This is a genomic window from Shewanella sp. MF05956, from assembly GCF_059758055.1.
The window spans coordinates 1-115343 of the sequence record NZ_JCAYNV010000012.1 but is presented as its reverse complement, the minus strand read 5'-3'; the positions used below and the strand labels follow the sequence as shown (position 1 = coordinate 115343).

Sequence of the window (115343 nt, the reverse complement as noted above, 5' to 3'; positions counted from 1 at the left end):
AAACGCATTCTTACCGACTTGCTCTTCATCATTATTTCAGGATACAGCTTTACAATAAACTTCATGGGGTGTCCGCAGGCATAACTTATCCCTTAGCACAGACAAAGTGTGGCTCGCTAAAAGGAGTTGTAATACGTTGATTATAAATTAAAAAAGCAGCTTACAGATTTGATGCATCACGGTTTATGAATAAACCAAAGCCAAAACGTAAGCAATAATTCGCGGATTATACCAAAAGCTGACTATTAACCAAACATATTCACCGGTTAATCATGTATTTTGTGCAGACAACACAGTTAATACACATTCATATAACAAAAAAGCGCAACCTGTTTAGGCTGCGCTTTTTTTGTCAGAAAACCATCTTATTACTCTACGGTTATCTCATCTGATTCTTTTGCTTTGCCTTGTTCAATGGAAATCTCCACTCGACGATTACGAGTGCGATTTTCATTGGTATCATTAGGCACAAGCGGTCTATTTGACGCTTCACCCACAACCTTCATCCGCGTTTCATCAAATCCTGATACGCGTCTCAACTCATCCGCTACGGCAACAGCACGTTGGCTCGATAACTCCCAGTTAGAACTATAAAGCTCGTTACTAATATGAGCACCATCTGTATGGCCAGATACCGTCACAATACCAGGTACATCTTTAAGCAGCGCACCAATGGAGCGAACAATCGGTTTAAATTTAGGCTGTAAAAAACCAGAACCTGAAGCAAAAGAGCCTTTTTCACGAATTCGAATAATGATTTGTTGACCTAGCGATTCAATTTCAATGGCACCGTCAACGATCTCTTCGTTGAGTTTTTCTGCCATTTTTTTCACTTGTTCATTAATGTTTTCTTGTGCAGAAGCGGCATCTTTTTTGACCGCCTCGGCGACTTCCTGAGCCGTTGCAGCAGCATTACCACCACGCTGATCACCACTTTGTTTTTGTGTGCCGCCCGCACTGTCTTCTTCGCCGGCTTGATATTCAATTGTCGGCTGAGTCATTTCGTTAGTCTGCTGATTAATAATTTCAATCGGCGTGGGATCGGGTCTACCAGGGCGAAACTCAAGGGCAATGACAGATGTTCCTTTGGGAATATCTTTTACTTCAACCTTGTTTTGCACCCCAAATGCATACTTCATGGAGCCTGCTATTTGCTTAAATTTTAAAACATCCATTTCTGCAAATGACAATAACAACACGAAAAAGCACATCAACAACGACATTAAGTCAGCAAAGGTTGCTAACCACATCGGGGCGCCAGGAGGTGGACATTGACACTTGGCCTTAGCCATGACTATTCTCCGTCTGTCGTGTTAACTTTGCGTTGTTTCTCCGCGAGGTAGTTTTTGAGGAACCCTTCTATCACACGTGGATTTTGACCATCTTGAATAGCTAATACAGCATCCATAATGAGATTACGATTAAGCATTTCTTCGCCCATGCGCAGAGCAAGTTTATCCGCCATAGGTATTGCCACCATGTTAGCAATCATTGCCCCATAAAGTGTGGTCAATAAGGCAACGGCCATCGAAGGACCAATAGATTTAGGGTCTTCCATGTTAGATAACATCGCAACTAACCCTACGAGTGTACCAATCATACCCATCGCAGGGGCTACATCACCAAATGCCCTAAAAATACTTATCCCTGTTTTATGGCGTTCCTCAGTCAAGGCGATGTCTTTTTCAAGGGCATTACGGACAACATCACCGTCATGACCGTCGACAAGCATATCAACAGCTCTTTGCATAAAAGTATTGGTAATGACCGCTTCTTCTAACGCTAAAAATCCGCCTTTACGCGCGGCATCAGCCATAGTAACTGATTGTTCAATCAAATCTTCTGGTTTATCAATTTTGAAAATAAACGTTTTTAGTCCAATTTTTACAGCACCTAGGAATTGACCTAAGTTAAATTTCATCATCACCACAAAAATAGAGCCGGCTATAACAATTAATATTGAAGCAACGTCAATAAATAGGCCGATACCGCCACTGGTAACCATGGCACCGATAATAAACCCAAACGCGCCGATAATACCTATTAGGGTAGCTAAATCCACAACCTCTCCTCAATCGCAGTGATGACTCTGCTTTATTGTGCGCTTTATTAAGTGCAATTTATAATGACGTTTTAGCACAGCTAATATTGATAACAAGCAATCTTAATCTCAATCGTTATGCATTACTGTAAAAGTTGCAATACTCTCTTTAGATAACATGCCCGTTTTATATTACATAATGGTATCAATCTAACAGCAGTTTACGCTATCGATTTAAAATCTTAACTCTTTATCGGACAAAGTTGGCTCAAGTTTAGCCCGTTTTTAAGGTTTCTAAAAAAAATTCAATAACAAAGCGTGCTGTTGAGCAAATAACCAGCGACTGTATTTGACCGATACGCTGGGCTGATATACCTTGTCACTCGCGCCAAGAGAGGAATATTAACTGTGGCTAAAAAACCAGAAAATCTCAGTTTCGAGCAATCTTTAACAGAACTCGAAACCATTGTAGCTCACTTAGAACAAGGTGAAGTCTCACTAGATGACGCGCTCAAACAATTTGAACGTGGTATTACCTTAGTGCGTCAAAGCCAAACTAAGCTTGAACAAGCTCAACAAAAAGTGTCTATTTTATTAAATGAAAATGATGTTGAATTAGCACCATTTTCAGTCGAAAGTGAATAATCGTCAATCATTTAGGTTGAAATATAGGTCTTAATACGTGTTAGCTGAAGCGATAAAAACTTACCAAAAACGAGTTGATGCTGTTCTGAGTGAACATTTAAATCAACTTGATGATGCCGCGCCTCACCTTAAGGCGGCCATGTTGCATGGTGCGTTATTAGGCGGTAAGCGAATTCGACCGTTTTTGGTTTACAGTGTTGGCGACATGCTCGGGGTCAATATTGACGCCCTTGATAAAGCGGCTGCAGCCATTGAATGTATTCATGCTTACTCATTAATACACGATGATTTACCCGCAATGGACAATGACGCGCTCCGTCGTGGCCAGCCGACCGTTCATATTGCTTTTGATGAAGCTACCGCCATTTTAGCCGGTGATGCCTTGCAAACGCTGGCGTTTGAGATCATTACCGCGCCATGTGAAACGCTCACCCCAAGCCAACAATTAGCGATGGTGAGCGCATTAGCCAAAGCCTCGGGTTACCAAGGCATGTGTGGTGGTCAGGCGATTGATCTTAGCGCCACAAATCACAGTATAAATTTACAACGCTTAACTGAATTACATAATAAAAAAACCGGTGCGTTAATTAGTTGCGCCGTTGAACTTGCATTAATTACTGCCAATTTGCCAAAAGTGCAGTACCAACTAATGATGCAATACGCCCAATCATTAGGATTAGCGTTTCAAGTTCAGGACGATATTTTAGATATTACCGCAAGCACGGAAGAGCTTGGAAAACCTCAAGGCAGTGATGAGCAATCCAATAAAAGTACCTTCCCTAAACTACTGGGTCTTGATGGTGCAAAGGCCTGTGCGGAACAACTAATACAAGATGCACTATCAGCGCTGACTAAATTGCCATACAATAGCCAGTTAATTGCAGACTTCGCCCGTTATATTATTGAGCGAAGATTATAATAAGAGTCAGAAAATCTCGCTATGAGTTTCGATATTTCTAAATTCCCAGTACTAGCTCAGGCTAATACACCAGAAGAATTAAGGAAGTTACCGCAAGGTTTACTTCCACAAGTGTCTGATGAACTTAGACAATTCTTACTTCAGTCTGTTGGTATTTCCAGCGGACATTTTGCGTCTGGCTTAGGCACAGTTGAATTAACTGTGGCACTTCATTATGTCTATAACACCCCATTTGACCGTTTGATTTGGGATGTCGGCCATCAAGCCTACCCACATAAAATTTTAACGGATCGCCGTGAGCGCATGCACACCATTAGGCAAAAAAATGGTCTGCATCCTTTTCCGTGGCGTGAAGAAAGTCAATACGATACCTTTAGCGTTGGCCACTCTGGCACATCTGTTAGTGCCGCATTAGCCATGGCAGTCGCCGCAGACAAAGAAGCGGTTGGGCGTAAAGTCGTGGCCGTTATTGGTGACGGTGCGATGACCGGTGGTATGGTATTTGAAGCCATGAACCACGCAGGAGACTTGCATAAAGACATGCTGGTTGTATTGAACGACAATGAAATGTCGATTTCAGAAAATGTTGGCGCATTAAACAATCATTTAGCCCAATTGATGTCTGGACGTTTTTATACCACCATCCGCGAAAGCAGTAAAAAAGTGCTTAAAGGCATGCCTGTCATTAAAGAAATGGCTAAGCGCACCGAAGAGCACCTTAAAGGCATGGTCGTCCCGGCTACGTTATTTGAAGAGCTAGGTTTTAATTACATTGGCCCAATTGATGGCCATGATGTGGACTCGCTGGTAGAAACCTTGCGTAATATGCGCAACCTGAAAGGCCCTCAAATGCTGCATATCATGACCAAAAAAGGTCGTGGTTATGAACCTGCAGAGAAGGATCCTATCGGTTGGCATGCAGTGCCGAAATTTGACCCTAGCCTATTTAAAAAACCAGCGACAAAACCCGGATTACCGACTTTCTCGCAAGTGTTTGGTAAATGGTTGTGCGATGTTGCCGAACAAGATGATAAGTTGATGGCGATAACGCCTGCAATGCGTGAAGGCTCTGGTATGGTTGAGTTTTCACAGCGTTTCCCTACGCAGTATTTTGATGCGGCTATCGCAGAGCAACATGCGGTGACACTCGGTGCTGGATTTGCCTGTGAAGGCCTTAAGCCTGTTGTCGCAATTTACTCCACCTTTTTGCAGCGTGGCTATGACCAATTAATCCACGATGTGGCCTTACAACGTTTACCTGTGCTATTTGCAATAGACCGTGGTGGCATAGTGGGTGCAGATGGCCCGACTCACCAGGGTGCATTTGACTTAAGCTTTATGCGCTGTATTCCGAATATGATCATTATGGCGCCGTCAGATGAAAACGAATGTCGCCAAATGCTGTACACCGGCTATTGTTACCAAGACGGCCCTACCGCTGTGCGTTATCCTCGAGGTAGTGCGACTGGTGCTGAGCAGGTCGAAAAAATGACCACCTTACCTATTGGTAAAGGGCTGTTAAAGCGTCAAGGTAAAAAAATTGCCATTATTAACTTTGGTACCACGTTAGCCGCCGCACTAGAGGCAGCAGATCAACTTGATGCCAGTGTCGCTGATATGCGTTTTGTGAAGCCACTTGATGTTGATTTGCTAGCTGAACTGGCAAACAGCCATGATGTGATTATTACCGTTGAAGAAAATGCGGTCATGGGTGGTGCAGGTTCTGGCGTACTCGAAGCGCTACAAAAAATGCGCATTGTAAAACCGGTGTTATTAATAGGTTTGCCTGATGAATTTATTAAACACGGTGCACCAGACGAAATTACAGCAGAATTACAACTTGATGCAGCTGGGATTTTAGCGCAAATCCAGGCGTTTATTGCATAGCTAACGTGAATTTTAGTTCGCTAGATTAAATGGCAACCATAAAAAAAGGACTGAGAATTCAGTCCTTTTTTGTGCCTATTTGACAGTGAAACTAATTAACATCGATTTTTCAACATTACGTTTCTGTCTATCGGGGTAAGCCTCTACGTTTCTACGCCTATGCTTCAACGTCGACGCTATTACCGCCTTGAGAAACCATTACCATGGCTGGGCGTAATAAACGCTCATTGAGTAAATACCCTTTCTGCATCACCATCATTACCGTGTTCGCTGGGAACTCAGCACTTGGTTGCATGCCAATGGCTTGATGGTGTTCAGGGTTAAATGCATCGCCTTGAGGGTTAACTTGGGTTACACCAAACTTCTCAACTGAAGTCAGAAACCCTTTCATGGTTAATTCAACACCTTCATAAATGGCTTTGGTCGACTCATTCTCAGGGTCTGTTCCCTGCAGAGCGCGTTCCATATTATCAATGACAGGCAATAATTCATTAACGAATTTTTCTAAAGCAAATTTACGTGCTTGCTCAACATCTTTGGCTGCACGAGTGCGGATGTTTTGCGTTTCAGCCGCAGCGCGCATTTCAACATCTTTACGCTCGGTTAGTGCCGCTTGGGTTTCAGCTAATTGCTGTTCTAATTCTTCGATGCGAAAATTTGCGTGGGTCAATTCATCCATCAAACTTGCTTCATCAGCCACGACTTCAGGTGTTACCACTTCTTCCACTTGATCTTGCGGTGCGTTGTTCGATTCGTTGCTCATTTTCACTCCAGCTAAAAAATGCAAAATTGGATATGCTAATAATGTGACTATTTACTGATTAATTAACAGCAATTATCACACTTTTAATAAGTTTGAGTATATTATGGGGATCAATTCATATGTTTCAAGTCCTAAAGGCACAACAAACTCGAATATGACTAAATTGTTCAAAACAATCGGCCTCATCGGCAAACCGCATCACGAAGGGACCAATCAAACCTTACGGCGATTGCTTCATTGGCTCAGTGTTCAGGGCTTTAATGTGATTGTTGAAGAACGTGTCTCTGCAGAGTTAGGCCCTGATGTTTGCTCAATGGACTTACTCGAAATGGGTGAACATTGCGACTTAGCCATCGTCGTGGGTGGTGACGGTAATATGTTAGGTGCCGCTAGAGTATTAGCAAGATTTGATGTTGCCGTTATTGGTGTTAACCGCGGTAATCTAGGTTTTTTAACCGACTTGCCACCAGACAACTTTGAAGACGCGTTATCTAAAGTGTTAGACGGAGAGTTTGAAACAGAGCATCGCTTTTTACTTGAAGCAGAAGTACATCGCCACGGTAAGATCATCGCAAGTAATACAGCCGTAAACGAAGCCGTATTGCACCCAGGAAAAATTGCGCACATGATTCAATTTGAAGTCTATATTGATGAGCAATTTATGTACAGTCAACGCGCTGATGGCATGATCGTTTCAACGCCAACAGGCTCTACAGCCTATTCATTATCAGCTGGCGGTTCTATTTTAACCCCTAATTTACAAGCCATTATTTTGGTGCCGATGTTTCCTCATACCTTATCATGTCGGCCAATTGTGGTTGATGCCTGTAGCAATATTAAGCTCGTCGTATCACCCAATAATGATGAAAACCTCGAAGTCAGTTGTGACGGCCATGTGCATTTAGCCGTTTTACCAGGTGATGAAATCTTTATTCGCCGCTCCAATGAACGCCTCAGACTAATCCACCCGAAAGGTCATAATTACTTCCATGTACTGCGAAATAAATTAGGCTGGGGAAGTAAACTTTTTTAAATTTGAACTAGCTCACATCTTCTCAAACGTTCACGTGAAGCCCTTCACATTCACAACCGCTAATTAACGTTATCTTAAAGCCAATCGTTTTTAACGCTTGGCTTTATTTTTATGATTATTTTCGCTATCAAAAAACGTGATCTAAAACCGACATTCAAAATACTGCTATTGGATGTAGATCCCACTTCGATAAGCAAAGTCTGTTTCTCGTATGTTAAATGATCTCGATCAACACATTTAACACTTAAATAACGTCTATTACGCCCTAGTTAGCGAAAAGCTAACAAATAATAACAATTTAATACCCACTATAAGTGATACAGAGGTATACATGACATTTCTACAGTTACTAGCAAGCTTAACGCCTATTATCAGCGTAATGGTATTTTTAGTACTCATGCGCTTACCGGCATCCAAAGCAATGCCGATATCAATGATTGCGACAGGTCTGGCAGCAATCTTTATTTGGCAAATGGACACGATGCTTCTCGCCGCTTCCGTTGTCGAAGGACTCCTTTCTGCATTAACACCGCTTACCATTATTTTTGGCGCGGTGTTTTTGTTAAATACCTTAAAATATTCTGGCGCGATGGACACCATTCGTTCTGGATTCACCAACATTAGTGCTGATGCACGTGTGCAAGTTGTGATTATTTGTTGGTTATTTGGCTCGTTCATTGAAGGCTCTGCAGGTTTTGGTACCCCAGCGGCTATTGGTGCACCATTACTTGTATTACTCGGTGTGCCTCCTATTGCCGCAGCGGTGGTAGCCTTAATCGGTGACTCGACTGCAGTATCATTTGGTGCAATTGGTTTACCCGTTTTATTTGGTATGGAACAGGGTCTAACTGAAGGTGGCGTTAACATGGCAGCAGCACAATTTGCTGAACATGGCGGCACGTTTGTGGGTTACGCGCAGTTTATTGCTAAACACATGATCACTATCGATTTGATTACCGGTTCACTGATCCCATTAGTGATGGTGTGTGTATTAACGGGTTTCTTTGGTCGTAATAAATCAATTAAAGAAGGTTTGCAAATATGGAAATTCGCTATATTTGCCGGCTTTGCATTCACCATCCCTGCATGGTTAATTAACTACTTTGCAGGCCCTGAGTTCCCTTCTGTTATTGGTTCTCTTGTCGGTATGGCATTAGTCATCCCTGTGGCAAGAAAAGGCTGGTTATTACCTTCACAACCTTGGTGTGATTTTAGCGAAAATGATAACAAGTCAGAAGAAGAGTTAGCCATTGACGAAACACCGGTTAAGTTCTCGCAAATTGCAGCCTGGTCTCCATATATCATTATGGCTGCGCTGTTGGTGCTATCTCGCGTTGTGGGTCCATTTAAGAGTTGGCTAACGAGCTTTAACATCAGTTGGACAGGCTTGTTAGGCACCGAACTAAAAGCCGGGTTTGCCACCTTCTATGCGCCTGGTATTTTCTTTGTTGCTGTGTGTTTGTTTGGTTTTGTGTTATTCAAAATGAAACCAAAAGCGATGAAGCAATCATTGACAGTGTCATGTAAATCAATGTTACCTACCATCATTTCATTAGGCGCATCTGTGCCTATGGTAAAAATCTTCCTGAACTCTGGCGAAAACGGAGCAGGCCTAGCGTCAATGCCAGTTGCACTTGCCGATTTACTCGCAAATAGCATGGGTTCTGTCTGGGCTTGGGTATCACCCGTTGTGGGTATTTTCGGTGCATTCCTTTCAGGTTCTGCCACGTTCTCAAACATGATGTTCTCAGGATTACAATATTCTGTCGCCGATAACATAGGTATGAACCACGCGTTAGCATTGGCACTACAAGGTATTGGCGCAAACGCCGGTAACATGATGTGTGTGATGAACGTGGTTGCCGCCGCTACTGTGGTTGGCATGGCAGGACGTGAGTCTGAAATCATTCGTAAAACGATGCCTATCGCCCTTGGTTATGCGCTTGTTGCAGGCACCATTGCGGTTATTTGGGGCGGTTTTTAATTACTCAAACTCATATCGATAACGAAATACCCAAACAGATTGAGTGGTAGCCACTGATGTTACCACTCAACATTAAGGGTATAAAAAAGTAGGCATAACAGCCTACACAACATTACAGTGTTAAGAGAGCATGTTATGACTATAAACTATCAAGTGGTAATGGATATTTTAACGTCTCAATTAGGCAGCAAATGTGTTACCAATGATCCGGTTCGTCGCTTTGCTTGGTCTACCGACGCCAGTTATTTCCGTATCGTTCCTGAAATTGTCGTTCACGCAGATAGCATAGAACAAGTTAAAATCACTTTAAACGTAGCAAGATCGCACAATGTACCGGTAACATTTCGTGCCGCGGGTACCAGTTTATCAGGCCAGGCTATTGGCGAAGGTATTTTACTTATTCTCGGCCACGATGGTTTTAGAACCATTGAAATCAGCGAAGATAAGTCATCTATCTCATTAGGCGCTGCGGTTATTGGGTCTGATGCCAACGCGGCATTAAAACCATTTAACAAAAAAATTGGTCCAGATCCAGCGACCCTCGCCTCAGCCCAAGTGGGTGGTATGGTTGCAAACAATGCCTCTGGTATGTGTTGTGGGACGGCGCAAAACAGCTATCAAACTATCAAGTCGGCAAAGCTGATGTTTGCAGATGGCACCGAGCTAGATACTGGGTGTCCAGATTCTAAAGCCGCATTTAGTCAGTCACATTCAGTGCTTTTGGCTGCCTTAACTGATTTATCGCAATTAACCCAAAATAATCCAACATTATCAGCTCGTATCCGTAAGAAATTCTCGATTAAAAACACGACTGGCTACAGCATCAACTCATTAGTCGATTTTAGTGATCCTTTTGACATCATTAATCACCTCATTGTGGGCTCAGAAGGTACGTTGGCATTTGTTAATGAAATCACTTACCACACGGTAGAAGAAGCGCAATTTAAAGCGTCTGCCATGGCAGTGTTTTTCAATATGGAAGATGCAGCAAGTTCAGTTCCGTTGATTAAAGGTGACAGTGTTGCTGCGGCTGAATTATTGGATTGGGCTTCAATTAAATCCGTGACGGGTAAAACAGGTATGCCTGAATGGCTGAGCCAGTTACCTGAAGGCGCTGCTATTTTATTGATTGAGTCACGCGCAAATGATGCTCAAACACTCGATAACTATACCAATGATATTATCCAAAAAATTGCCCACATTAAAACCGAACGTCCGATTGAGTTCAGTAAAGATCCTGCAGTATTTGGCCAGTATTGGGCGATGCGCTCAGGCTTGTTCCCCATTATCGGTGGCGCACGCCCTAAAGGGACGTCTGTTATTATTGAAGACGTGGCATTTGAGCTTGAACATTTAGCGAGCGCAGCGGCAGATCTTACCGCGTTATTCCACAAACATGGCTACCCTGAAGGGGTGATTTACGGCCATGCGCTTGCGGGTAACTTCCACTTTATCATTACCCCTACATTTGCTTCGCAAGGCGATATCGATCGTTTCCATGACTTTATGCAAGATGTCGCAGATATGGTCATCAATAAATACGATGGTTCGATGAAAGCGGAACATGGTACTGGACGTGCTGTTGCCCCCTTTGTGGAAATGGAATGGGGTAGCGATGCTTACACCCTCATGAAGCAAATTAAGCAAATTTTTGACCCGAGCGGCTTGCTCAACCCAGGCGTTATTTTAAACAGCGACGCACAAGTCCATGTTAAAAATATTAAGCCATGCCCGGTAGTGGATGACTTTGTCGATAAATGTATTGAATGTGGTTTCTGCGAAAAAACCTGTCCAACATCGGCACTTAACTTCTCACCACGTCAGCGCATTGCAGTATTACGTGAGATTGAACGCCTAGAACAATCTGGCGATAAAAAAGCGGCAGCTGAAATGCGTGCCAGTTCAAAATACGATGTTATCGACACCTGTGCGGCTTGTCAGTTATGCACTATTGCCTGCCCAGTCGATAACAGCATGGGCCAGTTAGTGCGTAAATTACGTACTCCGTATATCACCACCACAGAGCAAAAAGTACTCGACTTCCAAGCGAAGCACTTTGGTGCAGTTAACCAGGTGATCAGTACTGGTTTTGATATTCTTGGCATTCTTCATAAAGTGACTGGTGACACCATCACCAACTCACTGATGAATGCGGGTAGAATGATCACCAAAGAAGTGCCTTACTGGAACCCTGACTTCCCTAAAGGCGGTAAAGTGGCTAAGCCATCTGCTCATAAGCCTGGTCAGCAAACGGTATTATACTTCCCTGCGTGTGGCGGTAGAACCTTTGGTCCTACACCAAAAGATCCTGACAATCGCACGCTACCAGAAGTCGTGATTACGTTACTTGAACGTGCCGGTTACAACGTAATTATCCCTGAAAATACTCGCCATTTATGCTGCGGCCAAATGTGGGAGTCAAAAGGTGATTTTAAAAATGCCGACGCAAAACGTGATGAACTTATTGATGCGCTAAGCAAGTTGTCTGACAACGGTAAAGTGCCGGTTGTGGTTGATGCATTGTCTTGTACTTATCGCACGTTAACTGGTAACCCTAAAGTCGCCATTACCGACCTAGTCGAGTTTATGCACGATAATTTACTGCCCAACATGACCATCACCAAAAAATCTAACGTGACCTTACATCAAGGCTGTAGTGCCCGTAAGTTGAAATTAGAACCTAAACAGCAAGCGATTGCTGATGCGTGTGCGAAGCATGTTGTATTACCAGCAGGTATTTCGTGTTGTGGTTATGCGGGTGAAAAAGGGTTGTACAAACCTGAAATCAACGCCAGTGCCTTACGTAATATCAAAAAACTCATTCCAGCGGAAACCAAAGAAGGGTATTACGCAAACAGAATGTGTGAAGTGGGATTAACCCAACATAGCGGTATTTCGTATCGTCACTTAGCATACTTGTTAGAGGAATGTACTCGCTAACCTGCTGAGTGTTGTTAACGCTGAGAAAGTAAAATGGGCATTGATAATTTATCAATGCCCATTTTTTATTGGATTATTGCTGATTGATTAGGTCATTAATACCATTGCGCATTAATAAGTTTCCACTCAGAATGCATCCAGCGGTTTTTTGATTAAGGCGTCGCTGTGTAGTAATGGTTGTTCCCTTTCAAATAGCGAGAACGCAGAGCAAAAGCCGCTGGGGCATTCCTTTCAGGCGAGTTTTAAAAGGGCTTACACTGCGTTGCATGACTTCGAAAGAGAATAACTATTCATTCAGTCATTCGCCTTGTTTAAGCCCTTTTAAATTCTCGCTGAGAGATCACTTACTAACGCGCAATGGTATAACATTCAAATAGCTGTTGTTGAAGTGTGTCACCATCGAGCGGTTTGTCACTAATGATTTCGATGCGAGAATCAAGTGCATCATCTAATTCGTCGAGAGTTAATTTATCATCGACCATGTTGACACCTAAAATACCGTCAAAGGTAATCACAATGGCTTTCAATCTAAGCACGGGTATCGATTTAACAGACTCCACCCACGTCATAAAACGGCTAAAATCAACACATCGCTGGCTGTCTAAAACCCAGCCGTAACTGAAACAGCCTTCACCTTGATTGGTTTTGTAAATATAGCCCTGCTCAGCAAGCTGTTGCTGTAATTTATCGCCCCCCTGAGTTGAGGTTGCCATAGGTAATAACCATTGGTCAGCAGTGCGAGAGAGCAAACTTGTAGGCTGGAGCGTTGATTTGATGTTAGCCGCCCGCCCACTTGGCTTATTTAATAAGGTGATAAGCTGTTGTACTTGTGCCTTTTGGCTAACGTCATCCTCACACTTAATAATCGGTGTATCTGCTCTGTCTAATCTGGCCATCAATTCGATTAAGTGTTGCAGTTCTTGCTCACCATATTGCTGAGCTTTGTTAGCAATCACAGTATCGGCAATCTGTAATTGTTGGATAAAAATATCATGGCTGTAATAGCGGCTGTCACTGACCTTACGTGCATCGACTAGACACACTGTAGTTTGCACCTTTATCACCTGTTGCAAATGCGGCGCTTGTAATAATTTGACAATTTCTGCTGGGTGCCCAAGTCCGGTAGGTTCAATCAATAACCTATCAGGTTTAGCCTGTTGAATAATCTGGTTTATCGCAACCTGGGTTGGCACTCCAGCGGCGCAGCAAAGACAGCCACCCGGGATTTCTTTAATCACAACGTTTGCCGTTTCAGAACCAGCATTGAGTAAACCGCCATCAATGCCAATCTCGCCAAACTCATTGACTAAAACTGCCCACACTTCATGTTCAGGTTTGTTGGCCAGCAACGCTTTAATGAGCGTGGTTTTACCCACACCCAAAAAACCGGTGATAATATTAGTTTTTATTGGCTTAGTGATCATTTTTTAGCTTTAGCTGCATACTTACCTTTTCGCATGGGTTTTGCAGCGCCTTGAAGCGGCTTTCCACGTTTATGCTTAAAGGCTTTCTTTGGTTTTTCAGGGCTGACATCTCGATATCTAGCGGGTAATGGAGCCCCTTCTTCATAGCCATTTGGGATCAGTGCCGGTAACGTTTGGCCAATTAGCTGTTCAATATCATTGAGTAATTCAAGTTCTTGTGGGCTCACTAAAGAAATAGCTTCACCCGCTAACCCAGCACGCCCTGTTCTGCCAACACGGTGAACATAATCTTCACACTCTTCTGGTAACTCAAAGTTAATCACCCGTGGTAAAGCTTGAATGTCGAGGCCTCGAGCCGCTAAATCCGTGGCAATTAACACTCGCAATTGTCCTGCTTTAAATTCTTCTAGGGCACGATTACGTGCGCCTTGGCTCTTATCACCATGGAATACCGCTGATTTAATCCCATCTAAAGACAATTCACGAAATAAATGTTCTGCGGTTTCTTTACGGCTGGTAAAGACCATCACTTGTTGCCAATTATGCTTACCAATAAGTTCGGACAGTAATTCAGCTTTACGACGAACATCCACTTTATACACTTGCTGAGCGACATTAGCTGCTGTCGTGTGGGTTTCAACGTGGACATATTCAGGTTGGTTAAGCATCTTAGCGGCAAGGCTTTTAACATCGTCTGAAAAGGTAGCAGAAAACATCATGGTTTGATGTTGCTTCGCAATTAACCGTTTGACCTTTTCAATGTCTTTTACAAAACCTAAGTCGAGCATGCGGTCCGCTTCATCTATCACCAGATGAGTCACAAATGATAAGTCCAATTCATGTTGACCAATGATGTCAAATAAACGCCCAGGAGTTGCTACTAACACATCAACGCCCTGCTCTAGGGTTTTACGTTGTGGATTAATGCTGGCACCGCCGTAAACGGCTAAGCTAGAAAGGTCGCTAAATTGACTGTATTTAATCAGGTTTTGTTCGATTTGAATCGCAAGCTCACGAGTCGGCGTCATGATAAGCACGCGCAAACGCTGGCCAGGGATAATATCCGCTATAGGCTGTTGTAATAATTGGTGCAAAAGTGGCAACGCAAATGCCGCCGTTTTACCGGTACCGGTTTCGGCACTGGCCAACACATCTTGCCCATTGAGCGCTAGTGGGATCACCGCTTGTTGGACAGGTGTTGCGGTGTGATAACCAGATTGATCAATCGCATCTAATAGTAATTGCGATAACCCTAGCGAAGTAAATGACATAACAGACTCAGTAAACAATAAAATAGGGCGCTATTGTATACTAATCTATAGCGCATTCACTATTTCAATTGTGCCGATAATGACGCTAATGAAGAACGCTAATAACAAACATTTATCGCTATCGAAAACGCTTTTGACTCGAAAAAATCATCCATCAAAACCAACAGGTTCTAGCCTATGACGAGTTTATTCAATCTCATTGGCTCAACATATTGCTGCATATATTTTTTTTCAAAATCTTCGCTACACAAGGCATGCGAAAACAAATAGCCTTGACCATAATCGCATCCCGCAAACTCAAGTAAGCTTCGCTGTTGTTCTGTCTCGATGCCTTCGGCAATCACTTTCATGCCTAATTTGTGGGCCATGACGATAATGGCTTCACACAAACTTAAATCATTGCTGTCTGGGGCTAAATTATTCACAAACGACTTATCAATTTTAAGGTAGTCGATATTGAATTTTCGTAAATAGGATAATGAGGAATACCCAGTGCCAAAATCATCTAACGACACTTCCAGCCCCGCCTCACGGTAAGCTAAAAGCTTGGCTTCGACATTTTGCTCTTTTTCTAGCAGCAAGCCTTCGGTAATTTCAATACAAATATTTTTTGCATCGACATTTTGCTCAGACATTTGCGATAACCAATCATTTACGTCTGTGGTTTCATCTCTAAATTGTATAGGGGATTTATTAATGCTTATCTGAATGTCCACATCAAACTGTTTTTTCCATTGGGCTGATTGGTCAACCGCCTGACTAAACACCCAGTTACCAATCTCGATAATCATCCCAGTCTCTTCTGCAATAGGAATAAACTCAGCTGGCGAAATGAACCCCATTGTAGGATGCTTCCATCGGATCAGTGCTTCTGCTTTAACGATATGCTCACTGGTTAACTCAACAATAGGCTGGTAATACAATTCAAACTGCTGCTGTAATACGGCATTTTTTAGCTCTTGCACTAATTGCATGCGTTTTTGAGCATCATTTTGCATCGCTGGAGTGAAATAATTAAATCGATTTCGGCCATGAGATTTTGCAGAATACATTGCTTGATCAGCATTTTTAAGCAAGGCTTCAGTGGTGTTGGCATCATCAGGGAATAAGGTGATACCAATACTGCCACTTATGTAGGCCGTCTGTAGTCCTAATGTATAGGGTTCAGCCAGACGTTTCAGTATTTGGCTCGCAACGCGCTCTACTCCGTGATTATCATCAAGGTTGGTTAATACGATGGTAAATTCATCCCCACCTAAACGCGCCACAACATCAGACTCTCGGACACAGCTTTTAAGGCGCTCGGCAGTTTCTAACAACAATACATCGCCCATATCGTGGCCTAATGTGTCGTTAATTTCTTTGAAGTAATCTAAGTCTAAAAACATCAAGGCAAAGTGATTATGCTGTCGGTCACTGTGCATGACTTCTTTAGTTAAAAACTCTAATAACATCCTGCGGTTAGGCAAGCCAGTCAGGGCATCATAATTCGCTTGACGCCAAATGAGCTCTTCGGTTTGTTTTTTCTCGGTAATATCTGAAAATAACGCTACAAAACGTGCTGATTTAGTTTTGGTTTGGCTAATTGAGTTTATCGTTAACAGAATAAGGTAGCTTTCACCATTTTTACGCCGCATCCACACCTCACCTTGCCAACGGCCAAGTTGTTTCAGTTGTTTATCGAGCTGATCGTAAAAGCTCTTTGGCTGTAGCTCAGATTGAAACACTCTTAAACTTTGTCCCTTGATGTCATCTTTATTAAACCCGGTAATCAAAGAAAAGGCAGGGTTTGAGTCGACAATGATGCCATCTGAAGTAAATACACTCATCGCTTCACTGGAATTTTGATACACCGACGCGGCAACACTTAACGATGCTTCGACTTGCTTAATATCGGTTATGTCACTCAATGTGCCACACACCCGCAGAGGTCCACCTCTATCATCGATATCAACGACCTTGCCAGTCTGTAAAATCCATCGAGTTTCCCCCAATAAATTAACCAGTTGGTACTCTATCCTTTGGCTGATACAGCGGCCTCTGCGTACATCAATGATAGATCGTAAAAAACGGAACTTATCTTGTGGATGAATCGCATCAACCCAAATTTTGGGAGTTTGATTTAACACTTCCACGGAACAACCCAAAATATCAGCACTATAACGATTAATCTTCATTGCTTGACGGTCAACATCCCAGTCCCAAACACCCAATTCGCTGCTGTCGAGCACTAAATCTAATTGTTCTTTACTGTGTAATAAGGCTTGTTCCGCTTTTTTTTGTTTAGTGATGTCAAGAAAACCCGCAATGACCAAAAAGCCATTATTGTCGACATTACGCCTGCACGTTATGGTGATGTGGGTATAAATAATGGAACCGTCTTTAGCCACAAAACGCTTGTCCATTTCATACTCATTAATATCGCCCTTAACCATTTTGTCGTATAACAGTAAGTCTTTATTTAAATCATCAGGATAAGTTAATTCCACCCAGGTACGCGCTTTTAACTCGCTTTCACTGTAACCAAACATTTGGCACAAATAAGGGTTAACTTTAAGCCAGTACTTAGCCTTTGACGTAATCGATATGCCAATATTGCCGATGTCGAATTGATTTTTAAACAAAAAGTCTTCTTCAAGTTTGACCTGCTGGTCACGTTCACGAAACACTATTTGGGCCAGTAAATGGCCAATCAACATGGTTAATAGCGGGAAAATAATTAATATTGGCAGTGAGATATGCAACAACGTGTCGATGGCTTGATTTAACGGTAACAATAATAACGATGACAACAAAACAACATTGACTACCATACCGAAGGTATAAAAGGCCCGTTTGCTAATTTGATCAAGGTGGTTTTTACGATAATGGCGCCAAATAACACCGATAAAACCACTGCAGAACAACATTAACATACCAATTAAAGCCCCTTCGCCGCCGAGGTTGTATCTATATAGAGCCATGCAAATAGATGCTATGACAGTAGGAATAAAGCCAAAAAATAATCCTGACAGGCACAGTAATACTGAACGAGTATCGAACACCAATCCATCTTGAAAAGTTAATGGGTTCATCATAATGATCACACCGATGATACCAATCAGCGCGCCCATGCTAAATTGCCATGCAAACAAGTGAGATTTACGTTGGTGGGAAGGAAAAAGCGAGTACAAGTATACCAACGCTAATAACAGCGCAGCATTTTCGAAAAAAGAAAAAAAGATATTCAGATTGACCATCTACACATTCCCTTAAGCATCCTTAACAAGCTCATTTGCATCCTAGCAGTCTTTAATTAGTGTAGCAGAATCAAACTAATGACATGATTCTTTTGTTCTTTATACCGTATGAATCGTTATAAATAAATCCAAATATACATTTATTATCTAAAACCTGACGGATAATTCAACGCATTGACGCGATTGACACCGCGGCCATCATATCTACCCAAAGTGATAGCCTGCAATTTCATCTCATAAAAGACAAACCGCCCCGAAGTCACAGTTTGCCATCAAAACACTGTCCATGTAGTAAAAGCACCGACATTTAATGCGTTACCGATCGTTATTTAGAGGTGAATCACACAATGGTCATCGTCATGTTGGTATTTTTACTACAGAGAAAATTTAAAATTAAAATACAGGGGTTCTACTTATGGCGACTAAATTCTATATTCCAAGCGTAAACATTCTTGGCCAAGGCAGTGTTGATGAAGCAGTGAATGACATTAAAGCACTCGGCTTTACTAAAGCATTAATTGTAACCGATAAACCACTCGTGAGTATTGGCCTAGTGGCGAAAGTTCAAGACAAACTTAATACTCAAGGTATTGAAGTCGTGATCTTCGACGGCGTACAACCTAACCCAACGACAGGTAATGTTGCTGCGGGTCTTGCATTACTGACCAGCAATCAATGTGACTTTATCATCTCATTAGGTGGCGGTTCACCGCATGATTGCGCCAAAGGCATCGCGCTTGTGGCGACCAATGGCGGCCATATTAAAGATTACGAAGGTGTTGATGTATCTAAAAAACCTCAAATGCCGCTTGTCGCTATTAACACCACAGCCGGTACTGCAAGTGAAATGACCCGTTTTTGTATTATTACCGACGAAGCAAGGCACATTAAAATGGCCATCGTTGATAAAAATACCACGCCGATTTTATCAGTAAACGATCCTGAGCTTATGCTTGAAAAGCCTGCCGCATTAACAGCAGCAACGGGAATGGATGCGCTGACTCACGCCATTGAAGCTTATGTGTCTATCGCCGCAAACCCAATAACAGATGCCTGTGCAATTAAAGCTATCGAACTCATTAAAGCAAACTTAGTCAATGCAGTTAAAAAAGGCGATGACATAAATGCCAGAGAGCAAATGGCCTATGCGCAATTCCTAGCGGGTATGGCATTCAATAATGCCAGCTTAGGTTATGTACATGCTATGGCGCATCAACTGGGTGGATTTTATGATTTACCACACGGAGTCTGTAACGCGCTCCTATTACCACATGTCCAAGCATACAATGCTAAAGTGGTCCCACAACGTTTAAGTGATGTTGCGAAAGCGATGGGAGTTGATGTCAGTTCGCTCACTGCAGAGCAAGGCGCCAGTGCAGCAATTGAAGCCATCAAAACATTATCTGTAGCCGTTAATATTCCAGCAAATTTAACCGAACTAGGGGTTAAAGCTGAAGACATTCCAACGCTTGCAGATAACGCCTTAAAAGATGCTTGTGGGTTTACTAACCCTAAACAAGCGACGCATGAGGAAATCTGTCAAATTTTTACTAACGCACTATAAAACATAAATTCACACTCAAAAATAGCGCTATCAGGCATCTGATAGCGCTATTTTTTTAATCGTAAAAAACACAACCATTTAAATTAAATATTCAACGATGACAATAGGTTATTCATAATTTAGTAAAAAGTGATGCATAGATCTAACTTCTCGAAATAACCGTTGACCAAAACAAAAAATAAGGACTATGATGAACTCACTTAGATAGCGAATAGGTAGGTAAATAATGACAGCAATCACTCATGTATATAATTACACCGTTCGATGCCCGCACTATAAAGAAAATGAACAACCTGCAACATGGCTCAACCATATCGAAGTTAATCAATCTTGTGAAATCGCGTTAGATCGCATTACCAAGTGGCATAACCTTTCAGGTACAAAATCTTTTGAACTCAATGATTTCGTGGTAAGAAAAGCAGATAACGAAGAAGCTTATTTTGCCATGCAAAGTAGTCGTTTAAAGCACGATGGCCATGCATTAGTCACCTTTAAAATATATTTAGATAACTGCTGCCAAGAAGCATCTCCAAATACGATCATGGAGCACTTAATCGAAGATTATCAGCACCGAATTGCTAAAGTTGAATAAGCACTGCAGTCTAATTCAATGACACTTTGTGCATTGATATAACGAACTCTTAGGAGCAAATAATCCCTTTATTTGCTCCTTTTATTTGGCTAACTTAAGCCGCATTTGCACGCATACCGTGTGGAATAGGCAATCCATTTTCATTGATGTTAACAAAAACCATTTTATCAATAAACGCGATGGGGGCATGATTCACTTTATTACGAATTTTACAACGCACTGTCACCGAGCTTTGTCCAAGGCTAACGAGTTCAAAACCAAATTCAATAATGTCGCCCACATAAGCTGGCGCCATAAAGTTAATTTCGGAAATGACTTTCGCAATATGAAATTGGCTGCGCATTTGGCAACTGGCAAAAATAGTCGCCTCTTCATTCACCCAACTTAATAGCTGTCCACAGCACAAACTTTGACTACTGTTAAGGTTAATTGGCATAACCATATGACGTGTAAAATATTTCATAATGACCTCGCGTGTTAATCCATTCATTTTATGCCTTCAGGCATATACCTCATAATGAGTAGCAACGTTTAGGCCAATTATTTAATTGTTATTATTCAAAGAGATATTTTTAGATGGTATGGTGCGATATTGAAAATGCTCGAATTAAAGGCAATTACGCACCAAAAAAATACAAAGACCGCATAACGGCCTTGGTATACCAGTGGCTTATGTTACTTAACAAGGAGAATGGCTTGCTTGAGCTCATGAACAAATGTGTTGATGTCGTGGTGGCTAATATCATTATGCGTCACTAAGCGTAATTGCTGACTACCGCTTATTAATATCCCTTTACGACTTAACGCATGCGCTAAGACACTGGGATTAATATGTTCAGCAAGCTTGGCAAACACCATATTGGTTTGAACGCTTTCAACATCCACATTCAGTTCGACTATGTCTGCCAATAATATTGCTAAGGTTTTGGCATTGTGATGATCTTCTGCCAAACGCTCTACTTGGTCAGTAATGGCTAACTTAGCCGCTGCGGCAATGATCCCAGCTTGCCTCATTCCACCACCGAGCATTTTGCGCCAGCGCGTCGCTTTTGCGATTAACCGCTCGTCACCTAACAAAATCGAGCCGATAGGCGCGCATAAGCCTTTAGACAAGCATATAGACACCGAGTCAAAGTACTGAGTAATATCAGCAATCGCAAGCCCTTGAGCCACAGCAGCATTAGCTACACGGGCACCATCAAGGTGTATTTTAAGGCCGCGATTAAATGCCAGCGTTTGCGCTTGTGCTAAGTAATCTTGGTTAAGTACCTTGCCACCGATAGTGTTTTCTAAACTCAATAATCGAGTACGAGCAAAATGGATATCATCGGGTTTAATTGCGGCCTCAATGTCACTCAATAAAATACTGCCATCGACTTGATTATTGAGTGGTTGAGGTTGAATACTGCCCAGCACTGCCGCGCCACCACCTTCAAATTTATAATTATGTGCTTGCTGGCCACACAAATATTCATCACCACGCTCACAATGAGCCATGAGTGCCAACAAATTAGCCTGGGTGCCTGAACTGACAAATAATGCACTGTCAAAACCAAACATTTCAGCGGCCATATCTTGCAAGCTATTGACCGTGGGGTCATCACCATAAACATCATCACCCACTTCAGCCTGCGCCATCGCAGCACGCATAGCTTGGGTGGGTTTAGTGACGGTATCACTTCGAAAATCAATCATGAGTTACTCTATTTTAGCAAAGGTATATGGTTGAACATTCAAATAGACTATTTGGCCGCGGCTATCTCGGTAAGTGCCGTTAATGCAGCATCATAATCTGGGTGTTCACTCACTTCACTCACCAACTCGTGATATTTTAAAATGCCTTGCGCATCAATAATAAAAATAGAACGTGCAAGCAAACCACGGTCTTTAATTAACAAACCATATTTTTCGCCAAAGTCACGCCATACCGAATCAGACAAGACTTTAATCTTGTCTACATTTTCTGTTTGGCAAAAACGCTTTTGAGCAAATGGTAAGTCTTCGCTTACCGTTAACATCACAACATCTGCGCTAAAATTGGCAAACTCTTTATTAAAACGCTTGGTTTGTAATGCACAAACTCCGGTATCTAGACTGGGTACGGCACTGATGAGTACCGTTTTACCTTTAAAGTCACTTAAGCTAACAGGATTAAACTTCTCATCGACCACTTTAAACAGTGGCGCTGGAGCTCCTATGTTAGGTATTTGACCTTCAAGTGCGACAGGATGCCCACCCATTGTAATCATGGTCTTTTCGCCCGCAACGGTAAAACTACTTACAATAGACGCTGATACTAAGGTCATTACTGCAAGGGTCGTGATTAATTTCATACACACTCCTGGTATAAAAAAACCAGCAAATGCTGGTTTTTATTTATAAACATACGTTGCCGTAATTTATTTTGCTGGAACTTCTTTCACATGTAAATCCATTTGTGGGAATGGAATTTCAATTTCAGCAGCATCTAATGCATTCTTGATTTGCTCAAGTAACTCAAAACGAGTTGGCCAATAGTCACCAGTACTAACCCAAGGACGAACCACGAAGTTAATTGATGAATCAGCAAGTTCAGCTAAACCAATTGTGTATCCAGGATCTTTTAATACTGATTGGTTGTTATCAAGCACATCAGCGATGACTTTCTTGGTTGTTGCGATATCAGCAGTGTAAGACACACCAATGGTTAAATCGATACGACGCTTTTCTAATGCAGAATAGTTCGTGATTGTACCGTTCATAATAGCTGAGTTAGGTGCAATAATGATTTTGTTGTCGCCAGTACGAAGACGAGTAGAGAAAATAGTAATCTCATCTACAACACCTGCAACACCTGCAGCTTCAATAAAATCACCTACACGACATGGACGGAACAATACCATCAACACGCCTGAAGCAAAGTTTGATAAAGAACCTTGAAGCGCTAAACCTACCGCTAAACCTGCAGCACCGATAACAGCAACAAGAGAGGCTGTTTGAACGCCAACTTGGCCCAGAGTGGCAATAATAGTGAATACAAACACTAGTGCCCAGGCTAGATTTCCAACAAATGATACAACTGTTGCATCTACTTTACGGCTATTGAGTACCTTCACGGTTACACGCTTTGCAACACCAGCTAAGTATTTACCGATAATAAAGATAACAATTGCTGCTAAAGCTTTAAGACCATAAGTCATAAAAAACTCTGGTGCTTGCTCTATCAGACCATCTAAACCTTCTAAACCTTCTAGGTTTCCCATTTTTTTCTCCCTTAAATTAGCAGAACTATTCTGCCGAAATGATGAACTCTACACGCCGGTTACGCTGTCGCCCTTCGATTGTGGCATTATCCGCCGCCGGCTTTTTGTTACTCATACCCACAACATCAATTGATGTAGGTTGAAATTGGTATTCATTGATCAATAAATCTTTAATCGCGGCTGCACGCTTAAGTGATAACGCCATATTAATGGCTTCGCTACCAATAATATCGGTGTGCCCTTCTAAACGAACACTCACTTGAGGATGTTGCTCAATATATTGTTGAACTCTAACCAGTGTTGGCCGTTGAGTTAGCAAGACATCTGCTTTATCAAAGTCAAAATATACTGGCTGAAGAATTGAACCAAAACAATCTGCAGCAACATTAACATCGGGTTGCTGCCTGCATTGCTCTGCAATTAATGCGGCGTTATTGGTAATAGTTGCACCAATTTCGCCTTCATCAAACTCATCGTCATCGTCGCCGTCTTCATCAACAATCAAGATTTCAGTATCGACACAGCCATTGGCCATGACCACGGTATTAACCGGTGTATCTTTACAGGCATCTTTCTTATCAGGGACACCATCAAAATCGGTATCGACCCAAGCAAATGCGCTGTGGATAAAAAAGCTGATAATGATCAATGTCAAAGTGCGAACGATAGTCATAAGAACCCCTTCGACATAGTATCGAGATGCGTTAAGAAATCACATTTTAACTGTTTCTCAACAAAATTAAAAGACAATACTTAATAATCAATGCCTTGCAAAACAGCTTTCACAAAACTGTCTTCAAAGTATGCTAGGTTTATCGGCCGCAAGTCAAAAAACATAACCGCTTCGCCGTTCACTTTACACACAGAATTTTACAACTCACTAACACACAAGCGTTTTATTTTTGCGCACTGACATAATTTCTAACAGGGTTACCTCCCTTGTTCCCCGCATTAACATTGACTTTATTGCCTCTAAAAGGGTATATAAGGTTAGCTTTTTGGTGTTTGGTCAGCTTTTAGCATCAAAATGACATAATTTCTTATAAAAATTAACCAATAAAGTCGCTCAGTAATGAAATCGCCTCAATTTCTTTCTGTTAACATTTCTTGATGTTAACAATAGTCAATTGGAGTTTTATTGCTAGACGATAAATGCAAACAAATAATTTCTGTGTCGACATTTTCGCACAGGCAATCACAAGCTTAAGGTGGAAGACTTAATGAGTGACGCAAAACCACAAGGAACGATGTTTGGACACCCAAAAGGGCTGTTCTTACTGTTTACAACGGAGTTATGGGAACGCTTTAGCTACTACGCTATGCGCGCAATCCTAGTACTTTATTTAGTGGATAAAGTACAAAGCGATCAAGCTGGAGGCGGCTTAGGCTGGACTGAAGCTGATGCATTATCATTGTATGGTACATTTACCGGTTTAGTCTATTTAACCCCATTAATTGGCGGATGGTTAGCGGATAACGTACTTGGTCAACGTAAATCCATCTATATCGGTGGCTTGTTAATGGCTATAGGTCAATTTACCTTAGCCGCACCACATAGCTGGATGCCAGGTTTAGAAACCACCTTCTTTTATATTGGTTTAGGTACGTTAATCTTAGGTAACGGCCTGTTCAAACCCAATATTTCAACTATGGTTGGCGATTTATACCCTGCAGGTGATCATCGTCGTGACGGTGCTTTTACCATTTTCTACATGGGTATCAACGTAGGTGCTGCACTTTCAGGCTTTATCGTAGCCTGGGCATACACTTCGTTCGGTCATCAAGTTGTTATTGATGGTCAAGATGTCTTTATCAATAACTGGCAAGCGGGTTTCTTCTGCGCTGGTGTTGGTATGATTATCTCGCTAATCATTCAATTTTTCTTCGCACAAAAACTACTTGGTGATATCGGTACTGTACCGGCCGCTAAACTAGAGCAAAGCAAGAATTCTGTTAATGGCGAAGTACGTAAAGAGCCATTGACTAAAATTGAACGTGACCGTATTAAAGTCATCATGGTGATGGGTCTATTTACGATTATTTTCTGGGCTGGCTTTGAACAAGCTGGTGGTTTAATGAATTTGTTCACTAACAACTTCACTGACCGTATGATTGGTTCATGGGAAGTACCTACAACATATTTCCAATCACTTAATGCTATTTTCATTGTCGTTTTTGCTCCAGTGATTGCCTCTATTTGGATCAAGCTTGGTAAAAATGAACCTAACTCACCAATCAAGTTTGCATTAGGTTTATTCTTGTTGGCGATTGGTTTCTTATTCATGATGGGCGCGGTTTTAGAGATGGGCGGCGACGCTTCTGTTAAATCAAGCATGTGGTGGTTAGTTGGAGCTTACTTCTTCCACACCATGGGTGAACTATGTTTATCACCAATTGGTTTATCGATGGTCACTAAGCTTGCTCCACTGCGTATTGCTTCGTTAATGATGGGAGCATGGTTCTTATTTATTGCTGCAGCAAACAAAATTGGTGGTTTAGTTGGGTCTTTAATTGGCCACGGCGGCGCAGTTGAAGAGCAGTTAGCTAACGCAATGGCTATCTTCGCCGGTATCGCAATCACTGCTGTTATTTCAGGTATTATCTTATACCTAATGTCAGACAAACTGGTTGACTGGATGCATGGCGCTGAAGGTAAGCATGATTCTGAAGAGCAAGTATTAGAAGAAGAAATTGCTGTTACTGCTGAGCATGAAGCGATTAAGCGTTAATCTAATAAATGATTAATTTGATGAATTAGTTTTGGTTCATCGCAAAAAAAATCCCCTTCAAGATTTCTTGAAGGGGATTTTTTTATTTAACTTCAACTCGATTCAATATGTGGACTATATAACGTGAAATAACAAGATTAGGTTTATGTCATATCAAACTTATCATTGTTTGCTAGCAAAGGACTGTTTGATAACCCTTTATAACCCGAGCGGAGGCTATTAAGTTATTCCCTACCTAGTGACAAGACAGTTGCATAAAACCACCAGCTTTCAGCTCAGACTGATAAGTTAAGCCGGTAAAACGGTTATCAAGTAACTGTTGTTGATGTTGCAGATGAGAAGTACCGATACACAGCCTCTCATGTATTAATAAAGTTCGCCTTTGTATGCCCACTGGATGCCAATTGACATCACCTAACTGAGGCGCACTGGGTAAGACTAATGGCATTAAGTGATTATCATGGCGTAAATAACATCGTAAGCCATTACCCGCTTGACCTACTGACACCAGGTACTGCTGTAAATCAACACACACATAAATAATATCTGCCAAAATATGTAAACCTGAGTTCACCATGCGTTTATTTAAATATGAGAGCATATTTGCAGGTTCAATTAAGGTTGTACTTAGGCCATTTCTAAACAATTTCAGTTTTTGGTTAACGAAACTGCGCAGTAATACACAGCCAAAGGCTGCGCTGTTATCTTCTGGATGAAAATGTGCCATGTACATGACTAAGTGATGCTCTCCGACCATGGTAGAGTCGATAAAGTAAGCACTGACATCATTATTTTTAAATAGACTGTAATCGATGAATGCATGAGGATAATCCACATGAGAAGCGGGAAATAACTGTTGCTGAACACTTTTAGCAGCTTGCGCATTTTGCTCGAGTAACTGTAAATTATCGGTTAACTCTTGGTAAGACAGCTCATTCATTTCATGTAAATGTGACTGTCCGGCGGCATTCATTGGCGTTGCAGCAGTGAGCATTGCCTGAATAATAGCGTGTTCAATGATAAATAAATCAGCAATCGGTTTAGTGAGGTAATCACTTGCCCCCACGCGTAAAGCTTCAACCACATCAGACATAATGTCATTACCTGATATGACAATGAATGGAACCGCAGGATTCATGATTTGCATTTGTTTAAGCATAGGCAGCCCGCCCAAACTAGGCAGGCCGAGATCGGCAATCACAATATCAAATATCGTTTGGGAAAAGGCCGTTACGCCCTCAAGGCCGTCACATGCTTGGTGCACCCGAGCCCCCTGCCCTTGCAGAAAATCAGCAACGACTTGACGAAATATCGGGTCATCCTCAACAAAAAGGATATCGACATCAGTTAACGCCATACTACAACCCCGCAGATGTTACTGCCGGGGTTGTTACACACCCCGACTATTCTAGTTCATCTAGAAATTCATCAAGTAACTCGTCGTCTTCTTGATTTGACGGCATATCGCCATCATAAACTTTGTAATCCATATGCTGTAAATAAGCATCTTTAGCAAAAGCATAAGGATCAAGAGCATTATCGAGTAACCTTTCTTGATCAATCGCTTCTGCTCGAGAATGAAGTCCTTTAAGACCCCATTTGAGCACTGACTGCCAGAAGGTCAGTTCTGATAAAGGAAAGTATAGACTATCAACCCAATCTGATGCGATTTCTCTTGTCACAAAAGGACCATAAAAAGGTGCCATAAAATATGGACCATTGGGTACGCCGTAATAGCCCAAGACTTCGTTAAAGTCATCTTGTTTGCGAGGCATGCCCATCATGTCAGCAACATCGATTACCCCAAGTAGGCCGATAGTGGTGTTGACGGTAAAGCGTCCACCAGCATTGGCCGCCCAGCCCCATTTACCTTGTAGGGTATTGTTGACCAGCGAACTGGGTTCTTCGAGGTTATAGACAAAGTTAATCACTCCGGTTCTTATCGGGTTTGGCACATAGTTTTTATAACCATGCGCGACCGGCCTAGCGATATATTTATCCAGGAATAAATAGTTAAAGTCCCACATTGTGCGGTTAATTTCTTCAAACGGATCGCGAGGATCGTTGTAAGTAATTTCAATCGCAGGTTGTGGTGTAGTGGCAACTTGAGGTGCTTCACTCTCGGCATACGCAGGTACACTAAAAGCAACAATCACCTGAAGTAATATCCATTTATACTTCATAAAAACTCTCATTAAATGACAAAAGGGGGTACTCAACAAACTGCTATTTTTGTCTTTTTATTAAAGCAATTTTTGTTCAAGTCGATATAATTTAACGGGCTGCAGCAAGGCTTTGCCTTGATATTTTATTTCTGCAGCACATTAAGCTTGTTCCTGTTACCAGCAATCATCAACAAAATAAAGATTTTGATGCCATGAATTGCCCCAATATGGGTAACAAGAGCGCTAAGGATACTGTCACTGTTGACAATATCAATCAAAAATTTGTAAAAGATGAATATTCAAATAACGCTTTGATTGATTTTAAAAGATATTTTGTCTTGTTTGCTTAATAGGATATTTATGGTTTTGCCGATAATTAATACAACAACGACAATGACCGCCCCAGCAACACCCAAACCTGCCAGTGCAAGTCAAACCAACACATCCGAAAATCAGCAATCTCAAAATGCCTCTGCGACCACTAAAAACATTGAAGCCAATGTAAAATCCGATCTTTCAGCTTTATTACTGCCGGTTCAAATACAACAAAAACAGACACCCACCAGTAGCCAAGTTAATGTGAGCATTCAAAACCAGCAATATCAACTTAATAAGACCGTCGAACTACAAAAGTTATTGCAGCAAACATCTCAAGTTGTCATAGCAAGTGATCAAGCTAAGCTCGTCGCAAAGCTTGCTGCGACTCAAATAGCAACACCTGCCGAATTAGCTCAACAAACCACACCGCAGCAAGCGACACAACAAACAGCCTCGAGTAATAAACCTATCTCGACCCAAATCATTTTGTTGGCTCAAACCGTACAATTAGCCTTACCCCAACCATTAACAGAATTAGCCAAACAAAATGGTGTATCGACGCAGCAATTAGTGTCTTTAGCATCCAGACCTCAGGGCTATCCTTTACCCACAGCGTTAATAGCCGAGGGTCAACTCACATTTACTGATGGACCCAGCCTTAAACTACCTAACAATATTGTATTAAACGATGGTCAATATCTTGCTAAAGTGGTCTTTAATCAACAGCAATTACAACTCGCGTTAACCCCTGTGATTGGGGAAGTGAAAGTCGACTTGCTTAAGCAAGCTCCCACCCTAGCGTCGTTGCAGCAAGACAATATTGTGATCACCAAAAATGAACCGGCACAGATTTTAAGCCAATTTTTTAAAAAGCTCGAAGCGACCCCGCTCCCTTCTGCAAACACTAATCAAACCTACGTCAATAAAACCGATTCAAGTGCAGTATCGGTGGCGACAATAAGCACTGTGAATACACTGACTCAACATTTAAAAACAGGTGAGAATATTCAGCAAGGGCAAATAGCATCGTCAACCAAAGTCGATGCGTTAATGGTAAAAGCTGACAACACGAATAGTCTTTTACAACAACCACCCGCGACACAGACGTCATCGCCAGATAAAAACAGTATGGCTCAAGGCTCAAACTCAATAAAAAATCTCAATAATGATACTGATATCAAAACTGCGAGCATTCAAACCAACGAAGTCAAAAACAACATCAACAAAACATCCGCACAGGCAACATTACCACCGACTCTAACCGCTAATCCGTTAGCAGGTAGCAAACAACCCAATGACGTTTCAGCTCAAAACCAACAATCGACTGTCAATAAAGATCCTCAGCCTATCGAAGTGTTAAACAAGGCGTTGTCTAAAGCTGGAGCAATGCCAGTAAAACAACAACTCGCGTTGCAAATCCCTAATAGTCTAGCCACTGAATTACTAAAGCATTTACCGCAGATGAGTCCTCACCCGCTGAGCGCGTTAAGCGACCCTAGCCTATTAAGCCATGAGCTTCTCAGCCTTGCAGGATTAAACCTAGCGCAAACGTCATCTCAGGCTAATAGTTTAATGGCTTCGACCCTCTATTCTGGCGGTGCTATTACGACTCTATTTCAACTATTATTAGGTGTAAAAGCCAAAACGACAGGCTCTGGGATCAGTGCCAAATTGCAAGAACATCTCAATCAGTTACAACAACGTACGCTCGCCAAGCTAACGGGTAACTCAGGCTTATTAAGTGCACTTGATAAGCTCGGGGGAGCGGATTCTATGGCACAACTTGCCGGCAGTATCGCAATGTATCAACAGGCAAGTGCCGACCCTAATCAAGCTTTGACTTGGTACTTTGCCTTACCCTACTCCATTAACCAGCGAGATGAGCAGTTTGAGGGCAAATTTGAACAAGAAAATGAACAAGATAAAGACAAAGTTAATGGTTGGAAATTACAATTAAAATTTAATTTAGCACAAGGATCGTTACTCATTTGCGCACACAAACAGGGCGACACACTTGATATACAATTTAAAGGCAACAGCCAAGCACTACTGTCAAAGGTCGATAATTTTAATGGTGCCCTAGCCAATAAAATTAGCCAAATCGGTTTAACGCCTGGCACGTTTAGCACCCAATTAACCCAGGTCCCCGCAACGTTATTGCCAGGGGATCACTTTTTAGTTAAGACAAGGGCATAGTTAAAAAACAGCTTAAATAAGACAAGATCAAAATGAAGACAAGGGACTAAATATGAATGACGAATCGAAAAAAATTCAACAAGCTGTCGCATTAAGTTTTGATGGCAAAAGTGCCCCTAAAATTACCGCGTCAGGTAAAGATCTCGTTGCTGAAGAGATCATCGCGATTGCAAAAAATGCCGGTATACATATCCATCAAGATCCGCACTTGAGTGAATTTTTGCAATTACTAGAACTCGGAGAAGAAATCCCTAAAGAGTTATACTTGTTGATTGCTGAACTCATCGCATTTGTTTATATGCTCGATGGTAAATTTCCTGAGCAGTGGAATAATCTCCACCAAAAAATTGTTGCCCAAGCCTAATGGCCAACATGACAAAGGTATGAACATCGCGCTACAGCAAAAATTGATAGGCAAATTTTGAGATAATAAATACCCCACCTAACCCGAGCCCACCCAAGCACAACTCAGCTAATCGATCTTGGTCAAATTCCAGCCAATCGTTAAATGCGGCATAAAACCGTAATGAAATGCCGTACAACACAATGACAGCCAGTGAAAGAAAACTATACAGATAATGCTCAGGGTAAAAAAACGTTAATAGCGGAATAAACGCCAACAAAAAATCACCACCTTTATGAGTAAAGTTGGTTTTTGATTCAATGGCTATATCTAACAACATTTGCAGAGGGATCACGATAACGAGTAAGCCAAGTAACAGAAAAAAGTCCATGCTACCCCTTTAATCCATGACGCACTTTTATGAAGTGAGCCTGTGCATAAAGAATCTGAAACTTATAAATAAAGGAACCACTAACAAGGGTATTTATTACAGAGTACTTTAGGAGATGGTCACTACAACCAAGTAGAAGTAGGCGCAACTGTGGTACAACATTTTTAAAGTTCACTAGTATTTGAGCACAATAACTCAAGTATGACGCAGAATAATCCATTATAAATTCCATTTAAACTTGTCTGTCCATTACAAATTTATGCATCTTATTTACAGACTAAATTTGTTTCCAAACAATTACCTTATACCGTGCTACTAAATAATAATCAACATGTTACGTAAAAATCATCCATTATCATACTTTTATCGTGCCATCAAAGCATACTGCAACACATCACATATTTACCTTAACAATGTGTCTCAATATAATTGTTTTGCATATTATGTTCACTTTTTGTTGTTTAAATTTATATTGCACGCAATCATAATGCCGGCCTTGGCAGTATCAAACGTCATTTATAACAATAAGCCATTCCATTTAATCTGCAAGTCGCTAGCAAACGGTGATGAGCTATGCGAATAACATGAGAACACTATGCTGATGAAAAAGAATCTATTGTTCACTTTATTAGGACTAACATATTTACCTGCTGCGCAAGCTCAAATTGTCGATTTTGACGATTACGGTCCGCTAAGAGTGTATGCCCAATCACCAATGCAATCGATCAATCACACACCTCTACTTCGCTCAGGTTTTTCATTACCTCAAGGACAGCGCGAATGGTATATCACAGCCAATATCGCGAGCATGTGGTCTGAATCAGATGTACTGCTAGCCGATTATTATCAAAATGCTGTTACTGGTGGCATAAAGTGGCAGATGTCAGATGCATTAATGTTAGATATCAATTATCGATGGGGATTTAGCGCTGATAACCATTTAGATTCACTCACAATGTGGTTCCATGACGCGTTTGGGTTTGATCAAAATGGCAGACAAGATCAAGCCAAACATCAAAACCAAATTCAATCAGAAAAATATGGTATTCACGTTGATGACTTAAGCGGTGAAACGCTTGAAAATGCCTTAACAGCATACTTAGGTTACCAGCTCATACAAACTGAGCGCCATGGATTATCTATAGGTGCTAGCCTGTATTTAAAATCTGTCGATAGCGGCCCATTTGCTGAAGATTCATTTGCGCAAAGCATTCAAATAAACTACAGCTACAAAAATGGCCAACATCATGTGAACTCAAGCTTTGGTGTCAGCTTTATTGAAGATACTGAGTCGATATCAACCAATCAATATGATTCTCGTTTTACCACGTTTGGCATCGGTTATGAATATCGTAGTGGACGCCATGGTTGGTTAGCCGAAATACACCGATATGAAGGCTTGGTTAGCTGGGATGAAAACTTCTCTGATGCGTCTAATGAAGCCTTACTAGGCTACCGTTATTACTTAAACACCAGTGCAATAGAATTCACTCTGGTTGAAAACTTTGAAAATATGGATAACAGTGTAGATATTGCTTACACGCTAGGATATCGTCATAAATTTTAATCAACAGGGCAAAATATTGCCCTGTAATATTCGCTAAACAGTAATCAACTCTTCTGTCGTCACCTGTGCGCCTAGCACTCTATTTCTGCCGCGCTCTTTGGCTAAATAAAGCTGTTTGTCAGCAGCTTCAATTAATACCTTTTCGGGAATATCTCTTGTTGGCACTATGGTCGACACGCCCGCACTGACGGTAACAAAATGAGAGACAGCAGAGGTTTCATGCGCAATTTTAAGCGAAATAATACTATCGACTATTTGCTGGGCCACATAAGTGCCCCCGATTAAGTCGGTATTGGGTAAAATACAAATAAACTCTTCACCGCCAAAACGCGCGACTAAATCGTAAGGGCGATTAACGGTATCTTGAATTTTCTGGGCAACCTGTCGTAAACAAGCATCCCCCTCAGTGTGTCCATAGGTGTCATTAAATAGCTTAAAAAAATCGATATCCAATAAAATGATCGTCAATGGTTGTTGCTCACGGCAACCTTGCAGCCAACTCACAGGTAACACCTGCTCAAATTTACGTCTGTTTGCCACACCGGTTAAGCCATCTAGCAGCGCAATAGAACGAAGTATGTCAGATTGCGACTTTAGCATGAGTTGATTCTTCACCCGTGCTTTCGTGATAACCGGGTTAATGGGCTTATGAATAAAATCGACAGCCCCTAAATTAAAACCTTTAACTTCTTTCTCTTCATCAAAATGTCCGCTGATAAAAATAACCGCAATGTCTTGTGTAACGGGATCATTTTTAAGGTGTGCGCAAACATCAAATCCATTCAATATTGGCATTTCAATGTCTAACAACACCATATCAGGATTGACTTTTTTACACATATCAATCGCTTGATGTCCATCTCTGGCCATATAAATATCGTAATCATTTTGCAGTAACTGGTGCAATATTTTAATGTTGACGACTTGGTCATCAACGATCAGTATTTTGCCTTTTACTGGAGCGGCACCAGAAATATACTCATCTATGAACACGCATCACTCCTTAATTATCGATGTTAGGGTATCGATAGCATCCAAAAACTCGAGCTGACTGACCTGAGACTTTAATCTTAACCACTCTTTATCCGTCGCTATATTATCTGATAATTGCTCAAGATAGCTAATAGCATCTAAATTTTGCTCAACTAATAAAGCCATTAACTTATCCATTTTGACTGACGATATACTGGTTATCGGCAATAATTGCGTTTTATCCAGCTCATTTGCTGTTAGCGCCACCGTTTCATCAGGAAATAAAGTGTCGAGCACATGTAAACTGTCGTTAATTTGCCCTTGGATCTGACTCAAATAAACATCCGCATCTATTTTAACGTTATGTTTTATGTTTTGTTCAAGCAATGCAGCAAAAGCGGCTAAACGTTTTGCACCAATATTACTGGCTGTACCTTTAATGGTATGAGCAATTATGCTTATTTTATCGGTGTCTTGTTGTGTAAACGCTTGGGTTAATGCTGAGAGTTGTTCTGACATTTCTACTGCAAAGTGATGTTTTACATCGATAAAAAATGCTAATTCACCACCAAAGCGCCTTAATATCGACTCAGGGTCTTCAATAATCACATCATCGTCGCCTGTGGGTACATCAGGTAACTCAACAAATGCATTTATATCATTTACACCGCCCAATGAAGGTGCGCTTTGACCTAACAATCCCAACATACAAGGCAGTAAACGCGTCATGTCTATCGGCTTGCCAATATGTTCATTCATCCCAGCATCAAGACATAACGCCTTGTCCGCCAACGAAGCGTTGGCGGTCATCGCTAAAATCATCAAATCATTAAATCGACCATCAGCACGGATTAAACGCGTTGCCTCTAAACCATCCATATCTGGCATTTGCATGTCCATAATAACAATATCAAATGTGTTGCTAGATTGGGTCACCCACTCCACACCTTCAACACCGCCTTTGGCTAATGTAACAACCGCACCTTGCAATCTAAGTAGTTCATCAATAACTTGGCGATTTAATTGATTATCTTCAACCACCAGCACTCTAATGCCTTGCAAGGCTAAGTGGGTTACTTTTTTCGTTTCTAACGGTATTTCTTCACCGCTAATAGCCTGATGTACCGCCTCAAGCATTAAGTTAGCCGTAATCGGTTTGGTTAACATATTCACAAAAGGTTGTTGCTCATACTGCTTAGTTTGCTTCATCACCTCAGAACCGTAAGCCGTTAACATAATAATGGCTGGTGCAGCGCCTTCTGGAAACATTAATTGAATATGCTGTGCGGTTTCTAGGCCATCCATGTCAGGCATGCGCCAATCCATAATAATCACGTCATAGTGGTTGGTGGCATGTAAACTTTGTTCAATAAGATTAATAGCCTGCTTACTGTTACTTGCTTCGTTAACATAAGCACCATGAGCCATCAGCGTTTTTGATAAAATTTTACGACTCATTTTGCTGTCATCAACAATAAGAATATTTTTACCTTGTAAATCAATATCCAAATAAGTATTTTTCATCTCGACAACAGTAAAAGACAAATCAAAGCCAAAACGACTGCCGTGACCTAACTCACTCGTTAGCGTTAATTCACCGCCCATTAACTCCACTAAACGTTTGGTGATAGCAAGCCCTAACCCAGTGCCACCAAATCGCCTTGAGGTAGAGGACTCCGCTTGCACAAAACCTTGGAATATTTTTTCAGCCTGTTCTTTGCTGATCCCGATGCCGCTGTCTGATACTGAAATGGTCAGCTTCACTTCATCCTGGTTAAGCTGATGACAATGCACCCCAACAATCACATGCCCCTGTGAGGTAAACTTAATCGCATTACCAGCAAGATTAAGTAAAACTTGCCTTAAGCGCTGCTCATCACCTTCGATAAGGTAAGGAAGGTTTGGATCAAGGTCGAAAATCACTTCTATACTTTTACTGTGAACATTGGTCGCTAACATCACCGCAAGTTCACGCATCAAGGTTTCCATTTTAAATGGATGAAGATCAAGCTCAAGCTTACCCGCATCAATTTTTGAGAAATCCAAGATGTCATTGAGTAACCCCAACAAGGATTTAGCCGCTATTTCTGCTTTGGTCACATAATCAAGTTGTTGCCGGGTCATATCAGAATGCTGTACTAACTGGAGCATCCCCAATACTGCATTCATCGGGGTGCGAATTTCATGACTCATATTGGCTAAAAATGCCGACTTAGCTGCACTCGCGGAATCCGCAGCCTGTTTAGCTAAACGTAATGTTTGTTCTAATTCACGCTGCTCAGTGATATCGCGGTTAATACCCACAACACGGACCGCTTTGCCTATTTTATCGTAACTAATTTGCGCACCAGCATGAATATAACGCACCTGGTTTGCACGATTGATGATCCTAAACGTCGGTTCATAAGTCGAATGGTTTTCAATGGCCTGCTGTAATGCTTGTTCAGCCATATTAAGATCATCAGGATGAATGCGCTGTTGCCAATGTCGATAATTAAGGCCTTTTTCTTTTATCTCAATCGGGTAGTCGTACATCACAAACATACGATCGTTCCATTGCAATTCATCCGTTAATAAATCAAAGTCCCATATACCCAGCTCAGCAACTTCGGCGGCTTTGGCTAATTGATTACTGGCAGACACTAACGCTTCTTGCTGTTTCAACATGGTATCGATATTAACGGCAACCCCAAGATAACCTACAAGCTCACCAGACTCATCACGCATTGCGGTAACAGATAACGACACTTGGCATTGGGTGTAATCTTTGCGGACATAGGTCCAAATACGCGTTTCGGGACCGAAGTTTCTGGGCTTGTAAACCATCACATCAAATGCACTGATCTCTTCGCCAAATTCCTCGGTTAACTCTTTACCGCGCGCCCTAACTTCGGCAGGTACATGCATTATTGCCGGACTCATTTTGCCGACAATTTCACTCGCACTATAACCAAGCAACAATTCAGCACCGCGATTAAACATGGTAATTATGCCATCGCTGTCAGTTGAAATAATGGCAATTTCAGAAGCTGCAGCAAGCACATTGGTCAATAATGAGGTGAGTTTAAGGTTTTCAAGTTGAGTATGCTTACGCTCGGTAATATCAATTCGCAAAGCAACACAGCGTTCTAACTCACCATGACTATCCATAATGGGGGTAATGACGGTATCGAACCATTTCGCATCACCTTGCTTATCATGGTTACACACTTCACCATGCCAGCTTTTACCATTAATAATGGTTTCCCACATGTCTTTCCAAAATGCTTCATCATGTTGATTCGATTTTAAAATAGAATGTTTTTGGCCAATCATCTGCGCACGGGTATACCCTGAAACAATACAAAAATAATCGTTAACCGCTAATATCACGCCATCTTTATCTGTTTCTGAATATAAAAGTTGTTGGTTAATGTTATCGAGTAAGGTTTTATTTTCAGAAAGGGCTTGCTGCAACGCTTGTGTACGATCAGTGACTTTTAGTTCAAGGCTGGCATTTAAACTTAAGATTTGTTTTTCTGCGTTTTGTTGCGCAGTAATATCTCGAATAGTCTGGCTTACCCCAGTAATCACACCGGACTCATTGTAAATGGCTAATGAAGTCATTGTGGTTGTGAGTAACTCATTATCTTTACGCTTGTGATGACCAATAAAGTTCAATAATGGTTTACCGTTTAACACGTGAGCAAAATGTGTATTTTCCTGGCTTTGCCCTTCGTCGGCAACAATAAAACCATGCGCTTTATACCCAACAACCTCACGATTGGTGTAGCCAAAAGTAAGTTCCGCACCTTGATTCCACCCCGTGACAACACCGTCGCAATCGTAACTAATAATGGCATCTTGTGAGTGCTCTAAAATGTTGGCTCGTCGTTCATTATCGGCTAAGACCAGTTGCCTTCTTCCTAAGGTATAGCTATAAAAAGCAACAAAAGACGCCAATAATAAACTCAAAATAAAGCCATAAATAAATACAATATTCGGCGAGGTTAAATGCAATCTACTGACAAAGTTAGGGTAAGCAATTAACGAGATTTGCCAATGACGACCAAACACTTTGTTGTTTACAGTCACCATATGTTCAGTTAACGGACTTGAGTCGTCGATGTGGGTTTCGTAAAACGTCACCATATTGGCAGTATCGGTAATGTCTTTGAGCAATAACTTCGTATTTTTTCGCGATAGCGATAAATCGTCAAACACTTCATTGGCAACCAATGGAGCAAAACTCCAGCCAAAAGCTTGCTGCTCCCTTAACGCTGATGTGTCAGGGGTTCCAACTGTACGATAAATAGGCATCAATATTAAAAATGATTGTAATGGATTGCCAGTAGCCTGTACTAACGTTATTGGCCCGGTTAACCTCACCTCTCCAGTTAACATCGCATCTAAAGCCGCTTTTTTACGATTGGCTTCAGAGGCGATATCTAATCCGACAGCGGAAAAGTTACGCGCTATAGGCTCAATATATTGAATGATATAACGCTCACCATTGTGAGCACTGAGCTGCCTAACACCGAAGGTGGGCCAATCATCTAATTGCGCTGCGGTAATAAAATTGGTTTCTTCAGCAACACTCACGCGCCGAACAAAACCAAACCCTCTTGCGCCAGGAAACTCCTCATCGATATCTCGTGTCAAACTGTATTTCTGAAACGCTTGCCGATTAATGCTCTCTTCACCTGCGGTAAAAATAATGCCGCGCGCACTGCGTAAGCCATACTGATATAGCTGAATACGGTCAGTAATGTTATTGGCGACCTGCTCTGTGACGGCCTTAAGTTCATTAACAATGATGTTATTGTTTTGATTTTTAACACTTAACATCGCGCCCACACTCATGACTATGCCAAAAGCGAAGACTCCGACACCCAATTTAAGCGCGTTTTTATAATTAGCAAATCTGGTCATGTTTATGCGTTTCAAGTTAAGGGAGTTTAACTGTGGACGATAACCTTCTTTTTTACAAGCTACACATTGAAAAACATAGTATTTTCACAAATTAAAGGCCGTTGCGCTACAATGACTACGTTGGTGACACTGCACTTGGGATTACTCAAAGGTATATTATTAATCGTACTGCACAAAGGTGAGTTACAACCGTAGCTGAAACCCTTAATCGTAAAAAAAAGAAATTGAAATAGAGTGCGGCAATCAAATTTAAGTCCGTAAAATCGTGCAGCCAGTCATCTGTATTGACATCAAACACATCATCCAAAATCTACACAAGCATCAACAACGTTGAGCTTTTAGTATTGAACAGTCATGCAATATCGCTCGCACAAAAAAGGCTACCCCAAGGTAGCCTTTATGTTATCTGTTCATCATTATCGGCCTACGGTTGTCTCGGCCAGGGCGTCAAATTGGATAATGTAATAACGCCCATCGCTCCTATCTTGTTGGTTATTCACCGCTGGCGATAAGTGTAACTTATTCACCGCAACCAGAATTTTGCCATCTGCCGTGGTGGCAAAACCATCTGCCCAACTGAACTTATCGGCGTCTTGATGCAAAATATGGTATTGGCGATCCGTATCAATATAGCCCACTGCATTGTGGGTCATGTCAGTCACATAAATGTTGCCGCTATTGTCTATGGTGATACCATCACTGATAGGCTTATTGGCATAAAATTCGACTTTGCTGCGCAACATATTGGCCGAAATTTTAGCGTCTAATAAATATTGAGTGTGAACTCGATACAACTTCTCACCGCTCAACGCACCAAAATAAACCCACTCATTGTTAATGTCTAACGTAATCGAATCGATACCAATACGAATAGGCTGACCGCCAATCGATAATGTTTTGCCATCAATCACAGCATCAATATCTTCTGGACGAGTATAAATGCTGCTGTCTAAGACTCTGCGGGCCTGACCAGTGGTTAAATTAACCACAACTAAACCGGCGTTATCGCCACCAGCAGGATCGCTGATGTAAACAGCTTCATGATCGCGGTCGACCGCTAAGTCATTCAAAAATGAATTGACCGGCAATACTGCGGCCGTTAACTCAATGGTTTTATACAGTTGGTTATTTAACGTGTCCCAACCGATTAAATGCCCTGCTCTGTCATGACCAGTAGCCGTTTCAAGCATCCATAAAATACCCTGTTCATCAATCACAACGCCGAGCACAGGGTTAAGTTTTTGATTAAATTCACGACTTGGATAATCCATTATCGTACCGTCTTGCTTAAGCTCTACAATTCGCGCATCCACACCGTAAAAGTGATGATTACTCATAAAAACACGACCTGTTGCAGACACAGCTACATTACCTGGAGGGTGTTGTTTATCGAGCTCACGAAAAACAGAATAATCAGCTGCAAATGTTGTACTGCTCAATAGCGTCAATGCGGTAAACATTGACACCAATACCCATTTAATCGACATGAATATAAACCTTATAGTGTCTTCAGTGTTGCAATAATGTCTTGTGGGTCCATGCGATAAGTATAATCAGCATTCACAAATGCATCGGCAATGATGCCGTCTTTACTCACCACAAACGTCGCCGCTAATGGGAAGTCAAATTGGCCAGAACCATTATGTTTTTCAACTTCCACACCAAATTTAGCGTACAAACCACGGATTTCATCGGGTAATGAAAATACAACCCCAAGTGCTCGCGCATAATCGGCATTGATATCAGACAAGACTTCAAATTTAAGTTCATTTTTTTCAGTTGTCGATAATGAAATATCGGGTAATTCAGGGGTTATCGCGACAAATGTTGCACCCAGCTGTGCAAACGTGTCCAAATGCTGCTGATATGCACGTAACGCTAAATTACAATAAGGACACCAACCACCACGATAAAACGTAACCACTAATGGCCCATTGGCGAGCAAATCCCCCAAATTACGAATTTGGCCTAATTGATTAGGTAACTCAAAATGCGTTAATACATCACCGATTTTCGGCGCTTTTTCAATTACACCTGATAATTGCAGTTTTTGTGTCGCATCCGACATAATCGCCATTAACTCAGGAGGGATTTTGACGGCACTGGCTTCGCGTTGTTGATCGAGTTGGGTAGATAAAGACATTGTTACGCTCACTTCTAACTTGAATATACATTCAAAATAACGATTATTGCTAAGATAAGCAAGCTTTTTTGAACAATCATTCAAGTGGTGTTATTATTCTAAATAAGCCTTATGGATAACTCATTCAATCAGGCTATTTTAACTATGCAGTAGGATTGAGGAATAAGCGCTATGGCGAAGAAACATTATCAACGCGAAGACGTATTAGATAAGGTTATTACTTTATTTTGGCAACAAGGCTATGCCGCATCAAGTGTCCAACAGATCACCAAAGCGACGGGATTGAAGCCGGGCAGTATTTACCATGAGTTTGAAAGTAAAGAGAAGCTGTTTCAGGAAGCGTTAGCTCGCTATGCCGCGTCTTCAATTGCTTCAATTCACCAAAAAATGGCCAATGCCTCTAACGTCAATGAAGGTATCAAGCAAATATTAACTGATTTAATAGAACAGTCAAAAGCCTGTGATTATTGCGGCTGTTTTTTGATCAAAACACAACTTGAGTTGGCTTCACAAGGTAATACCTTGTACCAATTTGCATCGGCGCAATTAGCCAGCATAGAAAAAATTTATGTCGATTACCTCAGTCGCGTTTATAGCGACCAACTGGCTAAAACGTATGCAGCACAACTGATGACGGTCATTTTTGGTATTCGCATATACGGTTACCAGGCGGATTCGGCCAATACTATCACCCAAACATTCAACGCGCTGCTACCCTGGTTAAATGAGCACTAATCCGATAAGTGCGATAAATGCTCATTATCGCCTTATCAACAGAGCTTTCAGGTCAAAAACGGCTTGAAAGCTAAAGCGGTATATCTGTAAGTGATTTAATGACCTCATAGAGCCGCTCTTGAAATGACGGTGTCGCATCTGCGGCCAGCGTGATAAAAGCACCAACCAATACCTGAGTTCGATATTCAGCCAAACTAATATAGCCATTTACCCAATCATGTCTGGCCAAACGTTGGCAACCAAACAACTGTTTAGCCAACCAGGCTACGTCAACCTGACCTTTTAAAAAACCATTATTTTTGGCATCGACACATACTTGCGTAGCAATCGCTAACGATTTATTAAAGATGCCGTTAGGTAATTCATGATCAAAAAACTGAGTGCGTTCACCTGCAACAAATGCTGCTTTATAAAAGGCTTCATTGGCCGCAAAAAGATCTAACAAACTGTCAATAAACGCTTCGGTAGCCACAATAGGATCGTGAATATTAGGCTGCGCTAAAGCGACTTCAACCTTAGCCACCATCTCAACAACAAGCTGTTCAAAAATATCGCTTTTTTTACCCAATAAGTTATGGACAGTAGGAATGCTCAACTGCGCCTTAGACGCCAACTCATTGATGGTAAAGGCTTCAAAACCATTATTCGAAATAAGCTCTCTGGCGATAGAGAGTAACCTCTCTTTTCTTAACGCTTTATTGGCTTGGCGAGTGGCATTGCCACGGGCATTACTTATCTGTGTCATGGGGATGAGCCTAAAATAAAACTTGACCACAGATTTTATTGTGCGTTAAATTTTATTTACAATAAAAACTGCAGAATAAAAACTGTAAAATAAAAACAAGGCCCTCATTATGAACCAAGATATAACTAAATCAATCAACGCATGTGCCGCGCACTATGGCGAACACGCTGAACAAATGAAATCCTACCTGCTTAATGGTCAAGCCCAGGCTTATAAAATGAATAACCGCGGCCCGATTAAGTTTGATGAAAACGGCGCCCTTGCCAAAGATATCCTTGCTGAATATCAACAATGTGGCTTTTACATATTTGAAAATGTACTCAGTGAAGCCGAGCTTAATGATGTTAAAGCTGATTTAGCCCAAATGCGCAGCACATTTTCAGCCGCGCCCTATGGTAAAACAACCGCTGACGGTAAGCCTGCGCTCGGTGCAGACAATATTGCGCCAAGTTTAATCTGGTCTAAATCGTTAGGCGATCCTCTCGGTGGCACCGCTATTGCAAATGGCCGTCACCAGGTAAAACTATTTGAACCAACAGCCGCTAAAGATTCGCCAGAATATGCGCCATTTGTATTACTCGGCTCATTGCAATTTTCAGAAGCTTGTTTGCGTATCTACGGCCACCCACAATTATTACGTGTGGCCGAGTGTATCAATGGCGCCGATTTTGCGCCTTTTCATGAATGCTTATTTATTAAAGATCCGGGTGTAGGCGCCGCGGTGTCATGGCATCAAGACGGTGACACTCATTGGAACAGTCAACATTTTGATGACGGTATTCATGGGTTTAATTTTATGGCTCAAGTGCATGGCAGCACAGCAGTAAATGGCGTTTGGGTATTACCAGGCAGCCATAAAACCGGCAAAATCGACATCAAAAATCTTATCGAAGCATCAGGAAGCGAGCGTATTGAAGGGCTGGTACCTTTACTGTGTGGTCCAGGCGATGTGGTCATTTGCAACAGACAACTGCTACATGGATCATTTGCCAATACCGGCTTTGAGCCACGCGTCACCGTCAATTTCGGATTTCACCGTCGCTCATCAGTGCTCGGCGTCATGGGCGCAGGCATGCACAGTGAAGCGCAAGAATACACAGGAGCACTTATCGATGAACGCTCTAAAGTGATTGGTTACGCTATTGATGCGCGTCAGCAAAAATACCCCGACGAAACCCCTTATCAATATCAACCATTTATCGATAAAGGTGTGCAATACACCTGGGATCAACACGCTAAAAAAGACATTAAAGATTACAACCTACGCGATCTCAGTATATAACCTTCTCGCTTTCTGGTCTCAATGACAGAAAGCGCAATTTTAGTGCCTATAATATACCATTCAGCGTTAATAAGTGATGACTCAGCGAGAGTTTAAAAGGGCTTAAATAAGGCGCATGACTGAATGAATAGTTGTTCTCTTTCGGAGTCATGCAACGCAGTGCAAGCCCTTTTAAAACTCGCCTGAAAGGAATGACCCAGCAGATTTTGCTTTGCGTTCTCGCTATTTGAAAGGGAACACCATTACTACATAGCGACGCCTTAATCAAAAACAGCTGGACGCATTCTGAGTGTTTAACAGTCCTGATAAACCAATAAAACCGCTGACTAACCTATTACACGGTCCGTTATTAGGCTTCAGTAATCCGAATACGCTTTACGTGTCTTATGCTTCGTCACATATCAAGAGAACAAGTAAACCTGATGCTGAGATAATCCCATCACTTGCAACCAGCTTCATCTTACCTCATCGATTTTTTCGCTCATTTCCCTCACAATTATCCGCCTTACCATTCATTGCTACGCCACTCAGCATTTCGTTTTTATGCAAATATTATTGGATAAACGATCGTTTTATGGCAACCTGAATATACTGGTTAAATGATATTGTTTTAACATCCTATTTAATGGCTTATTTGATGCCACAAGAGTGACTTCCCCATATGATATTAATGCCAAGCGTTTCAATAACAGAAAGGATTAAGCATTGCTAGCACTCATCAAAAAACACCGAAACAGTACTGCAGAGCTGCAACAAGCTCGGGTTATTTCGTTGTTTTCATTGGTTGGAATGTCAATCACCTTATTGATGGGATTAATAAGCTTATTGGGTGAAAACACCACCCTCACAATCGTGTTGTTTATTGCCAGTATCACCTACCTGCTCGCCTTCTTTTCTGTCAAAAGGTTTGACCTCAGCATTGGTGCCACACTGGTTATTTATTCGCTATATTTACTCATGTTTTATTTGGTGTTTAGTGGTGGTGTTTCCCAAACTGGCCCATTGTGGATTTTCATTGTCGCGCCGGTATCGGTTTACGTGTTGGGCTTACGTCACGGCTTAATTAACTTAACTATCTTCCTAAGTATCGTCACCATTATTATGTTTTTACCACAACAATGGGTTACTCATGCGCAGTACGGTAATGAGTTTTCGTTCAGGCTGATTATCTCGTTTTTAACCATGTCATTTTTATCAGCCCTGTATGAATACTCCAGGATGCAATCATACCAAAATGCACTTGAGCTGAGCAGACAATACCAAGAGCTCGCCATGCGCGATCCACTCACCAAATTGGCCAATAGACGAAATGCAGCAGCCATTCTAGAACAAGAAAAATCAAGGTTGCAGCGTAACAATGAACCCCTTTCAGTCTTATTGTGCGATTTAGACCACTTTAAACTGGTCAACGATAAATACGGTCATAATGGCGGGGACATGGTGCTAACTGAATTATCAGCCCTCTTTAAAGAGCAAGTTCGACAACAAGATTGTGTCGCACGCTGGGGCGGCGAAGAGTTTTTGATTATTCTGCCACAAACCTCCGCAGAGCAAGCGAGCATCATCGCTGAGAAAATCCGTAGCAGCGTTGAACAATTCACCATCCACTTTGTTAAACACCAGATCCGCGTCACCATCAGTATTGGCATCGCACAACTAGCTGAAAATCAAACTATCGATGAATTGATCAACAATGCCGATAAATGTTTGTATCAAGCTAAAACCTTAGGCAGAAATAGGGTTCATCCTTAAATATGACTGGGTGTATGGCTTACAACAAGCTGCAGTTAGCTTTTTATCTTTTCTAAAATTCATTTTACTGACATTAAAAAGCCCCAAATATTGGGGCTTTTTAATCTATCTGCTCAATCCAATTACTGCTCTGCAGTTTCAGGATAGAGGCTGTTCCACCATTGCGGTTCATCTTTGAGTTTCATATCAAACCAGGCCATGGTGGTGTTCCACCAATCAAAGCGCGCCTGACGGGTGTTGATGTGATGGTCCTGATCATTAAACTCCACCAGCTCCACCTCTTTACCTAACAACTTAAGTGCGGTGTACATGTAATGGCTTTCGCCCACCGGCACGTTGGTATCAGCATTGCCGTGAATGAGTAATAACGGCGTAGTGATTTTATCGGCATGATAAAGCGGGCTTTGCTCAACATAAAGCTCAGGGTTATTCCACGGAAAACTGCCGCGACTCGCCACACCAGAATACCCATAACCCCACCAGCCATGTCCCCAATACGATGACAAATTACTGATCCCCGCATGTGACATCGACGCGGCAAATATATCGGTTTGTGTGGCCAAATACATGGTCATAAAGCCGCCATACGACGCGCCCATGTTGCCGACGCGTTTTGCATCAACATAGCTGTGGGCATTCAAGAATGCTTTAGTACCTTCAATAATGTCATCTGCGCTGTACTTGCCCCATGCATTAACATGACGTCCGCTAAAGGCCTGGCCGTAACCGGTGGCGCCATTAGGTTGCAACACATACACCACATACCCTTGCGCGGCCCATAAGTTAAATGGCCAGCGCCCAGTAAAGTGACGCCCAACCGGTGACGTGCCGCCATAGTAGTACACCAATGCAGGGTACTTCTTATTGGCATCAAAATCGGCAGGAAGATACACGCGACCATCAATGTTGTGGCCATGCTTGTTGGTAAAATCAAAATCTTCGATTTTCCCTAAACGTGTATCGGCATAGTGTTGCTTTTGGCTGTCAAATAACACTTGTTTACGGCTTGAATTAAGCGACATGCTGTAAGCTTTTTGCGGCGCAGTGGCCGAGGTGCCTGCAACCACTAAAGTCGGTGTCGATTGCTTGGTCGCCACACTGAAACCATCAACCATATCAACACCAGTGTCGATAAGACTAAAACGGCTTTTACGCTTATCAAACCAATAAAGCGGTGAGCGATCGCCTTCGGTAACCGTGACCAACAAATCATCATTTTCAAGCTTGGTCATGCTGCCAATAGCAGGGTCAAAGTCTTTGCTTAATGCGCTAACATTGCCCTTTGCATCACGCCAATATAATTGACCGTCATAGTCATTGACTTCAATATTGGGATCTTGCATGCCAACGCCATTCATAAAGCGCGGGCCAGCCGTAATGTACATGCCATCATCTGCGTATAATGCACCACTGAAGCTGCGATATTCACCAATTATAGTTTCGCTTAAATCCGCTACCTTAAGTTCGATAAGCTGAGTGATACCATGAGCAGGGGCTTTGTAATCAACAGGTGAGCGAGTCAGCAACAAACTGCCTTTATCGGCATTGCTGTCTAACAGCGAACTGGTAATTTTACTGTCGGTAAGTTGGCGAATAAACCCCGAGGCCACATCTAATTGATAAAGCTGACTGTTGTTACGCCAATAACTCCAGCGATCTTCTAATGCTTGAAAGCGCTTTGAAGTGGCTTTGTCATCTGCTTTAAACGGCTTTTCCCAACTAAACAGTAAACTGTCGCCAAACCACTGTAAGCCAGACACATTATCAAGCTCAGTAGCGGCAATATCGATAGTTAAATCAGCGACATTGAATAATTGAATTTGCTTGTTAGCCACAAACGCGAGTTGTTTTGAATCATCAGACCATACCGCGCTGCTAGGACGACTCTCCTGCCAGCGATACAGCACGCTGTTGTCTGGCAATTTGCGCAGCTCTGTCACTTGAATAGGTTTATCGCCCTGGGCCGCCTGGTATTCAATGGTTGATTGCAGTAGATATTTACCATTTGGCGATAAGCTTAAGTTGCTTATCACTTTTGAGTCAAAAAGCTGCTCTGCCGATACGCGTTGTGTTTGTTGCGCGGTAACATCGAGCTCATCAACATCGCTTTTACCTTGCCAATCCAGGCTAAAAGGCACGTCTTTTTGTAAGCCATCGGCAAGCAACATGAGTTGATAATCACCGTTAGCGAGTTCAAGCTCGACTTTGTCTGCTGATTTCACTAACTGGCCATTAAGGTACACCTGAGGGTTTTCAAGGCCTTTAACGGTTAATGTACCTTGCGTAAATCGCTGTGTAGAAACCGGTAAACGATAAGCTAACCAGCCCTCTCCTTCGGCTTTCGATGTGGCGGCTTGCCAGGAAAGCGCTTGATTAAATACCCTAACCTTACTGGCCTTATTTGCTTGACTGAGCTTTGCCACTACATTGGCACGCAAGGCATCGGCTTGAGCGCTTTTAGATAACGTCGTAGCAGAGGCTTGTGTCACAGGGCCAATACGCTCAATGTGCTTAGCATCAATCTCGACGCCGTGAGCCATGCCCGAAATGGCCATCGCTAAACTGGTTAACACCAGAGAAAAAGCTTTCATTACATGTCCTTTTGTTTTAATTAACCAGTGCTTAATTAACCAGTGCGTAAAACACTAGCTTGTAATAAATCAGTTTTTAATAGGCCAGTTAATTATTTTTAGTGAGTTATTTATTATTCATCGCTATCTATTTTCGATAGTCGCTAAGGTAAACCACATTAGTGGTGTCTAGCGGGCCGTCTTTAACATCAAGATCGTGTAACCAGGTATCGATAAACACATCGTTAGCAAAAAAGTGGCTACTGCGCCCTTTTGCATTTCGAGGGAATTTCCCCATAAAGGCGCTAAAATCAATAAATTCGTTGGGCATTAATAGCATTCCATCTTCATAACATTGTTGCTCTAAGTGCCAGGCAACCTCGTTTAAGTGCCCTTGAACGCTGCGATCGCCTCGAGGATGAAATGCACAGGTCGTAAATTTATCGTGATATCGTGCTAAGGCTAAATCAGCCTCGACACTGTCCACGCCTTTTTTATTGGCTAAAAACATAAAGTTCGACACCATCATTTTCTCGAACATATTGAGAAAATCGATTTCATCACCCTTTTTTGTCGCCAAAAACGTTATGCAATAGCGGCTAACATAATCCATCACTAATAAGTATTTTTTGCGTTTAACCGTCACACAGTGCACCACCCAATGCCATTGAGTGCCATCGTGTTCTTGTGGTTCAACATCTAAGGGGAAAACAGGTGCAGCGACTGACTCTGCAATGGTTTTATGCGGCGCGGCTTCTAAACAAGACAACACTTCGCCTTTACGAGTCACACTAAAAAACTCTGCAGCCGCTTTGGTACAGTTAAACACTAACATCAGCAATCCATCGAACATAAGCCAGAAATTAAGCTGATTATATCAACAACAGGATATTCACGACCACAACACAAGGTTAATTAATGCCAAATATCATGCCTAGTTTGTAAGCGCTTATTATCAGTAGCATTACTCGTGAATGCACTCCCCGTTTGCCAGCGTATGTTAATGGTTATCTCGCAAAATACGGTATCCACTGCTAAGTTAACGAGGGGCTCATTCAATTCAAGGATTAACATGCAGATCATTCACCATGGAGCGGTAAACGGCGTCACCGGTTCTTGTCATCAACTCGACATTAACCCACAACATCCGAGTAGCTATCTTATCGATTGCGGCTTATTTCAAGGAGCGGAAACAGCAGGTCAAAACTCAGCAGATCAACTGCAAATAGACTTTAACATCGACAATATCAAAGCCTTAATCATCACTCATTGTCATATCGATCATGTTGGCCGAATTCCCTATCTACTCGCAGCCGGTTTTAACCAACCCATTTACGCCACAACAGCAACCGCAGCGTTATTGCCATTAGTGATTGAAGATGCATTAAAAGTGGGCGTGACTCGCGATAAAAAGCTGATTCAAGCGTGTTTAAACCAACTCAACAAACTTATTGTGCCGATAGATTACTACCAATGGGTTTCGCTGCCCATCAATCTCGGCACAGCTGAAATGCCACCGTTTAATCAAATTAAGCTCAAGTTTAAGCCCGCGGGGCATATTCTGGGTTCAGCCTATGTCGAGCTTGACCTTAAAGGGCCAAATAACAAACACCGAGTGGTATTTTCAGGTGATCTAGGCGCAACCTATGCACCTTTACTTGCCAGCCCTAAAAGCCCTTACCGAGCAGATACCTTAGTCATTGAATCAACCTACGGCGATAAAAATCATCAAGGCCGTAAAGATCGCAGCAAACAGCTCAAAGGTATCATCGAAAAAGCGGTAAACGATAATGGCGTAGTGCTTATCCCTGCTTTTAGCATTGGCCGTACGCAAGAGTTGTTATACGAATTTGAGCACATTATTTATCGCAACCAACACAACCTAATGTGGCAAACTATCGACATTATTGTCGACTCACCAATGGCAGCCAATTTTACCCAACAATATCGTGCATTTAAGGATTTATGGGACAAAGAGGCTAAACAAAAACTCTCACAAGGCCGTCATCCATTAGACTTTGAACAACTCACCACCATCGACAGCCATCAAGATCACTTAGCGGTGATCAACTATTTAGATTCTGTCAATAAACCCGCTATTATCATTGCCGCATCTGGCATGTGCACGGGTGGCCGTATTAGTAATTACCTCAGCCGCTTTTTAGCCAAAGCCACTACCGACGTATTATTTGTTGGTTATCAAGCCCAGGGCACCACAGGTCGTGATATACAAAAATACGGACCTCGAGGCGGCTATGTGTATATTGATGAACAGCGCATAGACATCAAAGCGAAAATTCATACCATTAGCGGCTACTCTGCTCATGCTGATCAGCACAACCTCATCAACTTTGTTAAACGCATGCATCACAAACCTAAACACATCCGCATCGTCCACGGCGACACTGAAGCCAAGCAAGCCTTAGCCAATGAATATCAAAAATTATTGTCAAATACAGAGATTGAAATCGGTAAGGAGTGATTAAACTCAGACTTTGTAGTGAGTATTGCTGGCCAATAATCGCCATTAGGAAGCATTACGAATATTAGTAAGTACTAACAATCAACACGATACCGCGAGTAATGTCACGCTCTATAGCTACTGCAATTCGTTAAGTGATGACTTGCAAGAGTGTAAAAGGGAACAACCATGACGACATAGCAACACCTTAATCAAAAATCGCTAAACGCATTCTGAGTGGTCACTGATTAATGCGCATTGGTATAAGTCATTATCGCCTTTACGTCATGCGACTAAACGATTATGATTCAGCCTTATCAACTGTTACGTATACTGTTCTGTTAACGAGCTCATTTGAGACGAGTCAAATCGCATTAATATCGAGACGTTGTAGACTTTTTAGCATCATAAAGGATCACCTGGGTATACCCAGAAAATGTATGGATACAACAATGAAAACGCAAACGATAACGGTACTTTATTACCCAGCTGAACTGGCCATTAAACCCATAGCAGAAGTGTTATACGACCTTGAGGTTGGCGTAAACGGCCGTGTGATTATTCCAATGGAATATAAAGTGGATAAAATTATCGTGGCGGTATTTAAAGGTGAAGTTGAGCTGTTAAATGCGTTAGGCGACAGGGTTGCATCAGAGTTTAATGACGTGGCTTAACTGGCTGATTCAATTATGTTAAGTTGATAACTGAATCACTCTCTATTGCATTTTCCAAATCGGTCACAATTGTGCTCGCAGTAAAAATCGGTAAAACGTGCTTATAACATGTTTACGAGGTAAATGTTGTTCAAAGGTGTTTGGTTTAATGAGTCAGCATATTGTCGATAACGCCGCTCAAAACAATTCCAGTCACAGCCTTCTGCGGCCAAAGTTGCAACGTCAATAAGCAATACCACTTAATCATTACAGTCGAGCAAAACACATTATAAAGCCGTAACGCTGACACAAAATCAAACAGCTAAATTATTTACGAGCATGGTTCGCAAAACCATGAGCAATAGTATTTATAGGCGCTTAATCATTAAATCCTACTAGAGACTTCATTATTCGCTTGTTCTTATCTTTTTATTACTTATTTTCTCGAAAATCATCATTTAGTCACTTATCATCTCAACTCATGAGTGTCGCCACAAAAAACCATGTAAATCATATGCGTATCATCTTTAGCAAATGACCTTTCACTTGTTCCATTGAGATAGCGCCTAAAAATATCCCTGTTTTACCCGTAACCACCATCAATGACTTTGGGTACAAACAAAAATGTTTTAATAACGACTCAACAGAAAAATCGGTAAAACAAGTATGTTCAACCGGCGTAAGGATTTGATGTGCTCTTTTGGTTAACGTTAATCGATCATGCTTTGTTTCGGCATTAGTATTCACATAAGGACTAATTGCCGCATTAATGTCGTGACGAGAAATATAACCAACACTTTTACTGTTATTGAGCACCATCACAACATCACTGTTGTCATGCATATCAATAAACAACTCAATTCTATCGTCTGGCTGAACATGTGGCGGTGTCGGCATCAAAAAATCAATAATCGTGGGTATTTTTTTCATTTCACTGACAAGAAGTTTAAGCTGCAACCTTTCTATAATAATATTCATATTACTAAGGGTATTAGCATGTTCAACTAACGACAGTGGTTTACTAAAAATATAACCCTGTACATAATTAACGCCCATTTCCACTAAAGCCTTAAAAACGTCTAAGCTTTCCACCCCTTCAATGACAATTTCACCTCCCATTGAATGAATATACTGGGTAAACATTTTCACCATTAAGCGCTTTTGCTTATCTTTTACGATCCCATCTGTTATGAGCTTATTGATTTTAATTAACGTTAGAGGGAGCACTGATAAATCAGTAAAAGAGGTATAACCAGAGCCAAAGTCATCAATAGCCAACACGATATCGTTATCTGTAAGACGTTTAATATCGTCAAGAATGCTTTGGTTATCAGTAAACACAGCAGACTCAGCTAATTCAATGGTAATTCTGCCTGGGTCAATACCTGTCGAACGAATGAGTTCTAGCGTGTCATCAAGCGTAAAACGGTTTTTAGCACTATGAATCATTGACCGGTTAATCGACAACCCCAAATTATCATTCCCTAACACAGCAGCCAAAGCCGGGAGCTCATTTATCGCGGTGAGTAACACTTGTTTATCAATGATATTAATCCAATCATTTTCCTCTGCTAGCGCGATGAGCTCTTGCACATTATGATTAATTGACGTGTTTAGATTAAAACGAGCCAGCGCTTCAACCCTATCAATTTTTAAGGTTTTTACATTAACAATGGGTTGATAGGCTACATAAATCAGCTTATTGTCTAAACAGTTGCGCAAAGCCGATTCTAACTTTAACTTGCGATTATTAAGAATATTTATTTTTTGATTAAAATACTTAACGTTATGTTGATTAACCGAGCTAAAACCGACAGAAGATGTCTTTAATGCCTGTAGTGCATTCGATAATAACTGTTCATTCTCTTTGGCATCAACACCATCAATCGAAACACCAATATGGCATTGAATTTTGTTGTCTAATTGTAATTGGTCCTCTTCCAGTAATATGCCGAATATTTCAGTTAAATCACTGTGAATAGTCTTAACTAATTTTGAAGAAATAAAAGTCCCACAAATTTGATCATCGTTTAACAAGCCTAATTTAACGATACTCTTAAAGTTTTTCAGCTTAGGAATAGATTGGTCAATTAACCATCGAGGAGAGATCGAGTTTTTTGATGAATGAAAATAAGTATCCAAAACAAAAACGACTAAACTCTCTTGATTGCTCCGTAACGCTCGCATGTTGGTTAATGAATTGAAAAAATCAACTTTATGAGTCCAATCCCAGTTAGGCTTTTGTTGCGAAAACTCAGCAATTTCCGAGAAAGTAAAGTCTAATTTCTTTAATTGAAAAATATTGAGTGGGTTACAATTGTTGGAGTCAGAGTAATGTAAAATGTTAGCTTTAAAGACTACGTGAGAGCCATCTTTATGGTAAAAAAATAACTCACCATCCCAGGTGCCATTGGTTTCACAATTGAACAAATACTCTTTGAATACATTGTTTTTATCATGGATAAAAGCGCTAATATCTTGGCCGATAACCTCATATTCTTCATAACCAAGATACTCAACAAGCATTTTGTTAATCAGTAATATTTGATTTTTATCATCGCATACAAACAGTAACCGAGAAGACTGATAAAAAAGCTTATTTAAAATAGAAGCTTCTTCTTTTTTAGAGGGCAATAAACGTTTAAAAAATAGACTACCAGTAACAAGTTTTAAATTACTCGAATAAATGGCAACTTCGACAAGGTACTTAACGCCGCCAATGGTAAAGACCAAATGACTCGTCACAATATCTTTAGAAGAAATACTCGCTTCAATAATTTTTTTGAAATAAATCGCTTGATTTTTATCCAACAAATCGACAAGTAACCGAAACTTTACTGCGCCAGGATTTTCAGGACCAAATATAATCTTTAATAGTTGTTCACTGTAAAATAGCTTTTCATCAATATTCCATTTCCATAGAAAAGATTGATCAAGCAGATCTTTTTCGGCGCTCTCGAGCGTCATCATGATTCCATTCATTTCTAACTGCTTCCCTATGACTTGTCAGAACATTAGCCTTTTGCTCAAATCATCACTCTACTCAAAATCTATCAAAAAAGTGAGTAGTCACTATTGGCCAAACTTTTTACTTTAGGCCGATAAGTGAATGCGATAAGTAGACTTGCTAATGTTGCATGCTGGCTACAACACTTAAATTAGTTATCGCAATAACGTAGTAAAGCTATTTATACATGCTACAACTTGTATACGCAACTCCACCTCAACCGATATCATGCTTATTTTGTATCGTTTGTTCAATTTTTACGATTGTGTCAACAATTTCGAAATATGAGAGCGTTTGAAAGGCTTAATTGAGTAGGCCATTATCATCAATAGCCTCAAGGTTGCTGTACTCTAATTAACATGACGATTGTTAGCATCTGAGCATGTAAGTGACATGTTAGGGGGGGGGGGGATCAAGCGAAATGAGGTAATTAGCCATTATTGAATTAGCCGTTAGCGAATGACGATTGAACACGCAACAGCGCGGAAACATGCATCTAACAAGTTGATTAGATATAAACGTGACATTAAAAACGTCACGTAATGATAATCTACCGCAGCGCGAAGCCAACCCAATCTAATCTAGAAAATCTTCAAACATGCCAAACCCCATCATGTCATTCAATTCCTGCTGATGTAATCGTTGGCTTAACAGTTCACGCATGGCTTGCACCGTCGTGACGTTATTGATCTTAGCGTATAATGCTTCGGATTCAACGATCAGCAAATCGCCATACTGTTGCAACGTTTTTGCGCGCGACGCCTTTCCGCCACCGCCAAAACGACGCCAAATTTCCGATTTAATGTCGTTGCCATCCTGCATAAACTGATGCTCTTGGTTGAGTAATGCTATTTTTGAATATAACGCGGCTTCAACTCGCTTTATCATGTCCTCGTCAGCGATGAGTTTATATTCGGGCAAATGTTCCTGCGCCATCATGAGTAACGCGAGTGCATCTTTATCTTTTTTAGCCTGGGAAAGAAGCTGCATTAAATCCTTCTTTAAGGCTTTTCGCTCAAGATCTTGCTCCTTGTCAGGATGAAGTTGATTCGCGAGTTGTCGATACAGTTTCGTCATCGCTTTATCTTCAAATAATGCAGTGCTCATCGGTAATTCAGAGTCATCATTTCCAAATGAAAAGTCATCCCCCATGTCCCAGGCAGATTCATCCCACTCAACATCATCTTGATGTTCATCTTGAGCTTCTGCGTTATTGCTTTGGCTGAGCATGTCATGAATATACGCTTGAAAACGTTCAGGATGATGTATCATATCAATAAGCTCTTCGTTGCTTAAAGGCAACCACTCACCGAACATGCCAAACAGATCTTCCCGTAGCGCCTCGAGATCTTCATCACTCACAGATTGCTTTGGCATCGTCGATTGAAAATCAATCAATAATGACGTAAAAAACTCTCGCAAATCAGTTGTGCTAATGGGATTAAATGGGTTGGCCTCAAGTATAGTGAGCTCCTCTTCAATCCAACCATAAAGTTCAACCCTTTGGTTACCCTTAATCGTTTTGCGTGGCACAAACGTAAGTAAATGTTGAATCCACTTTCCGGTCGCAGCACACACAACATGTTCTTTTGACTCGATTAGCGGTTTAAACTCTTCATAAAAACCCTCTAACTTAGCGTGATAGCGTTGATTACGTGCTTGTTTTTTCTCAACGTCTTGCCACAATTTTTCGAGTTTTTGCGACTGTTTTTTAGATTTGTTGAGTTCAGAATTGTCGATAATGGTCATTAATGTCATGCAGAGTACCGTAGTGAAACTTATTTTATTTAATTAAGTGTATTATCAAGAATGATATCGTTTCATCAACCTTGACGCTAGGTTCTTGGTGACTAAATGTATAGGAAGCTCTGCTTGTTACCTCCCCATGATCATTGCCGAAGTGCGCTGTTTTCTTTCTATGGTCCCTAAACAGTGGAAGACGACTTCATTATCCGGTTTGGGACTGGAATGCGAAGTTGTGAGGTGCATGGATGAGAATGGGAACATATTGATTTTGAGCACCGATTGATCCGTATTCGGCAAAACTGGGTCAACGAGGTGGTATGTGATGTGAAAACGCCGAAATCGGGTCGAGATCTGAAAATGTGTAACACTGTGTATGATGCATTTAAACGGTTCAAAGCAGCCAATCGCTCAGGCAACAATTTTGTGTTTACAGAGCCTTCTAGTACACCACTGCATACCCACTATGTCAGTCGAACATTATGGTACCCGACATTGAAAAGTGAGGGGTTAAAAAATCGACGCCCCTATAAAACTGGTCATACTGCTGCGGTATTACATATCGATGCCCTTGAAAATCCACTCTACCTATCACAGCTGCTGGGTCACAGTGATACACGGTTACTGTTTGACGTCTATGCTCCTTATGTCGTTAATGCGTCTCGCAATGATGGCAACGCTTTTGACCAACTCATGAGCTCAGAAGCCGTAGCATCGTAAATGGGTGATCAACTGTTTTTTAAATTGCCCACTCACACTGAGTGAGCAATTGTGCCAGTTGGTACATGTGAATGTACAATCTTTCAGACAATCAATACTTAACAGTATTTTTGCTAACAACATTTGACCAGCCTATAACTTTATTTTCTAGAGACAATCACTCAAACGCTTTAACAGTGCTTTACGACTATTATTGATCGCAATAAATCGCTTAAACCGCTGTTCAAAAGCGGTGATATCCCCTTTAAAATAATAGGCTTCGTTCAGCTGATGTAAATAGCGTGATGCCGCATCGTAACCACTGGCGCAAGTTCGATCCGCTTGCTCTTGTGCTTGCTGCCAGCAGCGCTCACGCTGATTGTAGAGATCCGTCAACATCTTCTCTTTTTCCGCTTTTGCAATCGCAATTTTTTTTGCGAGCGCTGCGGCTTGCTCCTGCTGTAATTGGCTTTGAGCTTGTTCAAAGTAAAGAGAAATCACGTCGGGAGTTAACCAATACTGATAGGCTTCATCTTTGTTGGCAGATTCTTTTCGCGTCATCGCTAAGGCTTGATGACGGGTTAGCTGGCCTTGTTCAAAAAGCGTGATTAATAACGTATCTTTCTCTACTTCCGTGAGATTGTTTAGCCACGCATCAAACTGAAGCGGGGCTTGTTTTGCTTGGTGACTTGGTTGTGCGTTCAGTACCATCGCAAGTGCTTTAACCCAAGCCAGAGGAATATCATACAACGCAGCAAAAGCCTGTAATTCCTCACTAATATGCTCAAAATCGAATTGAATTAAAGGTATTTCCTCAAGTTCGTCATTACAATCTAACGCTTTGAGCCACATAAAGTACACAAGGCGCCAATTACCTTGGATTAACTCGCTGCGTAAACCAGCTAAAAGTTGAAAAAAGTCGTCAGCATGTTCATCGTCAAAATATTCATAATACTCCTCGAGGGAAAAAATCAGCAATTGCCATTCTTCACTTTCGTGTACATGAAACCCATCACTTGAAAAACCAAGTAACGCATCAGGAAGAGTTCCCGCTGGTAGCTTGATGTAAGCATCGATTGTGCCCCAATCGGCATAGTAAAAACCAATGTCAAAGTATTTTAACATCAGCTCAGCGGGTTCTGCCTTTAAGTCACTGTAGGTGTAATACACCTGAAAGGACGTAGCGCTGATCTCAGCGCGGCTTGAAACGGTTCTGAGTGATTGGCGTGCCTTAGCATCCAAGTACCCATCCAATCGCTCGAATTTATAATATTGATATTCGCTCACGATGACCTTGCTATGCGTTAATGGTGAATTGAAAGGTGTGTTTTAATAAAGGCTGTACCTGAACCACTCTGGCGACGGGTTCAGCGTTTAAATAACGTCTTGGGTCAATGGTCACAAATCCCCAAAACTGTAAAAATCGCTTAATAAAACGTGATTCAATGAGTATGCTTAAACTTCTTTCTGATGAGAAGTCATCATCCGCTGGGAGGGACTGCAGTAAATCGGGGAAAGCCGTCATAACCTCTTCAACCAGCAGATCCACACTGTTGTGGCTTTGAATACGCCACAACATGAACAACCAAAAGGGTCGCAAGTCGATATCGTATTCAAAACCGTCCAAATACCCCCAGTTATATTTGCTGATTGCAGCTGCTAACATAGGTTTGAAAAATGCTTGTATACCTTCGGCCTGATACTGTTTTTGCGCTGATTTTTTCACATGGTAGCAACCACTACGTTGATAAATAATACCGCTAACTTCGGCAAGCACTCGGGTGTAGTGCAACGCATTGAATTTATCTTCGTTACTGCCCGCAAATTCGCTGATGCTAATATTTGTTGGGAACTGAGAAACGGCAAACTCAGGTAATAACTCACAGGCCTGTTTGACCAACTTAGCCGGTAAGTTGCCTTTACTGGTGGCTTTGAATGATCCATCTTGTGCCATAGCCTCATCAAGAATGAGGGTTAAATAACGCATCACAGGGCTGGCCAACAGCTCATATGGCGTGCTGATTGTCACCCACTGTAATTCATCGAAAGGCGCATAAAGCCAATTGGCCATTTGCGTTGGTGTCACACCACAAAAATCGGGATGAGGTTGATTATTGCGATCCTGGACTTTGTGCTGTAAAGCTACATTGAGTTCATCAAGGCTCAACTTTGGTTTCATTGCCAGCATGGCGTCGACATCATCAAAGACCTGGGCATGTTGTTTGGAGAGGCTGCTCATACAGCAACGTTTAAATTTTTTACCGCTGCCACAATGGCAAAGATCGTTACGACCAAGCTTCATTGTTGTGTCCCTTCTTATTATGGTAAAAAAGCAGCATTTTCCTGTTTGCGCTGATCCAGTGTCATTTTTCATCATAAAAGCCAAGTGACGCCAGTAGAGATCGGCACAATCCCCACCTTAAGGCCAAAGGGCTTAAACAATCGATTCAGAATATCTGTCTTATAGCTACCACGGTCATTCTCAACGTCAGAGAGAGTCTTACGAGACACTTTAACCAAGTTTGCATATTGGTCTTGTGTGAGCCCTAACACCTCGACTCGCAGCGTTTTAAGCGCTTGTCCTTGGGTTAGCTCACCGTGTAAAAGCCTTTGTGTAATCGCATGAATCGCACGCTTTCGCTCGACCGTGCTAACGCCGCCGGATTGCTTAGAGGCTCGTTTAGCACCTTGCTTTGTTTGAGCCTCTAGAATGTTTTGAGATTGATGACGTTGCGGCACTTCAGTAGCAACCTCACTCCGTTGCTGTCGATTCGCTCTAAGGCGGGCAATGGTTTCTTTAGCCGTTTCCGTAGTAGATGATTTATCACTCATACCAACCCCCAACGAGTTAGCTTGTCTTCAATATAAGTAAAGCCAATAGCAGGCATGTCGATGATCCGCTCAGGCACACCACGCGCAATTAACCGTTGCTTCAAGTCGAGACATTGCTGGGCCGTGAGCTTTAACGCTGCCATCAGCTCCTGAGCAGGCACCAGATCAGCAAGTGTGTCAGCAATGCCCTGAAAGTCATACTCTCCCCCGACTTCGAGCAGCGCTTCCCATTTTGTGGTTCTGGCCACCCCTTCAGGGTCAGCTTTCATCGGTGCAAAGTCATAGATAGGCGCCAGTTTTATCCAACCATCGTCTTTAAGAAACGCTGTATTACGGCCATGATTATCACTATTACCAAATATGATATTGAGTAAGTCTCGCCGCACCCACTCAAGCACAAACTCGCGCACGTCAAACTGATAGCCTTGCTCTAAGACTATATGGCTGTGAGTAATTTTATCGATCAGCGTTCTTAAGGTTTGCTCGTGATCTAGGGTAACGCCCGCACCTTTGCCAAGTATCGAATAAACCGACTCCATTGCGTAACGTTGTTGGCCTAACTCATTGTAATAGACATCAAAACGCGGCAGCCACAGTGAGGGATAGGAATGCCCTTCTTCGAGCCGCATGTTTGCAGTCGAGATTGTCTCAAAGCCCATGTCTGTTAGCTCGTGATAATAGTGGTATTCAGCGCGCAGAATATCGCAATCAACTGGTGACCGAGAGCCTCTCGGATATTTGACCAAATAATGAAGGTCTCGGTTTTGTGACTCATCCTGATAACTATCAATCCAGATCTTTTGTTCATCGTCGCAACGTAATAGCAGCTTGGGCGCTTCGCCACCAGCTCCCGTTGCACCACCAGCTTCCGCGCCTCGATATTGCGCATAATCTAAGAAGTCAGATGCTCTATTTTTGACGTCGCCAACGGTGAACGTCAGCTTATCAGCAATAGCGGAGCGCTCCGGCAACGACTCCTTGACTCGCAAATGACCTACTGGCGCAATCGTGCCATATTTCAGCAATACAAAATTTTGCTCATCTACACTCAGATCACCGATATCAAGGTACTTAAGCCAATAGCGTCGGCTTGCACCGCTAGGCATAATGTCGTCAAGAAAGTACAGCCATATTGGTTCATCAAAAAATAAGCTAACGGGGTGGTTTATAGAGACTGCGTGAATGTCGTCTTTATCTAACTCAGCCAAAGCATAATCTTGCTCGTAATCTAACGAGGTAAGTCGATAATTACCTTGTTCGCTCTCAGGAAAAGAGAGCTGTGCAATAGCTCTCCATTGGCCATTGATGAAAGCCTGAATGGTCAAATGTTCCATAAGAACTCCTAAATACCTAACGAGTAACTTACTACTCATTAAATCATAAAAAAGTCATTAATGAGTACATCTTTACTCAGATATTACTATTAGTATAGAAAACATACAAAGCTTTTATGGGTAACAAACGGCATTCACTAAGCAATTAGGCTAAAAACGCATGGGGAATAGCGCTCACCGAACCCCGCTATCACCTCACGGCGCATTACCATCGCGTAAGTTCATCTGATACCAGCCAGAGGCTATCAACGCCCAGACGTTATGAAGGTCATAAACCAAGTCGTGGCGACTTGAGTCCTCGTCACAATCATCCTCTTTCTGTCTTGATTATCTAATGAGGTGGGTTAATTTTACTTCGGCGATAACGCCGATAAGTGGGTCAGTTTTACATCGGCGTTGACAGCATAAAGCCAATTAGCCATTTGCGTTGGCGTCACACCACAAAAATCGGGATGAGGTTGATTATTACGCTCCTGCGCTTTGTGCTGTGTTGTAGAAAAAGCGCAGCATTTTCCTGCTTGCGCTGTTCCAGTGTCCTAGGAATTACTGATGAAGCGAATAATGGCAGACCACCACTTATGGCGGCCTTGATTCTACTTTTAACTGCGGTTAAAAATGGGTGGGTTACCATAATTAATCCTATAAATTCAGAAATTAGCGACTGAAAACCAAGTGTACTCTGTGTGTAATACCTCAGGTATTAAAATGTCTAAGATCAACAGGCTGACTTATGACAATGCCTAATTATATCCATCGATTGAAGTTGAACGTTTCGAACTTTAAACGAAAAATGCCACTACCTTTAAAGATAGTGGCACCGGTAAGTCTACAACGAGTAAAAATTAAACGTCTTAAACACCTGCGGTAGAAACAGCTTTTGCAATCGCTTCAGCTTGCGCTTGCGACATTTCTGGGTCGGTTGATTCAACCATCACACGAATGAGCGGTTCTGTGCCAGACTTACGCAGTAATACGCGGCCGTTATTACCTAAAACAGCTTCCGCTTCTATCACGGCTTGTTTTACCGCTTCTGACGCAATAATGTCATCGGCATTATTAGCGGTTAAACGTACGTTAAGTAATACTTGTGGCAACTTGTTCATACCAGAGGCGAACTCTGCCAATGATTGAGTCGACTGCAATAAAGCCTGCAGCACTAAGAGCGATGCGACAACACCATCACCGGTAGAAGCGTGGTCTAAATGTAAAATATGGCCAGAACCTTCGCCGCCTAACTTCCAACCGGTTTCTTTTAATTGCTCAACCACATAACGATCACCCACTTTGGCGCGTCTAAAGGGAATATCCATTTCTTTAAGGGCTATCTCAAGCCCAAGATTTGACATTAGCGTGCCAACAACACCACCGCTCATGGTACCTTGCTGTTTAGCGGATTTAGCCAAAATATATAAAATTTGATCGCCATCCACTACATGACCATTATGATCGACAAACATAAGACGATCAGCATCACCGTCAAGTGCGATACCTAAATCAGCTTCGTGGATCATTACCGCAGTTTGTAAGCTGTCTAAATGCGTTGCACCACAGTGATCGTTAATGTTCACGCCATTAGGTTTATCATTAATGCTAATGACTTCTGCGCCTAATTCGCGGTACACATTAGGGGCAATGTGATAAGCCGCGCCATTTGCGCTGTCGACCACAATCTTCATTCCGGCTAAGGTTAGGTCTTTGGCAAATACGCCCTTGCAAAACTCAATATAACGGCCAGCGGCGTCGGTAATACGGCGCACTTTACCGAGTAATTCAGAAGAAACACATTCCATCGCATTATGGTTTAACGCCTGCTCGAGTAGCGCTTCGATTTCAAGCTCTTGCTCGTCATTAAGCTTAGTGCCAGAATTAGAGAAAAATTTAATGCCGTTGTCGTAATGTGGATTGTGTGACGCGCTAATTACCACACCAGCATCAGCTCTAAACGTTGAGGCTAAATACGCCACAGCAGGCGTTGGCATTGGGCCAATTAACGCCACGTTTACGCCAGCGGCAGACAAACCAGCCTCAATGGCTGATTCAAGCATATACCCGCTACTGCGGGTATCTTTTCCAATCAATACTTCTTGAGTTCCGGTGGAGGCTAAAACCTTACCCGCCGCCCAACCTAACTTCATTGCAAAATCAGGTGTGATAGGAAACGTCCCCACCTTACCGCGCACACCATCGGTGCCAAAATACTTACGACTCATAAAAAACTCCAAAAATAAAAAAACGCGAATGCGCAGGTTCTAGAGGCTAGGTTCTAGGAACTCGCAGGCTCGCCAGAGAGCGGACAACGTCCTTCTAGGTTTTAAGATCTAGATTCTAGGAACTCGCAGACTCGCCAGAGAGCGGACTGCGTCCTTCTAGGTCCTAAGATCTAGGTTCTAGGAACTCGCAGGCTCGCCAGAGAGCGGACGACGTCCTTCTAGGTCCTAAGATCTAGGTTCTAGGTTCTAGGTTCTAGGTTCTAGGTTCTAGCAGCGAAGCGTCCTAGCAGTGACACAGTCACGCCCTAGTACCTAGCAGCGAAGCGTTCTTCTGTTAAACAATTAAGTGCTAACACCTGGATTCCGGCTTTAAAAACATCACCGGAATGACGTAATCGAGCAGCGCAGCGCCCTAGCAGTGACGAAGTCACGCCCTAGCAGCGAAGCGCCCTAGCAGTGACGAAGTCACGCCCTAGCAGCGAAGCGCCCTAGCAGTGACGAAGTCACGCCCTAGCAGCGAAGCGCCCTAGCAGTGACGAAGTCACGCCCTAGCAGCGAAGCTGCCCTAGAACCTAGCAGTGACGAAGTCACGCCCTAGCAGCGAAGCTGCCCTAGAACCTAGCAGTGACGAAGTCACGCCCTAGCTGCGCTAGCGACTCTAGTACCTAGCAGTGACGAAGTCACGTCCTCGAAGCGCAGCGCCCTAGACTTTCGCCCTAGCACAAAGCAAAAAACCAACTGACAAGAGTTGGTTTTTAAATATACTGATAAATCGACTTTAAAGAATCTTCGCTAATCGCGCTTTAAATGCTTCACCCAATTTAGGGTCGCGTATACCATATTCAACAAAAGCAGCCATATAGCCAAGTTTGTCACCACAATCGTGTGATTTGCCTGTCATGTTAAAGGCTTCAACTGTGTCCTGCTCAATCAGCATATCAATGGCATCAGTTAGCTGAATCTCATCACCAGCACCGGCTGGAGTTTTTGCCAATAATCGCCAAATTTTTTCTGACAATACATAACGACCAACCACAGCTAGGTTAGATGGCGCTTCGCCAACGGCTGGTTTTTCGACCATGGCAGAAATTTTTGCTGAGTCACCAGGGGCAATCTCAACACCATTGCAATCGGCAATACCATACTTGTTTACTTCATCATCAGGCACTGGCGCAACCATAATCTGGCTAGCAAAGCTGGTTCTGTAACGGGCAATCATTGCCGCTAAGTTTTCAGTTTTTGGGTCTGCTGTATACGCGTCTAAAATAACGTCAGGTAACACTACTGCAAACGGGTTATTACCAATACAAGGTTGCGCACATAATACCGCATGACCAAGGCCTTTCGCCTCACCTTGACGCACATGCATTATGGTCACGTCTTTAGGGCAAATGGCCTGCACTTCTTCAAGTAACTGACGCTTAACACGTTTCTCCAGCGTTGACTCAAGCTCAAAAGACTTATCAAAGTGGTTTTCAATGGCATTTTTACTGGCATGAGTCACCAATATAATCTCTTTAACACCTGCAGCCACACATTCATCAACAATATACTGGATTAACGGCTTATCAACCAAAGGCAACATTTCTTTAGGTATAGCTTTGGTAGCAGGTAACATGCGAGTCCCAAGGCCCGCTACAGGAATAACAACTTTCATACTAAATCCTTTTAAGAATTAATCAGAACCAAACAAATCTCGAGTATAAACTTTATCTGCCACATCACTAATTTCATCGACCATTCTATTAGATACAATCACATCAGAGAGCGCTTTAAACTCATTAAGATCTTTAATCACTTTTGAATGAAAAAACTCATCGTCATCAAGTACAGGCTCATACACTATAACTTCGATACCCTTAGCCTTAATTCGTTTCATAATCCCTTGAATACTAGATGCTCTAAAGTTATCTGAGCCCGCCTTCATAATTAATCGGTATATACCAACACGTTTAGGGTTACGTTTTAAAATTGACTCAGCAATAAAGTCTTTACGAGTGGAATTAGCATCAACAATCGCACCAATTATACTATTCGGCACATCTGCATAGTTTGCACGTAGTTGCTTCGTATCTTTAGGCAAACAATAACCACCATATCCAAAAGAGGGGTTATTATAATGATTACCAATACGAGGGTCTAAACACACACCTTCAATAATTTGCTTTGCATCAAGCCCATGTGACTCTGCATAAGTATCAAGCTCATTAAAGTAAGCAACACGCATTGCAAGGTAGGTATTTGAGAACAGTTTAACCGCTTCAGCCTCAGTAGAGTCTGTAAACAGTACTTCGACATCTTTTTTAACCGCGCCTTGCAATAATAAGTCAGCAAAGATTTTTGCGCGCTCACTACGTTCACCGACAATAATTCGTGACGGATACAAATTGTCGTGCAGTGCTTTACCCTCGCGTAAAAATTCAGGAGAGAAAATAATATTGTCAGTGTTAAACTTGTCACGAACGCTTTTGGTATAACCCACAGGTACTGTAGACTTAATAACCATTACCGCATTTGGATTTATTGACAAAACATCAGATATCACCGACTCAACAGACTTTGTATTAAAATAATTAGTAACAGGATCATAATCCGTCGGTGTAGCAATAATGACATAATCAGCATCTTTATATGCAGATTTTTTATCTAACGTTGCAGTAAAATTTAAAGTCTTGTTGACTAAAAATTCAGATATCTCAGCATCAACAATGGGAGACTGTTTATTATTTAACAAAGAAATTTTTTCATTAACAATATCAACTGCGACAACCTGGTTATGCTGAGCTAACAACATTGCATTTGATAAGCCTACATAACCAGTTCCAGAAATGGTAATTTTCATATATGAACCTAATTTTATTTAAATATGCTTTATAAATTTACTTGGTACGCCACCGTAGATACCACTATCAGTATTACGCCCTGAAAAACATGAATTGGCTGCGACTAATGACCGAGCAGGTACCACGGCACCTGCAACAATAGTACAATTTGCACCGATCCATGAACCGCAGCCAATATTAATGGGTGCGCTTATGGAAGGTCCAAACCTAAAAGAGTCAGCATGAAGTGAGTGATTACCTGAAACAATGACAGAATTAAATCCAACCATAACCTCATCACAAAAACACACATCAGCCACTGCATTAACAATCACATTGGGTGCCAAGTAAACATGATTACCTACACTAATATTTTCTAGGTTTCTTAAAATTGTTGATGATGAAACTTGGAAATCACGACCACACTGTTTCATAGCTATGGAATAAAAAAAACCGCGCAACCTCATAATTAATGGTTGGTCAGGGAAAAGAATAAAAACAAGTCTAACGAACCACGTATAGATTAAAAAAAATTTATGTTTCATTTAACAACCTATTAATTACTTTTTACTAAATTCAATAATATTAATATCCAATATTTTTGACTAGAAATTGTTGCTACATTATTTAAATTAGAATGAACATTCGATAATAAGTTAGGCGTTGATACCAAAGACTCTAGCTGTGTAGATAATGCATCCACATTGCCTGGAGGGAAGATAAACCCATTTTGTCCATGTTTAACGAAAGCATTTATCCCCCCTACATCTGAAACGATGACAGGCTTATAGTAAGACCAAGCTTCCATTATTACACGAGGAAAACCTTCATAATTATTATTTGAGGGAACAACAACAATATCTGTATCAAAATACAATTTATTCAATTCCGAATGGGGCAATTGACCAGTAAAAGAAATAAGATGCATTAATTTTCTATCGTTTACACGTTCTTTTGCTCTTGTTAAATCTGGTCCGTCACCAACAAATATAGCTTTAACACTATTATTCTGTCGTGCAATGGCTTCAATCAAATCGAAAACACCTTTATCTTCTACTATTCGTCCAACAAACAATAGGTTAATAATATTATCGTTCGAATAAAACCTATCACCATTATTTGGCATAACGGCAGGAGGATTAATCATTAAATCAACAAACTGATGGGTATTCTTTGAATATTTTCGACTAAATTTTTCTAGTACATCACCAGTGCAAAGATTGATTGAATTTTTATGGCTACAAATCTTTTTTAGCTTATATCGAATTAATTTCGAAAAACAATAAGCCATAAACTTGTTAAAACCGGTGTATTTAGCATCTTTCCAAGTATTAGATGCATCTGCACACATGTGATGTAACACTTTTTGATTTAAGCGCAAAGCCGTTAAGCCAAAAACAATGCTACCAATTGAAGGAGTTCTTATCCAAAAATACTCACCAAGATGTTTCTTTATAATGTGTTCTGAACGCTGTACGTATTCTTTATAAAAACCTCTTTGTAAGATCGACTTGACCATAAAATCCTTTGTAGATTGATATCTAGGAAAAGGATAAAAATTTTCAGCAACAACAACGGTACTTGCACTTGATGGTTTAATGCCTGAAGCAGGAATTGCGGAAGACGCTACATAAACATTTTCGGAGCCTATAGCATCTTGTATAAAAGCTGCTGAAGTTGGCTTTGCATAATAACTACCGTCAAACTCTTCAAAGGTTTCACCGACAAAAGCTATAATTTTCATATTGACTCAATAGTATAGATTTAATGTAATTAATTTAGTTAAAGAAAACAAAAAAAATGAAGAGAAAAAAACAAAATTAGCAAATGATTTTTTTCTAGATAAAATAAGCAGGAAAGTATAGAGTAGAAATGGCTCTATCAATAGATAAACCAAAGTAAATCTCCCAGATATAACAGAAGACTCATTGAAAACCATACAAAAAAGCAAAATAAAAAAAGACAAATAAACAAAGTTATTATAACGATTCAACACCGGCATCTTTAATAACAATATAAAAACAAAAACAAAAGACACAACCAAATAAAGTAGTGCAAATAAAGAACGCCCCTCTTGATATTTAGTCCCAACATAATAACTATAACCTAGAAAACCTAAAATAAAACCAATCAAAAAACTTACTAAAACAAAAAAACAAAACAGCAACAAAACAAAAAAAACATTCTTCTTTAACGTCACAACTCGTTCATAATTAATAAAGTACTTTACATAAAAACCAAGTAAAAACATTATCACTATAGCGTTATGAAAAAACAAAGTAATAAATGAAGAAATTAAATAAATATTCTTTTTGAAAAAAAGTTTATAAACCAACAAAAAAAACAATGATGCAACACCAAACCTGACCTGAGTACCAAGCATACCTTGAGACAAATAAATAAGGTTAGGCATTGCCAATAAAAACAAGTAAAAACTATTGTACAAAAAGAATATAAAAACCAACTCCAGAACAAGCAAAAAAACCCAAAAAGTTTCAAATTCAAAGTTAAAGTATTGGAAAATTGATTCTAAAAAACTGAAACCATACTCAAATTGCTTCCATACCAAATTATAATTACTTTCATAATTTTTATAATCAACATTATAGGCACGATCGAAATTTAGCAAATGAAAAATAAATGGCAAAAACAAAATAAAAACAAAAATAAAATAAACAAAACTTACATTAATAACCTTATTACGCATCATTTCATCTTTCTGTATAAGTCAAGAAAAAAAGAAGGTAGAAATCGCTTCAATTTTAATGAAAAAAGGTTTTTAGAAAATGAAAAAACGAGATTGTTTTTGAAAGAATATGTGAAAGCTTCCAAATACCTAGAGTGAAGAATCATGCACCTAACTATCACAAGCATTTTAAATGAATTAATTGCACCGCTAGATAAATATATAGAATATATAGAAAGCCAGTATTTTGAGAAAGAATAATCATTTAACTTAGGTATCTGAATGAAATCATAAGTCACATCATCGAGAAGAAAAAACTTAGCACCAATAGATTCTAAAGACAGACAATATTGGTAATCTTGATGCCTTTTTAAATCATCAAACTTAACTAGCTTTGTGGTTTCACGATGTAGAAATATGCCACTCGTCTGAATAATTTCTTTTGCAACAAATAAGTAATCACCCACCAACTCTTGTTCCTTTATAGCTCTTCTAGGTCGAATAAAAGACGAACGGCTTTCAATGATTTTACATTTTGAATAAATTACAGGATGAGTAGTTTTCTTTCGACACTCTTTATATAAAGAAAGTTGTTTAATTAATTTATCTTCATACCATACATCGTCATAATCTAGAAAAGCAATATAATCAGCTGTTGATGAAGCTACACCAGTGTTACGAGCGACACCACCATTACTGTTACTAGAATGTTTTATTATTTTAATGCGAGTGTCGCCTAATAAAGAAGACAACTCAGATGAAGCGCTTACAGGTGAACAATCATCAACAACAATAACTTCAACATTAACATTCAATTGAGCTAGCGCGCTATTAACAGAATTAATTAGTAATCCTGATTGGGACGAATAAAAAGGAATAACCACACTTACAACATCAACCATTGAAATATCTTCTTATTAGTAATTAGTTTAACAAAAATGGTTTATTTCTTAGATTTAGCATTTCGATTTAAAAATCTTGTAAGATAGATAAATGAAGAATGTAACTCATACTTGAAAAAATAGAGACAAAAGGCAAACAGCACTAACCAGTAAATATATATAAAGATACCTAAATCATTTTGAAAAATTGCCCCAAGAACAGCACCTGTAACGCAAAGGAAAGAAAATGAGTATAATGCAAAACGTGGCAACGGTTTCCATACTAAAATGGAAAGCTCTGTACGCAATACAAGAAACACCCAAAATGCCAAAGCAGTGCTACTTGCTGCACCAGCAGCACCATAAAGCGGGATAAGAAAGTAATTAAAAGAAAGGTTAATAGATAATGCAATAATTGAAGCAAACATTGCATAAGATGTTTTTCTTGCAATACCAATACCAACGACCGTTGTCTCAGATAGTGTATAAAGCAGCGGATAAGATAGGCAAGCAACCAAAATCCATTTCACAGTTACATAGTCAGATGGTAACAAAAATGGAATCAACCAAGAAAACAAACCTGCAAGACAAAATAAAGTAACGACTATAAATAAGACAAATCGATTTACAGATAATACCTTTTCGTATCCCTCATCATTGCTTGCCCACTTGTAGACTGTCGGTGCCCAGACAGTTGTGAATACTGATTGAAATATACTTGCAGCAGCTGCAAAACTAACTGAAACAGAATATATTCCTAACTCGCTAAAGGTACTTAATCTACTTAGAAGTAGTCGATCTGCAGATGTCAATCCCCAAAAGGCAACTCCACCGAAAATCAAAGGTAAACCAAAATACAATAATTTTCTTAATTGATGAAAATCAATTAACTGAGTAATACTTGAAAACCACTCGGTACGTGTATTCCAAGAAAAAATGATACAAGCTAATACAATCGCAAGCGTATTGGAAAGTAAAAGGAACTCAAAAGTTTTAGGAGTTTCAAAAATAAGATAAAAAATTATTATTAAAAGAACAAAAATCTTAGGTAACAATTGACACATTGAAAAAGCTAATCCACGTTCATTCATACGCAGAACAAGTGATAAAAAACGAGATATAAATGTAGAAAGTATCGCAATGATCAATAAAAAACTTACGTATGTCGAATCAGAATTAAAAACAACACTACCAAGAAATGGACCGAAGTAAAAGCAAATTAACAATACTATGCATAATAAAATAAAACCAGGTAAAAAAGCAGATTTTAGTAACTGGGGTTTATTTTTAACTTCGTGAAACTCACGAACATAAGCCTGATCAAGTCCTAAACTAAAAAACAGAAGACTAAAACTAAGTATTACCTGAAGTAAGGCCATTCTCCCTACATCTTCTTGGTTAAACACCCAAGCAATAATCGGAAGTGAAATAAAGCCTAAAAGTGAACCACCTAGTGGACCGATTGCAAATTGAAGAATTTTTTTTGGTGTCATAGTTTTAAATGTAGTCCATATTCAGGAGTGAATTATTTATATAATTCCGTAAGACCAATAACCAAGTTATCTTCACTAAAATAGTTACAAACAATTTTATTATTATTAACTGCTAATTCCGAAGGGATTTTATTAAAATCAAGTTCTTCTATGAGAAAAACAGATAGATTAAGATTTGTTAAAAATTCGTAAGAACTTGTCTCTTTACACATAAAAACTTTTTTACCACGACCTAAAAGGTTAATAGTGTTCCCCATAGCTTGTTGTCTATTATGTGCAAAAATTGCTATATCAACTTCATCTAAAATTTGGTTGTACTTATCTAGCGGCATAAAATCAAGTAATGGGTAGAATTTATTTCCAAATAGTGATACCCCCATCTCTTTTATGTTTTTACCATACTCAAGTGAACCATATGAAAGGGGACAATAAATCCGCTCAATACAATTTTCAAAATCAAGTGACAAGATTTTCTGGAATACTTCTTTATGATTATTTGTTGGATCTGCTGAATTACCAATAAGCAAAGTCACTTTACTATTTTTTGTTACTGTAGATTTTACTATATCTGGATAAATTTCACTGTTAAAAATATTACTTTTATAGACAATGCAGTTATATAACTTACATGTAGCACCATACCACTTTTTAGCATTGCTATAATCACCATCTACATAGGTTACGATTCCACCCAACCTTTTAATTAAAACCGTTCTAAAGAATTCGTTAACTTTATATTTTACATTCTTATTGACTGACTGATGATAATAAAGATCGCCTCCCCATATAATCCAATAGCACTTGTTATGTAACCAAGGCATAAAACATAAAAGAATTGTAAGCTGATTCAAAAACAAGCCGTGCAGAATTATTTTATCATTAGAGTGTGCTTCTATTAAAAGTCTAAATACAGCCTTAACACTTTTAAACTTCTCAAAATGAAAAGTGTTCTTATCTTGAACATAACTATGCTTTTCAAATGCACCAAAAGTAACAAAATTGTGTTCATCTTTAGAAAAATATTGCCTTGTTAGACTAATAAACCCAGGGAGAAATTTTTCTAAAGATGCTAAATGTAATATTTTTTTACTCATGTCTTTGCAAAAAACTGAACTATATGCTTACAAACAAAATTAACCTGTTCATCAGTTATTTCATAATATAGAGGAAGTCTCAACAAAGTGTCAGTATAAAAATCAGAATTTGAAAGTACAGAACCTGTATGTTTACTTTTAAAATATTCACTGCTATGCAAAGAAAGATAATGAAATACTGCATGAACACCATTATCTTTAAGATATTGAATTAAAGCAGTACGCTGCGCTAAATTTGAGCATGTCAAATAAAACATGTGTGCATTATTTGTTGAATAATCAAATACTTTCGGTAATTTTACACCTGTACCTTGTAAGGCTGGATTAAGATTATCAAAGTATCGCTGCCAAATAGATTTTCGCCTGTTTTGTATCGTGTCGATGTTTTCAAGTTGAGCATAAAGATAAGCAGCAATAATATCTGATGGTAAGAACGAAGACCCTATATCGACCCAACCATACTTAGCAACCTCACCACGGAAAAATGATGAACGATTAGTTCCTTTCTCACGTATGACTTCTGCTCGATGAATATATTTCTCGTCATTAATTACTAGTAAGCCGCCTTCCCCTGCAATGATATTTTTAGTTTCGTGAAACGAAAATGTACCAAATGAACCAATGCTACCGAGAGGTTTGCCCTTATAATAACCATCAATCGCTTGAGCAGCATCTTCTACCACAGGTATATTGAATTTAGTAGAGATAGACATTATGGCGTCCATGTCACATGCAATACCTGCATAATGTACAACAACTATCGCTTTGGTTTTAGATGTAACTAGTTTAGCAATTTCAGCAGGATCTATATTGGGATGATCATTATAGCTATCAGCAAAAACTATTCTAGCCCCACGTAAAGCGAATGCATTTACAGTAGAAACAAATGTATAGGAGGGTGCAATAACTTCATCACCTGGCTGAATATCTAATAAAATAGCAGCCATTTCTAGAGCATCTGTACACGATGTTGTCATTAAGACTTTTTTAAATCCAAATCGATTTTCAAAGAAATCATGACACCTTTTAGTGAAAATTCCATCACCAGAAATCTTGCCAGAAGTAACAGCTTGAGAAATATAAACTAATTCTCGACCATGAAGGTAAGGTTTATTAAATGCTATCATTTTGTTCACTTTTATATAATAGTTCTAACGCTAATAAGTCTTGTGATCTATTTTTCACTCTTTTAGCGGGATTTCCGACATAAATTCCCCAAGGTTCGGTACTTTTACTCACTAAAGTCATTGCACCAACAGAGCAGCCTTCAGCGACAGTGACACCGGGGAAAATTATAGAACTTGTGCCAACAATAACGTGTCGGGAAATATGAACAGACTTCTTTGTTTCTTTTTTATACTTTTCTGGAATAGTTGGATTCGTCATGGTCCTACCAGAATAGTCATCTGACTGACTAAATACTTGTACGCTATAAGCTAAACCAGAAAAATCCTCTAGTGTAACGCCCTCACTACCACCTGCAACTAGACAATAAGGAGCAATATGAACATTTTTACCTAGACTAACCGTTCCTGAAATTACACAAAAATCATCAATCCTGCTGTTGTCATCAATTTCAATGCAATCAGGGTTGTAAATACTTGCCTTAGTACTAATTTTTACATTTTTTCCAATTTTCTTAAAACCTAAATTAGCTAATTCATTTTCTGTATAGTAAGCCATAATTAACCTATAAATAATCCACCGTTGACCGGTATATTAGCACCAGTTATGTAGCTATTCTGATCACTTACTAAAAAAGAGACCACATTTGCTATTTCTTTGGTTTCAGCAAGCCTTCCTAATGGAATAGACGATTTAATTGATGAAAGCACATCTTCTCTGATCGTATTCATCATCTGAGTATTAGTATAACCAGGGGAGACTGTATTAACTAGAATATTACTTCTTGCGGCTTCTTGAGCCAATGCCATAGTAAATCCGTGAACACCTGACTTTGACGAAGAATAGTTAACCTGACCAGCCTGTCCTTTTTGTCCATTTACTGATGAAATATTTATTATTTTTCCAGAGCCATTTTCTCTCATCATTTGATAAATGGGCTGAGTAATATTAAAAAGAGATGATAGATTTACATTTATAACATCAAACCAATCTTTACTACTCATTTTATGGAAAAAACTATCAGATGTAATACCGGCATTATTAATTAAAGCATCAACATGCCCATATTCCTTTATAATCTTTACTGCATTTTCTACATCAGAGACTTCAGTAATATCACATTTTATTAACACACCAAAATTAGTCCAAAAATCTGAATCTTCATAACCTATTAATTTATCATTTCTGGACAAACCAATTATAAAATATCCATCATTAGCTAATTTTTTTGAAATTGCGTCACCAATACCTCTTGTAGACCCTGTTACAACAGCAATTTTTCTTTCCATGATAAAATACCCACACTACTTAATATGATTTCAGAATACTTTTCAAATATTTACCGTAATCATTTTTTTGATATATTTTAGCTGCTTTCTCTAATGCTAACTTGGTTAACCATTTATTATTAAAAGCAATCTCTTCAAGGCATGCAATTTTATAGCCCTGTCTTTTCTCTATAGTTTCAACAAACATAGCGGCTTGCAATAAACTCTCATGAGTGCCAGTGTCAAGCCAAGCAAACCCTCGGCCTAGCAATTCAACATTTAAATCGCCCATGTCTAAATAAGCTTCATTTATGCTTGTTATTTCTAATTCACCACGATGCGATGGTTTAACATTTTTCGCAATTTCAACAACACGACTGTCATAGAAATATAGACCTGTAACAGCAAAATTTGATTTAGGTTTGATTGGCTTTTCTTCAATACTTATAGCTTTTTGGTTTCGGTCAAATTCAACAACACCAAAACGTTCAGGATCTTTTACCTGGTAACCAAACACTGTCGCGCCCGATTGTCTAGAAGCTGCTTTCTTAAGTATTGGGGAAAACCCCTGCCCCCAAAAAATATTATCTCCTAATGCAAGGCAGACACTTTCATTCCCAATAAAAGACTCACCTATAAGAAAAGCCTCTGCTAGTCCATTTGGCTGATCTTGAACAGCGTATTCGAGTTTAATACCAAAATCAGTACCATCACCGAGTAGACGTTCAAAAGAAGATTTATCTTCAGGAGTAGTGATAATTAAAATTTCACGTATACCCGCTAACATCAGTACTGAAATCGGATAATAAATCATTGGTTTGTCGTATACAGGTAATAGCTGTTTAGATATTCCTTTCGTTATAGGATATAAACGTGTGCCTGAACCGCCGGCTAGAATGATGCCTTTCATAAAACTGTACCTGTGTAGCGTGAAGGGGGAAGTGCTAAGAGAGGTGTAATCCAACCACCCAATTTAATTTCTACTTTACAATTAAACTTCATTATTCTTACCTTGCTTTCAAGCTGTTAATTAACCCACCCAATTGAGCAAAAGTGCTTTCTATTAACTCTAAAGTTGTTTTGTTCAATGGTGCAAAACCAAGACGGTTTGCAATTTTTAATTGGGTTTGCACTTCGCTTAATGAACCTCTAGCTATGTATAGAAAACGTATAAATTCAGCATCACTTCCTCTAGCTGCGCCCTCAGCTATATTACTAGGTACAGATACTGCAGCTCTGCGCAACTGGTTGATTAAACCAAATCGTTCATCAATTGGGTAAGTAGCTGTTTCTTTATAAACTAGCTCAACCAATTCCATACTATATTGCCAAGCCCTTAAGTTTTCGTGAGTACGCATTCTACCTCTTAACTGTCTATCCCTAAACGTTCGCGTTGGTAGCTACCATCTTGTACATGCTGACACCAAATTTGGTTCGCTAAATACCATTCAACCGTTTTACGTAGGCCTGTTTCGAATGTTTCTTCTGGCTGCCAGTTAAGATCTTGGCTGATTTTACTTGCGTCAATCGCATAACGACGGTCATGACCTGGACGGTCGGTTACATAAGTGATTTGTTCAGCATAAGGCGTACCTTTTGGTACTAGAACATCTAAAATGTTACAAATGGTTTGTACTACTTCAAGATTTTGTTTCTCGTTATGACCACCTATGTTATAGGTTTCACCAACCTGTCCTTGAGTAACAACCTTGAAGAGTGCACGAGCATGATCTTCTACATAAAGCCAGTCACGAATTTGATCACCTTTGCCGTAGATTGGTAATGTCTTACCTTCTAACGCATTTAAGATAACTAAAGGGATTAACTTTTCAGGGAAATGATAAGGGCCATAGTTGTTAGAACAATTAGTTACTATCGTAGGTAACCCATAAGTACGTAACCACGCTCTAACTAAGTGGTCGCTTGAGGCTTTTGAGGCAGAATAAGGACTGCTTGGCGCGTAAGAAGTTGTTTCAGTAAATAAAGGTAACTCTTGATTTACTTCTAGGCTATTTTGTTCATCTGGATGAGGTAAGTCGCCATACACTTCGTCTGTAGAGATATGATGGAAACGAAAGGCTTTTTTAGCATCATCGGCTAACGTATTCCAATAAGTACGCGTAGCTTCAAGAAGAGTATAGGTACCGACGATATTGGTTTGAATAAAATCTGCGGGGCCAGTAATTGAACGATCAACATGTGACTCTGCGGCTAAATGCATAACAGCGTCAGGTTTATGAGTACTAAAAACCCGGTCTAATTCGACTCGGTTGCAGATATCAACTTGTTCGAAAATATAACGTTCGTTTGATTCAACACTTAGTAGTGATTCAAGATTACCTGCATAGGTCAATTTATCTAGATTTATTACGCTGTCATTAGTATTGTTAATGATATGACGAACTACAGCAGAGCCAATAAACCCTGCCCCACCTGTAACTAAGATTTTCATATATATACTCTTTTAAATACGACTTTTAACAAAACCTTTGTATGCGTAAACAGCAAAACATTTGATAGTTTGTATAATATTTAACCCTACAACATCACGATAAAAGTTCCATTGCCATTTCAAAATATCAAACTTATTTTGTGTCATTCCAGAATCGACTCGATATTTGGCTAATACCTCAGGTATACCATGTGCCATATTAATATCTTTAAGTATACTTAACCAAAGCCCCATATCTTGCCTTTTACGGATTAATGGCATGTAACGCTTGCCTAGCAACTCAGAGTCATATACAGCTGTAAGGCAGCCGATTATATTGCTGTATAATAATTGTTGGTAAGTAACTGTTGATTGAGGTTTTACAAAACCACCATCACCTTTATCGCCAAACTTTTGATACCAGGTATATGACAATGCAATAACATTTTTTTGCATGTAGTCAATTTGAATTGCTAGCTTATTATCTAGCCACAGGTCATCTGAGTCTAAAAAGGCGATATATCTTCCTTTAGATTCTTTGATTGAACGGTTTCTAGATCCACCAGCTCCAAGATTTTGCTCATTTGCGAACAACTTGATCCGTGTATCTTTAGATAAAAATTCATTGATAATATTAATGGTATTATCTGTTGACTTATCGTCAGTAATTAATAACTCCCAATTGGAGTAATTCTGTTTTAAAACTGAATTAATACTTTGAGCTATTGTTTTTTCTGCGTTATAGCTCGGCATTATAATTGACACTAATGGCTGCATTTAACGCCCCATACCAAACAACACAACCTTAACGGTTTTAAGCAAGATTTTAATATCTAGGAAGGTACTATGATGTTTAATGTAATAAATGTCATATTTGTGCTTCCATACTGCATCCTCAACCGATGCACCATATGGATAGCATACTTGTGCTAAACCAGTAACCCCCGGTTTAACAGCATGTCTAAATCGGTAATATGGAATTTCTTTTTCCAGCTCTTCAATAAACACTTCACGTTCCGGACGAGGGCCTACAATTGACATTTCACCTTTGAAGATATTAATAATTTGTGGTAACTCGTCAATTCGCGTTTTTCGAATAAAGTTACCAACCTTAGTTACTCGAGCATCATTTTTTGACGCCCATTGAGCGCCTGACTTTTCGGCATCATTCCGCATTGAACGAAATTTTATGACCTCAAACTCTTCGTTATATTGGCCGGTACGTTTTTGCTTATAAAAAACACCGCCAGGCGACTCTAACTTAATCGCCATAGCAGTCAGTAACCCAATAGGAAACGCTACGATTGATAATAATAAAGCTGAAATAATATCAAGCGAACGCTTAGCGTATTGAGTACGTTTAGTTGACAGGATTGAAAACGCTTTTTGATGTAAAAAATAACTGCTGTGTAATAATTTTACTTCGGTATAACCGAGGCGAGAATCTAAATAACTGACTAACGGCTCAACCCAGGCACCTAACTCAGTAGCGACGACTAAATAATGACGTTGCTCTTTGGTTAAATCGCTTGCGTTGTAATGACAAACTACCTTCTTGTTTAAATCTGTGATGCTGTAATCGTTTAACACCATATCGAATGAGTAATCATCTACTATTTGGCCTATGGTTTTTTCCATCCCAGTTGGGCAATAGACGTAGATTACTTTTTGCTTTAACGCTTCACTTCTCGATTTGAATCGGTTAGTTACTTTTATCGCTTTAAATTTATCATTGTTATAGAACATTTCATCTCTCATGAACTTAATAATTCTCAAGCTTGCTGCGTGTCCATTTCGCAGCAGCTAAAAATATAGTCGTCACTAAAAAATCGAATATTATCTATCGATAGAAAATAGAGGATTACCGGTATAGCTCAAATTTGTAAACAGTTCTAGGTTCTAGGTTCTAGGTTCTAGGTTCTAGGTTCTAGGTTCTAGGTTCTAGGTTCTAGGTTCTAGGTTCTGCAAAATATTAATCTTTTTTTCTAACAAAATATCTAATTAATACCAACATGACACCGAGCATTCCACCAAGCATTGTGCCTAACACGCATATTAGTGCACGTTTAGGTTTAAACTTTTCTTCTGGTATTAATGCGGGATCTATTGTTTTAAATACATACTCATCGCGAACTTCAGCAAACATGATTGTTTTTGCTTGTTCTTCAATGAGTTTATATAAAATTGAGCGAATGTCGGCTACATTAGTTTGTTGAATTTTTGATTCTAAAAATGCGGTACTTTTAATCGCTTCCGCAACATCACGTTCTTTCATGACATTGTTAATGTCTTGCACTAACCAGTTAACCCACTGTTGAGCAGCTGATGGAGATAAATGCTCTACAGATACAGTAACCATGCCGGTTTCTTTCACAGAGTTAACTACAATAATTTTAGAAAACACTTTAAAAGCTTCTTGCATTGAAGGTTCAGATTTAAAGGGTGGCTTAACTTCTCGTACCCAATTTTTTTGAGCTGCATCATACAAATCTACATCGTACGATAGTGTATTGTCTGCCATGTTCCATTTTTCTGCAGCCATTAAATCAGGTAAAACATTGTGTTTTTTAATAAAATCACTGGCGAATTGGCGTGATTTCATGACTTCGATGGCCATTTGAGTTTTATCAACGCCACCGCCGCCACCTAAATTAATTCCAGCCATACTTGCCAAACCACCAAACTGGCCCGCAAGTGCTGCTAAGCCACCACCGCCTTGCTCTGAGTCTGCTGGAGATAATAATGCTTCAGATTTGTATATGTTTGGTTGGTTAATCGCAAAAACAACTGCACCGACAGCAAACACCGCTGTGATAGCAATAATTAGCCACTTGCCTTGCCAGATTACTGAAAACAACTCACGAAGGTCGATTTCGTCGTTTTCAACGTTTCCCATTGGTTGGGTGGCATAGGGTTGAAATTGTGCATCTGGGTTTAATTGTTTATTTTGGTTATTCATAATTCTATTTTGTCTGGGAAGCAGTTGCTAGATTCTAGGACGCTTCGCGGCTAGAGCGCTACGCTGCTATAAAGTCAAAAGATACCAGCAGATATCTGCTAAGTGTTTTGTTTGTTGCTGGTTGTATCAAAAGCAACAGCCTAGATTCTAGGACGCTTTGCGGCTAGAGCGCTACGCTGCTATAGAGTCAAAAGCAAAGCCTAGATTCTAGGACGCTTCGCGGCTAGAGCGCTACGCTGCTATAGAGTCAAAAGCAAAAGCAACAGCTTAGATTCTAGGACGCTTCGCGGCTAGAGCGCTACGCTGCTATAAAAGCAAAAAGCATCAGCGCTTCGTTAGATTACTCTATTGTGTAATCGGGGCTATCTTCTTTTATCTTTGCTTGTTTTTGTTTAATAAGAGTACCTAATATTTTGGCTAACTCTTTAGCTTCTTTTACCATCGACATAGCAATTTTTTTATCAAGATATTCGATTTCCGCTCCGATATATAGCTGAGTAACAAGCTCACCTAAAGAACCTTTTGCATAGTATAGAAATCTTATTTTTTCTTTAAGGGTTTCACGCTCTTCTCCCTCCGCTATGTTTGAGGGAACAGATAAGCCTGAACGTGTAATTTGATCTTTGAAACCCCAGTTACTCACTGACTCAGTCAACTTATAAATATCACAAGATAATCTAGAAGCTCTTTTCCATACATCCAGCTGTTCGAAACGCATATCAGTTCCTTGTCTAGTACCTAGAATCTAGAGCGGTATAAAATCTAGGTTCTAGAGTCTAGGACGCTTCGCTGCTAGAGCGGTCGAAGACTAAGTACTAGAATCTAGGACACTTCGCTGCTAGAGCGGCCTACGGCCTGCTATAAAATCTTAGAAGCGAACAGACCTAGTAGCATAGCGACCTAGCAGTGACGAAGTCACGGCCTAGCAGGACGTAGTCCGCTCTCTGGCGAGCCTGCGAGTTCCTAGAACCTAGACACTCAGGCGAGCCTGCGAGCTACTAGCGCCTTCTTACAACGTTGCGACTGCGGCTACTGCGATGGCGCTGTTGTAGATAATGGTGGTGACTTGGCCCCATAGGGTTAGGCTGTCTTTATATTCGGTATCTAACGGGACAATGATGGTGTCGCCTGGTTCCATTTTACTGCTGCTCGTAAACCAGGTTGATTCGTTTGGCATGGCAACAGAACCGTCGGCTTTAATGATGTAAATACGATCATCATCAGCACGTTTACGTGAACCGCCAGACAACTCTAGATATTGGTCGAATGTGACACCGTCTTTGAATCTATGGGTACTAGGATGCTGTACTTGGCCCATGACTGATACAGTTTGATTTTTAGGTGGGACGTATAATGCATCACCGTCTTCTAAATCCAGGTTGGCTTCATCTATATCAAGCGCTATCGCATTTAAATCGACGATTAAACGCCCTGCTACTTGCACGTTTTCAAGCTCTTTAAGCATTAATTGCGCATCGGCATAGCCAACTGTTGGGGTGTCTTTGGTTAATGCTTTAGCAGCTATTTCGCGGCGTAACTCATCTGATAGTTTAGCGAGCTCTAGACGCTCTTTATCTTTAACCGATTGGCGTAAAAACACGGCGCTTTTTAATGATGCATCTTCGGTATAACTGCCGGCGCGTGCAATCACATCTTTAAGCGTTTCACCACGTTGTATAGAGTAAGTACCCGGGAACTTAACCTCACCTTTGATGGTTACCCAACGGGTTTCTTGCCAATCTGGGAGCATTCTAACCGTTAGAATATCTTTGCTCTGTAACGCGATAACCGCTGTTGGGTCTGTCATTAATTCGTTTAGATTAAGTTGTTGATGCTCGATTTTAACGCCATCTTGTTGTGAAATAATCTGACGGGTTAATTCTGCTGACATGGTATAAGAGCCCTCTTCAAGCCCACCAGCAGCTATCAATAACTCTTTTACATCTGCATTTGTTGTTAAAGGATACTCCCCAGGGAAGCGTACACTGCCGTTAATACTAACCAGCTTAGCTGCATCGCCAAATCGACTTTGCTTTTTAAGTTGACTGATAACTGGTTTTAGAAGTTGTACGCGGTCTTCATAATCGAATACTAAAATGGTATCACGCGGTTGTAATACCACGTTGAACTCAGAAAACGGTTCTGCAATTGCGCGGCCAAGTGCAATACGTTGCACCTCAATATCACCACGTTGATTAACTTCACGAACCAGTAATGCATAATCTAAATCTGCGGTAATCGTTAAGTTACCCCAAATTGATGGCAGTAAATCTGCCACTTTAATTTGGTTAACCCATTGATATTTACCAGGGCGGATGACCGCGCCAGCGATAGTAATGGCATTGTCGATGCGGTTAGATGCTGATTTAACGTTTAGCACATCGCCATTTTTAACTTGGGTTGATAAACCGCTATTAGCCGTTAAATCGACGTTAATGACCGTTTTAACTGCTTTGTCACTAAAACGTTCAACCACACTGGCTTTTGGGAATGCACCAGGGTTTAAACCACTGGCCATTTTGATGACATCTGCCATTGTTTCGCTGTGTTTAAGCTCATAGATGGCAGGACGACGAACTTCGCCCATTACACTCACTGTTCCCCCCGCAGAAGGAATGAATACTACGTCACCTGATTGTAAACGTTTGTCACCTGAAGCATCGCCGCGCATTAATAAGTCATAAAGATCTAACGACCCGACGGTTTTACCTGAGCGCTTTAATTGAATATTACGTAATGAACCTATTTGGTTAATACCGCCAGAGATAAACAATGCTTGGGTAATCGTAGATAAACTAGAAACAGTATAAGAACCTGGCTGGTATGCATCGCCAGCAACAAAAATACGAATTGAACGCAATTCACCCATCGTAATACTTGAGTTAATGCCAATCATACTTTGAGCAATTTTATCTTGAAGTAAGGTTCTCGCTTCTGAAAAAGATAAGCCAACTAATGATATAGGGCCTAAATCAGGAAACTGTACTGCACCATCACGACCAACCATTAATTGGTAATTATTGTTTTCTTTACCATAGAGTTGAACATTAATGGTATCGCCAGGGCCAACCATATATTCAGCAGGTACTGGAACATCTGAAACTGGCGCAAACGTTGTTGGAGAACCGGCAAAGAGATCATAACCAAATGGCTTTAGTTGCTGCTCTTTTTTGTTATCTATTGCATCAGCTGTCGCTTCGGTTTTGGTTTTTTGGGTTAGTGATTCATCGTCTGACTGATCTAATACATTGTTAGCGGTGGCGCGAGGCTCTACAACCTGGGGATTTGATACCGTTGTTACTGCACTTGATGCTGATAACATTGAAGGGTCGATACCATATTGTTTTGCTATGCGCTCTTGCTCTGATTTTGGCAGTTGTTTAAATTGCTCAATCATTTGTGGGGATGGCGTTACAGCCTGTACTTGCGTACTGAAAATAATAATGGCTGACAAGCCAGCAATTAACATGTTTTTGGTTTTATGCAACACCAGGTATCTCCAATATTATTTTAAATTAGGTTTGATTTTAGGAACTCGCAAGCTCGCTAATCTTAGATTCTAGGAACTCGCAAGCTCGCCAGAGAGCGGACTACGTCCTTCTAGGTTCTAGGTTTAGCAGCGTAGCGACCTAGCAGCGTAGCGACCTAGCAGCGTAGCGACCTATTTCAGACACGCTACCGACCCGCGTGGCGGGCGAGACGCCCTTCGGCGTTCACTAAAAGACAGAAACTATTCTGTCTTTTGCCTTTCAGGCACGCTACCGCCCATGGATTACGGCTTCCAACTTGCCCTTCGCAATGCGAATTTTTAACTTTTTTTGTCGTACTTATGCTTATAAATGAATCACAGCGTCGTACTTATGCTTATAAATGAATCACAGCATAATAATCTAGCGCGAGATTATACTCAAAAACACGTTGAAATGCTTTAGTAAAAACACTCGCTTGTTTAACAATCTGCTTTAAACGCTATTAAATTGTGCTAATGGATATTCTTTAGCCAATTTATTGCCTTAAACCTGATACCCTCAACAAAAAGGCTTAACTACTATGGGCAATATCCTACAAAGGTAAGAGTGTATCTCTGCTCAAGGTACCTTTTTGCTATGATTTCTCATTCAAGCTTACAGACTTAAGATTACTCAATTCGACTAAAATCCGTTTTTGCTGCCCCATAATGGTAAACAATACATGGCAGCGTTTATCTGGGTTATTTTCGTCGAATATAGCCTCAAGGTCTTTGAATGGGCCGTCTACAAATGTGACTTTATCGCCTTTGGTTATCGGTTTTTCAACTTCAGGGACATGCCCTTGAACGCGCCTTTTCAGCGCTGAAATAATTCGGTCGTCAATGGGGGTCATGTCTTCTCGACAGCCGACTATGCGATTAGCACCACGTGTATTGTGGATTTTGCTTACGCTAGTGACTTCTGGATCGAAATAGATAAACAGATAACTTGGGAAAAGAGGTGCCGTAACCATTTGGGTTTTATTACGAACCTTTTTTTGTTGGCTAATCATAGGTAAATAGCTTTCGACTTCTTGCAAAGCCAAATTTTGCTGTGCACGTAATTCTTCACGTGATTTGCAATACAGTAGATACCAAGATTTCATTGTTACTCGCTTGTTTAATTTACTCATTTGTCTGAGTAAGTGACGTCCCATTCACAACAGTCAATAATAACAAACTTAGTGATTCTTTTGAAACCATTTAGGCTCTAAATGCCTATAAATACGCCACTTCTAGCACATAACCAACCAATAAAAGTGGAAGAATGGGTTTACCTGAATCTAACATATTGATTTGGCTCTACAGATAAATACATTATGGATTTATGGTATGAGTGATGGTTAACTATAATTTATCTGTTTTTAGTAAAATAAAAAATAAACCTCGATTGAATATCGAGGTTTATAGTAAGCATAACCATTATGTCGATTAAAAAACGAGCGCTTATTGGCCTGGTTTAGGTGGGTAATTCATCATAACAGAACCGATAGCCTGATTAATTGTTTCTACTCGCTCTTGTGGAGTACTTTGCTCTCTAACCGTGTCAGCAATCGTGCCACGCCATATAAGCTTACCGGTTTTATTGTCGACTAAATCAACCATTAATGTACCGACTTCGTATTCACGCACTATCGTTTCTGTTTGCATTGAACCGGCGAGTCCCCAGCGCGGACCATAGTATGGGTTGTATCCGAAATGGCTATTAAAGGTGTCTACGTTGATTTTTTTATCGACTTTTGTAATGTAATTAACTAATAAGTCAGCGTTAGGTTTATCGACTTTACTGATGCCTTTTTGGCTTAATTGAGTTTCAATTGCCGCTCGGACGCGTTGGTCCATAAGGCCATCTAAATGGTATTCAGTTTCGGTATTGTTTTTTTCTACCCAGGCGTAAGACTGGTATTGGCTAAAGTTTACCGATGGGTCAAAGTCTGAACTTGATTTTAAGGTACTACAAGCGCTTAACGCTAATACCGCGGCGGCGATAAACAGTTTTTTCATTACAGACTCCAAAACAATATGTTAATGCATATAAGCTTATAGAGCACAAAGATGTTGTCAAGTTAACTAGAATTTATAAATGTCCTAGGAACTCGCAGGCTCGCCAGAGGTTCTAGGTTCTAGGTTCTAGGTTCTAGGTTCTAGGTTCTAGGTTCTAGGAACTCGCAGGCTCGCCTGAGAACGGACTTCGTCCTTCTAGAAGCGAAGCGTCCTCGAAGTGACGAAGTCACGCCCTAGCAGCGAAGCGTCCTAGGTCCTAGCCCCTTTTTTTGACTATCCTTTATTGCTGATCCATACGGTTTGATATGGTTGCAGTTGTATTGTTTTGGTGATGTCTTCGATTTGGATCCCGCTGAGTAAATCAATCCAGTATTCTGAAATCACTAGATTGAGCTCATTAATGGGCAAGTCGGTTACTTGGTCTGACACGTTACTGATGCAAAAAATACTTTGTTTACGGTTGCGGCTTTGACGCCAAAAGCCAAACAGTTGCAGGCCGAGGTGTAAGGTAAATTGCGTGGCATTTGGGTGAAATGCAATTTGTTGTGTGCGTATATTGATAAGCTTTGTCATCGCAGACAATACCTGGCTGTGAGTACTTTGCGCATCACTTAACTGTTGCTTTAAATTGTCTAGCTCCCAACGATGACGGTTGATGGCTCGGTTGTGCGAGGTATTGGCGAGCTTTTCATAATCATTACGCGTGCCAAGTAAGCTGTGTATGTAAATTCCAGGTATGCCTTCTAGCGCCAGCATGATGCTATGAGCACACATAAAGCGTTGCATGCCCCATAAATCTTTACCTTTTGTGGTGCCTTGCAGTGCATCGTAAAGGGCGATGTTCATCTCATACGGTTTTTGGGTACCGGTTTCGGTGGTTCGTGCTGATATTTGGCCACCAAATTGTTTCATGGTATCGACGAGTGTTTCAATTTCATCGTCATCTAATAAGCCTTCAACCGGGCGCAAACCGATACCGTCATGCGAGGCGATAAAGTTAAAATATGTAGTGCCATCTTGTGCCGGCGGCATACTCATTAACCAGCGCTTTAAATATAAACAGCTGCCTGTGATTAAGGTGTTAATGAGCAAGGGAGGCAGTGAAAAATTATAAATACAGTGGGCTTCGTTGGCATTGCCAAAGTACGTTAGATTTTGTGTATTGGGTATATTAGTTTCAGTGATGATCATTGCATCGTTTTGTGCATGTTCAATGAGGGTGCGCAATAAACGAATGACCTCGTGCGTTTGCGGTAAATTGATCGATTTAGTTCCAACGACTTTCCATAAAAATGCTACCGCATCGAGCCTAAAAATACTCACACCAGCATCCAGGTATTGACGAATAATCGTCACAAATTCGATTAATACTTTTGGGTTTCTAAAGTCAAAATCGACTTGATCGTGGCTAAAGGTAGACCACACATATTGCGTTCCGCTAGGTGTTTCTGTGGGTCTTAATAGTGCCGATGTGCGCGGCCTTACAACTTCAGATAAATCATCGTTTGGTTGCGCGGTAAAAAAGTAATCATGACCAGGGCCATCACCTTTGCAGAAGTTATCAAACCACAAGCTTCGACTTGAGCAATGATTGATGACTAAATCTGACATTAACCGACGTTTACTCGCGATAGCACTGATGTCTGCCCAATCACCTAAACTCTCATTGACACTAGAGTAATCGATAACGGCAAAGCCATCGTCTGAGCTGTAGGGGAAAAATGGCAAAATATGCACGCCATTGATACAACCAACATAACTGTCGATAAATTGTGACAATGTAGTCAGTGGCCGCTCACCTTGCTGTAAAACACTATCACCGTAAGTGATCATGATGGTGTCTTTTTCAGACCAGTGATTGGCAAAAGGTTCTGGTACTTGACTAAACTCGGTGATACGCATGATTTCGATGAGTTTTTGTGCCAAGGTGACAATCGATATATCGAGATCAATGTCTTTATAAATACACTCAAGTTGATGTTGCAGTTTTTGCTGTAGTCCATCCATTACTGACATAGAAAACCCTTTAAATTATTGTACTTAACCTTAACTTGAGGTTATTTAATATTTTGCATCAATGAGTCACTGTTTATCGAAACTCGGCGTTATCGGCTTCAACTGCGGCTTTAAGTTGCTCAAGTACATCTGGCATGGCACTCACCACTCGGCTCCAGGTTGGCATAAACGGGGTTTCCATAGGATTATCTAAAAAGCGTTGCCCTGCGGTAACAATATTTTGCGCAAACATTTCAACGGCTTTTTCTTCTAAATGAATATCTGTGGTTAAGCCGTTCATTAACGCATCATTATGATATGTCTCAACATAATCAAGGGCGACACGGTAGTAAGTGGCTTTTAATGTGCGAAATGATTCTGTACTGAAGGTTTCACCCTGGGTTGCTAATTTACGGAAAAACGCTTTGGTAATATCAATCGACATTTTGGATAAACCCGCCTCTTCGTTGTCGAGTGATAAGTCTTGATGTTTGTGATCATAATTGTCGGCAATATCGACCTGACAAATACGATTATGGGCATAATTACGTTGCATTTCAGACAGCACGCCTATTTCTAAGCCCCAATCACTCGGTATGCGTAAATCGGTCAGTACATCGCGTCTAAAAGAGAATTCTCCTGCGAGTGGATACCGAAAACTGTCCATATATTCCAGGTATTCGTTGTAGCCGACCACTTTTTTAAGTGCCTTAATAAGCGGAGTGACTAATAAACGAGAGACTCGACCGTTAATTTTGCCATCGGATAATCTGGCGTAATAGCCTTTACTAAATGCATAGTTAAATTGTGGATTGGCTACCGGGTAAAGTAACCTGGCTAATAATGACTTTTCGTAGGTGACAATATCACAGTCGTGCAAGGCGACAGATTCAGATTTACCCGACGCTAAAATATAACCCATGCAATACCATACATTGCGGCCTTTACCCAATTCGGTTGGTGCTAGCCCAAGCTTTTGTAATTTGGCGTCTAGGGCTTGTAAACGTGGACCGTCATTCCATAAAATACGGTGATGTTGCGGTAATTCACCAAAAAAACTCAACGCATGTTTATATTGTGCTTCATCAGCACGATCTAAGCCAATCACAATTTCTGACAAGTAAGGTACATCTTTAAGATTGGCCACAATGCCTTTCAAGGCGTCGCCTTCTAGCTCTGAAAATAATGACGGTAAAATAAGCCCTAGTGGACGCGTTTTTGCAAATTTTAATAAGTCTTGTTCGAGTTCTTCGTGAGTGCGGCGGGTTAAGTTGTGCATTGTGGTAACAATGCCATTTTGATAAAAATCGGCCATGTTAAACGCCTCCTAAAGACATTGATGTTGAGGGAGTTGCCAGTGTCGGGGTTAATAAGGTTGCGGTAATACATTCAGCCCAACCTTTGGGCCCGCATTCCTGGCTTTTTATGGTGTGTTTTTTACTTAATACAGGGAAGTCATGCGTTGGTGATTTGATTTGAATCGCGATATCCGCGGCCTCTAACATGGCACTGTCGTTACCACTGTCACCTAAGGCGATTGTGGTTACCTCGCTTTGGTATTGTTTGGCATATATTTGAGCAAGCCAGTTCATGGCTTTGCCCTTATCGCTTTCACCGCCTACGTGTAAAAAGCGCCCACCTTGGAGCATATGCGCACCTAAAGATGTCATGTGTTTAATAAATTCTTGTTTACGCGCTTCATCGCCTTGCCACAACACTGGCTCCGAATAGTGTCGAACCAATGCTAGACGCGCCTTATCGGGCGCTAAATCTGTGACTTCACATAGCTCTTCAACACTAAATGATGAAAAACCAACATACTCATCTTCAAATTCAACCGCTTGCTGCGCTAATAGCTCCAGCCAATGCTCTCGAGGTGGGCAAAACTCTTTAACCCAGTAATAACCTTGCTCAAGGGTGCCTTGAGGTTGCTCATTGAAATAACCAATGGGGATATAAATAACCGCGCCATTTTCAGATATAAACGGTGAATTAATACCAATGGTTTGTTGCAACTTTTCCATTTCGGCAAAGGTTTTACTGGTATTGGCAATAATAGGAATATGACGCTCATTGAGCGCTTCAATCACTTCAATGGCATTATTAAAACTGTAATCGAAGTGGTCGAGTAATGTTCCGTCAATATCAGTGAAAATGAGTGGTTTAGTTGTCATATCATGTCCCTTTATCATCATTGAGTGCTGAGTGAACAAAGCTATAAAAGCGTTAGCTAGCGATGCTAGGTGGCTAAAAAGGTAAGCTTAGAAGCTCATTCGTTTGCAGCTAGCGTCGATAGCCTTCAAAGCCATTACTAACCGGTTTAACATTCTTTAATCGCTGTCTATTCACTGTTTATTCACTATCGTTAATCTATTGTCGCTCGTCACTTTGCTTTGATTGTCTGTCATTACCTTTATAGTGAAGGATTCAGGATATGTGCCAAGCGTAAAATCATTGCACCTAAATGGTTCAATTAGATGTTAGCTACTGATATAAAAAGAATATTAAAAAGGTAAAAACCAATAAGGTAAAAGTGGTGATTGGGTGTAAAGACGGTTAATTGTGCAACAATGAATAGTTATCGCACTACTTTGGTGCAAATTAGTAAGTGAAAAAGTGTAAAAGCGGCAGGATGATAAAGTGCGATAAATGCTTATCACGATAACCGGTTACGGAACGCTTCGCTTAAAGAAACGAGACCTTAGGCTTCGCCCCTAAGTGCTACTAGGTTTGTAAGTAATAAGTGCTAGGTGATAGGGGTGTTTTCAAACCGCACGTCGTCCTCGAATACTTTTATCGTGATCTTGGTGTTTCTTCACCGCATGTCATCCTCGAATGCTTTTATCGGGGATCCAGGTGTTGCTCAAATGCATGTCATCCTCGAGTGCTTTTATCGGGGATCTAGGTGTTTCTGTTGACTTAGATTTTAGGTTTTAAGTCTTAGATTTTATGATTTAACACATAAAAGCTAACACCTGGATTCCGGCTTAAAAGCACTGCCGGAAAGACGGAGTAATGGGCGGTGTTTCGGGGATCAATCATTGTGTTGTTCCAGCGCACGTCATCCTCGAATGCTTAAATCGGGATCCAGGTGTTTCTGTTGACTTATCTTTAGGGTTTTAGATTTTAAGATTAAACACATAAGGACTAACACCTGGATTCCGGCTTAAAAGCATTGCCGGAAAGACGGAGTAGTGGGCGGTGTTTCGGGGGGCAATCATTGTGTTGCTCCAGCGCACGTCATCCTTGAGTGCTTAAATTGGGGATCAGGTGTTGCTTCACCGCATGTCATCCTCGAGTGCTTTTATCGGGGATCCTGGTGTTTCTTCACCGCGTGTCATCCTCGAGTGCTTTTATCGGGGATCCAGGTGTTTCTCAAATAGCCCGTCATCCTCGAATGCTTTTATCGGGGATCCAGGTGTTTCTGTTGACTTAGATTTTATGATTTAAGATTTTAAGATTTAATACGTAAGGACTAACACCTGGATTCCGGCTTAAAAGTATTGCCGGAACGACGGAGTAGTAGGCGGTGTAGGTGTTTTAAAATGATGTCGTCATAGTTATCACTGAAATACTCTACACGCCCGTCATCCCTGAGTGCTTGTATCAGGGATCCAGGTGTTGCTTCATCGCATGTCATCCTCGAGTGCTTTTATCGGGGATCCAGGTGTTGTTTCACCGCATGTCATCCTCGAGTGCTTTTATCGGGGATCCAGGTGTTGCTGTTGACTTAGGTTTTAAGATTTAACACATAAGAGCCAACACCTGGATTCCGGCTAAAAGCATTGCCGGAAAGACGGAGTAGTGGGCGGTGTTTCGGGGGGCAATCATTGTGTTGCTTCACCGCATGTCATCCTCGAGTGCTTTTATCGGGGATCCAGGTGTTTCTGTTGACTTAGATTTTAAGATTTTATGATTTTAAGATTTAACACGTAAGAGCTAACACCTGGATTCCGGCTCAACAGCATTGCCGGAACGACGGAGTTGTGGGCGGTGTAGGTGTTTTGACATGATGTCGTCATAGTTATCACTGAAATACTCTACACGCCCGTCATCCTCGAACGCTTTTATCGGGGATCCAGGTGTTTCTGTTGACTTATTTTTAGGGTTTTAGATTTTAATATTTAACACATAAAAGCTAACACCTGGATTCCGGCTCAACAGCATTGCCGGAAAGACGGAGTAGTGGGCGGTGTTTCGGGGATCAATCATTGTGTTGCTTCAGCACACGTCGTCCTCGAATGTTTTAATCGGGATCTTGGTGTTGATCTACCGCATGTCATCCTCGAATGCTTTTATCGGGGATCCAGGTGTTGCTTCACCGCCCTTCATCCTCGAGTGCTTAAATCGGGGATCCAGGTGTTGCTTCACCGCCCTTCATCCTCGAGTGCTTAAATCGGGGATCCAGGTGTTTCTTTTGACTTAGATTTTAGGTTTTAGGTTTTAAGTCTTAGGTTTTAAGATTAAACACGAAAAAGCTAACATCTGGATTCCGGCTCAAAAGCATTGCCGGAACGACGGAGTTGTGGGCGGTGTTTCGGGGGCCAATCATTGTGTTGTTTCAGCGCTCGTCATCCTCGAATGCTTTTATCGGGGATCCAGGTGTTTCTTTTGACTTAGATTTTAGGTTTTAAGATTTTATGATTTTAAGATTTAACACTTAAGAGCTAACACCTGGATTCCGGCTCAACAGCTTTGCCGGAACGACGGAGTCGTGGGCGGTGTTTGAACACTCCAACAGCCCTAGTAGCGATCTAGTGTTGAGATTAATACTGGTTTTCAAAGTAGCTTTCGATAATCAATACGGCTGAAACGGCGTCAATCTGGCCTTTTGTTAGCGCTTTAAAGCCGCCTAACTCAAATAATCTCGCTTTAGCATCTGCGGTTGTAAGGCGTTCATCTTGAGTGGCAATTTTCACCCCAAAGCGACCATTGATACGGTTAGCAAATTTCCGTGCTCGTTGAGTCATCTCTTGTTCTGTGCCATCCATGTTTAATGGTAGGCCTACCACGACCAGATCTGGTTGCCATTCTTTTAGTAGTTTTTCGATGTCGTCCCAATTCGGAATACCATCAACCGCTTTAATTGATAGTAACGGAGTTGCACTTGCCGTAATGGCTTGACCAATCGCGACACCGATACTTTTAGTGCCATAGTCAAAGCCTAAAACCGTTTGTGGTTGCATGTATTTCTCTTTATTTAATCGTTTTAGGAGCTCGCCACTCTTAGAATCTAGGAGCTCGCAAGCTCGCTAGAGAGCGGACTTCGTCCTTCTAGGTTCTAGGTTCTAGGTTCTAGGTTCTAGGTTCTAGGTTCTAGGTTCTAGGTTCTAGCAGCGTAGCGTCCTAGCAGTGACGAAGTCACGCCCTAGCACCTAGTAGCGTAGCGTCCTAGCAGTGACAAAGTCACGCCCTAGCACCTAGTAGCGTAGCGTCCTAGCAGCGATACTATTAAGCATGGCCGACTTGGGTCGACATTTGCCAGAAATTGAAGCCCAATGTTTGGGTTGCATTTTGCCAAAGCAGTTCATGGTCAACATTAAACAGTAACTCAGGAGAGGCTTTAATGGTTAACCAGGTATTGTCGGCTAATTCTTGTTCTAATTGATCTTTACCCCAACCGGCATAACCCAAAGCAATGATAAAGTTGTCAGGAGATTTGCCAATTGCAATCGAACTTAGAATGTCGCGAGAAGATGTCAGCATTGAATATTCACTGATTTCAACGCTATTAATCCAATTCTTCTGCGGCGTATGTAATACAAAACCGCGATCGGGAGAAACGGGTCCACCCACCAACACTTCTTCATTAATGGAAAACATTTGTTCTGCAGAGGGATGAAGCTCCATTTGGTCGAGTAACTCTTCAACATCAACACCAATAGGTCGATTGACCATAATACCCATTGCGCCTTTGTCGTCGTGTTCGCAAATGTAAATCACTGAACGTTCAAAAAATGTGTCATCTAATGATGGCATCGCAATTAAAAAGTGATCTTTTAAACTATCCATATGCTCTCCCAAGTCGTGTAGTTAGCGTTTATCCACCCGCTAATTTCACGGTGAAATTCAATTTCTCTAATATGGATTTTACCAGTTCGCGATTGTCTGTCTGTACTTCAATGTTAAAGTCTTTCACTGTACCACCACAACCACATTGTTTCTTGAGTTTTTGTGCTAATTCTTTTAAGGCTTTTTCGTCTAGAGCAAGGCCTTTAATGATACTGACGCCCTTACCCTTTCTACCTTTACTGTCTTTATGAATGCGAACGACTCCATCGCCCGTTGGCACTTCTGCCTGAGCTTTAGGTTGGTCGATGCGACCTTTATCAGTACTATAAACGAGGGTGATATTAGGATCTATTCTCATAACATTTCTTTTCAATGGCCATGAGTTGAGTTTACCAAATCGTAAAAGCTGAGGCGAGGATATAAAGCTAAAAGCCTGAGTACGCAACAGCCTAGAGCGCTGCGCTGCTAGGACGCTACGCGGCTAGATTCTATAAAATCAACAGACCAGCCGCGTCGCGGCCTAGGATCTTAGCAGCGTAGCGGTTCTAGCTGTGACGAAGTCACACCCTAGAAGCGAAGCGCCCTAGCAGTGACGGAGTCACGCCCTATAATTATAAGAAAGGTTTAACCAAATTTGCCATCATATTGATATGGTCTTCATTGTCATTTAGGCATTCGATGTAACGGAAGTTTTTGCCACCAGCATCTTCAAAGACATGACGATTCTCGCCTTTAATCTCTTCTAGTGTTTCTAAACAATCAGCACTAAACGCAGGACAAATTACCGCAATATCGGTAATGCCTTTTTCTGGTAGGCTGCCGATGGTCATATCGGTATAGGGTTGTAGCCATTTAGCTTTACCAAAACGTGATTGGAAGGTAGCCACATATTCATCTTCACTCAACCCAAGCTTTTCGACAACTAAACGCGTGGTTTTCATGCAGAAGCAATAATATGGGTCGCCAAGATGTAAGTTACGTTCTGGCATTCCATGGTACGACATCACTAATTTTTGTGGTTTGCCATTTAATTCAAAGTCTTTTTGAATTGAAGCGGCAATCGCATCGATAAAGTCGGGGTTATCATGATAAGTATTAATGAAATGAAGCGCGGGTAAATAACGCCACTTCATCATCTCTTTTGCTAGAGCATCAAAAGCGGAGCCGGTTGTCGGCGCTGCATATTGCGGATACAAAGGCAGTACCACTAGGTTATCAATGCCTTGCTTGTGCATAGTTTGCAAAGTGGTCGCCACAGACGGTGAACCATAACGCATGGCTAAGTGCACACTCACATCATGCCCTTGTGCCTGCAGCTGGTTTGCTAATTTGGTTTGTTGACGTTGGCTGATATCAAGCAATGGCGAGCCGGCTTCAGTCCACACTTGTTGATATAACGCCGCCGATTTAGCCGGGCGAATACGTAAAATAATGCCATGGAGAATTAACATCCACACTAACTTTGGAATTTCAACCACTCGTGGATCTGACAAAAACTCCGCTAAATAGATACGTACGGCAGATGCGGTTGGCGCGTCTGGTGTGCCTAGATTCATGATCAACACGCCAGTTTTACCGCGTGCTTTATGACCGGTGTCTTTATCTAATCCTGAAAATCTAGCCAAAATATCTTCTCCGTATTCAATCTAGGTAACTTCAACAGCACAAAATAGCGTAAGGTTTTATGCAACCTTATCAATACAATATCTGCTTGGTGCTGAGTTAGGTATTGGTTATCAATCAATTGTATCTTATTCTTTAAAAACAAAAAGAGCGCTAGTTATCGATTTTGATCGTCTTTAGCGCTCTTTCGATAGTGCAGCTGTTTATAATACAGACTCTATCGCTTTTTTCATTTCTTCGCTGTCTGGTTTTACGCGTGAATTAAATTGTTGCACGCTTTGCCCATCGCCAGAGACTAAATATTTATAAAAGTTCCATTTAGGTGAATCACTTTTCTCGCCAAGGTATTTAAACACTGAATTGGCATTATCACCTCTTACCGGCGATGTCGCGACCATGGTAAAGCTGACACCGTAATTGATAAAACAAACATCTGCCGTTTTCGCTTCATCTTTTTCTTCTTGGAAAAAATCGTCAGAGGGGAAACCAATCACCACTAAACCTTTGTCGGCGTATTGTTTGTGCAATGCTTCTAATGCGTCAAATTGCGGCGTAAAACCACAGTTTGATGCGGTGTTAACAATTAACACTGGCTTACCTTGAGTCAGCTCGCACAAATTGACGTTTTCTTTTGAATGTAATTTACGCGCATCGACATTAAGGTATTCAGGACAGCTTGCCGCTGACACACCAACACTTCCCGTTAATAGCGCGATTGCTGTAATGTACTTTATCATTTTGCCAGTCCTTTACTCAAATTACACCCAATAAAAAAGGTATTGATAATCAACTTATCAATACCTTAGCAGATTTCATATAACAGTACGTATTACGGCAATGTTAAGATCATTCGCGTTTAGAAATAAAAACCCACATTGATGTTTAATCTTGAATGCCAGGCCGTGTCACCGTTGTCGATACCAACACCAGGGCCGTTAACGAAGTACATGTTTTTACCGGCAATCCAATCCACATAAGAATACAGTTTACCCGCAGTGATAGCACAGCCGGTTACGTTCTGAATTGAGTCATCTAAGCCTTGACCAGACGCCATCACCTGACTGTAATCGTTATAACAGGTTAATTGAGTAATCGGTCCCCAGTTAACATCAAACGACTTAGCAACGTTAACGATTGCCACATCAGCTTCAGCGGCTATATCAGATTGATACTGGAATGCACCAATCGCAATACGGTTGCTGTCTACGTCATAGTCGTAATGCATGTATTGAAATTGTAATTGCCATTTTTGCCAGTCAGCTTGCCAATGTGCAGCTGCTGCGATGCTGTCTGTGTCGTCACCGTTGATGTTTGCCTCATTAGCCACAAAATCTAACTGGCTAAACTGCAGCGAACCACCTAACTTGTGAGTCACCTCACCTGTGGTAAATTCACGTTCAATACGTGCGTTGATTTGGCCAGACTCTTCGTATGGAGAATCACCCGTTGTTGCTACGTCAAACGAGTAACGATCATAACGAGATCCATTAGCGTATTCGTCATTGGCAAAATATGCTAAGTCATAACGCCAGCCATCTTGTTCGTTTTTATAATGCACACCTGCATCGTAATCATCTTCGAAACCAAGATAGTAAGCAGCGCTAAACCAAAATGAGTGAGCGGCATAAGGTAAAAAACCAAACGGCACTTGGGTTACGCCTACTTGAACTGATTGTGCATCATCAAACTGATAACCCATATAGGCATGATGGATAACATCCATATCTTGATACCAACGGTATTGAGCTGATGCAAATAAGCCATCTTTCGCTTTGTAATTGACGTCGGCACGGAACAATTCAAACTCTAACTTTGCATTGTCGTCGTAATCTTTCCAACCGTAGTTAATTCGTACCGCACCGCCGATATCTAATTCATCTGATACTTTGACTGCGAGTGCTGAACACGAAAATAATACCAGTGAAGTAGAAAGTGCGAACTTTTGCCATAAAAACATGAGGCATCCTTGAGAGGTTTAAAATATAGATGTTGTAAATTAGTCCTGATCATAGCAATAAAGGTCATAAGTTGCTGCTAATAACCTCTCAAAAAGTTAAATAACCGAAGCGGAGACAACAAAAAGCGCTTAAACAGCCCTTTGCCCTGCTAACGGCGCTGAATCGACTTGTAATAGACTCATCAATTCGCGCTGTTAGCAAAAAAAGGACACGTTTGAAAGATATAATAATTAACGTTTGGACCTTTAACATTATCCTGAACTCTACCCTGATCTCTTATCCAGAGATCAGCATAGATAGTGGTAGGGAATGACTAATCCATGTCTAGCGTGATGCCTTCCATTGAACCTGCAGAGGTAGCTTCGTTACCTTGCAGTTTAATCATTAAGCGTAAATCATTTGGAGAATCGGCGTGGTGCAATGCATCTGCATAGCTGATTTCGCCTTCGAGGTATAAATCTAACAAGGCCTGATCGAACGTTTGCATGCCCTGCTCACGAGATTTACCCATGGTTTCTTTAAGAAGATGCAACTCGTTTTTGGCGATTAAGCTGGCCACACGAGGGGTATTGATTAACACCTCAATGGCTGCTCGACGCCCTGTTCCGTCTGATTTTGGGATCAGTTGCTGCGCAACAATACCGCGTAAGTTTAACGACAAATCAAACAGTAATTGATTGTGTTTACTTTCTGGTACCAAATGCATAATACGATCAAGTGCTTGGTTAGCGTTGTTAGCGTGTAAGGTCGCCATACATAAGTGACCCGTTTCAGCAAACGATAGCGCAAATTCCATGGTTTCCTGCGTTCGGATTTCACCAATTAAAATAACATCTGGCGCCTGACGTAATGAACTTTTGAGTGCGGCGTCAAACGAGTCGGTATCGATTCCCACTTCTCGCTGAGTAATAATACTTTTACGATGGTTGTGTACAAATTCGACTGGGTCTTCAATCGTTAAAATATGACCGCGAGAATGAGCATTGCGATAACCTACAAGTGCTGCAAGCGAGGTTGATTTACCGGTACCAGTACCACCTACCATAATGATTAAGCCACGTTTACTCATGACCAAATCTTTAAGAATGGCTGGCAGTTTCAAGTCATCCACTTCAGGAATATTGGTTTCAATGCGGCGCATTACGCAGCCAGCAGATTCACGCTGCCAAAAAGCACTAACACGAAAACGCCCTAAATCTTTAGCGGCAAAGGCAAAGTTACATTCACTACTGTCGTGAAATTCTTTCTTTTGCACATCGCTCATTAACGATTCAACAAACTCTAAAGACTGTTGCGGCGTTAACTTAGTTTCAGATAATTGACGTAATTCACCGTCGATTTTGGCACTGGGCGGAAAACCCGCTGTGATAAATAAATCTGAGGCCTTTTTCTCGACCATAATATTTAAAAACGGACGAACATCCATGATCCTAATCCTTAAAAATTAGCTTGTTTATTCGAGCTTTTATGCATTGCATCTTCACGAGTAATCAGCCCGCGATTAACCAAGTTTTGTAAACATTGATCTAGCGTTTGCATACCATGAGCCATACCGGTCTGAATGGCAGAATACATTTGCGCCACTTTATCTTCGCGAATAAGGTTACGAATTGCTGGAGTACCCATCATAATTTCGTGCGCCGCAACTCGGCCTCCACCAATTTTTTTGATCAAGGTTTGCGAAATAACGGCCTGCAGTGATTCAGACAACATGGTTCTCACCATGCCTTTCTCACCTTCAGGGAATACGTCGACAATACGGTCAATAGTTTTGGCGGCTGAAGTGGTGTGCAAAGTTCCAAACACTAAGTGACCGGTTTCGGCGGCGGTCATCGCTAAGCGGATAGTTTCAAGGTCACGCATCTCACCAACAAGAATAACGTCGGGGTCTTCACGCAGCGCACTTCGTAATGCGGCATTAAAGCTGTGGGTGTGTTTATGTACTTCACGTTGGTTAACCAGGCATTGTTTATTTTGGTGAACGAATTCGATAGGGTCTTCAATGGTCAAAATATGTTCGTGACGATTATCATTAATATAATCGACCATGGCCGCTAATGTGGTTGACTTACCAGAACCTGTTGGCCCGGTAACAAGGACTAAACCACGTGGATAGCTGGAGATTTTTTTAAAAATTTCCGGCGCACCTAACTGCTCTAATGACAAAATGTCCGATGGAATGGTACGAAATACTGCACCGGCACCACGAGATTGGTTAAATGCGTTAACACGAAAACGCGCTAAGTTAGGCACCTCAAATGAAAAATCGATTTCGAGGTGTTCTTCATAGTCTTTTCGTTGCTTATCATTCATGATGTCGTAAACAAGGCTATGAACACCTTGATGATCGAGTGCGGGTAAGTTAATTTTACGTACTTCGCCGTCAACTCGGATCATGGGTGAAACACCCGCAGAAAGATGTAGATCTGATGCTTTGTGTTTTACACTAAAAGCGAGTAATTCAGTGATTTCCATTGTAGAGACATCCATTTAGCCAACATTATGACAACAATAGCAGACAGAATATCAATCGCCCAGAGTAGAATTAACCAAGCGGCGCAAAATTGTTCACGATTACCCAGCGACATAAGCTTGCTTGCCGTGAGTAAAACCAAGCCAATCAACGACATTATCGCCGCGTATGAGGCTGGACAACGCCAATTTGGTGAAAATTATGTCCAGGAAGGTGAAACTAAAATCACCACACTAGCAGCCGATTATCCCGACATCGAATGGCATTTTATTGGCCCATTGCAATCAAACAAAACCAAAATTGTCGCCGAACATTTTGATTGGATGCATACCGTCAACCGCGACAAAATAGCCCAACGATTAAACGACCAACGCCCTGATAATAAAAAACCGCTAAATGTGTGTATTCAGGTCAACATTAGCCAGGAAGACAGTAAATCTGGTGTTGATGCGAATCAGGTCGCCATGTTAGCACTTACTATCAGCAAATTGCCTAATTTAAGGTTGCGCGGCTTAATGGCTATTCCAACTGCAACAGACGACACTCAATTACAGCAACAAGAGTTTGCCGACCTTAAAACACTGTACGACCAATTACAGCAGCAATATCCGAGCATCGATACCTTATCGATGGGCATGAGCGGTGACATGGACATTGCCATTGCTCATGGTTCGACAATGGTGCGTATTGGCAGCGCCATATTTGGTGAACGATAAATTCTAGGTACTAGGAGCTCGCAAGCTCGCCACTCTTAGAATCTAGGAGCTCGCAAGCTCGCCTGAGGGCGGACTTCGTCCTTCTAGGTTCTAGGCCCTAGTAACATAGCGACCCTAGCAGTGACAAAGTCACGCCCTAGTAGCAAAGCGACCCTAGCAGTGACGAAGTCACGCCCTAGCAGCGAAGCGTCCTTTTAGGTAACATATATAATAACAAGACATAAATTCACTCTATTTATTGGATGTAATTGAAATGACTCAAGCAAAAGTATGTTTTATCGGCGCGGGCAACATGACTCGCAGTATTATTAGCGGCTTAGTCAAACATGGTTATCCAAGTGCCCTTATCCACGCAACCAATCCAAGTAAAGGCAAGCTTGATGCATTGAAGCAAGACTTTGCCATTGAAGTGTCACACGACAATGCTGCCGCTGCACAAGCTGCTGATGTCATTGTACTGAGTGTTAAGCCACAATTAATGGAAGCCGTTTGTGATGCACTGAGCCACCTTGATTTAGCCAATAAGTTAATCATCACTATCGCTGCAGGTATCCCCGCAGCGCGTTATTCGCAATACCTTAAGCAACCGATTAAACTTATTCGTACTATGCCAAACACACCGACCCAAATTGGTTACGGCATGACAGGCATTTATGCTGGAGATGATATTTCTGCTGAGCATAAGGCCATTTGCGAAACCTTAATGCAAAGCGGTGGTAAAGTGGCGTGGGTAGACAGCGAGGATGGTTTAAACCAAGTGATTGCACTTTCTGGCAGTTCACCAGCTTACTTCTTCCTGTTTATTGAATCGATGATTGCATCGGGCGTCAACATGGGCATGGCAGAAGACAAAGCTAGATTACTGGCAGAACAAGCTGCACTGGGTGCTGCGCAAATGGTGATTCAAAACCAACAACTGTCAGTGGCACAATTACGTCAAAATGTGATGTCAAAAGGCGGCACAACAGCTAGAGCGGTAGAGACATTCCAAGAAGGCGACCTAGGCGGTTTAGTCGATAAAGCCATGAGCAATTGTGTGGCTCGTGCTGAAGAGATGGCTAAAACGTTTTAATGAACCACTAAGCTTGATGATATAGAGTTCAGATGAAGGATTATTTATCTCAGTGTAAAATGCTTAGTGATAAGATTATGACACGACGTAAGACAAGCTAACGTTAAATAGGCAAATGAGCCTTATCCAATTCAATGATATAAATGTAAGGCAATATTCATGAATGCAATGGTTTTTTTGATCAACACGGTGTTTGATTTATACCTTATGGTAGTCATTCTTCGATTTTGGTTACAACTGGCTAAAGCCGACTTTTATAATCCGTTCAGCCAATTTGTAGTTAAGGCGACACAACCCATTGTCGCGCCAATGCGCCGAGTGCTGCCGTCAATAGGCAGTATCGATACCTCATCAATTTTATTAGCACTTATCGTTGTTATTGTAAAAATGTTAGTGCTTACTTTCATCGCAGGTGCTGGTGTTGATATTTTAACCATCTTGTTATTTTCTGTGGTATCAGTGCTTAAAAATGCGGGCGTATTGCTGTTTTGGATGCTACTTATCCGTGCAATTTTGAGTTGGTTTAATCAAGGCTATAACCCAGTGGTAATGATTATGACTCAGTTAACAGAGCCAATTTTAGCCCCTGTGCGTAAAATTTTACCGTCTTTTGGCGGCTTAGATTTATCGGTACTGGTAGTGTTTATTGCGATGAACTTCTTGAACATGCTATTTGCACAGTACATTCCATTTTGGGCAATGATTTAAGCAATACGCTTTTCACTATCGCCTATTTAAAACTGAATTAAAAAGAGCAGCTAAGTGTTAATAGCTGCTCTTTTTATCTCTAAAGTCACAAAATCAATACAGGACTCTACCATGTTAAAATCACTGTTAAATTCGCGTCGTATCGTTAGTGCGTTATTGTTATCTCTTGCCTGCATTACCAGTGCAGCCTATGCCGAACAAAAACAGCAGGTGGGTAATTTTGATATTCACTACATGGCACTTAACAGCACCTTTATTACCCCAGAAATTGCCAAAACTTACGGTATAGAACGCAGTGGTTATAATGGTTTGGTGAATATCACCGTATTAAATACTAACCTGGAAGGCAATCCTCCTGTCGCTGTTGAAATCTCTGGCATCGCCAACAACCTCATTGATGCGCGCATGACACTCGACTTTAAAGAGATCCGCGAAGGAGATGCTATTTACTATATTGCCGAAGTGCCTTTCAGAGACGATCAAGATGTCAATTTTGATATCGCGATAAAATATGCAAATCAACTCAATACATCACTAAAATTTAAGCAAAAGTTCTACGTAGAATAAGAAAGCGCTACGCTGCGAGAACGACCTACGGTCTCAAGGACGCTGCGCTGCTAGAACGACCTACGGTCTCAAGGACGTTGCGCTGCTAGAACGACCTGCGGTCTCAAGGACGCTGCGCTGCTAGAACGACCTGCGGTCTCGAGGACGCTGCGCTGCTAGAACGACCTACGGTCTCAAGGACGCTGCGCTGCTAGTATGACCTGCGGTCTCGAGGAAGCTGCGCTGCTAGTACGACCTGCGGTCTCAAGGACGCTGCGCTGCTAGAACGACCTACGGTCTCGAGGACGCTGCGCTGCTAGAACGACCTTCGGTCTCGAGGACGCTGCGCTGCGAAAATCTATTAACTAAATCTTAGCAGCACAGCTGTCCTAGCAGTGACGAAGTCACGCCCTAGCACCTAGCAGCACAGCTGTCCTAGCAGTGACGAAGTCACGCCCTAGCACCTTGCAGCGCAGCAACCCTAGCAGTGACGAAGTCACGCCCTAGCATCTAGCAGCGCAGCGACTCTAGCAGTGACGAAGTCACGCCCTCTAGCGAGCCTGCGAGTTCGGCCGAAGAACCATAGTACATCGCAGCTTTGTTAGCGTATAATGTCGCAAATTTTTACCTTAGGTCGACCAATTCATGCAATCTCCCATTCAACACATCGTGCTTGCCAGTGGCAACAAAGGCAAACTTGCCGAATTTGCGCAAATGTTTACCACTTATGGCATAGAAGTTCTGCCTCAAAATCTGTTTAACGTGCCAGATGTTGCAGAAACCGGTACCACATTTGTTGAAAATGCCATTATTAAAGCGCGCCATGCGGCTGAAATAACCGGAAAACCTGCCATAGCAGATGATTCAGGCATCGAGGTTGACGCATTACAAGGGCAACCAGGTATCTATTCAGCGCGCTATTCAGGCGCTGGCGCCACAGAAACCAGCAATTACCTTAAGCTGTTAGATGCACTAACAGGTGAAAACCAACGCTCTGCTCGTTTTCAATGCGTATTGGTGTATATGCGTCACGCTAAAGATCCAACGCCGATTATTTGCCAGGCAGCCTGGGAAGGCAGTATTAACTTAGCGCCTCAGGGTGAGCAAGGCCATGGTTACGATCCGGTGTTTATTCCACACGGCTTTGATTGCAGCGCAGCAGAACTTACCAGTGAGCAAAAAAATGCCCACAGCCATCGCGGTAAAGCGCTTGAACTATTAATTAATGCCATGAAAGCACAGGGTGTTATTCAGTCACAAGACCCACAAACAGTAGATGGCGGCCAATAAATGACTTTGCAACTGCCACCGTTAAGTTTGTATGTGCATATCCCATGGTGTGTTCAGAAATGTCCTTATTGTGACTTTAACTCCCATGGCCAAAATGGCGAGCTACCACAGCAAGAATATGTGAATGCATTGCTAGCAGATTTACAAGCTGATTTAGCATATGTACAAGGCCGTAAAATACACACTATTTTTATCGGTGGTGGAACCCCCTCATTGTTTGATGCCAGTCAAATTCAACGTTTTCTTGAGGGCGCGAATGCATTAATTCCATTTGAAGATGATATTGAAATTACGATGGAAGCAAACCCAGGTACGCTTGAACATGATGACTTTAGCGCTTATCGAGCCGCTGGGGTAACAAGGTTATCAATTGGGGTACAAAGTTTTTCTAAAGAAAAGCTTAATTTACTGGGTCGTATCCATAACGAAGATGAAGCTAAGGTTGCAGCACAAAAAGCCAAACACGCCGACTACTTAAGTTTCAACCTCGACTTAATGCATGGCTTACCGAACCAAAGCTTTGATGAAGCCATGCACGATATCGATACGGCGACAGCGCTAGCACCACCGCATTTATCTTGGTATCAACTCACCATTGAACCAAACACCTTGTTCCATTCAAAACCACCACAGCTCCCAGACGATGAGAACTTGTGGCAAATATACGAACAAGGACAAAAAAAGCTCGCGACGTTAGGTTACGAGCAATATGAAATTTCCGCTTATGCAAAACCGGGATATCAATGCCGACATAATTTGAACTACTGGCAATTTGGCGATTACCTAGGCGTAGGCTGTGGCGCACACGGTAAAGTCACCTTACCTGAGCAAAACCGGATTATCAGAACCGTTAAAATTAAGCATCCTAAAGGCTATCTCGCCGCAGACAACTACACCTTTGAAACATCTGATGTAATTGAAGACGATCGTCCTCTAGAGTATTTGATGAATCGCTTAAGGCTGATGACACCCATTGCTAAAACAGAATTTGAGCAACGTACAGGGCAATCTGCAGATGTTGTTAAGGTTGGCATGACAAAGTCGATAAACAGAGGCTTACTCACTGAAACAGACACCCATTGGCAACTCACGCCAAAGGGGCACATGTTTGTCAATGATTTACTGTCGCAGTTTATTTAACCCGACTTAACTCATATACAACACCTTGTAAAACGTGCCCATTAGCAATCGCTTGGGCACCTATTCCCCCCATCTTTTGCGCATGCCTTGCTGATTAAATTAACAAGTCAGTCATACGCCTTATTTAAGCCCTTCTACACTCTCGGTGAGCCATCACTTCTTAACGCGGAATGGTATAACAATAACAAAATACACACTTTCTAACATTTCAATTAACACATTTAGTGAAAGCTTGATTAGGATGTCAGCCTATAAATTGTGTACTTTAGGAAGATATCGATGTCCCTCAAAACCAAAACGACTATTATTGCCGTGGCACTATCAAGCTTATTAAGCACAACTGCTATTGCACACTCGCACACAACAGCCCCATTAAACCAACAAGAAACCAAAACTGTTGCTCTTAATAGCGAGTCAGAAAAAGCCAACGCATTGTTTGAAGACATCTTCATGGAAAATGTCATGTCCAGCCCTGTTAATCAAACCTACCTGGGCATCAAAAAAGACTACGATAAATGGAATGACTTGTCAGAAGCTGCGGCAGATGCCGACCTTGAGCGTGCAAAAAAGCAACTTGCGCAACTTAATGCTTTAGATGTAAAACAACTCGATGAGCAAACGTCACTGAGTTTTGAGTTATTACATGCACGCCTAGAGCAAGCCATTGCTGACGATAAATGGCGTTACCATACCTACCCAATGAACCAAATGTATGGTGTGCATTCGATGGTGGCAGCCATTCTTATTAATCAACATCAAATTACAGATGAAAGCGATGCTAAGGCTTATATTAGCCGTCTGAATGCCACTGAAACGTTGTTAGCTCAGCTAGAAGCTGCATTAGAACTGCGTGCAGAAAAACAGATTATTGCGCCTAAGTTTGTGTTTGCTTATGTGATGGCAGACAGTGAGAATATTATTTCAGGCGTACCGTTTACCGACACAGGCAAAGATAATGCACTTTGGGCTGATGCCAACCGTAAAATTGCTAAGCTCGATATCAGTGACGATAAAAAACAAACCCTATTAGCAGAAGTGAAACACGCTTTACTCACCAAAGTTAAGCCCGCATATGAACAATTAATCCGTTACACCAAAACCCTAGAAGCGCGCGCGGATGATCGTGATGGTGCCTGGAAGTTACCAAACGGTGAAGCATTTTTTAATAATGCGCTTGCCCGCACTACCACCACAAATATGACAGCCAATGAGATCCACGACCTTGGATTGTCTGAAGTGAAGCGAATTCATAATGAAATGCGTGTCATCATGAAAAAAGTCAATTTCTCTGGCTCTTTGCCTGAGTTTTTCACTTTTATGCGTGATGACAAACAGTTTTATTACCCAGATACCAAAGCAGGCCAACAAGCATATTTAACAGAAGCAAAAGCGTTAATCGATAATATGGAATCTCGTTTAGACGAGGTCTTTAAAGTTAAACCCAAAGCAGCTTTATTGGTTAAACAAGTTGAATCATTTCGTGAAAAGTCTGCCGGCAAAGCATTTTATGACCAACCTGCACCAGACGGTTCACGCCCGGGCACTTACTACGCCAACTTATATAAAATGGATGCTATGCCGAAATACCAAATGGAAGCATTGGCTTACCATGAAGGTATTCCTGGCCATCACATGCAAATAGCCAAAGCACAAGAGCTGCAAGGCATTCCTCAGTTTCGTAAATTTAACGGCTACACAGCCTATGTTGAAGGTTGGGGATTGTATTCTGAGTATTTCCCTAAAGAAATGGGCTTATATGCTGATCCATATTCAGACTTCGGCCGATTATCAATGGAGTTATGGCGCGCCTGTCGCCTAGTGGTTGATACAGGTATTCACACTAAAAAATGGACCCGCGAACAAGCGATTGCTTACTACGTTGAAAATACGCCAAATGCTGAGTCTGATGCGATAAAAATGGTAGAGCGTCATATTGTTATGCCATCTCAAGCGACCGCTTATAAAGTGGGTATGCTGAAAATTTTGTCCTTACGCGAACAGGCAAAAAAACAGCTTGGGGATAAATTTGATATCCGCGAGTTTCATAATGTAGTGTTAAGAAATGGTCCACTGCCGCTCGATGTACTCGAAGAACAAGTCAACAAATGGATTAAGCACATAAAAGCGGCGTAAAAAATATGCCAGTAAAGCAAGCTTCCATATCTTGATTTACGATAGCAAAAATTGATTTACGATAACAAAAATTGATTTACGATAACAAAAATGCAGCAACCTAAGGTTGCTGCATTTTTTATTGAACTGAATTAAACGGAGAAAAAACACAAAAAAATAACCCCAGATCAATGCCTGGGGTAACCAAATAACTAGGATGATGGTTTCAAAGCTGACATGGTTTTAGTTTGGAACAAACAATTGTCAGCACTGATTCAAAACTCGCTTGGTTGCCGATTTGAGCCTCAACTGAAAAGGGGTCATTTCTCAGAAAACGCATATTCAAATCATTTTGAATCAACTACCTCCCATTGTATTTAAATAAGAACAGAGTGCAATAACAAACATGCCGATATTCAGTAAGCCATTGATTAATTATCCGCTAAATAACTAAACAATGAAAAACTTAAGCATATGATAAATATAAGATAAAAATAAAGCCGCAAGGTAATATGCGGCTTTGTTTTATTTAGTAAACAATGTTTCCACTTTTACTTACGAAGTTTGTATAAATGTTCGAATTTAGCATCCCAATATGGTGGGCTACTGATGTGCGTTTTAATGAAATCGATAAATGAACTGACTTTAGGTGCCAAATGCTTACGACGTGGATAAACCGCCTGCAAGGGTAAATTATGCGTTAATTGCCAATCTGGTAATAACGGCACTAAAGTACCTTGAGCAATTTCATCTTCCATTAAGTAACTGGCAAGATACACAATCCCTAAACCACTTACTGCTGCCGATTTAAGTGCAGGAGCGTTATCAACACGGAAGTTACCCGAAACACCGATTTCGCAGTAATCTTCACCCTTTTTAAATTGCCACATACTGTGCTCGTGCCACTCACCTTGATACACCAAGCAATTGTGTTCCACCAACTGTTCAGGGCGGCTAATATTTCCATGTTGAGCAATATAACCTGGTGATGCAACAAGCAAAAACTGACATTTCATTAGCGGTCTAGCAACCATACCTAAAGGTAGTTGCTCAGACATCGTTAACAATAAATCTAATCCTTCACTGACAACATCCACTTTATGGTCAAGCAGACTGACTTGCAATTCAAGCTCTGGGTGACGAGCCATAAATTCTGGCAATGCTGGAATAATATGCATGGTACCAAATGATTGTGAAATACCTACTTTCAACACGCCACGAGTGGCATCATTTAAGTTATGCACACTTGAAACGGCTTGTTCAGCATCGCGAAGTAATTCTTCACCTTGAAGGTACAGTAAATTACCGGCTTCGGTCAGGCTTAAGCTACGTGTAGTACGTTGAATAAGTTGTACACCAAGTTTGTGTTCAAGATCTGCGACTTGAGTACTTACTTTAGATTTAGAAATGCCAAGACGTCTGGCTGCAGCACTAAAACTTCCTGCTCGTGCAACGTGAGTAAAAATTGCGATAGGTTCTAACAGTTCTAACATGGAAGTCGCCTTAAACTGGTTACGACATTAATAAAATTCAGGTGCTTGTTGAATCCCAAATATAAGCAAGTCAACTGCCACATTTGAGTTAAACATTCACATCAACTCAGTCATATTTATCGAATTAGATTGAAAAAATGGCAGAACACGCAAAAGCTGTTATCCGACACTCATTTTTGTCATCGTTAAACATAACCGCATCTAAAGTAGAGTATATTTTTTCTTATAATTTTGGTGAGTATAACAAAAAAACACTATATGGCTCTATATTTATAATTGACAATTTTTTTATCAGAACAAAGAAATTAAGCTACGACAGGCAGATGAGGGCTTTAGGCACATAAAAAAAGCCCCTGTGTCTTGAAAAAGAGCACAGGGGAAGTCAGGTGTCATATTAGGGAGACGGGTTGACTAAAAAGAAAGCAAAGTTACTTGGTGGTTTCACCGAGTTTAGCTAACGTGTATGGCGCAAGTTCAGGAATGGCTTCTCGCGCTTGGCTTTCAAGCACTAATAACGCTGCAAAGCTGTCGCATACGGTTGTTGCTCGCGCTTCAAGCCCTTGAGACTGTGACTCAAGTTGCTTCTCAATATCGGTGCCTACATTGTCCATTTTTTGCGAAAATGCATTCATTTTCTCTTCAAACGTACCACCTTCTGATGACATAATTTGACTACCCAGGGTCATCATTAGCGATCCCATTGAGCTCGTTACCATTTGTTCAATTTCTTGCTCAAACTCTTTATTGAAGGTTTTCTCTATTGAGGCTTCTGTTGAGCCAAGGTAAAATTTATCACCTTGCTGATAGGCCATGGTATCGACTCGCTTTTGAATGCCGACCATGAGTTTGTCTATTTGCATACCCGCAGCGTCGCCAAAAACTGGCGTCAGCGCCATATTAACGGCCTGAGTAGCGATAGAAACCACGTCACCGACTAAATCGATAACATCAGGCACTTGGCGCGATAACTCTTCTGAGTATTGGGTTAACAGTTTTTGCTGCTTATCATCTAAGGTCACTTTTTTGCCATCAACATACAGTTGACCTAACTCAACACGGTATTTTTCATTGCCATTATCACTGACCTGTAAAATTGTCGGTTCCACGGTGACATCGTAGTTTAACGTGACATTACACTTTTCATCATTTAGTGACATTTTAGCCATAGCGGGTGTCCATGCTCCTGCTGTAAACAGCAAGCTACTTACCGCTAAACTACAAATTAACTTTTGTTTGGTCATGATAAAAACCCTTTTAGTATTAGAATATGAGTAATTGATCTGGATATAGTGATTACTAAGCACAAGTTGTGCCAATTTCGTAACCTGCTAATTTATAAAAGATAAAACGATTTAGATGTATTCAGATAGGCAAGTAAACATTCAATGACGGCAGTGTATTCGCAAAATAAACCAAAAAATAGTCTATTTTGCGAATCTCAATAATAATTAATTTACCGGTGGGCTATTAAAAAATAGAACGGCCTAGTTGTTGACTGATGTGCTCGAGCATTGCCGTGCCGGCAAGCGAGTTGCCATTCATATCAAGCTCGGGAGACCAAACGCAGATAGACATATCACCCGGTATTACCGCAATGATGCCGCCACCCACACCACTTTTACCTGGCATACCAACACGATAAGCAAACTCCCCTGCACCATCATATAAGCCCGATGTGGCCAGTAATGCATTAAGCTGCCGAGTTTGCACTGGTGACACTAAATTATCACCGTTTAAGGTTTTGCCTCGATTAGCTAAATAAAACATCGCCCGAGATAAATCTGCGCAGTTCATTTTTAACGAACAATAATGAAAATAGCTTTTGAGGACTGTATCAACATCGCCATCAAAATTACCAAATGATTTCATCAAATACGCAATAGAGGCATTACGGGCACTGAACTGATATTCAGAATCTGCAACCACTTTATCGTAGCTCACAATCGGGTTTTGGCTTAACTGTCTAACCACTTCTAGCATACGATGCTTTGGTGCACCTAAACGCGCTTGCAGTAAGTCGGCGATGATCAAAGCACCCGCATTAATAAATGGATTACGCGGTTTACCTCGCTCTAACTCCACCTGTACTAAAGAGTTAAATGAATGCCCTGACGGCTCTTTACCGACACGGTTCCAGATTTCATCTTCTGTGTATAAATTTAACGCGAGCGTGAGGCTAAAGACTTTGGAAATACTTTGAATAGAAAATGGTTCGAGGTAATCACCGGCCCCAATGGTAGTACCATCGATAGTCGTAATGGCAATACCTATTTTATTGGGGTCTACATTGGCAAGGGCAGGAATATACCCTGCCACTTTACCTTTACCCAATAACGGCCTGACTTTGTCTACCGCTTCTTGAAGTAATAATTGCTCAAGCAATTTGGTTTATCCCCACCAAATATCGTATAAGTCACTGACTTCGATACCTGACACTGGTTTGCTTTGCCAAAATGCTTTCGCGGCGGCAACGTCTTCATCAGTACATTTACCAATAGCTTGAGTAGCAATAATGCCTTCCCACTCTTTATGCCCACCACCGTGGAAACCTAATTGACGAGGTTCGATAACTTCATTGATGAATTGATCGACTAATGCATCAATATCGGCTTCTGATACTGACTCATCAAATATCCAATTAATGTCAAACCCGAACTCTTGAAATTCATCGACTCGTAATTTTTTACGTAAACGTCGGCTACGATTTTGCGCCATGATGTACTCTCCTGTTGCTACAATTAAGCGATACGCTCAAACATGATATCCCAAACGCCATGACCTAAACGGTGACCGCGCGCTTCAAACTTGGTTAACGGGCGATGATCAGGACGCTCAACCACTGTACCAGTAGTCGATTGGTTTTTATAACCTTCAGCGGCATTCATTACTTCTAACATATGCTCGCTGTAGTTTTCCCAGTCAGTTGCCATATGAAATACGCCACCGATTTTAAGCTTACGACGCACTAACTGAACAAATTCAGATTGCACTATACGGCGCTTATGATGACGTTTTTTGTGCCAAGGATCTGGAAAGAATAGCTGTAAACGCGCTAATGAACCATCAGCAATACTGTGCTCTAACACTTCCATCGCATCATGATGATACACGCGAAGGTTAGTCACTTTGGCGTCACCAGCATCACCTAAACAAGCACCAATACCAGGCTTATGCACTTCAATGCCAATAAAATTTTGCTCAGGAGCAGCGCTAGCCATTTGCACTAATGACGCACCCATACCAAAACCAATTTCAAGAACGGTATCTGCTTCACGGCCAAACACTTGCGTTAAATCCAGTGGTTGTGGCGTGTAATCTAAACCCATTGTAGGCCAATGTGCCTCAATAGCTTGAGATTGCCCTTTGGTTAAACGGCCTTCGCGTAAAACAAAACTTCTGATTTTACGAATGTACTTACCGTCTTCGTTAAACTCAGCTGTGGTAACGTCGCTCATTATTGCCTCATTGCTTACAGACTTAATATTAATGTGTAGTGAGCAGACTTTATCCACTGCAATTACATCAACATTACGTCATTGCTATCGATATTTGATCAATTTAAAAATTCAGTGGCGCATTATACCTAAAGTCGCCGCACATGTTTACGCTAAATTATCATCGAGATTTTCATCATGCTATAAACACGAAAATTCAACCGCCTCTTGTGTAATAAAATCGCTATGGATACACTGCGACCATGAAAAAAGTGACCCCATTTGCTGAGCGTATAATCGCTTGGTACGACCTTCATGGTCGTAAAACATTACCGTGGCAAATTAACAAAACACCCTACCGAGTTTGGGTGTCTGAAATTATGCTGCAACAAACCCAAGTTGCTACCGTTATCCCCTACTATGAAAAGTTTATGGCAAGGTTCCCAACGGTTGTCGACCTTGCAAATGCTCATCAAGATGAAGTACTGCACCTATGGACTGGGTTAGGCTATTACGCCCGAGCCCGTAACTTACATAAAGCAGCTCAACATATTCGTGACGCTTTTGATGGTGTGTTTCCAACTCACTTCGATGATGTGGTGGCATTATCTGGCATAGGTAAATCAACCGCTGGCGCAGTGCTTTCGTTATCGTTAGGGCAACATCATCCTATTTTAGACGGTAATGTAAAACGCGTATTAGCAAGACACGGTGCCATTGAAGGTTGGCCAGGGGTCAAAACGGTTGAACAAAAATTATGGCAATTAACAGAAACGCTTACGCCAAAAGCTGGCGTGGAGAAGTTTAATCAGGCGATGATGGATATTGGCTCTAGCGTATGTACTCGCAGTAAACCATTATGTGCTCAATGCCCCGTTGCCATAGATTGCACTGCACAATTACAAGGCAATCAAAACTTATATCCAGGTAAAAAGCCTAAAAAAGTGACCCCAGAAAAATCGGCGTTTATGTTGGTGATGGTAGATAACAGCAACGATACGACCAAGGTGCAATTAATCCAACGCCCACCTGCGGGTATTTGGGGTGGCTTGTGGTGTTTTCCGCAATTTGATACTCAAGATGCATTAACAGATTACTTAACCATGCATAAGTTAGAGGTATCAATACAAGGGCTTGCTGGATTTAGACACACTTTTAGTCACTTTCATTTAGATATACACCCTGTTTTAGTCGAATTAACCTCTCAGTCGGCCACCAGCATCATGGAACAAAACAGCGCGCTCTGGTATAACATAGAACAACCTGCGAAAGTCGGGTTAGCGGCAGCCACAGAACGTATTTTGTCTAATTTAGCCGTACTTTTCGCGACACATTAGTTTTAATCGTAAATAAGTTAGTAAGGAATCATCATGGCTCGCACAGTTCAGTGTTTACACCTTAACAAATCTGCCGACGGCTTAGATTTTCAGCTTTACCCGGGCGAATTGGGTAAGCGCATTTATGACAATATCAGTAAAGAAGCTTGGGGCTTGTGGCAAAAAAAGCAAACAATGCTCATTAATGAAAAGAAACTTAACATGATGAATGTCGATGACCGCAAATTTTTAGAAGCGCAAATGCTGAGCTTTTTATTTGAAGGTAAAGACGTTGAAATTGAAGGTTATGTACCACCAGCAGAAGACGAATAACAAATCGATATAAAAAAAGCCGCTGATACAGCGGCTTTTTTGTGTGTATAAAACGATTATTGCTTAACAACCAATGTCAGTTCAACATTGTATACCCAAACAACCTGAAGATGCTCGATTTCAGCAAGAATTTACACGCGTTTAGACAAGGCATTGATTGCGGGTAATGGTTATTCCCTTTCCAAAATCAATAACGCAGCATAAACGCGTGTAAAACTTGCCCTTTGGGAGTTTCACCGTGCTTCCACTACGTTGTTACGTTAATTTATAAGGTACCTACATTACCGCATTAACGCGCCTAGTATTGAAAACACGGTGAAGCTCTGAAACACGTCTCTTCAAGTTGATTGGGTATATAAGCCGCACCTAATACCATTCCGCATTAATAAGTGACCACTCAGAATGCAGCCTGCGGTTTTTGATTAAGGCGTCGTTATGTAGTAATGGTTGTTCCCTTTCAAATAGCGTGAACGCAGAGCAAAAGCGGCTGGGGCATTCCTTTCTGGCGAGTTTTAAAAGGGCTTACACTGCGTTGCATTACTTCGAAAGAGAACCACTATTCATTCAGTCATACGCCTTGTTTAAGCCCTTTTAAATTCTCGCTGAGAGAGCATTTACTAACGCGCAATGGTATAAACCCATTTTTACACCATAATTTTTTATTGCCAACGTGGTCACGCCGGTAAATCTGCACGATAGCCAATCCAAGAATCTTTACCCTTCTCCAATGGCTTTGACATTATTGCTCAATGGATTGGTTACACCATTAAAGGTGAAATCGCTCGTTAATCATAAATTGCTTTTTAATGACGTAATAGGCGGAATTAGTTGCTATCGGTAACAGTAAAGATGAACATTCAGTGTTTTGAGCATCATTGATGGGCTAATCTGCTTATATTTAATATTAATGGAGCTGTTATTAATATTTATAAATACCGTATTTGCTCAGGTTTACTTTGGTTTTGCATAACCCAATGAGTCTTTTTATGCTAAAAAACCACAAAAGCAGATAAAATAGCATCAGTTTGCACATTAACTAGCCGAACAAACAAAAAGATTTAAAAAGCACTTGCACGATAAAAACCATCGCTATATTATGTGCGCACTCCAAACGACACAGGCACTGATTACCAAGTCAGAACCTAGTTTGAAGTAGTAAACTAACGCTTAGTTTAGTTGCCCGAATAGCTCAGTCGGTAGAGCAGAGGATTGAAAATCCTCGTGTCCCTGGTTCGATTCCGGGTTCGGGCACCACAATTAGCCGGCATAGCTCAGTTGGTAGAGCAACTGACTTGTAATCAGTAGGTCCCGAGTTCGACTCTTGGTGCCGGCACCATAAAAACAAAAAAGCCACTCAATGAGTGGCTTTTTTGTATCTAACGATTGTAGATTAGTGATTGTCACAAACGTCATGCTTAGCACGTATGCGTCCGGCGAACTACGCCTTGTCTAGCCTAACCTGCCAGGGTAAGAGATTGTTGAGGTCACAATCAGGGTAGGATAATTGCTCTAAGCAGTGTTCGATGTAATCGAACGGGATAAGTCCATT

93 protein-coding genes and 2 tRNA genes (1 of these 95 running past the window's edge) are annotated in these 115343 nt (G+C 41.1%); 29 read left to right on the top strand and 66 right to left on the bottom strand.

What is annotated here, in order from left to right; genetic code table 11:
* The 3 genes from thiI to pomA form a co-directional block, all read right to left on the bottom strand.
* A protein-coding gene (thiI, locus tag AC19MX_RS14385) for a tRNA uracil 4-sulfurtransferase ThiI (RefSeq protein ID WP_498298968.1) crosses the window boundary here: on the bottom strand, positions 1 to 65 show its 5' portion. Its footprint begins 1390 nt before the window's first position; only the first 65 of its 1455 coding nucleotides appear in the window; it begins with the start codon at positions 63 to 65; the stop codon falls past the left edge of the window.
* A 303-nt stretch (positions 66 to 368) separates the two neighbouring features.
* On the bottom strand, positions 369 to 1292 hold the full coding sequence (locus AC19MX_RS14380) for a flagellar motor protein MotB (RefSeq protein WP_498298966.1): 924 nt from the start codon (positions 1290 to 1292) through the stop codon (positions 369 to 371).
* A 2-nt stretch (positions 1293 to 1294) separates the two neighbouring features.
* Complete coding sequence (gene pomA, locus AC19MX_RS14375; protein WP_432401609.1) at positions 1295 to 2062, bottom strand: flagellar motor protein PomA; 768 nt, start codon at positions 2060 to 2062, stop codon at positions 1295 to 1297.
* A 387-nt stretch (positions 2063 to 2449) separates the two neighbouring features.
* Between pomA and xseB the strand changes: the two genes are divergently transcribed.
* From xseB to dxs, 3 genes are read left to right on the top strand one after another with little or no spacing between them, the layout of a single operon-like run.
* Positions 2450 to 2686, top strand: a complete 237-nt coding sequence (gene xseB / locus AC19MX_RS14370) for an exodeoxyribonuclease VII small subunit (protein WP_432401607.1) — start codon at positions 2450 to 2452, stop codon at positions 2684 to 2686.
* Positions 2687 to 2723: 37 nt separating this feature from the next.
* Positions 2724 to 3605, top strand: a complete 882-nt coding sequence (gene ispA, locus AC19MX_RS14365) for a (2E,6E)-farnesyl diphosphate synthase (protein WP_498298964.1) — start codon at positions 2724 to 2726, stop codon at positions 3603 to 3605.
* Between the two features lie 21 nt (positions 3606 to 3626).
* Positions 3627 to 5492 (top strand): 1-deoxy-D-xylulose-5-phosphate synthase, encoded by a 1866-nt coding sequence (gene dxs / locus AC19MX_RS14360; RefSeq protein ID WP_498298962.1) that lies wholly within the window; start codon positions 3627 to 3629, stop codon positions 5490 to 5492.
* Positions 5493 to 5649: 157 nt separating this feature from the next.
* On the opposite strand, the gene grpE is transcribed toward dxs, so the two are convergent.
* A complete protein-coding gene (grpE, locus tag AC19MX_RS14355; RefSeq protein WP_432401601.1) occupies positions 5650 to 6255 on the bottom strand; it encodes a nucleotide exchange factor GrpE in 606 nt (201 codons plus the stop codon).
* A 154-nt stretch (positions 6256 to 6409) separates the two neighbouring features.
* Here grpE and nadK point away from each other — a divergent pair, with 154 nt between their 5' ends.
* From nadK to AC19MX_RS14340, 3 genes are all read left to right on the top strand, one after another.
* Entirely contained in the window at positions 6410 to 7288 is an 879-nt protein-coding gene (nadK, locus tag AC19MX_RS14350; RefSeq protein ID WP_432401599.1) for an NAD(+) kinase, read from the top strand.
* A gap of 331 nt (positions 7289 to 7619) precedes the next feature.
* Positions 7620 to 9272, top strand: coding sequence for an L-lactate permease (locus tag AC19MX_RS14345; protein WP_432401597.1), 1653 nt, complete (start codon positions 7620 to 7622; stop codon positions 9270 to 9272).
* 135 nt (positions 9273 to 9407) lie between these two features.
* On the top strand, positions 9408 to 12212 hold the full coding sequence (locus AC19MX_RS14340; protein WP_498298960.1) for an FAD-binding and (Fe-S)-binding domain-containing protein: 2805 nt from the start codon (positions 9408 to 9410) through the stop codon (positions 12210 to 12212).
* A gap of 347 nt (positions 12213 to 12559) precedes the next feature.
* On the opposite strand, the gene AC19MX_RS14335 is transcribed toward AC19MX_RS14340, so the two are convergent.
* The 3 genes from AC19MX_RS14335 to AC19MX_RS14325 all read right to left on the bottom strand — a co-directional run bounded on the left by AC19MX_RS14335 (position 12560) and on the right by AC19MX_RS14325 (position 18146).
* The gene (locus AC19MX_RS14335; RefSeq protein ID WP_498298958.1) at positions 12560 to 13636 is read right to left on the bottom strand and encodes a CobW family GTP-binding protein; all 1077 of its coding nucleotides are present in this window, start codon (positions 13634 to 13636) and stop codon (positions 12560 to 12562) included.
* Positions 13633 to 14907, bottom strand: a complete 1275-nt coding sequence (locus AC19MX_RS14330; protein WP_498298956.1) for a DEAD/DEAH box helicase — start codon at positions 14905 to 14907, stop codon at positions 13633 to 13635. The genes AC19MX_RS14335 and AC19MX_RS14330 overlap by 4 nt, the downstream gene beginning before the upstream one ends.
* A gap of 170 nt (positions 14908 to 15077) precedes the next feature.
* A complete protein-coding gene (locus tag AC19MX_RS14325; protein ID WP_498298954.1) occupies positions 15078 to 18146 on the bottom strand; it encodes an EAL domain-containing protein in 3069 nt (1022 codons plus the stop codon).
* A gap of 415 nt (positions 18147 to 18561) precedes the next feature.
* Here AC19MX_RS14325 and yiaY point away from each other — a divergent pair, with 415 nt between their 5' ends.
* Together yiaY and AC19MX_RS14315 are read left to right on the top strand one after the other, a co-directional pair.
* Entirely contained in the window at positions 18562 to 19710 is a 1149-nt protein-coding gene (gene yiaY / locus AC19MX_RS14320) for an L-threonine dehydrogenase (protein ID WP_498298952.1), read from the top strand.
* Positions 19711 to 19936: 226 nt separating this feature from the next.
* Complete coding sequence (locus AC19MX_RS14315) at positions 19937 to 20302, top strand: cytoplasmic protein (protein ID WP_498298950.1); 366 nt, start codon at positions 19937 to 19939, stop codon at positions 20300 to 20302.
* Between the two features lie 94 nt (positions 20303 to 20396).
* Here the strand turns inward: AC19MX_RS14315 and AC19MX_RS14310 are convergent, their stop codons facing one another.
* The 5 genes from AC19MX_RS14310 to AC19MX_RS14290 form a co-directional block, all read right to left on the bottom strand.
* Complete coding sequence (locus AC19MX_RS14310; protein ID WP_160053957.1) at positions 20397 to 20765, bottom strand: acyl-CoA thioesterase; 369 nt, start codon at positions 20763 to 20765, stop codon at positions 20397 to 20399.
* Positions 20766 to 20977: 212 nt separating this feature from the next.
* Positions 20978 to 21997, bottom strand: a complete 1020-nt coding sequence (ltaE, locus tag AC19MX_RS14305) for a low-specificity L-threonine aldolase (protein WP_498298948.1) — start codon at positions 21995 to 21997, stop codon at positions 20978 to 20980.
* A 47-nt stretch (positions 21998 to 22044) separates the two neighbouring features.
* Entirely contained in the window at positions 22045 to 22635 is a 591-nt protein-coding gene (tpx, locus tag AC19MX_RS14300; protein ID WP_498298946.1) for a thiol peroxidase, read from the bottom strand.
* Positions 22636 to 22701: 66 nt separating this feature from the next.
* Positions 22702 to 23544 carry a mechanosensitive ion channel family protein gene (locus AC19MX_RS14295; RefSeq protein ID WP_498298944.1) on the bottom strand — a complete coding sequence of 281 codons (843 nt, stop codon included), beginning with the start codon at positions 23542 to 23544 and terminating at the stop codon, positions 22702 to 22704.
* A 25-nt stretch (positions 23545 to 23569) separates the two neighbouring features.
* Positions 23570 to 24217, bottom strand: a complete 648-nt coding sequence (locus tag AC19MX_RS14290) for an OmpA family protein (RefSeq protein WP_498298942.1) — start codon at positions 24215 to 24217, stop codon at positions 23570 to 23572.
* Positions 24218 to 24764: 547 nt separating this feature from the next.
* On the opposite strand from AC19MX_RS14290, the gene AC19MX_RS14285 reads away from it, so the two are divergent.
* The gene (locus tag AC19MX_RS14285; RefSeq protein ID WP_498298940.1) at positions 24765 to 26273 is read left to right on the top strand and encodes a peptide MFS transporter; all 1509 of its coding nucleotides are present in this window, start codon (positions 24765 to 24767) and stop codon (positions 26271 to 26273) included.
* A gap of 235 nt (positions 26274 to 26508) precedes the next feature.
* Here the strand turns inward: AC19MX_RS14285 and AC19MX_RS14280 are convergent, their stop codons facing one another.
* Together AC19MX_RS14280 and AC19MX_RS14275 are read right to left on the bottom strand one after the other, a co-directional pair.
* The gene (locus AC19MX_RS14280) at positions 26509 to 27630 is read right to left on the bottom strand and encodes a response regulator (RefSeq protein ID WP_498298938.1); all 1122 of its coding nucleotides are present in this window, start codon (positions 27628 to 27630) and stop codon (positions 26509 to 26511) included.
* Between the two features lie 46 nt (positions 27631 to 27676).
* Positions 27677 to 28456 carry an MlaA family lipoprotein gene (locus tag AC19MX_RS14275; RefSeq protein WP_498298936.1) on the bottom strand — a complete coding sequence of 260 codons (780 nt, stop codon included), beginning with the start codon at positions 28454 to 28456 and terminating at the stop codon, positions 27677 to 27679.
* A 342-nt stretch (positions 28457 to 28798) separates the two neighbouring features.
* Between AC19MX_RS14275 and AC19MX_RS14270 the strand changes: the two genes are divergently transcribed.
* Positions 28799 to 30952: a flagellar hook-length control protein FliK gene (locus tag AC19MX_RS14270; RefSeq protein WP_498298934.1), complete on the top strand. Its 2154-nt coding sequence runs from the start codon at positions 28799 to 28801 to the stop codon at positions 30950 to 30952.
* A gap of 52 nt (positions 30953 to 31004) precedes the next feature.
* Positions 31005 to 31316 carry an EscU/YscU/HrcU family type III secretion system export apparatus switch protein gene (locus tag AC19MX_RS14265; protein WP_188957911.1) on the top strand — a complete coding sequence of 104 codons (312 nt, stop codon included), beginning with the start codon at positions 31005 to 31007 and terminating at the stop codon, positions 31314 to 31316.
* Positions 31317 to 31347: 31 nt separating this feature from the next.
* On the opposite strand, the gene AC19MX_RS14260 is transcribed toward AC19MX_RS14265, so the two are convergent.
* Positions 31348 to 31686 (bottom strand): hypothetical protein, encoded by a 339-nt coding sequence (locus AC19MX_RS14260; protein WP_432401583.1) that lies wholly within the window; start codon positions 31684 to 31686, stop codon positions 31348 to 31350.
* A 601-nt stretch (positions 31687 to 32287) separates the two neighbouring features.
* On the opposite strand from AC19MX_RS14260, the gene AC19MX_RS14255 reads away from it, so the two are divergent.
* A complete protein-coding gene (locus tag AC19MX_RS14255) occupies positions 32288 to 33253 on the top strand; it encodes a DUF3187 family protein (RefSeq protein WP_498298932.1) in 966 nt (321 codons plus the stop codon).
* Between the two features lie 33 nt (positions 33254 to 33286).
* Here AC19MX_RS14255 and AC19MX_RS14250 read toward each other — a convergent pair whose 3' ends face one another.
* The 4 genes from AC19MX_RS14250 to AC19MX_RS14235 all read right to left on the bottom strand — a co-directional run bounded on the left by AC19MX_RS14250 (position 33287) and on the right by AC19MX_RS14235 (position 41279).
* Positions 33287 to 34246, bottom strand: coding sequence for a diguanylate cyclase (locus AC19MX_RS14250; protein WP_498298930.1), 960 nt, complete (start codon positions 34244 to 34246; stop codon positions 33287 to 33289).
* A gap of 3 nt (positions 34247 to 34249) precedes the next feature.
* On the bottom strand, positions 34250 to 39136 hold the full coding sequence (locus AC19MX_RS14245) for a PAS domain S-box protein (protein ID WP_498298928.1): 4887 nt from the start codon (positions 39134 to 39136) through the stop codon (positions 34250 to 34252).
* Positions 39137 to 39552: 416 nt separating this feature from the next.
* Positions 39553 to 40623 carry an L-dopachrome tautomerase-related protein gene (locus AC19MX_RS14240; RefSeq protein ID WP_498298926.1) on the bottom strand — a complete coding sequence of 357 codons (1071 nt, stop codon included), beginning with the start codon at positions 40621 to 40623 and terminating at the stop codon, positions 39553 to 39555.
* A gap of 11 nt (positions 40624 to 40634) precedes the next feature.
* On the bottom strand, positions 40635 to 41279 hold the full coding sequence (locus AC19MX_RS14235) for a peroxiredoxin-like family protein (protein ID WP_498298924.1): 645 nt from the start codon (positions 41277 to 41279) through the stop codon (positions 40635 to 40637).
* A 171-nt stretch (positions 41280 to 41450) separates the two neighbouring features.
* Between AC19MX_RS14235 and AC19MX_RS14230 the strand changes: the two genes are divergently transcribed.
* Positions 41451 to 42014 carry a TetR/AcrR family transcriptional regulator gene (locus tag AC19MX_RS14230; protein ID WP_498298922.1) on the top strand — a complete coding sequence of 188 codons (564 nt, stop codon included), beginning with the start codon at positions 41451 to 41453 and terminating at the stop codon, positions 42012 to 42014.
* Between the two features lie 70 nt (positions 42015 to 42084).
* On the opposite strand, the gene AC19MX_RS14225 is transcribed toward AC19MX_RS14230, so the two are convergent.
* Positions 42085 to 42759, bottom strand: coding sequence for a TetR/AcrR family transcriptional regulator (locus tag AC19MX_RS14225; protein WP_498298920.1), 675 nt, complete (start codon positions 42757 to 42759; stop codon positions 42085 to 42087).
* Between the two features lie 109 nt (positions 42760 to 42868).
* On the opposite strand from AC19MX_RS14225, the gene AC19MX_RS14220 reads away from it, so the two are divergent.
* Together AC19MX_RS14220 and AC19MX_RS14215 are read left to right on the top strand one after the other, a co-directional pair.
* Positions 42869 to 44041 carry a phytanoyl-CoA dioxygenase family protein gene (locus AC19MX_RS14220; protein WP_498298918.1) on the top strand — a complete coding sequence of 391 codons (1173 nt, stop codon included), beginning with the start codon at positions 42869 to 42871 and terminating at the stop codon, positions 44039 to 44041.
* Positions 44042 to 44746: 705 nt separating this feature from the next.
* Entirely contained in the window at positions 44747 to 45793 is a 1047-nt protein-coding gene (locus AC19MX_RS14215; protein ID WP_498298916.1) for a GGDEF domain-containing protein, read from the top strand.
* A gap of 122 nt (positions 45794 to 45915) precedes the next feature.
* Here the strand turns inward: AC19MX_RS14215 and AC19MX_RS14210 are convergent, their stop codons facing one another.
* Positions 45916 to 48384: an alpha/beta hydrolase family protein gene (locus AC19MX_RS14210; RefSeq protein WP_498298914.1), complete on the bottom strand. Its 2469-nt coding sequence runs from the start codon at positions 48382 to 48384 to the stop codon at positions 45916 to 45918.
* 127 nt (positions 48385 to 48511) lie between these two features.
* Positions 48512 to 49198, bottom strand: coding sequence for a DUF6933 domain-containing protein (locus AC19MX_RS14205; protein ID WP_498298912.1), 687 nt, complete (start codon positions 49196 to 49198; stop codon positions 48512 to 48514).
* A 237-nt stretch (positions 49199 to 49435) separates the two neighbouring features.
* Between AC19MX_RS14205 and AC19MX_RS14200 the strand changes: the two genes are divergently transcribed.
* Complete coding sequence (locus AC19MX_RS14200) at positions 49436 to 50845, top strand: MBL fold metallo-hydrolase RNA specificity domain-containing protein (RefSeq protein ID WP_498298910.1); 1410 nt, start codon at positions 49436 to 49438, stop codon at positions 50843 to 50845.
* Positions 50846 to 51276: 431 nt separating this feature from the next.
* Positions 51277 to 51498: a DUF2375 family protein gene (locus tag AC19MX_RS14195; RefSeq protein WP_432399220.1), complete on the top strand. Its 222-nt coding sequence runs from the start codon at positions 51277 to 51279 to the stop codon at positions 51496 to 51498.
* 489 nt (positions 51499 to 51987) lie between these two features.
* Here the strand turns inward: AC19MX_RS14195 and AC19MX_RS14190 are convergent, their stop codons facing one another.
* Positions 51988 to 54447, bottom strand: coding sequence for a sensor domain-containing phosphodiesterase (locus AC19MX_RS14190; RefSeq protein WP_498298908.1), 2460 nt, complete (start codon positions 54445 to 54447; stop codon positions 51988 to 51990).
* Between the two features lie 613 nt (positions 54448 to 55060).
* Positions 55061 to 56242: a J domain-containing protein gene (locus tag AC19MX_RS14185; RefSeq protein WP_498298906.1), complete on the bottom strand. Its 1182-nt coding sequence runs from the start codon at positions 56240 to 56242 to the stop codon at positions 55061 to 55063.
* 312 nt (positions 56243 to 56554) lie between these two features.
* Between AC19MX_RS14185 and AC19MX_RS14180 the strand changes: the two genes are divergently transcribed.
* Positions 56555 to 56947, top strand: coding sequence for a site-specific integrase (locus AC19MX_RS14180; protein ID WP_498298904.1), 393 nt, complete (start codon positions 56555 to 56557; stop codon positions 56945 to 56947).
* Positions 56948 to 57094: 147 nt separating this feature from the next.
* On the opposite strand, the gene AC19MX_RS14175 is transcribed toward AC19MX_RS14180, so the two are convergent.
* From AC19MX_RS14175 to AC19MX_RS13995, 37 genes are all read right to left on the bottom strand, one after another.
* Positions 57095 to 58213: a hypothetical protein gene (locus AC19MX_RS14175; protein ID WP_498298902.1), complete on the bottom strand. Its 1119-nt coding sequence runs from the start codon at positions 58211 to 58213 to the stop codon at positions 57095 to 57097.
* A 10-nt stretch (positions 58214 to 58223) separates the two neighbouring features.
* Positions 58224 to 59228, bottom strand: coding sequence for a YecA family protein (locus AC19MX_RS14170; RefSeq protein WP_498298901.1), 1005 nt, complete (start codon positions 59226 to 59228; stop codon positions 58224 to 58226).
* A gap of 71 nt (positions 59229 to 59299) precedes the next feature.
* A complete protein-coding gene (locus AC19MX_RS14165; protein ID WP_498298900.1) occupies positions 59300 to 59758 on the bottom strand; it encodes a helix-turn-helix transcriptional regulator in 459 nt (152 codons plus the stop codon).
* Positions 59755 to 61092 (bottom strand): type II toxin-antitoxin system HipA family toxin, encoded by a 1338-nt coding sequence (locus AC19MX_RS14160; protein WP_498298898.1) that lies wholly within the window; start codon positions 61090 to 61092, stop codon positions 59755 to 59757. The genes AC19MX_RS14165 and AC19MX_RS14160 overlap by 4 nt, the downstream gene beginning before the upstream one ends.
* Before the next feature lie 851 nt (positions 61093 to 61943).
* Positions 61944 to 63302, bottom strand: a complete 1359-nt coding sequence (glmM, locus tag AC19MX_RS14155) for a phosphoglucosamine mutase (RefSeq protein WP_498298896.1) — start codon at positions 63300 to 63302, stop codon at positions 61944 to 61946.
* A 778-nt stretch (positions 63303 to 64080) separates the two neighbouring features.
* The gene (gene galU, locus AC19MX_RS14150; protein ID WP_498298894.1) at positions 64081 to 64959 is read right to left on the bottom strand and encodes a UTP--glucose-1-phosphate uridylyltransferase GalU; all 879 of its coding nucleotides are present in this window, start codon (positions 64957 to 64959) and stop codon (positions 64081 to 64083) included.
* A gap of 18 nt (positions 64960 to 64977) precedes the next feature.
* Positions 64978 to 66144, bottom strand: a complete 1167-nt coding sequence (locus tag AC19MX_RS14145) for a nucleotide sugar dehydrogenase (RefSeq protein ID WP_498298892.1) — start codon at positions 66142 to 66144, stop codon at positions 64978 to 64980.
* Between the two features lie 18 nt (positions 66145 to 66162).
* Positions 66163 to 66669: an acyltransferase gene (locus tag AC19MX_RS14140; RefSeq protein ID WP_498298890.1), complete on the bottom strand. Its 507-nt coding sequence runs from the start codon at positions 66667 to 66669 to the stop codon at positions 66163 to 66165.
* An 11-nt stretch (positions 66670 to 66680) separates the two neighbouring features.
* Entirely contained in the window at positions 66681 to 67868 is a 1188-nt protein-coding gene (locus AC19MX_RS14135; RefSeq protein ID WP_498298888.1) for a glycosyltransferase, read from the bottom strand.
* A 6-nt stretch (positions 67869 to 67874) separates the two neighbouring features.
* A complete protein-coding gene (locus AC19MX_RS14130) occupies positions 67875 to 68834 on the bottom strand; it encodes an EpsG family protein (protein WP_498298886.1) in 960 nt (319 codons plus the stop codon).
* The gene (locus AC19MX_RS14125) at positions 68831 to 69712 is read right to left on the bottom strand and encodes a glycosyltransferase family 2 protein (protein ID WP_498298884.1); all 882 of its coding nucleotides are present in this window, start codon (positions 69710 to 69712) and stop codon (positions 68831 to 68833) included. The genes AC19MX_RS14130 and AC19MX_RS14125 overlap by 4 nt, the downstream gene beginning before the upstream one ends.
* A 41-nt stretch (positions 69713 to 69753) precedes the next feature.
* The gene (locus AC19MX_RS14120; RefSeq protein ID WP_498298882.1) at positions 69754 to 71184 is read right to left on the bottom strand and encodes a lipopolysaccharide biosynthesis protein; all 1431 of its coding nucleotides are present in this window, start codon (positions 71182 to 71184) and stop codon (positions 69754 to 69756) included.
* A 32-nt stretch (positions 71185 to 71216) separates the two neighbouring features.
* Positions 71217 to 72278, bottom strand: coding sequence for a TDP-N-acetylfucosamine:lipid II N-acetylfucosaminyltransferase family protein (locus AC19MX_RS14115; RefSeq protein ID WP_498298880.1), 1062 nt, complete (start codon positions 72276 to 72278; stop codon positions 71217 to 71219).
* A complete protein-coding gene (gene rffA / locus AC19MX_RS14110; RefSeq protein ID WP_498298878.1) occupies positions 72275 to 73405 on the bottom strand; it encodes a dTDP-4-amino-4,6-dideoxygalactose transaminase in 1131 nt (376 codons plus the stop codon). Before rffA ends, AC19MX_RS14115 begins: the two co-directional genes overlap by 4 nt.
* Positions 73392 to 73961, bottom strand: coding sequence for an acyltransferase (locus AC19MX_RS14105; RefSeq protein ID WP_498298876.1), 570 nt, complete (start codon positions 73959 to 73961; stop codon positions 73392 to 73394). Before AC19MX_RS14105 ends, rffA begins: the two co-directional genes overlap by 14 nt.
* 2 nt (positions 73962 to 73963) lie before the next feature.
* On the bottom strand, positions 73964 to 74692 hold the full coding sequence (phbB, locus tag AC19MX_RS14100) for an acetoacetyl-CoA reductase (RefSeq protein ID WP_498298874.1): 729 nt from the start codon (positions 74690 to 74692) through the stop codon (positions 73964 to 73966).
* A gap of 19 nt (positions 74693 to 74711) precedes the next feature.
* Positions 74712 to 75581: a glucose-1-phosphate thymidylyltransferase RfbA gene (gene rfbA / locus AC19MX_RS14095; RefSeq protein WP_498298872.1), complete on the bottom strand. Its 870-nt coding sequence runs from the start codon at positions 75579 to 75581 to the stop codon at positions 74712 to 74714.
* Positions 75582 to 75678: 97 nt separating this feature from the next.
* Positions 75679 to 76029, bottom strand: coding sequence for a four helix bundle protein (locus AC19MX_RS14090; protein WP_498298870.1), 351 nt, complete (start codon positions 76027 to 76029; stop codon positions 75679 to 75681).
* Between the two features lie 8 nt (positions 76030 to 76037).
* On the bottom strand, positions 76038 to 77123 hold the full coding sequence (gene rfbB, locus AC19MX_RS14085; protein ID WP_498298868.1) for a dTDP-glucose 4,6-dehydratase: 1086 nt from the start codon (positions 77121 to 77123) through the stop codon (positions 76038 to 76040).
* 12 nt (positions 77124 to 77135) lie between these two features.
* The gene (locus tag AC19MX_RS14080; RefSeq protein ID WP_498298866.1) at positions 77136 to 77879 is read right to left on the bottom strand and encodes a glycosyltransferase family 2 protein; all 744 of its coding nucleotides are present in this window, start codon (positions 77877 to 77879) and stop codon (positions 77136 to 77138) included.
* On the bottom strand, positions 77880 to 78848 hold the full coding sequence (locus AC19MX_RS14075; protein ID WP_498298864.1) for an exopolysaccharide biosynthesis polyprenyl glycosylphosphotransferase: 969 nt from the start codon (positions 78846 to 78848) through the stop codon (positions 77880 to 77882).
* Positions 78849 to 79074: 226 nt separating this feature from the next.
* Entirely contained in the window at positions 79075 to 80061 is a 987-nt protein-coding gene (locus tag AC19MX_RS14070) for a Wzz/FepE/Etk N-terminal domain-containing protein (protein WP_498298862.1), read from the bottom strand.
* A 340-nt stretch (positions 80062 to 80401) separates the two neighbouring features.
* Positions 80402 to 80779: a four helix bundle protein gene (locus AC19MX_RS14065; RefSeq protein WP_498298860.1), complete on the bottom strand. Its 378-nt coding sequence runs from the start codon at positions 80777 to 80779 to the stop codon at positions 80402 to 80404.
* Positions 80780 to 81070: 291 nt separating this feature from the next.
* Entirely contained in the window at positions 81071 to 83530 is a 2460-nt protein-coding gene (locus AC19MX_RS14060; RefSeq protein WP_498299035.1) for an SLBB domain-containing protein, read from the bottom strand.
* Positions 83531 to 84165: 635 nt separating this feature from the next.
* On the bottom strand, positions 84166 to 84675 hold the full coding sequence (gene rfaH, locus AC19MX_RS14055) for a transcription/translation regulatory transformer protein RfaH (RefSeq protein ID WP_498298858.1): 510 nt from the start codon (positions 84673 to 84675) through the stop codon (positions 84166 to 84168).
* 340 nt (positions 84676 to 85015) lie between these two features.
* Complete coding sequence (locus AC19MX_RS14050) at positions 85016 to 85573, bottom strand: DUF4136 domain-containing protein (RefSeq protein ID WP_432399241.1); 558 nt, start codon at positions 85571 to 85573, stop codon at positions 85016 to 85018.
* 273 nt (positions 85574 to 85846) lie between these two features.
* Positions 85847 to 87589 (bottom strand): sugar phosphorylase, encoded by a 1743-nt coding sequence (locus AC19MX_RS14045; RefSeq protein ID WP_498298856.1) that lies wholly within the window; start codon positions 87587 to 87589, stop codon positions 85847 to 85849.
* A gap of 73 nt (positions 87590 to 87662) precedes the next feature.
* The gene (locus AC19MX_RS14040) at positions 87663 to 88883 is read right to left on the bottom strand and encodes a glycosyltransferase family protein (RefSeq protein WP_498298854.1); all 1221 of its coding nucleotides are present in this window, start codon (positions 88881 to 88883) and stop codon (positions 87663 to 87665) included.
* Position 88884: 1 nt separating this feature from the next.
* Positions 88885 to 89742 carry an HAD-IIB family hydrolase gene (locus AC19MX_RS14035; RefSeq protein WP_498298852.1) on the bottom strand — a complete coding sequence of 286 codons (858 nt, stop codon included), beginning with the start codon at positions 89740 to 89742 and terminating at the stop codon, positions 88885 to 88887.
* A 2592-nt stretch (positions 89743 to 92334) separates the two neighbouring features.
* Positions 92335 to 92754, bottom strand: a complete 420-nt coding sequence (gene ruvX, locus AC19MX_RS14030; RefSeq protein ID WP_498298850.1) for a Holliday junction resolvase RuvX — start codon at positions 92752 to 92754, stop codon at positions 92335 to 92337.
* 265 nt (positions 92755 to 93019) lie between these two features.
* A complete protein-coding gene (locus AC19MX_RS14025) occupies positions 93020 to 93580 on the bottom strand; it encodes a YqgE/AlgH family protein (protein ID WP_498298849.1) in 561 nt (186 codons plus the stop codon).
* 28 nt (positions 93581 to 93608) lie between these two features.
* Entirely contained in the window at positions 93609 to 93938 is a 330-nt protein-coding gene (yciH, locus tag AC19MX_RS14020) for a stress response translation initiation inhibitor YciH (protein WP_498298847.1), read from the bottom strand.
* 253 nt (positions 93939 to 94191) lie between these two features.
* On the bottom strand, positions 94192 to 95205 hold the full coding sequence (hemH, locus tag AC19MX_RS14015) for a ferrochelatase (protein WP_498298845.1): 1014 nt from the start codon (positions 95203 to 95205) through the stop codon (positions 94192 to 94194).
* Between the two features lie 201 nt (positions 95206 to 95406).
* A complete protein-coding gene (locus AC19MX_RS14010; protein ID WP_432399249.1) occupies positions 95407 to 95940 on the bottom strand; it encodes a glutathione peroxidase in 534 nt (177 codons plus the stop codon).
* Between the two features lie 119 nt (positions 95941 to 96059).
* Positions 96060 to 97160: a putative porin gene (locus AC19MX_RS14005; protein WP_498298843.1), complete on the bottom strand. Its 1101-nt coding sequence runs from the start codon at positions 97158 to 97160 to the stop codon at positions 96060 to 96062.
* A gap of 314 nt (positions 97161 to 97474) precedes the next feature.
* Complete coding sequence (locus AC19MX_RS14000; protein ID WP_432399251.1) at positions 97475 to 98587, bottom strand: PilT/PilU family type 4a pilus ATPase; 1113 nt, start codon at positions 98585 to 98587, stop codon at positions 97475 to 97477.
* 11 nt (positions 98588 to 98598) lie between these two features.
* Positions 98599 to 99636, bottom strand: coding sequence for a type IV pilus twitching motility protein PilT (locus AC19MX_RS13995; RefSeq protein WP_432399252.1), 1038 nt, complete (start codon positions 99634 to 99636; stop codon positions 98599 to 98601).
* Positions 99637 to 99663: 27 nt separating this feature from the next.
* On the opposite strand from AC19MX_RS13995, the gene AC19MX_RS13990 reads away from it, so the two are divergent.
* From AC19MX_RS13990 to AC19MX_RS13960, 7 genes are all read left to right on the top strand, one after another.
* Positions 99664 to 100350 (top strand): YggS family pyridoxal phosphate-dependent enzyme, encoded by a 687-nt coding sequence (locus tag AC19MX_RS13990; RefSeq protein WP_498298841.1) that lies wholly within the window; start codon positions 99664 to 99666, stop codon positions 100348 to 100350.
* Between the two features lie 253 nt (positions 100351 to 100603).
* Positions 100604 to 101422, top strand: a complete 819-nt coding sequence (proC, locus tag AC19MX_RS13985) for a pyrroline-5-carboxylate reductase (RefSeq protein WP_498298839.1) — start codon at positions 100604 to 100606, stop codon at positions 101420 to 101422.
* Between the two features lie 159 nt (positions 101423 to 101581).
* Positions 101582 to 102130, top strand: coding sequence for a YggT family protein (locus AC19MX_RS13980; RefSeq protein ID WP_498298837.1), 549 nt, complete (start codon positions 101582 to 101584; stop codon positions 102128 to 102130).
* Positions 102131 to 102241: 111 nt separating this feature from the next.
* The gene (locus AC19MX_RS13975) at positions 102242 to 102697 is read left to right on the top strand and encodes a DUF4426 domain-containing protein (RefSeq protein WP_498298836.1); all 456 of its coding nucleotides are present in this window, start codon (positions 102242 to 102244) and stop codon (positions 102695 to 102697) included.
* Between the two features lie 636 nt (positions 102698 to 103333).
* Positions 103334 to 103966: an RdgB/HAM1 family non-canonical purine NTP pyrophosphatase gene (gene rdgB / locus AC19MX_RS13970; protein ID WP_498299033.1), complete on the top strand. Its 633-nt coding sequence runs from the start codon at positions 103334 to 103336 to the stop codon at positions 103964 to 103966.
* On the top strand, positions 103967 to 105106 hold the full coding sequence (gene hemW / locus AC19MX_RS13965) for a radical SAM family heme chaperone HemW (protein ID WP_498298834.1): 1140 nt from the start codon (positions 103967 to 103969) through the stop codon (positions 105104 to 105106).
* Positions 105107 to 105385: 279 nt separating this feature from the next.
* A complete protein-coding gene (locus tag AC19MX_RS13960) occupies positions 105386 to 107239 on the top strand; it encodes a DUF885 domain-containing protein (protein WP_498298832.1) in 1854 nt (617 codons plus the stop codon).
* 530 nt (positions 107240 to 107769) lie between these two features.
* Here AC19MX_RS13960 and AC19MX_RS13955 read toward each other — a convergent pair.
* The 5 genes from AC19MX_RS13955 to trmB all read right to left on the bottom strand — a co-directional run bounded on the left by AC19MX_RS13955 (position 107770) and on the right by trmB (position 112166).
* The gene (locus tag AC19MX_RS13955; RefSeq protein ID WP_432399260.1) at positions 107770 to 108711 is read right to left on the bottom strand and encodes a LysR family transcriptional regulator; all 942 of its coding nucleotides are present in this window, start codon (positions 108709 to 108711) and stop codon (positions 107770 to 107772) included.
* 428 nt (positions 108712 to 109139) lie between these two features.
* Complete coding sequence (locus AC19MX_RS13950) at positions 109140 to 109952, bottom strand: YggN family protein (RefSeq protein WP_498298831.1); 813 nt, start codon at positions 109950 to 109952, stop codon at positions 109140 to 109142.
* Positions 109953 to 110178: 226 nt separating this feature from the next.
* Positions 110179 to 111093, bottom strand: a complete 915-nt coding sequence (glsB, locus tag AC19MX_RS13945; protein WP_432399262.1) for a glutaminase B — start codon at positions 111091 to 111093, stop codon at positions 110179 to 110181.
* Positions 111094 to 111099: 6 nt separating this feature from the next.
* Positions 111100 to 111426 (bottom strand): 50S ribosome-binding protein YggL, encoded by a 327-nt coding sequence (locus AC19MX_RS13940; protein ID WP_432399263.1) that lies wholly within the window; start codon positions 111424 to 111426, stop codon positions 111100 to 111102.
* A gap of 23 nt (positions 111427 to 111449) precedes the next feature.
* Positions 111450 to 112166 carry a tRNA (guanosine(46)-N7)-methyltransferase TrmB gene (gene trmB / locus AC19MX_RS13935; protein ID WP_498298829.1) on the bottom strand — a complete coding sequence of 239 codons (717 nt, stop codon included), beginning with the start codon at positions 112164 to 112166 and terminating at the stop codon, positions 111450 to 111452.
* Positions 112167 to 112408: 242 nt separating this feature from the next.
* Between trmB and mutY the strand changes: the two genes are divergently transcribed.
* The 4 genes from mutY (at position 112409) to AC19MX_RS13915 (ending at position 115130) form a co-directional block, all read left to right on the top strand.
* Positions 112409 to 113482 (top strand): A/G-specific adenine glycosylase, encoded by a 1074-nt coding sequence (gene mutY, locus AC19MX_RS13930; RefSeq protein ID WP_498298828.1) that lies wholly within the window; start codon positions 112409 to 112411, stop codon positions 113480 to 113482.
* Between the two features lie 33 nt (positions 113483 to 113515).
* Positions 113516 to 113794, top strand: a complete 279-nt coding sequence (locus AC19MX_RS13925) for an oxidative damage protection protein (protein ID WP_160053097.1) — start codon at positions 113516 to 113518, stop codon at positions 113792 to 113794.
* A 1178-nt stretch (positions 113795 to 114972) separates the two neighbouring features.
* Positions 114973 to 115048, top strand: a tRNA-Phe gene (locus AC19MX_RS13920).
* Between the two features lie 6 nt (positions 115049 to 115054).
* A tRNA-Thr gene (locus tag AC19MX_RS13915) sits at positions 115055 to 115130 on the top strand.
* The last annotated feature ends 213 nt before the right edge of the window (positions 115131 to 115343 follow it).

Coding starts and splice junctions, on each gene's coding strand:
- AC19MX_RS14325 (WP_498298954.1), bottom strand. CDS start 18,146: ATGGTCAATCTGAATATCTTTTTTTCTTTTTTCGAAAATGCTGCGCTG.
- AC19MX_RS14080 (WP_498298866.1), bottom strand. CDS start 77,879: ATGCAGCCATTAGTGTCAATTATAATGCCGAGCTATAACGCAGAAAAA.
- yciH (WP_498298847.1), bottom strand. CDS start 93,938: ATGAGAATAGATCCTAATATCACCCTCGTTTATAGTACTGATAAAGGT.
- AC19MX_RS14160 (WP_498298898.1), bottom strand. CDS start 61,092: ATGGAACATTTGACCATTCAGGCTTTCATCAATGGCCAATGGAGAGCT.
- AC19MX_RS14230 (WP_498298922.1), top strand. CDS start 41,451: ATGGCGAAGAAACATTATCAACGCGAAGACGTATTAGATAAGGTTATT.
- AC19MX_RS13960 (WP_498298832.1), top strand. CDS start 105,386: ATGTCCCTCAAAACCAAAACGACTATTATTGCCGTGGCACTATCAAGC.
- AC19MX_RS14200 (WP_498298910.1), top strand. CDS start 49,436: ATGCAGATCATTCACCATGGAGCGGTAAACGGCGTCACCGGTTCTTGT.
- AC19MX_RS14130 (WP_498298886.1), bottom strand. CDS start 68,834: ATGATGCGTAATAAGGTTATTAATGTAAGTTTTGTTTATTTTATTTTT.
- AC19MX_RS14285 (WP_498298940.1), top strand. CDS start 24,765: ATGAGTGACGCAAAACCACAAGGAACGATGTTTGGACACCCAAAAGGG.
- grpE (WP_432401601.1), bottom strand. CDS start 6,255: ATGAGCAACGAATCGAACAACGCACCGCAAGATCAAGTGGAAGAAGTG.
- AC19MX_RS13955 (WP_432399260.1), bottom strand. CDS start 108,711: ATGTTAGAACTGTTAGAACCTATCGCAATTTTTACTCACGTTGCACGA.
- AC19MX_RS14120 (WP_498298882.1), bottom strand. CDS start 71,184: ATGACACCAAAAAAAATTCTTCAATTTGCAATCGGTCCACTAGGTGGT.
- rfaH (WP_498298858.1), bottom strand. CDS start 84,675: ATGAAATCTTGGTATCTACTGTATTGCAAATCACGTGAAGAATTACGT.
- AC19MX_RS14190 (WP_498298908.1), bottom strand. CDS start 54,447: ATGATGACGCTCGAGAGCGCCGAAAAAGATCTGCTTGATCAATCTTTT.
- AC19MX_RS14195 (WP_432399220.1), top strand. CDS start 51,277: ATGAAAACGCAAACGATAACGGTACTTTATTACCCAGCTGAACTGGCC.
- AC19MX_RS14075 (WP_498298864.1), bottom strand. CDS start 78,848: ATGTTCTATAACAATGATAAATTTAAAGCGATAAAAGTAACTAACCGA.
- trmB (WP_498298829.1), bottom strand. CDS start 112,166: ATGAGCGACGTTACCACAGCTGAGTTTAACGAAGACGGTAAGTACATT.
- dxs (WP_498298962.1), top strand. CDS start 3,627: ATGAGTTTCGATATTTCTAAATTCCCAGTACTAGCTCAGGCTAATACA.
- AC19MX_RS14240 (WP_498298926.1), bottom strand. CDS start 40,623: ATGTCGATTAAATGGGTATTGGTGTCAATGTTTACCGCATTGACGCTA.
- yiaY (WP_498298952.1), top strand. CDS start 18,562: ATGGCGACTAAATTCTATATTCCAAGCGTAAACATTCTTGGCCAAGGC.
- AC19MX_RS14010 (WP_432399249.1), bottom strand. CDS start 95,940: ATGATAAAGTACATTACAGCAATCGCGCTATTAACGGGAAGTGTTGGT.
- AC19MX_RS14025 (WP_498298849.1), bottom strand. CDS start 93,580: ATGGATAGTTTAAAAGATCACTTTTTAATTGCGATGCCATCATTAGAT.
- AC19MX_RS14205 (WP_498298912.1), bottom strand. CDS start 49,198: ATGTTAGTGTTTAACTGTACCAAAGCGGCTGCAGAGTTTTTTAGTGTG.
- AC19MX_RS14290 (WP_498298942.1), bottom strand. CDS start 24,217: ATGACTATCGTTCGCACTTTGACATTGATCATTATCAGCTTTTTTATC.
- AC19MX_RS14035 (WP_498298852.1), bottom strand. CDS start 89,742: ATGACAACTAAACCACTCATTTTCACTGATATTGACGGAACATTACTC.
- AC19MX_RS14235 (WP_498298924.1), bottom strand. CDS start 41,279: ATGTCTTTATCTACCCAACTCGATCAACAACGCGAAGCCAGTGCCGTC.
- AC19MX_RS14000 (WP_432399251.1), bottom strand. CDS start 98,587: ATGGATGTTCGTCCGTTTTTAAATATTATGGTCGAGAAAAAGGCCTCA.
- AC19MX_RS14295 (WP_498298944.1), bottom strand. CDS start 23,544: ATGGGAAACCTAGAAGGTTTAGAAGGTTTAGATGGTCTGATAGAGCAA.
- rffA (WP_498298878.1), bottom strand. CDS start 73,405: ATGATAGCATTTAATAAACCTTACCTTCATGGTCGAGAATTAGTTTAT.
- AC19MX_RS14255 (WP_498298932.1), top strand. CDS start 32,288: ATGAAAAAGAATCTATTGTTCACTTTATTAGGACTAACATATTTACCT.
- AC19MX_RS14335 (WP_498298958.1), bottom strand. CDS start 13,636: ATGATCACTAAGCCAATAAAAACTAATATTATCACCGGTTTTTTGGGT.
- AC19MX_RS14210 (WP_498298914.1), bottom strand. CDS start 48,384: ATGAAAGCTTTTTCTCTGGTGTTAACCAGTTTAGCGATGGCCATTTCG.
- AC19MX_RS14060 (WP_498299035.1), bottom strand. CDS start 83,530: ATGTTAATTGCTGGCTTGTCAGCCATTATTATTTTCAGTACGCAAGTA.
- AC19MX_RS14275 (WP_498298936.1), bottom strand. CDS start 28,456: ATGAAGTATAAATGGATATTACTTCAGGTGATTGTTGCTTTTAGTGTA.
- nadK (WP_432401599.1), top strand. CDS start 6,410: ATGACTAAATTGTTCAAAACAATCGGCCTCATCGGCAAACCGCATCAC.
- phbB (WP_498298874.1), bottom strand. CDS start 74,692: ATGGAAAGAAAAATTGCTGTTGTAACAGGGTCTACAAGAGGTATTGGT.
- AC19MX_RS14135 (WP_498298888.1), bottom strand. CDS start 67,868: ATGAAAATTATAGCTTTTGTCGGTGAAACCTTTGAAGAGTTTGACGGT.
- mutY (WP_498298828.1), top strand. CDS start 112,409: ATGAAAAAAGTGACCCCATTTGCTGAGCGTATAATCGCTTGGTACGAC.
- AC19MX_RS14185 (WP_498298906.1), bottom strand. CDS start 56,242: ATGACATTAATGACCATTATCGACAATTCTGAACTCAACAAATCTAAA.
- AC19MX_RS14225 (WP_498298920.1), bottom strand. CDS start 42,759: ATGACACAGATAAGTAATGCCCGTGGCAATGCCACTCGCCAAGCCAAT.
- hemW (WP_498298834.1), top strand. CDS start 103,967: ATGACTTTGCAACTGCCACCGTTAAGTTTGTATGTGCATATCCCATGG.
- AC19MX_RS14170 (WP_498298901.1), bottom strand. CDS start 59,228: ATGAAGCTTGGTCGTAACGATCTTTGCCATTGTGGCAGCGGTAAAAAA.
- AC19MX_RS14220 (WP_498298918.1), top strand. CDS start 42,869: ATGAACCAAGATATAACTAAATCAATCAACGCATGTGCCGCGCACTAT.
- AC19MX_RS14115 (WP_498298880.1), bottom strand. CDS start 72,278: ATGAGTAAAAAAATATTACATTTAGCATCTTTAGAAAAATTTCTCCCT.
- AC19MX_RS13940 (WP_432399263.1), bottom strand. CDS start 111,426: ATGGCGCAAAATCGTAGCCGACGTTTACGTAAAAAATTACGAGTCGAT.
- AC19MX_RS14265 (WP_188957911.1), top strand. CDS start 31,005: ATGAATGACGAATCGAAAAAAATTCAACAAGCTGTCGCATTAAGTTTT.
- AC19MX_RS13950 (WP_498298831.1), bottom strand. CDS start 109,952: ATGACCAAACAAAAGTTAATTTGTAGTTTAGCGGTAAGTAGCTTGCTG.
- AC19MX_RS14050 (WP_432399241.1), bottom strand. CDS start 85,573: ATGAAAAAACTGTTTATCGCCGCCGCGGTATTAGCGTTAAGCGCTTGT.
- AC19MX_RS14330 (WP_498298956.1), bottom strand. CDS start 14,907: ATGTCATTTACTTCGCTAGGGTTATCGCAATTACTATTAGATGCGATT.
- AC19MX_RS14310 (WP_160053957.1), bottom strand. CDS start 20,765: ATGAAATATTTTACACGTCATATGGTTATGCCAATTAACCTTAACAGT.
- rfbA (WP_498298872.1), bottom strand. CDS start 75,581: ATGAAAGGCATCATTCTAGCCGGCGGTTCAGGCACACGTTTATATCCT.
- rfbB (WP_498298868.1), bottom strand. CDS start 77,123: ATGAAAATCTTAGTTACAGGTGGGGCAGGGTTTATTGGCTCTGCTGTA.
- AC19MX_RS14065 (WP_498298860.1), bottom strand. CDS start 80,779: ATGCGTTTCGAACAGCTGGATGTATGGAAAAGAGCTTCTAGATTATCT.
- ltaE (WP_498298948.1), bottom strand. CDS start 21,997: ATGATTGATTTTCGAAGTGATACCGTCACTAAACCCACCCAAGCTATG.
- glmM (WP_498298896.1), bottom strand. CDS start 63,302: ATGAGTCGTAAGTATTTTGGCACCGATGGTGTGCGCGGTAAGGTGGGG.
- tpx (WP_498298946.1), bottom strand. CDS start 22,635: ATGAAATTAATCACGACCCTTGCAGTAATGACCTTAGTATCAGCGTCT.
- AC19MX_RS14145 (WP_498298892.1), bottom strand. CDS start 66,144: ATGAAAATTACCATTTCTGGAACTGGTTATGTAGGCTTATCAAATGCA.
- AC19MX_RS14005 (WP_498298843.1), bottom strand. CDS start 97,160: ATGTTTTTATGGCAAAAGTTCGCACTTTCTACTTCACTGGTATTATTT.
- AC19MX_RS13990 (WP_498298841.1), top strand. CDS start 99,664: ATGACAACAATAGCAGACAGAATATCAATCGCCCAGAGTAGAATTAAC.
- AC19MX_RS14090 (WP_498298870.1), bottom strand. CDS start 76,029: ATGCGTACTCACGAAAACTTAAGGGCTTGGCAATATAGTATGGAATTG.
- AC19MX_RS14245 (WP_498298928.1), bottom strand. CDS start 39,136: ATGACCAGATTTGCTAATTATAAAAACGCGCTTAAATTGGGTGTCGGA.
- AC19MX_RS14140 (WP_498298890.1), bottom strand. CDS start 66,669: ATGAAACATAAATTTTTTTTAATCTATACGTGGTTCGTTAGACTTGTT.
- AC19MX_RS13925 (WP_160053097.1), top strand. CDS start 113,516: ATGGCTCGCACAGTTCAGTGTTTACACCTTAACAAATCTGCCGACGGC.
- AC19MX_RS13975 (WP_498298836.1), top strand. CDS start 102,242: ATGTTAAAATCACTGTTAAATTCGCGTCGTATCGTTAGTGCGTTATTG.
- AC19MX_RS14260 (WP_432401583.1), bottom strand. CDS start 31,686: ATGGACTTTTTTCTGTTACTTGGCTTACTCGTTATCGTGATCCCTCTG.
- AC19MX_RS14270 (WP_498298934.1), top strand. CDS start 28,799: ATGGTTTTGCCGATAATTAATACAACAACGACAATGACCGCCCCAGCA.
- AC19MX_RS14165 (WP_498298900.1), bottom strand. CDS start 59,758: ATGAGTGATAAATCATCTACTACGGAAACGGCTAAAGAAACCATTGCC.
- AC19MX_RS14345 (WP_432401597.1), top strand. CDS start 7,620: ATGACATTTCTACAGTTACTAGCAAGCTTAACGCCTATTATCAGCGTA.
- AC19MX_RS14105 (WP_498298876.1), bottom strand. CDS start 73,961: ATGGCTTACTATACAGAAAATGAATTAGCTAATTTAGGTTTTAAGAAA.
- proC (WP_498298839.1), top strand. CDS start 100,604: ATGACTCAAGCAAAAGTATGTTTTATCGGCGCGGGCAACATGACTCGC.
- galU (WP_498298894.1), bottom strand. CDS start 64,959: ATGAAAGTTGTTATTCCTGTAGCGGGCCTTGGGACTCGCATGTTACCT.
- ruvX (WP_498298850.1), bottom strand. CDS start 92,754: ATGCAACCACAAACGGTTTTAGGCTTTGACTATGGCACTAAAAGTATC.
- AC19MX_RS14045 (WP_498298856.1), bottom strand. CDS start 87,589: ATGTCAGTAATGGATGGACTACAGCAAAAACTGCAACATCAACTTGAG.
- AC19MX_RS14380 (WP_498298966.1), bottom strand. CDS start 1,292: ATGGCTAAGGCCAAGTGTCAATGTCCACCTCCTGGCGCCCCGATGTGG.
- AC19MX_RS14040 (WP_498298854.1), bottom strand. CDS start 88,883: ATGGCCGATTTTTATCAAAATGGCATTGTTACCACAATGCACAACTTA.
- AC19MX_RS14070 (WP_498298862.1), bottom strand. CDS start 80,061: ATGAATAACCAAAATAAACAATTAAACCCAGATGCACAATTTCAACCC.
- AC19MX_RS14125 (WP_498298884.1), bottom strand. CDS start 69,712: ATGGTTGATGTTGTAAGTGTGGTTATTCCTTTTTATTCGTCCCAATCA.
- AC19MX_RS14315 (WP_498298950.1), top strand. CDS start 19,937: ATGACAGCAATCACTCATGTATATAATTACACCGTTCGATGCCCGCAC.
- AC19MX_RS14280 (WP_498298938.1), bottom strand. CDS start 27,630: ATGGCGTTAACTGATGTCGATATCCTTTTTGTTGAGGATGACCCGATA.
- AC19MX_RS13980 (WP_498298837.1), top strand. CDS start 101,582: ATGAATGCAATGGTTTTTTTGATCAACACGGTGTTTGATTTATACCTT.
- AC19MX_RS14340 (WP_498298960.1), top strand. CDS start 9,408: ATGACTATAAACTATCAAGTGGTAATGGATATTTTAACGTCTCAATTA.
- AC19MX_RS13995 (WP_432399252.1), bottom strand. CDS start 99,636: ATGGAAATCACTGAATTACTCGCTTTTAGTGTAAAACACAAAGCATCA.